Source organism: Flavobacterium urumqiense (assembly GCF_900108015.1).
Taxonomy (GTDB): domain Bacteria; phylum Bacteroidota; class Bacteroidia; order Flavobacteriales; family Flavobacteriaceae; genus Flavobacterium; species Flavobacterium urumqiense.
On the sequence record NZ_FNVP01000010.1, the window covers coordinates 1 to 113,331 of the forward strand.

Annotated in this window: 101 protein-coding genes, 1 other RNA gene and 2 pseudogenes; 39 read left to right on the top strand and 65 right to left on the bottom strand. The window is 32.8% G+C overall.

Annotated features, from left to right (window positions below):
• The 4 genes from C4S35_RS11995 to C4S35_RS12005 all read left to right on the top strand — a co-directional run.
• Window positions 1-197 (top strand): integrase core domain-containing protein (locus tag C4S35_RS11995; RefSeq protein WP_159916735.1); only part of this gene is annotated, 197 nt, incomplete at its 5' end.
• Window positions 198-866: 669 nt separating this feature from the next.
• Window positions 867-1,394: a chemotaxis protein CheB gene (locus C4S35_RS12000; RefSeq protein ID WP_104000404.1), complete on the top strand. Its 528-nt coding sequence runs from the start codon at window positions 867-869 to the stop codon at window positions 1,392-1,394.
• Window positions 1,381-1,524 (top strand): hypothetical protein, encoded by a 144-nt coding sequence (locus tag C4S35_RS15635; RefSeq protein ID WP_159916738.1) that lies wholly within the window; start codon window positions 1,381-1,383, stop codon window positions 1,522-1,524. The genes C4S35_RS12000 and C4S35_RS15635 overlap by 14 nt, the downstream gene beginning before the upstream one ends.
• A gap of 343 nt (window positions 1,525-1,867) precedes the next feature.
• Entirely contained in the window at window positions 1,868-3,610 is a 1,743-nt protein-coding gene (locus C4S35_RS12005) for a response regulator (protein ID WP_104000405.1), read from the top strand.
• Window positions 3,611-3,647: 37 nt separating this feature from the next.
• On the opposite strand, the gene C4S35_RS12010 is transcribed toward C4S35_RS12005, so the two are convergent.
• The 16 genes from C4S35_RS12010 to C4S35_RS12085 all read right to left on the bottom strand — a co-directional run bounded on the left by C4S35_RS12010 (window position 3,648) and on the right by C4S35_RS12085 (window position 16,045).
• Window positions 3,648-4,268 (bottom strand): LOG family protein, encoded by a 621-nt coding sequence (locus C4S35_RS12010; RefSeq protein WP_244175268.1) that lies wholly within the window; start codon window positions 4,266-4,268, stop codon window positions 3,648-3,650.
• 144 nt (window positions 4,269-4,412) lie between these two features.
• Window positions 4,413-5,537, bottom strand: a complete 1,125-nt coding sequence (locus tag C4S35_RS12015; protein ID WP_104000407.1) for an ABC transporter permease — start codon at window positions 5,535-5,537, stop codon at window positions 4,413-4,415.
• A gap of 26 nt (window positions 5,538-5,563) precedes the next feature.
• On the bottom strand, window positions 5,564-6,670 hold the full coding sequence (locus C4S35_RS12020; RefSeq protein ID WP_104000408.1) for an ABC transporter permease: 1,107 nt from the start codon (window positions 6,668-6,670) through the stop codon (window positions 5,564-5,566).
• A gap of 18 nt (window positions 6,671-6,688) precedes the next feature.
• Complete coding sequence (locus C4S35_RS12025; protein WP_104000409.1) at window positions 6,689-7,423, bottom strand: ABC transporter ATP-binding protein; 735 nt, start codon at window positions 7,421-7,423, stop codon at window positions 6,689-6,691.
• A 29-nt stretch (window positions 7,424-7,452) separates the two neighbouring features.
• A complete protein-coding gene (locus C4S35_RS12030) occupies window positions 7,453-8,349 on the bottom strand; it encodes an ABC transporter ATP-binding protein (protein WP_104000410.1) in 897 nt (298 codons plus the stop codon).
• A 7-nt stretch (window positions 8,350-8,356) separates the two neighbouring features.
• Window positions 8,357-9,232 carry an HlyD family secretion protein gene (locus C4S35_RS12035; protein WP_104000411.1) on the bottom strand — a complete coding sequence of 292 codons (876 nt, stop codon included), beginning with the start codon at window positions 9,230-9,232 and terminating at the stop codon, window positions 8,357-8,359.
• 42 nt (window positions 9,233-9,274) lie between these two features.
• A complete protein-coding gene (locus C4S35_RS12040) occupies window positions 9,275-10,525 on the bottom strand; it encodes a TolC family protein (protein WP_104000412.1) in 1,251 nt (416 codons plus the stop codon).
• A complete protein-coding gene (locus tag C4S35_RS12045) occupies window positions 10,522-11,115 on the bottom strand; it encodes a TetR/AcrR family transcriptional regulator (protein WP_104000413.1) in 594 nt (197 codons plus the stop codon). Before C4S35_RS12045 ends, C4S35_RS12040 begins: the two co-directional genes overlap by 4 nt.
• An 80-nt stretch (window positions 11,116-11,195) precedes the next feature.
• Window positions 11,196-11,390, bottom strand: coding sequence for a DUF6132 family protein (locus C4S35_RS12050; RefSeq protein ID WP_104000414.1), 195 nt, complete (start codon window positions 11,388-11,390; stop codon window positions 11,196-11,198).
• Window positions 11,390-11,689 carry a thioredoxin gene (gene trxA, locus C4S35_RS12055; protein WP_104000415.1) on the bottom strand — a complete coding sequence of 100 codons (300 nt, stop codon included), beginning with the start codon at window positions 11,687-11,689 and terminating at the stop codon, window positions 11,390-11,392. The genes C4S35_RS12050 and trxA overlap by 1 nt, the downstream gene beginning before the upstream one ends.
• Complete coding sequence (locus C4S35_RS12060; protein ID WP_104000416.1) at window positions 11,682-11,888, bottom strand: hypothetical protein; 207 nt, start codon at window positions 11,886-11,888, stop codon at window positions 11,682-11,684. Before C4S35_RS12060 ends, trxA begins: the two co-directional genes overlap by 8 nt.
• 27 nt (window positions 11,889-11,915) lie before the next feature.
• Complete coding sequence (locus C4S35_RS12065) at window positions 11,916-12,749, bottom strand: methyltransferase domain-containing protein (RefSeq protein WP_104000417.1); 834 nt, start codon at window positions 12,747-12,749, stop codon at window positions 11,916-11,918.
• Between the two features lies 1 nt (window position 12,750).
• Window positions 12,751-12,954, bottom strand: coding sequence for a YgaP family membrane protein (locus C4S35_RS12070; protein ID WP_104000418.1), 204 nt, complete (start codon window positions 12,952-12,954; stop codon window positions 12,751-12,753).
• A gap of 106 nt (window positions 12,955-13,060) precedes the next feature.
• The gene (locus C4S35_RS12075) at window positions 13,061-14,473 is read right to left on the bottom strand and encodes an MBL fold metallo-hydrolase (protein WP_104000419.1); all 1,413 of its coding nucleotides are present in this window, start codon (window positions 14,471-14,473) and stop codon (window positions 13,061-13,063) included.
• Between the two features lie 77 nt (window positions 14,474-14,550).
• The gene (locus C4S35_RS12080; RefSeq protein ID WP_104000420.1) at window positions 14,551-15,339 is read right to left on the bottom strand and encodes a sulfite exporter TauE/SafE family protein; all 789 of its coding nucleotides are present in this window, start codon (window positions 15,337-15,339) and stop codon (window positions 14,551-14,553) included.
• 73 nt (window positions 15,340-15,412) lie between these two features.
• Complete coding sequence (locus C4S35_RS12085) at window positions 15,413-16,045, bottom strand: Crp/Fnr family transcriptional regulator (protein ID WP_104000487.1); 633 nt, start codon at window positions 16,043-16,045, stop codon at window positions 15,413-15,415.
• Between the two features lie 331 nt (window positions 16,046-16,376).
• On the opposite strand from C4S35_RS12085, the gene C4S35_RS12090 reads away from it, so the two are divergent.
• The 3 genes from C4S35_RS12090 (at window position 16,377) to C4S35_RS12100 (ending at window position 20,431) form a co-directional block, all read left to right on the top strand.
• On the top strand, window positions 16,377-16,688 hold the full coding sequence (locus tag C4S35_RS12090; RefSeq protein WP_104000421.1) for a rhodanese-like domain-containing protein: 312 nt from the start codon (window positions 16,377-16,379) through the stop codon (window positions 16,686-16,688).
• 57 nt (window positions 16,689-16,745) lie between these two features.
• Window positions 16,746-18,326, top strand: coding sequence for an NADP-dependent glyceraldehyde-3-phosphate dehydrogenase (locus C4S35_RS12095; protein ID WP_104000422.1), 1,581 nt, complete (start codon window positions 16,746-16,748; stop codon window positions 18,324-18,326).
• A 221-nt stretch (window positions 18,327-18,547) separates the two neighbouring features.
• Window positions 18,548-20,431: a M1 family metallopeptidase gene (locus C4S35_RS12100; protein ID WP_104000423.1), complete on the top strand. Its 1,884-nt coding sequence runs from the start codon at window positions 18,548-18,550 to the stop codon at window positions 20,429-20,431.
• A 142-nt stretch (window positions 20,432-20,573) separates the two neighbouring features.
• Here C4S35_RS12100 and C4S35_RS12105 read toward each other — a convergent pair whose 3' ends face one another.
• On the bottom strand, window positions 20,574-21,485 hold the full coding sequence (locus tag C4S35_RS12105; protein WP_104000488.1) for a DUF6268 family outer membrane beta-barrel protein: 912 nt from the start codon (window positions 21,483-21,485) through the stop codon (window positions 20,574-20,576).
• Window positions 21,486-21,768: 283 nt separating this feature from the next.
• Between C4S35_RS12105 and C4S35_RS12110 the strand changes: the two genes are divergently transcribed.
• The 3 genes from C4S35_RS12110 (at window position 21,769) to C4S35_RS12120 (ending at window position 24,925) form a co-directional block, all read left to right on the top strand.
• On the top strand, window positions 21,769-22,488 hold the full coding sequence (locus tag C4S35_RS12110; protein ID WP_104000424.1) for a hypothetical protein: 720 nt from the start codon (window positions 21,769-21,771) through the stop codon (window positions 22,486-22,488).
• A gap of 163 nt (window positions 22,489-22,651) precedes the next feature.
• Window positions 22,652-23,107: a TerB family tellurite resistance protein gene (locus C4S35_RS12115; RefSeq protein WP_104000425.1), complete on the top strand. Its 456-nt coding sequence runs from the start codon at window positions 22,652-22,654 to the stop codon at window positions 23,105-23,107.
• A 252-nt stretch (window positions 23,108-23,359) separates the two neighbouring features.
• Window positions 23,360-24,925 carry a GMC oxidoreductase gene (locus C4S35_RS12120; protein WP_104000426.1) on the top strand — a complete coding sequence of 522 codons (1,566 nt, stop codon included), beginning with the start codon at window positions 23,360-23,362 and terminating at the stop codon, window positions 24,923-24,925.
• Window positions 24,926-25,815: 890 nt separating this feature from the next.
• Here C4S35_RS12120 and ssrA read toward each other — a convergent pair.
• Window positions 25,816-26,212, bottom strand: a transfer-messenger RNA (tmRNA) gene (gene ssrA, locus C4S35_RS12125).
• A gap of 95 nt (window positions 26,213-26,307) precedes the next feature.
• Window positions 26,308-27,525: a serine hydrolase domain-containing protein gene (locus C4S35_RS12130; protein WP_104000427.1), complete on the bottom strand. Its 1,218-nt coding sequence runs from the start codon at window positions 27,523-27,525 to the stop codon at window positions 26,308-26,310.
• 238 nt (window positions 27,526-27,763) lie between these two features.
• Here C4S35_RS12130 and C4S35_RS12135 point away from each other — a divergent pair, with 238 nt between their 5' ends.
• A complete protein-coding gene (locus C4S35_RS12135) occupies window positions 27,764-28,966 on the top strand; it encodes an NAD(P)-dependent oxidoreductase (protein WP_104000428.1) in 1,203 nt (400 codons plus the stop codon).
• Window positions 28,967-29,129: 163 nt separating this feature from the next.
• On the opposite strand, the gene fumC is transcribed toward C4S35_RS12135, so the two are convergent.
• Entirely contained in the window at window positions 29,130-30,527 is a 1,398-nt protein-coding gene (fumC, locus tag C4S35_RS12140; protein ID WP_104000429.1) for a class II fumarate hydratase, read from the bottom strand.
• Between the two features lie 237 nt (window positions 30,528-30,764).
• Between fumC and C4S35_RS12145 the strand changes: the two genes are divergently transcribed.
• Window positions 30,765-30,965, top strand: coding sequence for a hypothetical protein (locus tag C4S35_RS12145; RefSeq protein WP_167386524.1), 201 nt, complete (start codon window positions 30,765-30,767; stop codon window positions 30,963-30,965).
• 106 nt (window positions 30,966-31,071) lie between these two features.
• On the opposite strand, the gene C4S35_RS12150 is transcribed toward C4S35_RS12145, so the two are convergent.
• Window positions 31,072-33,534: a TonB-dependent receptor gene (locus C4S35_RS12150; protein WP_104000430.1), complete on the bottom strand. Its 2,463-nt coding sequence runs from the start codon at window positions 33,532-33,534 to the stop codon at window positions 31,072-31,074.
• Between the two features lie 97 nt (window positions 33,535-33,631).
• Window positions 33,632-33,973, bottom strand: a complete 342-nt coding sequence (locus tag C4S35_RS12155) for an arsenate reductase family protein (RefSeq protein ID WP_104000431.1) — start codon at window positions 33,971-33,973, stop codon at window positions 33,632-33,634.
• 103 nt (window positions 33,974-34,076) lie between these two features.
• Here C4S35_RS12155 and C4S35_RS12160 point away from each other — a divergent pair, with 103 nt between their 5' ends.
• Entirely contained in the window at window positions 34,077-34,991 is a 915-nt protein-coding gene (locus C4S35_RS12160) for a CPBP family intramembrane glutamic endopeptidase (RefSeq protein WP_104000432.1), read from the top strand.
• 43 nt (window positions 34,992-35,034) lie between these two features.
• On the top strand, window positions 35,035-36,081 hold the full coding sequence (locus C4S35_RS12165) for an AMP-binding protein (RefSeq protein WP_104000433.1): 1,047 nt from the start codon (window positions 35,035-35,037) through the stop codon (window positions 36,079-36,081).
• Window positions 36,082-36,687: 606 nt separating this feature from the next.
• Here C4S35_RS12165 and C4S35_RS12175 read toward each other — a convergent pair.
• From C4S35_RS12175 to lpxD, 4 genes are all read right to left on the bottom strand, one after another.
• Window positions 36,688-37,287: a hypothetical protein gene (locus C4S35_RS12175; protein ID WP_104000434.1), complete on the bottom strand. Its 600-nt coding sequence runs from the start codon at window positions 37,285-37,287 to the stop codon at window positions 36,688-36,690.
• Between the two features lie 229 nt (window positions 37,288-37,516).
• Window positions 37,517-39,100 (bottom strand): S41 family peptidase, encoded by a 1,584-nt coding sequence (locus tag C4S35_RS12180; RefSeq protein WP_104000435.1) that lies wholly within the window; start codon window positions 39,098-39,100, stop codon window positions 37,517-37,519.
• Window positions 39,101-39,185: 85 nt separating this feature from the next.
• Complete coding sequence (locus C4S35_RS12185; protein ID WP_104000436.1) at window positions 39,186-40,814, bottom strand: acyl-CoA carboxylase subunit beta; 1,629 nt, start codon at window positions 40,812-40,814, stop codon at window positions 39,186-39,188.
• 166 nt (window positions 40,815-40,980) lie between these two features.
• Complete coding sequence (gene lpxD, locus C4S35_RS12190) at window positions 40,981-41,979, bottom strand: UDP-3-O-(3-hydroxymyristoyl)glucosamine N-acyltransferase (protein ID WP_104000437.1); 999 nt, start codon at window positions 41,977-41,979, stop codon at window positions 40,981-40,983.
• Window positions 41,980-42,410: 431 nt separating this feature from the next.
• Between lpxD and C4S35_RS16080 the strand changes: the two genes are divergently transcribed.
• Window positions 42,411-42,821, top strand: coding sequence for a phospholipase A (locus tag C4S35_RS16080; protein ID WP_425269146.1), 411 nt, complete (start codon window positions 42,411-42,413; stop codon window positions 42,819-42,821).
• Between the two features lie 225 nt (window positions 42,822-43,046).
• On the top strand, window positions 43,047-43,763 hold the full coding sequence (locus C4S35_RS12200; RefSeq protein WP_104000438.1) for a L,D-transpeptidase family protein: 717 nt from the start codon (window positions 43,047-43,049) through the stop codon (window positions 43,761-43,763).
• A 139-nt stretch (window positions 43,764-43,902) separates the two neighbouring features.
• Here the strand turns inward: C4S35_RS12200 and prfB are convergent.
• Window positions 43,903-45,001, bottom strand: a protein-coding gene (prfB, locus tag C4S35_RS12205; RefSeq protein WP_146059542.1) for a peptide chain release factor 2 whose coding sequence is annotated in 2 segments (ribosomal slippage) — window positions 43,903-44,937 and window positions 44,939-45,001 — 1,098 coding nt in all. Because the reading frame shifts where the segments join, the coding sequence is not laid out codon by codon here.
• A gap of 89 nt (window positions 45,002-45,090) precedes the next feature.
• Here prfB and C4S35_RS12210 point away from each other — a divergent pair.
• Window positions 45,091-46,116, top strand: coding sequence for a threonine aldolase family protein (locus C4S35_RS12210; RefSeq protein WP_104000440.1), 1,026 nt, complete (start codon window positions 45,091-45,093; stop codon window positions 46,114-46,116).
• A 70-nt stretch (window positions 46,117-46,186) separates the two neighbouring features.
• Here C4S35_RS12210 and C4S35_RS12215 read toward each other — a convergent pair whose 3' ends face one another.
• Window positions 46,187-46,507, bottom strand: coding sequence for a YbaB/EbfC family nucleoid-associated protein (locus C4S35_RS12215; RefSeq protein ID WP_104000490.1), 321 nt, complete (start codon window positions 46,505-46,507; stop codon window positions 46,187-46,189).
• A gap of 141 nt (window positions 46,508-46,648) precedes the next feature.
• Here C4S35_RS12215 and C4S35_RS12220 point away from each other — a divergent pair, with 141 nt between their 5' ends.
• Together C4S35_RS12220 and capA are read left to right on the top strand one after the other, a co-directional pair.
• Complete coding sequence (locus C4S35_RS12220) at window positions 46,649-48,709, top strand: S9 family peptidase (protein ID WP_104000441.1); 2,061 nt, start codon at window positions 46,649-46,651, stop codon at window positions 48,707-48,709.
• A 70-nt stretch (window positions 48,710-48,779) separates the two neighbouring features.
• On the top strand, window positions 48,780-49,820 hold the full coding sequence (capA, locus tag C4S35_RS12225) for a cysteate synthase (protein ID WP_104000442.1): 1,041 nt from the start codon (window positions 48,780-48,782) through the stop codon (window positions 49,818-49,820).
• 73 nt (window positions 49,821-49,893) lie between these two features.
• Here the strand turns inward: capA and C4S35_RS12230 are convergent, their stop codons facing one another.
• From C4S35_RS12230 to C4S35_RS12255, 6 genes are all read right to left on the bottom strand, one after another.
• Window positions 49,894-51,966 carry a hypothetical protein gene (locus C4S35_RS12230; RefSeq protein ID WP_104000443.1) on the bottom strand — a complete coding sequence of 691 codons (2,073 nt, stop codon included), beginning with the start codon at window positions 51,964-51,966 and terminating at the stop codon, window positions 49,894-49,896.
• Between the two features lie 393 nt (window positions 51,967-52,359).
• Window positions 52,360-53,217 (bottom strand): EamA family transporter, encoded by an 858-nt coding sequence (locus tag C4S35_RS12235; RefSeq protein WP_104000444.1) that lies wholly within the window; start codon window positions 53,215-53,217, stop codon window positions 52,360-52,362.
• Between the two features lie 81 nt (window positions 53,218-53,298).
• The gene (locus C4S35_RS12240) at window positions 53,299-54,012 is read right to left on the bottom strand and encodes a YebC/PmpR family DNA-binding transcriptional regulator (protein WP_104000445.1); all 714 of its coding nucleotides are present in this window, start codon (window positions 54,010-54,012) and stop codon (window positions 53,299-53,301) included.
• A 105-nt stretch (window positions 54,013-54,117) separates the two neighbouring features.
• On the bottom strand, window positions 54,118-56,148 hold the full coding sequence (locus C4S35_RS12245) for a S41 family peptidase (RefSeq protein ID WP_104000446.1): 2,031 nt from the start codon (window positions 56,146-56,148) through the stop codon (window positions 54,118-54,120).
• Window positions 56,149-56,155: 7 nt separating this feature from the next.
• Entirely contained in the window at window positions 56,156-57,238 is a 1,083-nt protein-coding gene (gcvT, locus tag C4S35_RS12250; protein ID WP_104000447.1) for a glycine cleavage system aminomethyltransferase GcvT, read from the bottom strand.
• A gap of 329 nt (window positions 57,239-57,567) precedes the next feature.
• Window positions 57,568-59,103, bottom strand: coding sequence for a S10 family peptidase (locus tag C4S35_RS12255; protein ID WP_104000448.1), 1,536 nt, complete (start codon window positions 59,101-59,103; stop codon window positions 57,568-57,570).
• 193 nt (window positions 59,104-59,296) lie between these two features.
• On the opposite strand from C4S35_RS12255, the gene C4S35_RS12260 reads away from it, so the two are divergent.
• The 3 genes from C4S35_RS12260 to C4S35_RS12270 all read left to right on the top strand — a co-directional run bounded on the left by C4S35_RS12260 (window position 59,297) and on the right by C4S35_RS12270 (window position 61,428).
• Window positions 59,297-60,148, top strand: a complete 852-nt coding sequence (locus C4S35_RS12260) for an NAD(P)H-hydrate dehydratase (RefSeq protein ID WP_104000449.1) — start codon at window positions 59,297-59,299, stop codon at window positions 60,146-60,148.
• Between the two features lie 124 nt (window positions 60,149-60,272).
• The gene (locus tag C4S35_RS12265) at window positions 60,273-61,067 is read left to right on the top strand and encodes a HipA family kinase (protein ID WP_104000450.1); all 795 of its coding nucleotides are present in this window, start codon (window positions 60,273-60,275) and stop codon (window positions 61,065-61,067) included.
• A complete protein-coding gene (locus C4S35_RS12270) occupies window positions 61,045-61,428 on the top strand; it encodes a DUF3037 domain-containing protein (RefSeq protein ID WP_104000451.1) in 384 nt (127 codons plus the stop codon). The genes C4S35_RS12265 and C4S35_RS12270 overlap by 23 nt, the downstream gene beginning before the upstream one ends.
• Window positions 61,429-61,654: 226 nt before the next feature.
• Here C4S35_RS12270 and C4S35_RS12275 read toward each other — a convergent pair whose 3' ends face one another.
• The gene (locus C4S35_RS12275; RefSeq protein ID WP_104000452.1) at window positions 61,655-62,164 is read right to left on the bottom strand and encodes a GNAT family N-acetyltransferase; all 510 of its coding nucleotides are present in this window, start codon (window positions 62,162-62,164) and stop codon (window positions 61,655-61,657) included.
• A gap of 247 nt (window positions 62,165-62,411) precedes the next feature.
• Between C4S35_RS12275 and C4S35_RS12280 the strand changes: the two genes are divergently transcribed.
• Window positions 62,412-62,951: a lipid-binding SYLF domain-containing protein gene (locus C4S35_RS12280; RefSeq protein ID WP_104000453.1), complete on the top strand. Its 540-nt coding sequence runs from the start codon at window positions 62,412-62,414 to the stop codon at window positions 62,949-62,951.
• 501 nt (window positions 62,952-63,452) lie between these two features.
• Here the strand turns inward: C4S35_RS12280 and C4S35_RS12285 are convergent.
• The 10 genes from C4S35_RS12285 to C4S35_RS12335 all read right to left on the bottom strand — a co-directional run bounded on the left by C4S35_RS12285 (window position 63,453) and on the right by C4S35_RS12335 (window position 72,455).
• On the bottom strand, window positions 63,453-63,710 hold the full coding sequence (locus tag C4S35_RS12285) for a hypothetical protein (protein WP_104000454.1): 258 nt from the start codon (window positions 63,708-63,710) through the stop codon (window positions 63,453-63,455).
• A gap of 191 nt (window positions 63,711-63,901) precedes the next feature.
• Window positions 63,902-64,489, bottom strand: coding sequence for a DUF4202 domain-containing protein (locus C4S35_RS12290; protein ID WP_104000455.1), 588 nt, complete (start codon window positions 64,487-64,489; stop codon window positions 63,902-63,904).
• Between the two features lie 600 nt (window positions 64,490-65,089).
• Window positions 65,090-66,148, bottom strand: a complete 1,059-nt coding sequence (locus tag C4S35_RS12300) for an ArsO family NAD(P)H-dependent flavin-containing monooxygenase (protein ID WP_104000456.1) — start codon at window positions 66,146-66,148, stop codon at window positions 65,090-65,092.
• A gap of 7 nt (window positions 66,149-66,155) precedes the next feature.
• Window positions 66,156-67,211 (bottom strand): ACR3 family arsenite efflux transporter, encoded by a 1,056-nt coding sequence (gene arsB, locus C4S35_RS12305; RefSeq protein WP_104000457.1) that lies wholly within the window; start codon window positions 67,209-67,211, stop codon window positions 66,156-66,158.
• Window positions 67,211-67,846, bottom strand: a complete 636-nt coding sequence (locus C4S35_RS12310; protein ID WP_208618884.1) for an arsenate-mycothiol transferase ArsC — start codon at window positions 67,844-67,846, stop codon at window positions 67,211-67,213. Before C4S35_RS12310 ends, arsB begins: the two co-directional genes overlap by 1 nt.
• A gap of 15 nt (window positions 67,847-67,861) precedes the next feature.
• Window positions 67,862-68,332: a DUF6428 family protein gene (locus C4S35_RS12315; protein ID WP_104000458.1), complete on the bottom strand. Its 471-nt coding sequence runs from the start codon at window positions 68,330-68,332 to the stop codon at window positions 67,862-67,864.
• 18 nt (window positions 68,333-68,350) lie between these two features.
• Window positions 68,351-68,683: an ArsR/SmtB family transcription factor gene (locus C4S35_RS12320; RefSeq protein ID WP_104000459.1), complete on the bottom strand. Its 333-nt coding sequence runs from the start codon at window positions 68,681-68,683 to the stop codon at window positions 68,351-68,353.
• Window positions 68,684-68,871: 188 nt separating this feature from the next.
• Window positions 68,872-69,954, bottom strand: a complete 1,083-nt coding sequence (locus C4S35_RS12325; RefSeq protein ID WP_244175270.1) for a zinc-dependent alcohol dehydrogenase family protein — start codon at window positions 69,952-69,954, stop codon at window positions 68,872-68,874.
• A gap of 308 nt (window positions 69,955-70,262) precedes the next feature.
• Complete coding sequence (locus C4S35_RS12330) at window positions 70,263-70,646, bottom strand: hypothetical protein (RefSeq protein WP_104000460.1); 384 nt, start codon at window positions 70,644-70,646, stop codon at window positions 70,263-70,265.
• A gap of 294 nt (window positions 70,647-70,940) precedes the next feature.
• Complete coding sequence (locus C4S35_RS12335) at window positions 70,941-72,455, bottom strand: succinate CoA transferase (protein WP_104000461.1); 1,515 nt, start codon at window positions 72,453-72,455, stop codon at window positions 70,941-70,943.
• Between the two features lie 157 nt (window positions 72,456-72,612).
• Here C4S35_RS12335 and C4S35_RS12340 point away from each other — a divergent pair, with 157 nt between their 5' ends.
• The 5 genes from C4S35_RS12340 to C4S35_RS12365 all read left to right on the top strand — a co-directional run bounded on the left by C4S35_RS12340 (window position 72,613) and on the right by C4S35_RS12365 (window position 78,187).
• On the top strand, window positions 72,613-73,431 hold the full coding sequence (locus C4S35_RS12340) for a helix-turn-helix domain-containing protein (protein WP_104000462.1): 819 nt from the start codon (window positions 72,613-72,615) through the stop codon (window positions 73,429-73,431).
• Window positions 73,432-73,575: 144 nt separating this feature from the next.
• Window positions 73,576-74,943: a TolC family protein gene (locus C4S35_RS12350; protein WP_244175271.1), complete on the top strand. Its 1,368-nt coding sequence runs from the start codon at window positions 73,576-73,578 to the stop codon at window positions 74,941-74,943.
• A gap of 36 nt (window positions 74,944-74,979) precedes the next feature.
• Entirely contained in the window at window positions 74,980-76,032 is a 1,053-nt protein-coding gene (locus C4S35_RS12355) for an HlyD family secretion protein (RefSeq protein WP_104000464.1), read from the top strand.
• A gap of 4 nt (window positions 76,033-76,036) precedes the next feature.
• The gene (locus C4S35_RS12360) at window positions 76,037-77,620 is read left to right on the top strand and encodes an efflux MFS transporter permease (RefSeq protein WP_104000465.1); all 1,584 of its coding nucleotides are present in this window, start codon (window positions 76,037-76,039) and stop codon (window positions 77,618-77,620) included.
• A 210-nt stretch (window positions 77,621-77,830) separates the two neighbouring features.
• Window positions 77,831-78,187, top strand: coding sequence for a hypothetical protein (locus C4S35_RS12365; RefSeq protein ID WP_104000466.1), 357 nt, complete (start codon window positions 77,831-77,833; stop codon window positions 78,185-78,187).
• Window positions 78,188-78,240: 53 nt separating this feature from the next.
• On the opposite strand, the gene C4S35_RS12370 is transcribed toward C4S35_RS12365, so the two are convergent.
• Complete coding sequence (locus C4S35_RS12370; protein ID WP_104000467.1) at window positions 78,241-79,299, bottom strand: DUF3667 domain-containing protein; 1,059 nt, start codon at window positions 79,297-79,299, stop codon at window positions 78,241-78,243.
• Window positions 79,300-79,587: 288 nt separating this feature from the next.
• Between C4S35_RS12370 and C4S35_RS15640 the strand changes: the two genes are divergently transcribed.
• Complete coding sequence (locus tag C4S35_RS15640; RefSeq protein ID WP_159916741.1) at window positions 79,588-79,758, top strand: hypothetical protein; 171 nt, start codon at window positions 79,588-79,590, stop codon at window positions 79,756-79,758.
• A 12-nt stretch (window positions 79,759-79,770) separates the two neighbouring features.
• Here C4S35_RS15640 and C4S35_RS16370 read toward each other — a convergent pair.
• Window positions 79,771-79,866, bottom strand: a pseudogene (locus tag C4S35_RS16370) (RMD1 family protein); the annotation flags it as partial.
• A 769-nt stretch (window positions 79,867-80,635) separates the two neighbouring features.
• Between C4S35_RS16370 and C4S35_RS12375 the strand changes: the two are divergent.
• The gene (locus C4S35_RS12375) at window positions 80,636-85,681 is read left to right on the top strand and encodes a DUF8202 domain-containing protein (RefSeq protein ID WP_104000468.1); all 5,046 of its coding nucleotides are present in this window, start codon (window positions 80,636-80,638) and stop codon (window positions 85,679-85,681) included.
• Window positions 85,682-85,845: 164 nt separating this feature from the next.
• Here the strand turns inward: C4S35_RS12375 and C4S35_RS12380 are convergent, their stop codons facing one another.
• Window positions 85,846-87,312 carry a glycoside hydrolase family 130 protein gene (locus C4S35_RS12380; RefSeq protein WP_104000469.1) on the bottom strand — a complete coding sequence of 489 codons (1,467 nt, stop codon included), beginning with the start codon at window positions 87,310-87,312 and terminating at the stop codon, window positions 85,846-85,848.
• A gap of 656 nt (window positions 87,313-87,968) precedes the next feature.
• On the opposite strand from C4S35_RS12380, the gene ku reads away from it, so the two are divergent.
• Window positions 87,969-88,757, top strand: coding sequence for a non-homologous end joining protein Ku (gene ku, locus C4S35_RS12385; protein ID WP_244175272.1), 789 nt, complete (start codon window positions 87,969-87,971; stop codon window positions 88,755-88,757).
• Here the strand turns inward: ku and ligD (C4S35_RS16085) are convergent.
• Together ligD (C4S35_RS16085) and ligD (C4S35_RS16090) are read right to left on the bottom strand one after the other, a co-directional pair.
• Complete coding sequence (ligD, locus tag C4S35_RS16085; RefSeq protein WP_244175273.1) at window positions 88,754-89,689, bottom strand: non-homologous end-joining DNA ligase; 936 nt, start codon at window positions 89,687-89,689, stop codon at window positions 88,754-88,756. The two genes, ku and ligD (C4S35_RS16085), sit on opposite strands and share 4 nt — an antisense overlap.
• 9 nt (window positions 89,690-89,698) lie before the next feature.
• A complete protein-coding gene (ligD, locus tag C4S35_RS16090) occupies window positions 89,699-91,243 on the bottom strand; it encodes a non-homologous end-joining DNA ligase (protein ID WP_244175274.1) in 1,545 nt (514 codons plus the stop codon).
• A gap of 253 nt (window positions 91,244-91,496) precedes the next feature.
• Here ligD (C4S35_RS16090) and C4S35_RS16095 point away from each other — a divergent pair, with 253 nt between their 5' ends.
• The 4 genes and pseudogenes from C4S35_RS16095 to C4S35_RS15645 all read left to right on the top strand — a co-directional run bounded on the left by C4S35_RS16095 (window position 91,497) and on the right by C4S35_RS15645 (window position 92,801).
• The gene (locus tag C4S35_RS16095; RefSeq protein WP_244175275.1) at window positions 91,497-91,865 is read left to right on the top strand and encodes an acyl-CoA dehydrogenase family protein; all 369 of its coding nucleotides are present in this window, start codon (window positions 91,497-91,499) and stop codon (window positions 91,863-91,865) included.
• 39 nt (window positions 91,866-91,904) lie between these two features.
• Window positions 91,905-92,216 carry an acyl-CoA dehydrogenase family protein gene (locus tag C4S35_RS16100; RefSeq protein WP_244175276.1) on the top strand — a complete coding sequence of 104 codons (312 nt, stop codon included), beginning with the start codon at window positions 91,905-91,907 and terminating at the stop codon, window positions 92,214-92,216.
• Window positions 92,217-92,271: 55 nt separating this feature from the next.
• Window positions 92,272-92,565: pseudogene (locus tag C4S35_RS16105) on the top strand (acyl-CoA dehydrogenase family protein).
• A gap of 71 nt (window positions 92,566-92,636) precedes the next feature.
• On the top strand, window positions 92,637-92,801 hold the full coding sequence (locus tag C4S35_RS15645; RefSeq protein ID WP_159916744.1) for a hypothetical protein: 165 nt from the start codon (window positions 92,637-92,639) through the stop codon (window positions 92,799-92,801).
• 417 nt (window positions 92,802-93,218) lie between these two features.
• On the opposite strand, the gene C4S35_RS12400 is transcribed toward C4S35_RS15645, so the two are convergent.
• The 3 genes from C4S35_RS12400 to C4S35_RS12410 all read right to left on the bottom strand — a co-directional run bounded on the left by C4S35_RS12400 (window position 93,219) and on the right by C4S35_RS12410 (window position 97,516).
• Window positions 93,219-93,629, bottom strand: coding sequence for a response regulator (locus tag C4S35_RS12400; protein WP_104000470.1), 411 nt, complete (start codon window positions 93,627-93,629; stop codon window positions 93,219-93,221).
• Window positions 93,626-96,670, bottom strand: coding sequence for a PAS domain S-box protein (locus tag C4S35_RS12405; RefSeq protein ID WP_104000471.1), 3,045 nt, complete (start codon window positions 96,668-96,670; stop codon window positions 93,626-93,628). The genes C4S35_RS12400 and C4S35_RS12405 overlap by 4 nt, the downstream gene beginning before the upstream one ends.
• Window positions 96,671-96,760: 90 nt before the next feature.
• The gene (locus tag C4S35_RS12410; RefSeq protein ID WP_104000472.1) at window positions 96,761-97,516 is read right to left on the bottom strand and encodes a LytR/AlgR family response regulator transcription factor; all 756 of its coding nucleotides are present in this window, start codon (window positions 97,514-97,516) and stop codon (window positions 96,761-96,763) included.
• Window positions 97,517-97,926: 410 nt separating this feature from the next.
• On the opposite strand from C4S35_RS12410, the gene C4S35_RS16225 reads away from it, so the two are divergent.
• The 3 genes from C4S35_RS16225 to C4S35_RS12420 all read left to right on the top strand — a co-directional run bounded on the left by C4S35_RS16225 (window position 97,927) and on the right by C4S35_RS12420 (window position 100,889).
• Window positions 97,927-98,049 carry a hypothetical protein gene (locus C4S35_RS16225; protein WP_279627799.1) on the top strand — a complete coding sequence of 41 codons (123 nt, stop codon included), beginning with the start codon at window positions 97,927-97,929 and terminating at the stop codon, window positions 98,047-98,049.
• A 107-nt stretch (window positions 98,050-98,156) separates the two neighbouring features.
• Complete coding sequence (locus tag C4S35_RS12415) at window positions 98,157-98,639, top strand: hypothetical protein (protein ID WP_104000473.1); 483 nt, start codon at window positions 98,157-98,159, stop codon at window positions 98,637-98,639.
• 648 nt (window positions 98,640-99,287) lie between these two features.
• On the top strand, window positions 99,288-100,889 hold the full coding sequence (locus tag C4S35_RS12420) for an FAD-dependent oxidoreductase (RefSeq protein ID WP_104000474.1): 1,602 nt from the start codon (window positions 99,288-99,290) through the stop codon (window positions 100,887-100,889).
• Window positions 100,890-101,481: 592 nt separating this feature from the next.
• On the opposite strand, the gene C4S35_RS12425 is transcribed toward C4S35_RS12420, so the two are convergent.
• From C4S35_RS12425 to C4S35_RS12480, 12 genes are all read right to left on the bottom strand, one after another.
• Entirely contained in the window at window positions 101,482-101,910 is a 429-nt protein-coding gene (locus C4S35_RS12425) for a low affinity iron permease family protein (RefSeq protein ID WP_104000475.1), read from the bottom strand.
• Between the two features lie 437 nt (window positions 101,911-102,347).
• On the bottom strand, window positions 102,348-102,515 hold the full coding sequence (locus C4S35_RS15650; protein WP_159916747.1) for a hypothetical protein: 168 nt from the start codon (window positions 102,513-102,515) through the stop codon (window positions 102,348-102,350).
• A 28-nt stretch (window positions 102,516-102,543) separates the two neighbouring features.
• The gene (locus C4S35_RS12430) at window positions 102,544-103,017 is read right to left on the bottom strand and encodes a Dps family protein (RefSeq protein WP_104000476.1); all 474 of its coding nucleotides are present in this window, start codon (window positions 103,015-103,017) and stop codon (window positions 102,544-102,546) included.
• A gap of 39 nt (window positions 103,018-103,056) precedes the next feature.
• On the bottom strand, window positions 103,057-104,055 hold the full coding sequence (locus C4S35_RS12435) for an NADP-dependent oxidoreductase (RefSeq protein ID WP_104000477.1): 999 nt from the start codon (window positions 104,053-104,055) through the stop codon (window positions 103,057-103,059).
• A 20-nt stretch (window positions 104,056-104,075) separates the two neighbouring features.
• The gene (locus tag C4S35_RS12440; protein ID WP_104000478.1) at window positions 104,076-105,458 is read right to left on the bottom strand and encodes an NAD-dependent succinate-semialdehyde dehydrogenase; all 1,383 of its coding nucleotides are present in this window, start codon (window positions 105,456-105,458) and stop codon (window positions 104,076-104,078) included.
• A gap of 25 nt (window positions 105,459-105,483) precedes the next feature.
• Window positions 105,484-105,828 carry a DUF892 family protein gene (locus C4S35_RS12445; RefSeq protein ID WP_104000479.1) on the bottom strand — a complete coding sequence of 115 codons (345 nt, stop codon included), beginning with the start codon at window positions 105,826-105,828 and terminating at the stop codon, window positions 105,484-105,486.
• 816 nt (window positions 105,829-106,644) lie between these two features.
• Complete coding sequence (locus C4S35_RS12450; protein WP_104000480.1) at window positions 106,645-107,637, bottom strand: 2-hydroxyacid dehydrogenase; 993 nt, start codon at window positions 107,635-107,637, stop codon at window positions 106,645-106,647.
• Window positions 107,638-107,655: 18 nt separating this feature from the next.
• The gene (locus tag C4S35_RS12455; protein ID WP_104000481.1) at window positions 107,656-108,012 is read right to left on the bottom strand and encodes a hypothetical protein; all 357 of its coding nucleotides are present in this window, start codon (window positions 108,010-108,012) and stop codon (window positions 107,656-107,658) included.
• An 809-nt stretch (window positions 108,013-108,821) separates the two neighbouring features.
• Window positions 108,822-109,271 carry a ferritin-like domain-containing protein gene (locus tag C4S35_RS12465; protein WP_104000483.1) on the bottom strand — a complete coding sequence of 150 codons (450 nt, stop codon included), beginning with the start codon at window positions 109,269-109,271 and terminating at the stop codon, window positions 108,822-108,824.
• Window positions 109,272-109,470: 199 nt separating this feature from the next.
• Entirely contained in the window at window positions 109,471-110,271 is an 801-nt protein-coding gene (locus C4S35_RS12470; protein WP_104000484.1) for a ferritin-like domain-containing protein, read from the bottom strand.
• A 33-nt stretch (window positions 110,272-110,304) separates the two neighbouring features.
• Window positions 110,305-111,081 (bottom strand): ferritin-like domain-containing protein, encoded by a 777-nt coding sequence (locus tag C4S35_RS12475; RefSeq protein ID WP_104000485.1) that lies wholly within the window; start codon window positions 111,079-111,081, stop codon window positions 110,305-110,307.
• Between the two features lie 168 nt (window positions 111,082-111,249).
• Entirely contained in the window at window positions 111,250-111,897 is a 648-nt protein-coding gene (locus tag C4S35_RS12480) for a hypothetical protein (RefSeq protein WP_104000486.1), read from the bottom strand.
• A gap of 1,144 nt (window positions 111,898-113,041) precedes the next feature.
• Between C4S35_RS12480 and C4S35_RS12485 the strand changes: the two genes are divergently transcribed.
• A partial coding sequence (locus C4S35_RS12485) for a transposase (protein ID WP_146059543.1) occupies window positions 113,042-113,331 on the top strand: 290 nt, incomplete at its 3' end.

Below are 113,331 nucleotides of genomic sequence, written 5' to 3' on the forward strand. Positions count from 1 at the left end.
CTATTGACAACATTTTTATAGAAAGATTATGGAGGACAGTCAAATACGAGAATGTATATTTACAAGCATATACTGACGGAATCAGCCTTTATAGAGGACTCAAAGATTATTTTGAATTTTATAATACACGGCGAATTCATCAGTCACTAGATTATGGAACGCCTTATAATAATTATTACAAAAAAGAAGTGGCATAAAATCAGAATAACTTTTTTTGGCTTTGTAAAATAGCCAAAAGTTATCTCCGATTTTAACCAAGATAATAGAATATCAAACTAAAAACCTATCTTAAATCGTTGAGATTTCTGTCTGAAAAATGGGTACAGCATAGTTTTTTAAGACAAAAAGCGTGTTTGTATTTTAAAAACATGCTTTTTTGGCTCACCTATTATATAAATTTATTAAAATGCATCTTGAAAATAGTTTTTGAAATAATGCGGCAAACTACTAAATAAGCCCAAGAACAAAAAGTAATTTTTTAATGTAGGATTTTACCATAATTTATATTTTTCTCTTCCTTTTTTATTGTTAATTATTTGAAAAACAAAGGGTTAATTTTTATTTTTTTGAAAATTAATATGCAAAACGTTTTTAAAAATTAAAAAAATCACTAAATTAGAGTCTTTATTTTAAATGTGAAAAGCAATGTTTTTCAATTTTAGAATTAATTTTTACATCCCATAATTTAAAAAATTAAAATATATTTCTATGAATGTACTTTTAAATAGAAAAGATTAATAGAATCTTTATATGATTTCTAGTCTTTCAATCAATTTAATAATAAGGCATTTGGTGATAGTTTTAACAAATTAAATAAATGTATGTTGTGAATGAAAGCTATAGATTTATAAAAGCATAATGTTACAATGGAAATAATAGAAAACCATCAAATTTCACAGGAAACAGCTAAAACGGGGAAAACAGCTAACAAGAAGTTCATAATGGTAAATGAATGGAATGAATTTCCTATTTTGGAAATGGGGTTTTCGGCTGGAGAATTGGAAGCAATGGAAATTTTTTTTAAAAATATGCCGGAGCAAAGCGGAATGGCATTTTTTGATGTTCAACATCGTGATCATAATTATGTTGGCGTTTTACCGGACATATTGCAGCGAACTATAGCGGCGACGGTGATTGAGCTTAACGGTCAACTTGAAGTGAAACCAAATTATGTGTATGTAATTTCTCCCAATAAAAATTTTTCTATAGTAAAAGGATTTCTCCATTTATTTAATCCTGTTGCAAGCCGCGGACTGCGTTTGCCTATTGATATGTTTTTTCCATCACTGACTATTGATAAATTAAATAAAGCTATTGAGATAATTCTTTCAGGAATAAGTTCTGATGGAAGTTTGGGAATTAAAGCTGTTAAAGAAAATAATGGCTTGGTATAATAAAAAAGTAGAAGAAGCATTGGTGATGGAAAATCGATACAGACGTCTTTTTGAATCGGCTAAAGACGAAATCCTGATTCTCAATGTAGAACTGAGTAGGATTATTAATATAAATCCAATTTTAATTTAAGTGTTGGGTTATTCCTATGAGCAAATCATTGAAAACGCAATCTGAGAAATAGGATCTCTCAAAAATAGAGTGGCAAATAAAAATAAATTGGAAGAATTAAAGAAGAAAAAATCATTTTTTTATGAATTTTTGAAGATTGAAATGAACAACGGACGAAAGATTAATAGTGCGATTGTGTAATACATATTTAATAAATAAACATAAAATAATGCAATTTTTTATTCATGACATGGTGAATCACCTGCAAATGGATGAAGTACTTGTTAAAAATATATAAAATAAATAAAATTTCTGAACATTGTTAAAAGGTTGGTATAGGAACAGTATTTAAAAGCTAATAAAAATGGAAAATTCCAGTAACAAATTGAAAATTTCAACAACTCTCAGGCAAAAGGCTGAGAATTTGCTGAGTAAAAAACAGCAATTAGAGTCTGATTGGGATTTCTCACAGGCAGAAATTTTGAAACTAATTCATGAATTGGAAGTATACCAAATTAAACTTGAAATACAGAACGAAGAACTTTTATTGTCAAAAGAACAATCTGAGTTGGCTACTGATAAATATACGGAATTATATGATTTTGCGCCTTCAGGATATTTTACACTTTCTAAAGAAGGAAAAGTTATTGATGTGAATCTCACAGGTTCCAATATGTTTGGTAAAGAACGATTAAAATTAATAAACAGTCAATTTGAGTTTTTTGTTTCTGATGATACAAAAAATATTTTTAATCTTTTTTTAGAAAAAATATTCAAAAGTGAAGTCACAGAATCATGTGAAGTCAACTTTTTATCAAATGACAAATCAGTATTTTGCAGTTACCTTACAGGCGCGATTTCTGGGGATGGGGAACAATGTCATATAACAATTGTTGATATTACGGAGATTAAGTTAATGCAAAAAGAATTAATTAAAGCAAAACTACAGGCTGAATCTGCCAATAAAGCCAAATCCAATTTTTTAACCAGTATGAGTCATGAAATTAGGACTCCATTGAATGGTATCATTGGTTTCACTGATTTGTTAATGAAAACAAACCTAGACAACAATCAATTGGAATACATTAACATTGTCAATGAATCTGCGGTTATTTTAATGGATTTAATTAGTGATGTTTTAGATTTTTCTAAAATCGAAGCGGGGAAATTGGAATTAAATATTGAAGAAATAGATCTTTTTTTACTAACCCATCAAGTGATCAGTCTTTTTAAACATCAGGCAAATTTGAGAAATATCGACTTGATCATAAATATTGACCAAAATGTACCTCAATTTATTTATGCGGATTCCGTACGATTAAAACAGATTATTGTAAATTTAATTGGAAACGCCTTAAAATTTACAATGGTTGGACAAATACAATTGGATATTGACGAGATACCCTCTCCTGAAAAAGATTTTTTAATCATAAATTTTTCAGTGAAAGATACAGGGATTGGCATAAAACACCATAATCAAGAAAAAATATTTCATTCTTTTGTTCAAGAAGATACTTCAACTACTCGAAAATTTGGAGGCACTGGATTAGGATTGGCAATTTCTAATCAACTTTTAGAATTAATGGGAAGCAAGTTACATTTAAATAGCCAATATGGTAAAGGAAGCGATTTTAATTTCTCTGTAAAATTTAAAAAGTGCAAAAAGAAAAAAGATTTAAAAACTCCAATTTCACCTTTAATTGAAGAAAGTGTGGAATCGAGGTTTATAAACTATAATCAGACCAAAATATTGATAGTTGAAGATAATAGAATTAATATGCTTTTGGCCAAAAAATTAATAAAAAGAATAATTCCCAATTGTATAATTTTTGAAGCTTGTGATGGAAAGGAAGCAATAAAATTGTATAAAATGGAGAAGCTCGATATTATTTTAATGGATATTCAAATGCCCAAAAAAAATGGTTTTGAAACAACTGCGGAGATTCGAAAATTAAGTGATTCAAAAAATCCGCCCATAATTGCATTGACTGCCGGAATATTTGTTGAAGAAAAAGAAAAATGTTTGAGCTCAGGAATGAATGATTATATTTCTAAACCTATTAATCAAAATGATTTAGAACAAATACTGCAAAAGTGGGTAAAATAAAAGCAGTTGCTAAAATAAAATAAAGAGTAAAGCAAATTTATCGATACGTTCTTTTTTTTCCAAACCACAATTTGGCTTTGTAAGGTTGCCTTTTTAAACCAAATTTTTTAATTGCATGTTTTTTTATGTGCGCTATTACTTCATCTACTGAATCAGTAACAAATAAAAGTTTCATATCTTCGGGACTTATACTTTCATTATCAGACATCAATTGGATATGATGAATGAGTTCTTCATGGTATTTTTTATCAAAAATTACTATCGGAAAATTATTTATCATTTTATTTTGAATTAATGTTAGGGCTTCAAATAATTCATCCAACGTCCCAATTCCTCCCGGCATAACAACAAACGCGTAGGAGTATTTTATTAAAATTACTTTTCTAACAAAAAAGTAGGGGATGTAAATCCATTTATGCAAATATGGATTTGGTTTTTGTTCTACAGTAAGGACAATATTGCAACCTACAGAATAGCCGCCAGCTTCATAAGCTCCTTTATTTGCCGCTTCCATTATACCGGGACCTCCGCCTGTCATTACTGTAAATCCTAGTTTAGCTAACTTTGCTCCGATTTTTACTGCATCGTTATAATGAGTTGTTTCCGACCCAAAGCGGGCAGAACCAAAGACTGTTACGCAAGGACCTATAAAATGCATTTCACGAAATGCATTAATGAAATTATAAAGGACTTTACATAGGAAAACTAAGTTTTTAAATCGTGATAATGGTTCCCTTACAAATAAAGATTCGGATTTTGAAAGCCTGTAGTATTGAGGAATTTTTTTCATAACGATATAAAGTTAATTAACTTTTTTATAACTCAAAACAGCTAATCCATTTAAAATAAAGGCATAAAGAACAATGATAAAAAATTGAAATGAAATATCTAAAAAAGTAGCACCTTTGAGCATTACCATTCTAATAATTTCTACAAAATAACGAATAGGATTAAACAAAGTTACATTTTGAGCCCATTGCGGCATACTTTCTATAGGTGTAAATAGACCGCTCATTAAAATGAAAATTACTGTAAAAAACCATGCAATGAACATGGCTTGTTGTTGGGTTTCGGTATGGTTTGATATGAATAATCCAATCCCCAGGATAACAAATAAATATACAGAGGTGAACAAATAGATCAATCCAATATTACCTAAAATAGGAACATTAAAAATCAGTTTTGCGATGAGTAATCCGACAGTTAAAATCACAAGTCCAAGCACCCAAAATGGAAATAATTTTCCAATAATAAATTGATATTTTTTTATAGGAGTAACGTTAATTTGTTCTAATGTTCCCATTTCTTTTTCCCGAACAATATTCATCGATGATAGAAATAAAGTGAGCATTGTAACCAAAAGCACCAAAATTCCCGGAACCATAAATGTTTTATAATTCAAGGTGTTGTTGTACCAAAACGAAGGTATTGTTACAATATTTTGAGGTTGTACATAAGTGGCTTCGTTATATTGAAACAAATTGGTTTGTATATTTTGATTGAAGGCCGTTATAATTTGAGTGATATAAACATTTTCAATTCCGGCCGCCGCACCGTCGATGGCATTGATACTTACAGATAAGCTTGATTTTTTTTCTTTGATGAGGTTGCGTTCAAAATGGTTTGGGATTTCGAGAATGACGTCTACTTTTCCTTTCTGCATTTCGTGATTGGCCTCGGTTTTTGAATTAAAACTTTGGATTACTTTAAAATAACTGGAAGCTTTAAAATTAGTAATTAATTTTCGTGAAGCCGCGGAATGGTCGCTATCAATATAGGAAAACTGGATGTTTTTTACCTCAAAACTAGCTGCGTTTGACAAGATCAATAATTGAAGCAAGGGCAAAACAAATATAATAGGAAGCATTGCTTTATTTCTAAAGATTTGCCTGAACTCCTTTTGGATGATAAATAGTATTGTTTTCATTGTATGTTTTTTAGCTGCTAAAAAAATTATTCCAATCTAATTTTATATTTTTTAATACTCAATACGATGAAAAACACGGTCATTCCAATTAAAATTAATGTCTCTTTCCAAATTATAGTAATCGAAGCGCCTTTGAGCATAATGGCTTTGATGATGATAATGAACCATTTGGCAGGGATAATATTACTGATAATTTGCATCGGCATAGGCATACTGGAAATTGGAAAAATAAATCCTGAAAGGATAATGACGGGCAGCATTAATCCCATCAGGGAAATCATCATGGCGGTTTGTTGCGAATTAGAAATGGTTGAAATCAGAATTCCCAACGAAAGTGCCGAAATAATGAACAGAATACTTTCGAAAGACAATAAAAATAAGCTTCCTTCAACAGGCATTTTGAATACAAAAAAGCCTAAAAGTACTATTATTGTGGCATTGATAATTGAAAGAAAAACGTACGGAAATACTTTACCAATAATCACTTGAAAGGGTCTTAGCGGCGAAACCAAAAGAACTTCCATGGTGCCAAGTTCTTTTTCTCGGGTAATGGAAATCGAAGTCATCATGGCGGAAACGAGCATCAAAATTATGGTCATGACGCCCGGTACAAAGTTAAATACACTTTTTAATTCTGGATTGTAATACAGTTGGGTCTGCGTTTGTATTTGGTAACTAGACGGGCTGTCTCTCTTGAATTCTTGAGTGTAATTTTGCAAAATAGCATTGACGTAATTTGTAATTGCATTGGCGATATTGGGATCGGTCGCATCCGTTATTACTTGAACTTTGGCTTGTTTTTTGGTTTGTAAATTTTTTATAAATTGGTTTTCAAAAACGAGCACTGCTTTTACTTTTCCTTTTTTGAAAACAGATTCTATTTGGCTTTCACTGCTGATTTTCTGCTCGATATTAAAGTACTGAGAAGCATTGATTTTGTTGATTATTTTTTGTGTTTCACTGTCTTTTGATTGATCTAAAATTGCAATATTTACATTATTAATTTCGTTAGTTATGGCAAATCCAAATAGCATAATTTGGGCTATTGGCATTCCGAAAAGGATAAACATAGAGCGTTTATCACGAAATATGTGATAGAATTCTTTTTTGACAAAACCGATAAATCTTTTCATTTTAAATTTTTTAGATTTTCATTCCACATTCCGCGCTAATTTTAGAAATACGTCATTCATAGAAGTCACATTATACTGCTTTTTTAAATTTTTTGGAGAATCCAAAGCTTCGATGCTGCCTTCGACCATGATGGAAACGCGATCGCAATATTCAGCTTCGTCCATATAATGCGTGGTTACAAAAATGGTAGTTCCTTTGTGGGCTTCGGCATAAATCATTTCCCAAAATTGTCTTCTTGTGATGGGATCAACGCCACCAGTTGGCTCATCCAGAAATACGATTTTAGGTTCGTGTAATAATGCAACCGAAAATGATAATTTCTGTTTCCAACCCAATGGCAGAGCGCTGACCAGTTTGTCTGCCACTTCTTCAAGTCCTAATTCGTAAATTAATTCCGCTGTCTTTTCTTTAATTTGAATTCGGCTTAATCCATAAATTCCACCAAAAAAAGTAATGTTTTCCTTAATAGTTAAATCGTCGTACATCGAGAATTTTTGACTCATGTAGCCAATACTTTTCTTCACCATTTCGGATTGTGTTTTGACATCAAAACCAGCAACTACTGCTTCACCGGAAGTTGGTTTCGAAATCCCGATAAGCATTTTCATAGCTGTGGTTTTTCCGGCTCCATTGGCACCAAGAAAACCAAAAATTTCTCCTTGATTTACATCAAAAGAAATACTTTTGACCGCGGTGAAACTGCCAAATGTTTTGGTTAGATTTTTTACGTTTATGATTTTTTCTTGGTTCATATTATTTGTAATCTCATTATTTTTTTAATTTATAAATCCATAAAAACATCTTCTATAGTTGGGTTTGAAATATGAATTTCTATTTCGGTGTGATTTTTATTTTGAAGATAAGTCAGCAATTCTGTGCTATTAAAATTTTGTTTTTTATCAATATAATGGAGGTATTCACCAAAGGCAAAAACGCTGTATTGACTGGGATAATGTTTCAAATCCTGAATAAGTTGATAGGTGTCTTTCGCTCGAATATCATAAATAATTTTATCGTATTTTTTTGTGACGTTTTCAGGGCTGTCTATTTTTAGGATTTTTCCTTTTTGGATTAGTGCAATTCGGTCACACATAGCGGCTTCGTCCATATACGGTGTTGAAACCAGAATTGTAATTCCTTTTTTTTGCAATTGTTTGAGCATTTCCCAAAATTCTTTACGGGAAACAGGATCAACTCCTGTGGTTGGTTCATCAAGAAAAAGCACTTTTGGTTTGTGGATTAAAGCACAACACAACGCTAATTTCTGTTTCATTCCACCGGAAAGCGCACCAGCTCTTCGTTTTTTGAATGGCTCAATTTGAATATAAATATCCTTGATTAAATCGTAATTTTCTTCAATCGTTGTTCCAAAAATGGTCGCGAAAAAGGTTAGATTCTCTTCGACGGTTAAATCTTGGTACAAAGAAAACTTTCCTGGCATATATCCCACAGAATTTCGAATGGATTTATAGTCTTTTACAACATCAAAATCGGCTACAGTTGCTGAACCTTCATTAGAAAGCAAAAGCGTTGTGAGAATCCTGAAAATCGTTGTTTTTCCCGCACCGTCAGGTCCAATTAGCCCAAATAATTCTCCTTCTTTTACTTCAAAAGAAATGTTTTCAACCGCTTTAATATCGTTGTAGGATTTGGATATATTTTGGACAATTATACTCATCAGTTTTTTATTTAATCCACATTTCGGCTGGCATTCCTATTTTTAAACTGCCGTCATTTTTAACTTTTACTTTCACTGCATAAACTAAATTGGCGCGTTCTTCTTTGGTTTGGATTATTTTTGGTGTAAACTCTGCCGATGAAGCAATCCAAGATATACTTCCCGAATAGGATTTCATGTCTTTTTTGGAATCTATTTTCACAATAACATTTTGTCCGACTTTTATTTGAGCCAACTGGGTTTCACTTACATAAACGCGTAAAGTCATCTCGGAAACATTGGCAATTTTATATAGTGGTTTTCCAAAAGAAGTGACTTCATTTGGTTCCGCATATTTCGCCAAAACCGTCCCTTTTATCGGGTTGATAATTTTACTTTTATAAATTTGATTGTTTATTTTTTCGATTTGTACATCAATGGAATGCACTTCGTTTACGATAGGTGCATTTTGAGTTCCAACACTTTTTATCTGTTCATTCACGACATTTACTTTGCCGGTAATTTCATCCACCTGACGTTTGGTTGCTGCATTTTCGGCAAACATATTTTGAATTCTTTTTTGTTCAATTAAAGTGGTTTTAAGTTGTTCTCTCAGTACATTTATTTGTGATAAAACGTTTTTGGATTTTGAAAAAACCGTGCTTTTAGAAGCAATCAATTGCTGTTTATTGAAATACAATTGTATAGTGTCAACCAATCCTACTTGGGTATTTGGTTCTAAAATATTGCCTTCTTCCAATTTTAAAAAGTCAATTTTCCCATTGGCTTCCGCTGAAATGGTAATTTCGGTTGCTTCAAAATTCCCATAGCCATCTGCTTTATCATTGTTTTTAGCGCAAGAAATTAGACTGATAAGAATTAAGAATGTAAATATTGTTTTCATATTTTAAATTTTATTATTTTTTAAAATCATCTAATTCCAAAGTTAATACCCTTTGGTAACCTGATAATTTGCTTTGGCTAAAGCCAATTGGATTTCATGTAATTTTTGATTGTTTTTTGCTTCGTATAAATTGGTCAGTTCCACTAAATATTCGGAGGAAGTGATGACACCATTTCGTAATTGTGCATCTGATGATTTGACCACATATTCCCTTAAATTGATGATTTCAGAATCAGTTTTAATAATTTCTTCTGATTTTTTTATTTCGTTTTCCATTTCTTGCACCTGCACAGTGTTATTCAGTAAAAACGTTTCTTTTTCGGTTGCTATAATATTTTTTGAAATAGAAAGTGCCTGTTTTTCGATTTTCGATTTGTTCCAGTCAAACACATTCCAATTGGCTTTTAACCCCAGCATATAAAAGGTTTGAAAAGAATTGTCTAACATGTTTAAACCCGGATTTCCATAACCAGCCTGACCAAAGGCATTAACTTTTGGCATGTTATTTTTTGAAATTACTTCTTTTGAAATTTCTATTTGTTCATTTTGCAAATCAAATAATTTCAATTCTGAACGATTGATATCTTTTGAGAAATCAATGGCAATATTGGGTTTTTCCAAAGTGGTGTTTTTACCTAATGGTGAAAAAATCAACGTTGATAAATTGTCCAGCACTCTTTTTTTATCAAATTGAATTTCGGTGAGTTGCTGTTTTATTTTTAGATTTTCAGCTTCCAAAACGAGCTCTGAAGCGGGAAGAATAGCACCAAATTTCACTCCCGTTTTCACTTCCTTGATTTTAGAAGTCAGTTGTACTTGTTTCGAAATCAAAATAGCTTTCCGTTCCTGCAGTATCAAAACAGAGAAATACAACTGATTGATTTTATTTTTAATTTGGTACAAATTGACTTCAACCTGTTGCTGCTGCGTTTTGGTTTGTGCGGCTTTGAACTTGGTATTTGCATCGATGATTCCCCCATTGTAAAGTAATTGGTTAACATCCAATGTTGCTCGATATTGATCTTTATTTAATGGAGTTACATTTGGGATCAAAATTGGTAATCCTGTCACATCAGATTGATAAGTAGCTTGCGCATTCATATCAATTTTGGGTAATTTCCCTTTATTGAGCGCATCAATTTCAAATACTGATTTTTGTTGTAGCAACGCGGTTTGTTTGGACAATGGATAATTTTTGTTTGCCAAAGCGTAACATTCTTCCAGCGAAACTATTCGTTGTGCATTCGTATGAATAACGATTAATGAAAATAGGGTGATTAGTATTCGTTTCATCTTTTTATCGAATTAATAATTTGTTCCGCAATGCTGGTTTTTCGTTCTTCCATCAACTGATTAAACTCTGAATCGGATATTTGTATGATTGCTTTCACCATTATTTGTGCAGCAAAAGGGAAAACCGTCAACGAAAAAATATCTAATAGTAGTTGTTTTGGATTAATTGGTTTTATAATACCTGCAATAATCTCTTTTTCGATTTGGGAAATAAGCAGGTCTGGATTGGGTCTGTTTTCATGATTTAAAAAAGACATCGCAAACTCTGGATTATTATTCATTTCTTGGATAATAAATTGAGGTAAATAGGGATTTTCAATAACAAACGAAATATAGCTATGAGCAAATTTTCTTATTTTATCAAAAACTGTTTCATCAGAATTAAAAATGGCATTGATTTGCGGTGCTAATTGTCCAAAAGCGTTCATGAAAACAGCTTCAAAAAGCAATTGCTTGGTTTTGAAACAATAGTGTAGCATTGCCTTATTAATTCCTGCTTCATCTGCTATTTCCTGCATTCTAGCTCCCGCAAACCCTTTTTTCTGGAATACGATTCTGGCTGCATTAAATATTTTTTCTTCAGTTGTCATGGTGATTTAACTATATGGTTTAACCATTTGGTTAACAAAGATATCAAAAAAAAGTATCTTAATATGAGATACTTAAAAAATTATTTTTTATTTTCTTTCACAAACATATTAAACACTAATCCGCCCATTAAACTCCCATACAAAGTAGAATTTAGAGGTTTAGAAGTTATAGCGCAAGTTCCCGAAGAACAGCCTACAAAGTGATAATATAAATAACCAGCTATGGCACCAATTATGATTCCAGTTCCAGTTATAAGAATTGCTTTGTTAGTCATTAGTTACTTTTTTCCAAGATAATTTTAATGATCTCTTCTTTATTCAGAACACCGGATTGTCTCCACAACTGCTTGCCATTTTGAAATAAAATCATGGTGGGAACACCACGTACTTGATATTGAGCTGCTATTTGTTGGTTTTTATCCACATCAATTTTTAGTATTGAAATGCGATCTCCTAAACTATCTTTTACTTCTTTCAAAATAGGCCCAAGCATTTTGCATGGTCCACACCAGGTTGCAAAAAAGTCAATTAAAACTGGTTTCTCTGACTTAATAATAGAATTGAAGTTACTCATTTTTACTGTATTTATTGTTTGGAATAGCACAGCCATTGGAGCTGCAGCCTAAATTAAATAGTACCTGAATGAAGAAAAATAAGCCAAAAGCAATGAACATCTGTTCCCGCAATATATAGGCTTGAGCAAATAAAAATAGGGCGAATGCCAGGCGAACCCAACGCATAACATGCCAATTTGTAAATAATAATTTTTTCATTTTTTTTGAAAAAGTAAATTCGTGTTACTAACTTATTTTTTTAATTTTATACTTTTTATCATAAGAAATTGCATTTTGAAGTTCTTCAACTGCAATTTCATTTTTACTGACAATTAGTACTTCAGCAAAATCACTGCTCATACTTACATTTAGTATGCCATCTATAGCTGCAAACTTTTTTGAAACAGATTCCATACAACCGCTGCAAGTAATGCCGTTAAATTCATAAAGGTAAACTTTGACTGTATTGTTCTTTTTCAATTCGAAAAATAATTCCGAATTAGCTCTAGGCGAAATAGAATTTGTACAAACATCCATTTTCAAAAAGTCAAAAGCAACAGCGAAAAGCATCTTATATTCTTCTTTGCTTCCGCCAAAAGGTGGGCTTACTTCAAATGTTCTATTAAATAACAATCCTGCCAATTTTCCTTCACCAGCCAAAAGTTGATGCATTTTCCAAACGTATTTTTGACGCATGGTAGGAGCTAGGGCACAGAGAAAAGTCTGTTCAATAATCAAATCATATTCGCCCTGATGTTCAAAGAAATCACCTAACACAATTTGGATGTTGGAATTATTTTTGAACTTTTCTTTTAAATCTGCAACCAATGTTGGAGCAATATCAATAACAGTAATGTTAGTAAAACCGTGGTCCAAAAGATATTCAGCTTCATAGCTATTACCGCAACCAGGAATCAAAACAGTTATGTTTTTATTTTTTATTGTATCCACATAGGTTTGTATGGGAGGGGATACTTTGCCTAAATCCCAAGCTGTGGCTTTGGCCTTGTATTGTGCTTCCCAATACGCTGCATCAAGAGGTTTTTCACACGAAACGACACAACATTGCATTTCTTTCATTTTAAATTTTGTTTCGGGTTGAAAAATTAAACAGAGAATATAACGGACAAAAACTAACAAAGCTGGTAATCAAAAAAATAATTGCTAACGCACCTAAAACTAAAGCAAGTGTGCCACTAATAATATTTGTAAAATATAATACAGCTACTAGAATTGCTAAAGCAGTGCGAATAATTCGGTCTACTGAACCCATATTTTTTTTCATTGTATATAAATTTATAGTTTAAATTCAATTAAAATCTATAGTAAATTTAAGGTATAATTTACTGATAAACAGTTGTTTTAGGAGTAATTATACTAAAAAGTAGTCGTTATAGCACTTTGCTTTGGCACACAAAATCAGTTTTTGGCAAATCAGTTTTTGCAATAGCGTTAAATCCACCTTCAATTTCTGTGAAATTCCTGAAGCCTCGCGCTTGCAAGATTGAAGCGGCAATCATACTGCGGTAACCCCCTGCACAATGCAAGAAAAAAGGTTCTTTAGGATTGATGTCTTTTATCCATTCATTTATACTAGACAAAGGTTTACTGTAAGATTCTTCAACATGTTCCGCGCAATACTCGCTTTCTTTACGAATATCGATTACTTTGCTTTCACCAATTTTTACTTGTTTGGCAAAGTCTTCGGCTGTAATTCTATGTACGGTATCGATTTCTTTTCCTGCTTTTTTCCAAGCATCAAAACCGCCTTCCAGATGACCAATTAAATTATCAAAACCTACTCGGCTTATTCGTGTTACAGATTCTTCTTCCTGATCTTTTTCTGTAACTAGAATAATTGGTTGTTTTACATCGGCAATTAAAGCACCTACCCATGGGGCAAAATCTCCGTCAATACCGATGTTTATAGATTGCGGAATAAATCCTTTAGCAAAATCTAAATTTTTTCGGGTATCTAAAATCAAAGCTCCAGTTTCTTCTACTTTAGCTTCAAAATCATTTACAAGTATGGCTTTCATTCCGTTTTGTAATACGGTTTCAAAACTTTCATACCCTTGTTTGTTCATTGCTACATTCATACCAAAATAGGGAGGAGGAGGTAATAATCCCTCTGTCACTTCTTTGATAAATTCATCTTCAGTCATATCGGCTCTTAAAGCATAATTGGTCGCTTTTTGGTTACCAATAGTTGAAACTGTTTCTTTACTCATGTTTTTACCACAAGCACTCCCGGCACCATGTGCTGGATATACAATTACATCATCAGGCAAAGTCATTATTTTTGTTCTTAGCGAATTAAATAGTATTCCGGCTAATTGTTCCTGTGTCATGTGGGCTGCTTTTTGGGCTAAATCAGGTCTTCCTACGTCACCTATAAATAAAGTATCTCCAGAGAAAATGGCATGTTCTTTTCCGTTTTCATCCATTAATAAATAAGTCGTACTTTCCATGGTATGACCGGGTGTATGCAATGCCTTTATTTTGATGTCTCCAATTTTAAATTCCTGACCATCTGTTGCTATTATTGCCTCAAATGATGGATTAGCGGTAGGTCCATAAACGATTGGTGCTCCGGTTTTTTCACACAAGTCAACATGCCCGGAAACAAAATCAGCATGAAAATGAGTTTCAAAAATATATTTAAGCTTTACATTATCACGTTCTAACCGGTCCAGATAAGGCTGTATCTCACGAAGCGGATCTATAATTGCAGCTTCGCCATTTGAAGTTATATAATAAGCACCTTGTGCTAAACATCCCGTATATATTTGTTCGATTTGCATGGTTTTGTTATTTAAGATTCTTATACAAAGGTAATTCTTGTATTTGATTTTAAAAGTGACTATTGTTACAAAGTATTTTATTTAAAAAAGATTTCTTTTGATATAATGTAGATTCCCATGACTAATATAAACCAGCCAAAAATTGGTTTAAGTTTAGATCCGTCAATTTTTTTTGAAAGCTGGATTCCAATAATCATTCCTACAAAGGCAATACTCGATATCACGAGTAAGAAGGAATAATTAATTGGTGTACCAATATATAAATCGCCGGCAAAACCGATGCTTGAATTTATAAATATAATTAGTAATGATGTTCCAACTGCTTGTTTCATTGGTAAATTAGCGAAAAACAATAGCGCAGGAATGATTAGAAATCCACCACCAGCGCCCAAAAATCCAGTTACAATTCCCACTATAAAACCAATTATACCCAGTTGTGTGTAATTGGTTTTTGGTGGATTCGGTATTGATTTTCTTTTGCGTATCATTGATATGGCCGCTGCCATCATAAGTACAGAAAAAACAATCATTATGAGGAAACTTTTTGAAACTTGATAGGAAGCAATGGAGAAAATTGTAGATGCTATTTTTGGAAAAATAACTTCCCGAATTATCAAAATAGAAAACACGGAAGGAATAGCGAAATATAGCGCTGATTTTATTTTGAGATTCCCCATTTTATAGTGGCTAATACAACCTAATAAAGCAGTAATTCCCACTATAAATAAAGAATAACTTGTGGCTAATTCAGGTTCTATTTTAAATAAATAGACTAAAATGGGTATGGTAAGAATAGATCCGCCACCTCCTATTAAACCCAGAGAAAGTCCGATAATAATTGAAGCAAAATATCCTAAATATTCCATCTTTAAAATTTTTATTGCAAAGATTGTCTTTATGATTTTTATAAACAGTAACATTTATCACATTGTGCAGTTTTTATGTCAACAGTTCAATTTGGTTGCGATGCAGTCGAAGTAACCCTCGTTGTTCCATCTTTTTGAGCAAACGAGAAATCACTTCTCTGGAAGTATTCAGTTCCGTTGCAATTTCTTGATGTGATAATTTTAAATCCTTACAGCCACAAGCTTCTGCATGACGTTTTAAATAAAACTCTAATCGCTCATCCATGGCTCTAAATGCTATGCTATCAACTACTTCTAAGACTTCTTCAAATCTGGTTCGATACGTGAATAGTACAAATTCATACCAACTGCGAAACTTCATCATCCATTTTTCCATCAAGGAAAGTGGAATCATAATCAGTTCAACATCCACCACCACTTTTGCCATGATCTGGCTTGTTTGACTTTGGGTGGCACATATCATGGAAACTGCGCATGCTTGCCCTGGTTGCAAATAATACATAAAAAACTCTCCTCCATTTTCTCCTTCACGATAAATCTTAATCTGACCTTTAGTGACCAAAAGCGTGTTGTTGATATATTGACCTGTGCGCATGATGACCTCTCCAGCTTTATAAGATTGGTGAATAGCGTTCGTTTCAATTTCATTAATAAGCTCGTCTGAAAAGGATGGGAATATTTTTTTTAAATCATCAGAATCATGCATTGTAAGGCGTTTTTTTAAAATGTATTTGATTAAAAAAGAAAATGTTATTTTAAAAAAAATCAAAATAAGTATTGTAAAAGTACGCTAAAAAGTTAATTATTCAGAGGAACTATTTAATTGAAATTTATACTTAAATAGTAAAATTTTCAGAAGAAATTAAATGTATTTCCTATGGATTTAATGGACTAAATTTTAATGATTTCGGAAGCTAAAATGTAATTTGTTGATTATTAGCGTTTAGCGAAAACGTTTTCTTTGAATTATTATTTAATTTAAAAGAGGACTGTTTATAATTCGTTAAAAACATCGTATTTTTACAAAAAACATCATCATGAATTTAACACAAGAAGATTGGATTTCTCAGCTCGAAGCAGATGAGAATGCAGTAATACTAGACGTAAGAACAGAGGATGAATACAATGACGGGATTATAACTAATGCCATCAATATTGATATTCACATGGGACAAGGTTTTGTAAATGAAATTGAAACCTTAGATAAAAATAAAAACTATTATGTGTATTGTCGTTCCGGAGCCAGAAGCGCAAAAGCCTGTGAAGTTATGAATGAACTAGGTATTGAAAATGCCTTTAATTTAACAGGAGGGATTTTGGCTTGGAACGGAGACATTGTTGCGCCATAAAAATTAGCGCGTACAACTTGTCTATACTTTAGTATCAAAAAACAAAAACAACCTACAATGAATGCAATACCAGAAGAATTTCAGATCACAACATTATTAAATCAAGATAGGTATTTAGTAAATGGTGAATTAAAAAAGTGGGAAGGCCAAACTTCGGCAGTATTCTCCACTATTTCATCAACAGAAAAATATGAACCTACTATATTGGGTTCTATCCCTTTTATGGGAGAAAAAGAAGCAATGGAAGCGGTTGAAGCAGCATCAGCGGCATACAACAACGGTCAAGGCTTATGGCCTACAATGAAAGTGGTGGACCGTATTAAATGCATGGAAAATTTTGTTACTCAAATGAAAACTACTCGAGCAGAAGTTGTAAAGCTTTTGATGTGGGAAATTGGTAAATCTTTAGGAGATTCTGAAAAAGAATTTGACAGAACCGTAGAATATATTTATGACACTATCGAAAGTTACAAAGAATTAAATGCTCGCAGTTCTCATTTTTCTAAAGTGCAAGGGATAAATGCCATGATTCGTAGAGGACCACTGGGTGTCGTATTGTGTCTTGGACCGTACAATTATCCATTAAATGAAGCTTTTTCGTTGCTAATTCCGGCATTGATTATGGGGAATCCCGTAATTTTCAAACCGGCTAAACACGGCGTTTTGTTAATTTCTCCTTTGTTAGAAGCGTTCAGAAGCAGTTTTCCAGCCGGAGCCATCAATATTGTGTACGGTAGAGGACGTGAAGTTGCTTCTCCCATTATGAAATCTGGGAAAGTTGATATTTTGGCTTTGATTGGAAACAGTAAATCAGCTATTGCTTTGCAGGATCAACATCCAAACAAAAATAGATTGCGTTTAATATTAGGTTTAGAAGCAAAAAATCCTGCGATAATCCTTCCGGATGCCGATTTAGATTTGACTATTCAAGAATGTATTGCTGGTTCATTATCATTTAATGGACAACGCTGTACTGCTTTGAAAGTTTTGTATGTTCATGAATCAATAGCAGATGAATTCAATAAACGTTTTGCTGCCAAAGTTGATGCACTAACTTTTGGAAATCCATGGGATAAATCAGTATTTCTTACTCCTTTGCCAGAAAAAGAAAAACCAGCTTACATCCAGGAATTAATAGATGATGCTACCAGTAAAGGAGCAAAAATTATCAACGCAAAAGGGGGCGAGCATTCTGATAATTATATTTTTCCAGCAGTTTTGTTTCCAATAAACAAAGAGATGCGTTTGTACCATGAAGAGCAGTTTGGGCCAGTAGTACCTATTCTTTCTTTTAAAGATATCCAAGAACCACTGAACGATATGGCAGAGTCTAATTATGGACAGCAAGTAAGTTTGTTTGGAAAAGACATCAAAACCATTGCACCGCTTATCGATACTTTGGTGAATCTTGTTTGTAGAGTAAACTTGAATAGTTCTTGCCAGAGAGGACCGGATGTTTTCCCATTTACAGGAAGAAAAGATTCAGCAGTGGGAACATTGAGTATTCACGATGCATTGCGTTCATTCTCTATTAGAACTTTTGTTGCTTCAAAAGACAATGATTATAACAATGCCATTTTGCAAGAATTATTAAACAGCAAAGAATCTAATTTTATCAATACGGATTTCATTTTGTAAACATTAAATAATCATTATGAAAGCCGTCTCATTATTTTTGGGACGGCTTTTTTTATAAAATTAATCCAAAGGAAAAGACAATTGATTTTTAGTTTGCTATTCAAATATTTGTACTTTTAGGCCAGAGCGGTTTATTTATTTCTAAAAGGTTTTTGTTACAAAAAGGAATTTATCGCTACTAATGTTTCAGTAATATTTAAATTATTATAAAAAACTCTTTCATGAAAAAAAACTCACTTTTATTAGTATTGTTCACTGTCACATTTTTTGCGCAGAATAGTTTAGGACAGGAACTTTATACTCCTCGAAATATAAAAGAAGCATATTCAAAAGGAAGCCGGTCCAAAGACGGAAAGCCAGGGAAAAATTATTGGCAAAATCATGGGAAATACGCCATGGAAATTACCGTAAATCCTGATACAAAAATAGTTAGCGGAACCGAAAGTATTGTTTACGAAAATAATAGCAAGGACACCTTGAAAACAATGGTGATCCGTTTTGTAAATAACCTGCATAAACCAACGGCGCCAAGAGGTGGAGACGTAAGTGCCGATTTTTTATCAGAAGGATTGACTATTACTTCTTTCAAAATTAACGGAGAAGTATACAATGAAAATGCTAAAAATTGGGGAACCGTTGGTACTATTAAATTGAAAAAGCCATTGCCTCCAAAAACCAAAGTTACGTTAAATATTGACTGGAATTATCCTTTGTCTAAAGAAAGCGGTCGTGAAGGGCAAATTGATAATACTACTTTTTTTGTAGCGTACAGTTATCCTCGTGTTTCTGTTTATGATGATTATAATGGGTGGGACAAATTGCCACATACGGATCGTCAGGAATTTTATAATGATTTCAATGACTACACTTTTTCGATAAAAGCGCCCAAAAATTATGTGGTTTATGCAACGGGAGATTTAATGAATCCAGAGGAGGTTTTGCAAGCCGAATATGCTGCACGATTAAAAAAATCATACACTTCAGATGCCGTGATGCACATTGCGAATGAGCAGGAAATGGCAGCTGGAAAAGTGACTTTGCAGAAGAATTGGAATATTTGGAAATTTCAAGCTGATTCAATTTCAGATGTGTGTTTTGGTATAAGTAACCATTATTTATGGGATGCCGGAAGCGTAGTTGTAGACAGCAAAACCAATCGCAGGGTCAGTACACAAGCGGCTTATGATATAAAAGGAACTGATTTTATCAACTCGGTAAAAAATAATAATTATGCTTTGGCTTGGTTTTCTAACAATTGGCCGGGAGTTCCGTATCCTTATTCTAAAATGACCGCTTTTCAAGGTTTTGCCGATATGGAATATCCTATGATGGTGAACGATTCCCAAACAGGTGATGCCGTTTTTGCGCAATTGGTACAAGACCATGAAATCGCTCATACGTACTTTCCTTTTTATATGGGTATCAACGAAAGTCGTTACGCTTTTATGGACGAAGGTTGGGCTACAACACTCGAATATTTAATAGGAATTTCGGAACATGGCAAAGAAGCCGCCGATAAATTTTACAAGGAATTTAGAGTAAACCGTTACATAAATGATAAATCAGCCGAAGAGGATCAGCCAATAATTTCCATGTCATCCCAATTATCAGGAGCGGGTTACGGAAACAATTCCTACGGGAAAGCATCACTTTCTTATTTGGCATTAAAAGATATGTTGGGTGACGATTTATTCAAAAAAGTGCTTCATACCTATATGGAAGATTGGAATGGCAAGCATCCAATTCCTTGGGATTATTTTAATTCTGTGAATAGCAGCACTGGTAGAAACTTGAATTGGTTTTTTAACAACTGGTTTTTTAGTAATAATTACATTGATCTTGCTGTTGCAAAAGTAAATTCGAATGGCTCTAAAAATTCTATTTCCATCAAAAATGAAGGTGGTTTTGCAATTCCTTTTGATGTAAATGTGGTTTATGCAGATGGAAAAAAAGAAACAGTACATAAAACGCCAGCCATTTGGGTAGACAACCAAAAAACAACAACGATTACTTTGAAAGGAACCAGAAAAATAAAATCAGTAACAATTGATGGCGGACTTTTTATGGATGCGACACCATCTGATAATAGTTGGACTAACAAATAATAGGAATAGAGTAAGGCATAATTAATTGGATCAAAACAGAGATTCTAATACTGAAAAACCGTCTCGTTTAAGATAACGAGACGGTTTTTTTATGAATTTTAATAAGGAGCAAAATACTGATAAAAAGATTTGAAAAAACTGCTTATTTTTTAACCGTACTAAGGTCAAAACGATAAATAGCCTCCATTTTTAAAAAAATAGTGTTTGATTTGTCTTCAAATAATCTAATACGGTTATCACCAAATTTTAATGCCAGAATTTGTAAATCAAGTTTTTGATCCAATGGATACACTCTAAACTGGTTTAAAGAATATCCCATTTTTAGACGTAAAAGAATTTTTTTGTCTAACACGCTTCGTTGTACATAAGAAGAAAAATCTATCGAATTATTTTCGACATAATTGGAACGGATATTATCAGTTGTCAATTTGTAACTGTTTCCGTGGCCCAGAAAATCAACACCTATTTTTGTTTTATCAGTCAAACTATAATTGATGTCCGCATCATTTGGCATAAAGAAATTCATCTCGAAACGTTTATCTGGACTATGATAATAAAGACCAATAATTGGAACCATAGACATACCATAAGCTTCACTACTGCCGTAAATTCCAATGCTGTAACCAAAGTTTTCGTTTCTTTTATATTTTAATAAGGCCAATCCGCCCAGGTAAATATCTTCACTGCTCAGATGAACATAATCGGATGCGACTTTTGGCAGGAAAAGGTATATTCCACTCCAGTGTTCTGAATAGCTTATTCTTAGACCAGCTCTTAAATTTGTTGAATATAAATGATTGTTATTGGAGTCAGGAAATAATTGTAGACTGTAGCTGCTGAAATTAACCCCCGAGATAACCGTATACTTTTCATTCAAAACAATGGGTAAAGTAAGATTCGTTTGAAAGGTGGATATGCTGGTATTAATGGATGAATTTTCAAAAGTAGTTTTTTGTGATTTTCCATAATTTACGGAAAATAGATCTATATATTCTTGAGCATTACATAAAAAAGGCAGTATTAAAAATAACAATTGTATTATTTTTCTTTTCATTTTATAAATTTTGATATTATTTAATTGCTCCCAAATATTCATTCTTAAAATTAGGATAGCAAATCCTAATTCGCTCTAAACAAACAGTATAGTGATGATTAATCGTCCTAATTATTTGGCGAATATAATCATATTGTTCTTTTGTAAAATTGGTATTTAAGGAATTCAGTGAATTATACAAGTAATGGGAAATAATTTCGAATCTAAATAAATCGTAATCATCTCATTATCAGTATATTTATAATTAAATTTACGTAATAAAAACAACTTAAAAAATAATAGTATGAAAAACATTGAAAAATTTTTAAAACCAGTTTTGATAGTAGTTTTTGCCGTTGCATTTTTATCTTGTAAAAACAATAATACGGAGAAAGCAGAAACTGAAGAATCAATTCCTAAGGATACTGCTAAAGCTGTTGCTGTATTTGAGCCCTTTAAATTGATGGTTATTAAGCACAAAGTGGCTGATTATGATAAATGGAGAAAGGAATACGACGCTCATGATTCGATACGAACTGCCTATACTATTTCACATTATATGGTAGGAAGAGGAACAGATGATGCTAGCATGATTCTGACAGCAACTAAATTTATCGATTTGCAAAAAGCAAAAGATTTGAGCGTACTTCCATACTTAAAAGAAGCAATGAAAAAAGCAGGAGTAATTGGTAAACCTGAATTTTCATATTATGAGGTGATCCGAAATGATGACTCACAAATTGATCAGGAAGATAGATTAATGGTCACCCATAAAGTAAAAGATTTTGATGCGTGGCTCAAAGTGTATGATGCTGAAGGAATCGCTACAAGAATGGAAGAAGGTTTCATTGATAGAGGATTGGCTCGAGGAATAGATGATCCAAATATGGTAACGATTGTGTTTGCTGTCACGGATATGAAAAAAGCAAAAGCAAATATTATCTCCGAAGCAAAGAAAAAACTAATGATGGATGCCGGTGTTATAGGTGCTCCAGAAATGTTTTTTTATAAAGTAATGAATTAGTCTTTAATTTTTAAATAGATGAAGTGACCGTCTTGTTAATAGGAACTAGGCGGTTTTTTTATGGGTTTTTAAATGTTTAACCCTAAAACCAAATGGTAATTTATTCCCAAATCTGAGCAATGAGTAAGAAGGTTAGTAGTAACTTTAAACAAAAAAATAAAATATGAGTTCATCTGAAAAATTTGAAGAAAAAAATAGCACTGGTATAAATCAAGTAACCTCAGAATGGGACGCTTGGGTTGGAATTTTATATTCTTGTATTGCCGCCGACAACCTAATTAAGGATTCCGAAAAAACATCGTTATCTAAATTGTTATATTCTAAAGAGAAGTTTGTTGGAATTGATGTTACTCCCCTTTATGCCAAATCATCTCATTTAAAAACGGAATTGGGACAATTAAAATACATTGCCGATTGTTGTGAAGTAATTAAGGAAGAAGATAAAGAAACAGTATTTGCCCTTGCTTTGGAAATAGTACTTTCTGACGGTTTACTAGGGGAAGAAGAAAAAAGCATAATTGAAGTTTTATCAAAACAACTTAAAATAGATACCGCAATGGCCAAAAAAATTATAGAAGTTATCTTCTTAAAAAATAAAGGGAATATAAAAAAAATGTAACAACTTGTATTCTGCTCAAAAAAGAGGCAATCGAAATAAACTTTTTTTTTAAATGGCAATAACATACGAAAGAGAGTATTTCTAGCTGAAATACTCTCTTTTTATTTTAAATTAATTACGTAGTTGTCGTAATGAAATTGTCAAAAAAACAGTCAAATATTATTAAAAAAAATATCTTGATTGCATTATTTTAGTATGCATGCATATTATTGAAAATAATTGCTTAATTTTCGCAGTATAATCTAAAAGACAATGCAATACGATTTTGACTATATTATAATAGGAAGTGGGTTTGGTGGTTCTGTCAGCGCTTTGAGGCTATCTGAAAAAGGGTACAAAGTTCTTGTGATTGAAAAGGGAAAATGGTTCGAAGCTAAGGATTTTGCCAAAACCAATTGGAATATCAGCAAATGGTTATGGATGCCTTATCTGCGTTTTTTTGGAATCATGAAGATGAGTATTTTCAAACATATTGTAATCATATCCGGGACGGGTGTTGGTGGAGGTTCTTTAGTATATGCTAATACTTTGCCTGTTCCAAAATCGACATTTTACAAATCAGGAAGTTGGAGTGAGCTGGAAGATTGGGAAACGGAATTAAAACCATTTTATCAAAAAGCGCTTACCATGCTTGGCGCATCAAGAAATCCAAAATTGTTTGATGGAGATATCGCATTAAAACAATTGGCTAAAGAAATAGGTAGGGAAGATCAGTTTGAAAATCCTGATGTTGCGGTTTATTTTGGTAGAGAAGGCATAAAAGTGAAAGATCCGTATTTTGATGGAAAAGGGCCAGACAGAGCGGGATGTAATTTTTGTGGAGGCTGTATGACGGGTTGCAGGCATAATGCAAAGAATACTTTAGACAAAAATTATTTGTATTTGGCTCAAAATAATGGAGCTACAATCCTTGCCGAAAATGAGGTGTATGATGTGTTACCAATTGATAATAGAGACGGATTGACAGGCTACAAAATTTTTGTTAAATCAAGCACTCAATTATTTAAGTCTAAAAAAGAATTTACTTCAAAAGGAGTAATTTTTTCGGGAGGAGTTTTGGGGACTGTAAAATTGTTACTTAAATTAAAGAAAAAATCGCTTCCGAAATTATCAGAGAAACTGGGTGATGATATTAGAACCAATAACGAAACCCTTATAAGCGTTTCCTCTCTAGATAAAACTAAAAACTTATCAAAAGGTGTGGCGATTGGCAGTCTGCTGCATACGGATGATAACAGTCATTTGGAAATTGTGAGATATTCGGAGGGATCTGGCTTTTGGAAACTGCTTCATTTGCCTTTATCCAATGGGAAAAATACGTTGGCACGTTTACAGAATATGATACAACAAGTGCTGAAATTTCCGCTTAGTTACTTCAAAATTTATTTTGTAAACAGTTGGTCAAAAAGTACCACAGTTTTATTATTCATGCAATCTATTGACAGTACTTTAAAATTTAAAAATAACTTTCTGGGCGGAATTTCTTCGTCCGTTAGTACCGGGAAAAAACCGAGTGCATACATTCCGGAATCAATAGCTTTAACGGATAAATACAGCAAAATAATTAATGGAAAAGCAACATCATTTGTTTTGGAATCTATAGCGGGAATACCCTCTACGGCGCACGTATTAGGTGGTGCAGTGATGGGAAAAGACTTTTCACAGGGAGTGATAAACAAGAACAATGAAGTTTTTGGGTACCAAAATATGTATGTAATTGACGGTTCCATGATATCTGCAAATCCTGGAGTTAATCCATCGCTTTCCATCACAGCAATTGCAGAAAGAGCAATGGATCAGATACCGGTTAAAAATTAAAAAAGAAAGATTTTAAAAAGATAATTTATTAGTGCGTTTTTAAATTGATACGTTGTAGACGACTGTACCTTATTTTATTTTTAATTCCAAATCGGCTTATATTAAATTAATTTGTCTAAATTAGAGTGTTGTAAAAAACAAAGATCAGAAGAATCAGCAACGTAATTTTATTTAATTTAGGACTAGATAGGCCTTTAAAAGCACTGAATCATCAAAAAGAAAATCAAAATAGCAAAGAGGCACATTCACGAAAGACTACATCGGGAACCTTACTTTACGCATCCCAGATTGAAGTTTATTCCTAATATTGTTATAAACTTAGTTAGCTTCGTACTTTCCTTGGCCTTGGCGGGTACTTTGCTCTATTTCCTTCTCAACTATTTAATTAGAAAATTTTACCATTTGGATTAATATTGGGTTAAATTCCATTATTGTAATATTTAGTATTTAGATCTATTTTTCATTGCAAATTCGGTTGATTATTTGAACCTTTTAATTTTATAGCATCTAAAGGGCTGGCAACTGAAAGTAGATTTTTATAAATTATTGATATAACGGTAAAAAAAAATATTTTGTTTTAAAATATTTGTATTGGAAAATGTATTTGCTTATTTTAACTACTATAACATTGAATAACAAATGATTATGATTTCTGTTTCTTAAGAGAAGAGTATTTATTGCAATTTGAATTGGCTAATCTGGCAGGAGTGGGAAAGGATACGCTTTTTAATATTTAAAAAAATAAAGAAACGGTTAGCTGACTGCAATAATCTTTTAGTTGTTCTAAAAGTAGTAAACATTGAAACCCAGTGTAAAAGCCAAAGAAATATATGAAAGATAATATCGAAAAATAATAAAAAACCCTGTAAATTAATTATTTACAGGGTTTTTTGTGGAGTCGCCGAGAATCGAACTCGGGTCCAAACAAGCAACTAAAAGGCTTTCTACGCGTTTATTTCCTGATTGGGTTTTCGATAATGTGCTAGGCCAGAAACAGCCACACAATACTTATCTTCTTAATTTCGAAATCCACCCGAAGCTTATGGAAATCTAGGTTTAAATTTACGATTCACCTTTATCGACCGCTATAAACCAAAGCTTTCGAGGTAAATCCTGCTTTCCTATCTGATAGGAACGAGGCTAATCTTACTATAATTCAGATTATGCAGCAAGAGCGTAGTTTCCTTCGCCGTGTAAATGTTTTGAAACCTTTTATTAACGAGAATTGTCCCAGTTCTCGACGTGCTTACTTTTCAATTCGACTTGCTGTCAAAACCAGTCGACCCCTTTTTTAATATAACTCAAAAATTAATTTGAGTGTGCAAAGATATTCTATTTTAGTTGAAATATGTCATCTCTAATTGGAATATATTTATCAAAAATCATTCCTCTTTTTCTCCCTTACCCATAGGGAATGGATAATCTCCAAATAACCTGGACAATTTTCTAACCTGATAGGTTTTTGTGGTAAATTTATTTGATAAAGCTATGATGGTAACTTTCTCTTTTTGCAAAGTGATATATGATGAGGTGTTACCATGCCACCAACCGTTGTGAAAATAAAAATTCTGTCCAGTTTTCCAATTTACAATTCGTATGCCAAGACCGTAATTCTTTTCTCCCTTGCGTTCGTTACTGTATGGCTCAAAGACTTGTTTGAATAACTTTGGATTTAAAAATACACCAGAATTTCTAGCTCTGTCAAATTTTAATAAATCTCGAGGTGTAGAATAAATGTTTTTATCGCCGTAAACTGCATCTAAATAATCTTTACCAATTTCTACTCCATTTCCTTTGTACGAGGGCGCAATGGTGTCTTTATCTCTTTCATAGTCAAATACATAAGTGTTTTTCATACCTAATGGTTTGAAAATAATTTGTTTCATTGCTTCTTTATAAGGAAGCTTTGTTATTTTCTCAATTATCAATGCCAGCATGGCATAATTAGTATTACAATAACTGAATCGGGTGTCAGTTTTAAATTCTAACCCAATATCTTTAGTAGCCATAATAGTTAATATATCTTGATTGGTCAGCCTGTTATGTCTGTCCCAAACTGTTTTATCCCGATCCGTAAAATAGGCGTAGTTCCGCATTCCGCTTCTATGGTCTAACAGTGTTTTTATAGTAACATCGGGATAAGGAAATTCTTTAAGAATGGTATTTACCTTTTGGTCTAAATCAATCCTTTTGGCATTAATTAGTTTCAAAACTGCGGTAGCCGTTAATACTTTACTCACAGAGGCTAAGTGAAGTGGAGTAGTACTTGTTATTAACCTTTTGTCTCTTTTATTAGCATAACCCTCATAATTTTCATAGATGATTTGACCATTCTGAGCAACAAGAAAACTTCCATTTGCGCTATGATTTGGCCAGTTTTTATTATAAAAAGATTCTACTGATCGTTTTTTTGAATTGATGTATTCCGCCGTTAATTTAGGGTGCTCATTCGTCCAAGGTTTCATTTTAGGCAATGTACTTTTGGGTAGTTGGGCATCACTTAATTGTACTTTTTTCTTCTCTTTTGTACAAGAACTCAAAACTAATGTTAAGACGAGTATTTGTAGTATATTTGCTTTTTTTATAAAATTCATTTCCATTGTGCTAGAAAGGCAAATATATAGAATCAATCCCTGTTGATTTATTTTTTTTCCAAAACCTTAACACTATTTTATTAGTGTCTGGAATGAGCTGTTGTTTATCTTTATGAGCATCAGCTTTTAAAGGTTTAAGACTTATAAATTTATTAAAAAAAGAAATTAAATTTATGGTAAATTGTTATATTTGTAACAAATTAAAACCATTAAGTTATATTAAATCATAATAAAAGTATTTAAAATGAAATTCGGAATTATAAAAGAAAGAAAAAGTCCACCAGACAGAAGAGTTGTTTTTTCACCAGATGAATTGGCAAAAATAAAACAGCTTTACCAAGATGCTGCTATAAAAGTGGAAAGTTCCGATATTCGAATTTTTACTGACGATCAATACAAAAACTTGGGAATTGAAGTTGCAAATGACATCAGTGATTGTGATGTCTTTTTTGGTGTAAAAGAAGTTCCGGCAGAAGCACTGATTCCTAATAAATCGTATTTCTTTTTTTCCCATACCATAAAAAAACAACCTTATAACAGAAAATTACTGCAAGCTATACTTGAAAAAAACATTGATTTGTACGATCATGAAACTATAGTTGATGCTAACAACCGAAGATTAATAGGTTTTGGAAGATATGCCGGAATTGTAGGAGCTTACAATAGCATCAGAGCCTTTGGAATAAAATTCGAATTGTTTAAAATCCCAAAAGCGGAAACACTTTCTGGAAAAGAAGCATTAATTACGCATTTAAAACGCTTGGTATTACCTCCATTAAAGTTTGTGATTACCGGAACCGGAAAAGTAGGTAACGGTGCAAAAGAAATTCTGGATGCTATAAAAATCAAAGAAGTTTCTGTTGAAAATTATCTGACAAAAAACTATTCTCAACCTATTTATACTCAAATAGATGTGTTGGATTATAACAAACGTAATGATGGACAAGTATTAGATTTTAATGATTTTTATAATAATCCAAAAGAGTATAGTTCTGATTTTGAAAAATTTACGAAAGTCACTGACATTTTTATTGCGGGCCATTTTTATGCAAATGAGTCGCCAATAATTCTTAGTCAGGAAATGCTTCAATCCAAAGATTGTAAAATAAAGGTGGTTGCGGATATTTCTTGTGACGTTAATGGTCCAATTGCCTGTACGCTGAGATCTTCAACTATTGCAGAACCTTTGTATGGCTATTTGCCTAACGAAAATAAAGAAGTCGATGTATTTCATCCTGCGGCAATTGTTGTAATGGCAGTTGATAATTTACCATGTGAATTGCCAAAAGATGCCAGTGAAGGTTTTGGTGAAATGTTTATGGAACATGTAATTCCAGCCTTTTTTAATGATGATAAAGAAGGTATTCTTCAACGAGCCAAAATCACCGAAAAAGGAAAACTTACTCCGAGATTTAGTTATTTACAAGATTATTTAGATGGGAAATAATTATAAACTAGGAGTTGTAAATTATAAATGCTGAATTGAAAGGTGTTTTATAATAACAGCAAATTTCGTAATTAATATTTATAGGTAAAAAGATTAATAATAACAAAAACCCTGCAATGTCTTATCATTGCAGGGTTTTTAATTTATAATTCAAAATTTACAATTATTTAAGGCTTCCCACCATATCTTCCGGTTTTACCCAAGCATCAAAATCTTCAGGTGTTACATAACCCAAACGAACAGCCTCGTCTTTTAGAGTTGTTCCGTTTTTATGAGCGGTTTGAGCAATTTCAGCCGATTTATAATATCCAATTTTAGTGTTCAGCGCCGTAACTAGCATTAAAGAATTGTCAACCAATTCTTTGATTCTTTTGTAGTTTGGTTCTATACCTTGTGCACAATGCTCGTCAAAAGACATACAAGCATCACCTAATAGTCGTGCCGATTGCAGGAAGTTAGACGCCATCAAAGGTTTGAATACATTCAATTCATAATGACCTTGCATTCCTCCAACAGTTATCGCAACATCATTCCCCATAACTTGGGCGCAAACCATAGTTAAAGCTTCACATTGAGTAGGATTTACTTTTCCTGGCATAATGGATGAACCTGGTTCGTTTTCTGGAATTATGATCTCACCAATTCCTGAACGTGGACCAGAAGCCAGCATTCGAACATCATTTGCAATTTTATTCAGTGAGACAGACAATTGTTTTAATGCACCGTGAGTTTCTACGATTGCATCATGTGCTGCTAAAGCTTCAAATTTGTTTTCGGCAGTTACGAATGGATGTCCGGTAAATTCAGCAATATAAGCCGCCACTAGTACATCATATCCTTCAGGAGTATTTAATCCAGTCCCTACAGCCGTTCCACCCAAAGCCACTTCTGATAAGTGTGCTAATGTGTTTTTAACCGCTTTTAGACCGTAGTTTAATTGCGCTACATATCCTGAAATTTCTTGTCCTAATGTAAGTGGAGTTGCATCCATTAAATGGGTACGACCAATTTTTACCACATTATTGAATTCAATAGCTTTGGCATGAAGTGTATCTCTTAATTTTTCAACACCTGGAATAGTAATTTCTACTACCGCTTTATATGCTGCAATATGCATTCCTGTTGGGAAAGTATCATTAGAAGATTGTGATTTGTTTACATCATCATTGGCTTTGATAAATTGTTCGCCTTCGCCAATGTTGAATCCTTTTAAGACTTGCGCACGATTTGCAACCACCTCATTTACGTTCATGTTACTTTGCGTACCAGAACCAGTTTGCCAAATTACCAATGGAAATTCATTGTCTAATTTACCAGCTAAGATTTCGTCACAAACGACAGCAATTGCATCCCGTTTTTCAATTGGCAAAACGCCTAAATCACAGTTAGCATAAGCGGCTGCTTTCTTTAAATAAGCAAATCCTTCAATAATTTCTTTAGGCATGGAAGCCGAAGATCCGATTTTAAAATTGTTGCGGGAACGTTCTGTCTGTGCTCCCCAATATTTGTCTGCAGGAACCTGCACTTCACCCATCGTGTCTTTTTCTATTCTGAATTTCATTTTTATGATGTTATTTGTGTGTTTTTAATCCAATTATTTGATCACTATCCCCGATAACAGTGGAAATTCTTGTTGTTGATTGCTGCTTTAATAGCAATCAACAACAAGATTGCAACGGATAGCGAGAAATAGCTCCTAAAATTGAGCTCAAAAATACGGATAATTCCCTTTTTATAAAAATTGATTGATAGTTTTTGTTGTTTTTTATTGGTAAGAAAAGGAATTAAACTTACATTTGTGGCTACATTCAAAATTCCGGAAAACATGTTTGAATTTTCACAGTACTTAGGCTTTTTACTTTTCTTAACCGTTCTTACTTTAGGATTCTGGTTGATGTTTTTTTTAGTTGGTTTTGTATCTTATTGGATAGGTGGAGCAACTTGGGAAGCATATAAAGAGAAAAGAGCTAAAAAAAAGCAACAACAACAATCAGTTTAATCTGATTGTGACATAAAAAAAGGACTCGTTTTTACGAGTCCTTTTTTTTATTCTGATAGTTAAATCATATAAAATAAGGACCTGTTTTCACAAGTCCTTATTTTATTTATCCTTGAAAGTCTCCTTCACCTTCATTCATATTTTTCTTAGGTTGTTTTTCCTTTTCGTTTTTCTGTTTGTTGAAACGATAGGTAAATGATAAGCTAAACTGTCTTTGTCTCCATTGCATTTCTGCATAGGAACTCACAATTCCGGGAAGGAAAGTTTCCATGATTCTTTTTCTGGAATTAAATACGTCGCTGATGTTGAAAGAAAGGGTTCCTTTGTCTTTCATGATATCCTTGCTAAAAGCTAAGTTAACAGCAAAAACGCCTAAACTTCTACCCTGAGCACTGTTTTGCGGACCATTGTAGGTTGCATTAGTCTGCCAGTCGATTTTGTAAGGCAAAGTAACTTTTGATGTGATTCTTGTAAACCATGAAGTTGCTGTGTTATCGAAATTTTGTGTTATGTCAACATTATTAAAATTGGTGTACACATAATTTCCCTGAGTTTCATTTCTGAAGAAATTGAAATTACCGTTTAATTTCCACCATTTGTATGGAGTATAATTTAAAGTGAATTCAAAACCTGCTCGATATTCTGTAGCCAGGTTGATTGGTGAACTAATAATTACGGGTGTTCCATTCTCAAATTTACCAGACTCTCTTCTGGCGAATTGGAAAACATTGGTTGTTTTGTTGACATATAATGACGTGTTAAAAGTCAGTTTGTCCCAACGTTTGATATATCCTAAATCGATAGCATCAGTGTAGGCCGGATCTAAATCAGGATTCCCTACAAAAATATTGATGTTGCTGGAGAAATTGCTGAAAGGATTTAACATTCTTCCCATTGGTCTTTGAATTCTCCTGCTGTAGCTTATAGAAGTGCTGCTTTTATCCGATAATTCATAAGTGAAAAATGCACTTGGGAAAAAGCTGTTGTATTTTTTATTATTGAAATCGTTAGTGGCTAACTGATTGATTTCAATATTGGAATCTTCCCATCGCAATCCAAAAAGAGCGGAGAATTTATTGGCTTTAAAGCCGTATTGCGTGTAAATTGCGTTTGTCTTCTCTTTATATTCTAAAGTATTGGTAAAGTTAATATTGGTAACTCCATCATTTTCTACTTGATAATCCGTAAGTTGTTTTATGAAATTACCACGGTATCCTGCCTCAAATTGGCTGCCTTTTCCAAGGGGTAAAACATAATCCGTTTGAAGTAAATTTCTGCTTTGACTTTGATTATTTATAGTTTGGTCAAATTTTGTTAAACTTGAGTTGGTAGCGGTATCCGTAATTAGGGCGTTATTTTTATCATCGTTTGTTGAAAATGAGCCGTCGATCGTTAATTTATGACCATCTTTTTTGAAGTTTTTAGTGAAGTTTGTAGCAAATTCTACGTTTTCACTGTTGCTGTCTTCCTCATTGATCCGGTTTCTGGTGTAATTATAGATATAGTTTGCATCATAATTATTTTGAAAAACATTATCCCTATTATCTCCAGTACTTTTTCTGTAATTGAAGGTATTGGTCCAAGAAGTTGTTTTATCTAAATACCATTCCATACCAAAGTTTCCATTGTATCCTTTGCTATATCTATCGTTTTCTCTCGATTCGTTGATGTAATTTCTGGTTGTATTATCCGAATTTAAATATCTGGAATTGGTAATGGCACTTCCCGGACTGTTACGGTAATTATATCCTTGGTTAGTAAATAGATTGAAATTTTTAGATTTAAAATTTAAAGTACCGCTTAAACCGTGATTATCAGGATAACCTGTAGAGGCAATAAAAGTTCCGTTTAGACCAAGATTTTTTCCTTTTTTCAAAATAATATTTAATAAACCACCTCCACCTTCTGCGTCATATCTAGCAGATGGATTGGTGATAACTTCTACTTTTTCAATTGCATCGGCAGGAATTAATCGCAATGCTTCAGCGATATTTATCGCATTCGAAGGTTTTCCGTCGATAAGAATTTTTACATTGTCATTGCCACGAAGGCTTACATTTCCTTCTACATCCACTGAAACTGATGGAATATTATCTAAAACATCACTTACAGTTCCTCCTTTTACCATTAAATCATTCCCAACATTATAGACCTTTTTATCTAATTTAATTTCAACAGTTGTTTTCTCAGATCGAATAACAACTTCATTTAATTGATTTGCATCTTCTTCTAAAGCTATTTGACCCAAATTTGTACTTGCCTGAAGACTTTTTTGTTTAATTTCATTCAATTTGAAAGATATAAACTCAATTTTTATATCGTAAACACCAGGATTCACATCAATATCAAATTCTCCTTTTGCATTTGTAATTCCACCCGCAACAGGTTTTGGATTATTTGGATTTAGAAAAGTTATTGTAGCGTATTCAAGAGGTTGTTTACTTACTTTTTCTATTACTTTTCCAATAATTTTAATTTTAGTTTTTGAATTGGGTTCTTGTTGAGCAAAATTTATTACGCTTGTAAAAAGCAATGCAAGAACAAGGAATTGTTTTAATTTAGTTGGCATTATATTAGTTTTAGATATTCTGTTTTAGATTGTAAAAAATAGTTTTGGTTTAAAAGTCAAATCACAAAAAAATGTTAATTTAATTTTGATGATGTAATTATATAAAATCAATTACGGAGTCTAATTCTCTTCCGATTATGGCTTTATCCCCAATAATGACAATAGGTCTTTCGATAAGAATAGGATAAGTAACCATTGCTTGAATGATTTCATCATTGGTCATTTGTTTATTTTTGAAATTTTCTATCCAGATTTTTTCTTTTTGTCGGACCAATGAAATAGGTTCAAAATCTAGTTTTCGAATAAGAGTGAACAACTCATCGAATGTAGGCCCGTTTTCAAGATAGTAAATGACCTCGTGTTCCTTTTGGGATTCTTTTATAAGAAGTAGACAGTTTCTTGATTTTCCACATCGTGAATTATGGTATATTTGTATCATGCAATTTTTTACTAAAGGAAATTGGGAATTAAATGCTCATTATTAGTGTAACGAAAGTGAAATTTGTTACTCTTATTTTAATAAAATATAAAAACAAAAATCTATGTTCATAGAACAAGGTATAAAGCCAGAGAATAAATTTTGGAGGTATATTGTGGGTTCAATATTTATAATTATTGCTTCTTTTTTAGGTCAGACTCCTTTATTAGGGGCATTATATTACGATACTTTCATCAATGGAAAGCCATATCCAAATTCTAATGATGATATTATGCGTTTTTTTGAACCTAATCTGACCTTGTTTTTAATATTGATTTCATTTGTTTTTGCGATGCTCGGAATTTTCTTTGTTGTTCGCTATTTGCATAATCAAACCATGCTTTCTATTACAACTTCAAGGACTAAAATAGATTGGAAAAGAGTACTTTTTTCATTTTCGATTTGGGCAATTTTTACTATTATCTCTACATTAGCATTCTATTTATTCAATCCAACTGATTTTGTGATTAATTTTAAACCTATTCCATTTGTAATTTTAGTTTTAATTAGTACAATATTAATTCCTATTCAAACCAGTACTGAAGAATATATTTTTCGTGGTTATTTAATGCAAGGTTTCGCTAATCTCGCCAAAAATAAGTGGTTCCCATTAATCATAACCTCTGTTATTTTTGGTGCCATGCATATTTCAAATCCGGAAGTATCTAAAATGGGTAATATCATTTTGGTATATTATATAGGTACAGGATTGTTGTTGGGGATAATTACCATGATGGATGAAGGGATTGAGTTAGCACTAGGATTTCATGCTGCTAATAATTTGGTGAGTGCTTTATTGGTAACATCAGATTGGTCTGCGTTTCAAACTCATTCCATTTTTAAAGATATTTCTCAACCTTCAGCTGGTTTAGATGTTATATTTCCTATTGTTATAATTTACCCGATACTTTTATTTATCTTTAGTAGAAAATACAAATGGACTGATTGGAAAGAGAAGTTAACGGGCAAAATAGCATAACAATCATCTTTCAAAAAAAGACTTAAATACAAGGGAAAATATCATGAATACAATCACTTACATGAACGTACATAATTATTTTAAACTGAATGGATTTCATTTGGATCGAAAGGATTTATGCAGAGTAGCCTATAGTTTTATAAAAGAAGGTGAAGAATATGAAAAGTCTGTCGGCGATTTTATTTTGGATTGGTTTGATACCAAATCATATCTTGAGCTAAATACTTCTGGGACAACTGGTACTCCAAAAATTATTAGAATCGAAAAGCAAGCTATGGTAAATTCAGCACTGGCAACGGGTGATTTTTTCAATTTGAATCCTGGAGACAAAGCATTACATTGTCTACCAACTAAATATATTGCCGGGAAAATGATGTTTGTAAGGAGTTTTATTTTGGGACTTGATATGGACTTTGTAGCTCCCAGTTCACATCCTCTGCTGCATAATGATACTAAATATGATTTTGTTGCGATGGTTCCTCTACAAGCTCAAAATTCTTTGCTTGAATTGAAAAATGTTAAAAAAATGATTGTTGGCGGTGCTAAAATGAGTAAATCTTTAGAAAAAAGTCTTTTAAAGTTAAATACAGAAACATACGAAACTTATGGTATGACGGAGACCATAACGCATATCGCAGGCAAAAAAATAGGAGAAAAATATTTCACTATTTTACCTAATATTAAAATTTCTCAGGACGATAGAAATTGTTTAGTGATTGATGCACCTAAAATTTCAAACGAAACTATTGTTACTAATGATTTAGTGGAATTAATAAATGAAAATCAATTTGGATATTTAGGTCGAATTGATAACGTGATCAATAGCGGGGGAATTAAATTGATTCCGGAACAAATTGAAGATAAATTATCCAATAAAATTCATTCAAGATTTTTTGTAACTGGAATTCACGACCCTGTTTTGGGAGAAAAACTAATAGTAGTTATTGAAGGTGAGAAACAGGATTTAGACGAAAGTACTTTTGATGATTTAGATAAATATGAAAAACCCAAAGAAATATTTTATGTTTCAAAATTCATTGAAACACAAAATGGAAAAATAAAAAGAAAAGAAATTCAAGAAAGTCTTTAGACAAATTTTTGAACCGTGAAAAAAGCATCCGTTAGTAGTATCGTGATGCTTTTTTTATGGTTTATTATTTTTGCATTTTAAAATAGTAATCTTCTGAATGTTTTCCGCTGCCGTAAAATAGGAAAAACGGATCAATTGCAAATGTAACTACTGCTAAAAATAGATTTTGAGAATGCACTTCTGCTATAAAATTTATAATTGCGACTGCTGCCAAAATGGGTACTTGTGCAATGATTGCCCATCAGCTCAATAAATCAAAAGCAATTATCCCAACTGCCATAGGAGCTGGAACAGTATAATGTATTAGAAACATTCCGCCTCCTATTTTGTCAATAGTGGATATTAAATCCGCTAGATATTGAATGTTGATTATAAACGAATTTCTTTTTATAAAAAATACCAAGCGCTATTTGCAACAAATCAATAGCTAAATAAGTGTGGGTATTAGCCCCTTTATTTAATTCTTTTACGCTGCTCATAATATTTACTTTTAAAAATCACATCCTGAGATATTAATTTGTAGTGACCTATAAAATATTGTGAGTAAAACAGAATGTAGTATTTTTTACTAAAAAGTATAATTTTAAAACAAACAGGAAGGTATTTTTATTTATAAAAGGAATAATTAAATTTCAGTCCAAGCGTATTTTCTGCATGGCCATGTGCTATGAAATTTGTTAAATTTAAAGATATATTGTATTTATTTTTAGAAAAATATTTTCCTAAATAGATTCCAGAACAAGAACCAAAACGTGTAGGACCATTGTATTCGTCAACAAAACCTAATCCAATTTTTGGGTCCTCGTCAGAGATCGCATAACCAACACCGCTTTCGGCTCCTAAACACCAATTTGATTTTAAGTTAAATTGTATATTAGGCTTAATAGCAAACAGACTGAAATTTCTATAAAGAGCTCTTTCTTTTACGGTACTTTCAGCAGGTACAGCCGGATGGGTTTTTTTAGTAAACCGATAATCATACTCCGCTCTGAGGCCAAACTCAGTTGTGGGTGTAATCTTTTCTGCAATTCTTAGATTAACACCAATTCCGAGCCTATGGGACCGATACATTTGTATATGAACAGGTAACGATATATTAATGCCGGATTCTAATGTAAATGAATTGTCCGATTCTTTTTGTGCAAATCCAAACTGGACAATTATAAGAAACATTATCGTTATGGTATGATCTAAAATATTTTTCATTTTTTATTGGAATTAAAATTTAGCTTTTAGCAAAAAAAAAATATTTTATAAAAAAATGATGAGGTACAATTTAAGGTATTGCTTTTACCAAATAATAATCAAAGATACAAAGAACAATTTCGTTAAGTCTTTATTAATCATATTTTTATATGAAATATTTAGATGTTTTTTTTTATTTTTTAAAAATAAATTTTAAAATTTTTTGACAGTTGCTAGATTTTTTATGAAGTTATTTTGTTTTAGGAATTTCTGAAAGAGTTGACTTGACATCATTCAAAATCCAATCCATTTCTGGATCATTTCCTTTAATTCGGTCTTGCAATGTTGGGATGATTGTTACATCTGGAAAAATACCTCTACCGTTAATTTCTGTTTTATAATGAGGAGCTATCAACATCAAACCTATCCTAATTTTTAATTCAGAGTTGGGTAATTTTACAAGAGGCATAAACCCCGCTACAGTTCCATTATAGGCTCCTCCCGTTTCTTCTCCTACAAAAGTGGCTCTTTTTGAACCTTTTAAATTTGAGGAAATGATGCTGGAAGCCGAAAAACTCATTCCATTAATAAGTACATAGACCTTTCCTTTGAAAGAATTTTTATTTACTTTTTGGGGTTTTGTTTGTGTTGCATAAATATTTTTTCCATTATTATCCTCATGAACGGTCAAAAGTAAATAAGTGTAGAGTAATGGAGAAAAAATAGTTTTTATAGTTTTTACTGCGAAAGTACCCCCATTAAAATAGGCTCCTCCGAATAGACTCGATTTTGATACTACTTCAGATTTATCCAAAAATACAAAAGTTGAATCTGATAGATAAGAGTATAAATTGTTGATTTCAGTTACACGACCACCGCCATTATCTCTCAGATCAAGTACAAATGTGGTTGATTTATAGTTCTGAATTGTACTGAAGCTTTCTTTATAAAAAGTTCTAAAGTCCCCAATCTTAAATCCTCTGATTTTCATTATGGCAACGCTGCTGTCTTTTTCTTCAAAATGCAGGTTTCGGTTGTAATTTTTTAAATCTGAATTATAACCATTAACTATTTTCTTCTTTTTTATTGCTTTTAATTTTGCTCTTTCAATCTCCGTTAGCCTTTTTTTGACTTTCTTATTTTTCTTTTCAGTGGTGTCATCTTTTTGTCTTTTGATTGTAACTACCTTTAAACTGTCATTAAATTTTAAATTAAATCTAAGACTGTCCTTTATGCCATTTTGAGTAGTGAAAAAAGAGGAAAATCTTTTGCCTGAACTGCGTGTTTTTAAAGTAGTATTATAACCATCGGAAGTATAGAATTTATTGTATTCCTGAATTAAATCTTTTGGTTTTGTTCCGTTTATATCAACAATTTCGGTTCCTGCTTTTATGCTTTTGTCATAAGACTTATTTTTTATGACATATAGCTTATCATTGAAATAATCAAGATCAAATTGTGAAAATGGTCCAGTTCCTTTTTTAAGAAGTGCTTTGGTTTCTTTTTTTGTTTTTAATTTGGTGGCAGGATATAGAAACATATGACCTTGTCTTACCGCTGCAATCACAGGACTCAGTTTCTTGTAAAACTTTAAACTGGTCATTGGATTTCGAATAGTCGTTTTTAAACTATCGAATTTATAATCAAGATCTTTTTTAGAAATGTACCAGTATAAATTGGGATGTAATCGCTGCAGTTTTTTATAAGTAAAATCGACATCAGATTTTAAATCTTCTTCAGAAATTAAATCATTTAAATGTTTGTTGTGATTTTTAATAGAAGTGCATTGAAAAAATAATAATGAGACAAGAACTAGAATAAATATTTTTTTCATATTGTTTATTTTTGTCCCAGTTTTTAGTTTTAGTGAGCATAAGACCAGTAGAATACTAAAATGAAAACTGGGACTAAAAACTTTTTTATACTTGAATTACTCCTAAGTTAAACTTTTTTTCAATAGGCGAGTGGTTTGCCGCTTCAATTCCCATAGAAATCCAAGTTCGAGTGTCCAAAGGATCAATTATAGCGTCTGTCCACAAACGAGAGGCTGCATAATAGGGAGAAACTTGCTCGTCATATCTTGCTTTGATTTTGTCAAAAAGGGCTTTCTCTTTGGCTTCATCAACTATTTCTCCTTTTGCTTTAAGCGAAGAAGCTTCAATTTGTGCCAATACTTTTGCAGCTTGTGTTCCGCCCATAACGGCTAATTCAGCACTTGGCCAAGCAAAAATTAATCTTGGGTCATACGCTTTTCCACACATAGCATAATTTCCGGCACCATATGAATTTCCTACAATAACAGTAAATTTGGGAACAACCGAATTAGAAACAGCATTCACCATTTTAGCCCCATCTTTAATAATTCCGCCATGTTCTGATTTAGATCCAACCATAAAACCAGTAACATCTTGAACGAATATTAAAGGGATTTTCTTTTGATTACAATTTGCGATAAATCGAGTAGCTTTATCTGCACTATCCGAATAGATTACGCCTCCAAACTGCATTTCACCATTTTTAGTTTTCACCACTTTTCGTTGATTAGCAACAATTCCCACTGCCCAACCATCAATTCTGGCATAACCAGTAATAATGGTTTGACCGTAACCGTCTTTGTACGCCTCAAACTCAGAATTGTCAACCAAACGATTAATGATTTCCATCATATCATATTGTTCATTTCTAGCTTTTGGCAAAATACCATAAATATCATTTTCGTCTAATGCTGGTTTTACTGCTTTTACTCTGCTATAGCCTGCCTTGTCGAAATCACCAATTTTATCAACTATATTTTTTATTTTGTCTAATGCGTCTTTGTCATCTTTAGCTTTATAATCCGTAACACCCGAAATTTCGCAGTGTGTACTTGCTCCGCCCAATGTTTCATTATCGATGCTTTCGCCAATGGCTGCTTTGACTAAATAGCTTCCTGCTAAGAAAATACTTCCTGTTTTTTCTACAATCAAAGCTTCATCACTCATAATTGGCAGATAAGCTCCACCGGCAACGCAACTTCCCATAACAGCAGCAATTTGGGTGATTCCCATACTACTCATTTGAGCATTATTTCTAAAAATGCGACCAAAATGTTCTTTGTCAGGAAAAATTTCATCTTGCAAAGGCAAATACACACCGGCACTATCTACTAAATAGATAATTGGTAATCTATTTTCCATTGCGATTTCCTGAGCACGTAAGTTTTTCTTAGCGGTAATTGGAAACCAAGCACCCGCTTTTACGGTAGCATCATTGGCCACCACAATGCATTGTTTTCCTCTGATATATCCTATTTTCACAACAACTCCACCCGAAGGGCAACCGCCATGTTCAGCATACATTCCTTCACCAACAAATGCTCCAATTTCTATACTTTTAGCTTTGGGATCCAGCAAATAATCAATGCGTTCCCGAGCAGTCATTTTACCTTCGTTATGTAATTTTTGAATGCGTTTTTCACCACCGCCCAATTTCACCAGGCTTAATTTTTGGCGTAATGCTGAAAGTAAAAGTTTATTGTGGTCTTCGTTTTTATTGAAGTTCAAATCCATGATGAAATAGTTGTTAAATAATTAGCGCTAAAGTAAAAAATTTATTGAGATAAATCTTTTAAACGCTATTAGTTTAGAAATAAAATTGATTGTATTATTGGTATTATAGCAAAAAAACAGAGTTTAAGTTCTGTTTTTTTATGAATTTAACAAAAAATATAATTAGTTATTTTTTTGAATCGTTAACCATTCTTTTTAAAATTGCCCATTGTTTTAAAGCATCACGTGCTTCGACAGCAGGATATCCCAGCATGGTTTTCCCTGCAGGAATATCTCCCGTAACACCAGAACCAGCGCCTACAACGGCACCATCGCCAATTGTTGTGTGGTCTTTTATAGAAGCGCTTCCGCCTATAATTACACCATTTCCCAAAGTTACGGACCCTGCCAATCCACTGTTTCCAGCCATAATGCAAAATTTCCCCAATTTACTATTGTGCCCTATTTGAACTAAATTATCAATTTTACAACCATCACCTAAAATTGTAGAACTGAATTTTCCTCGGTCAACGCAAGTATTAGCGCCAATTTCAACACCATTACCTATAATTACATTTCCAATTTGTGGGATTTTTACCAAACCTCTTTCAGGATCAGGGCGAAAACCAAAACCATCCGCACCAATAGTTGCATTGGGGTGTATAATGCAATCGTTCCCTATGTGACAACGCTCTCGGATTACCGTCCCAGACCAGATTACAGTGTTTTTTCCTAGAGTACATTCGTCTAGAATAGTGACATTTGGATATATTGTTGAATTGTCTCCAAGAACAACTTTAGGTCCTATATAACATCCTGCACCAATTCGAACGCCATTACAAATAATTGCGGTGTCATCTACAACTGCTGTCGGATGAATATCAATATTAAATAAGGGGGTTGGAGGTGCAAAAAGAGCTAAAACTTGTGACATAGCCAGATCTGCATTTTTAACTTTTATGAAAGCCCTATTTTCTCCTGGTTCTATCGAAATATCCTCATTTACAACCGCTACTGCAGCTTTAGAAGTTGCCCAAAATTTTTCATATTTTTTGTTTCCAATAAAAGAAATTTCGGATTCATTAGCCACTTCAAGTTGTTCAGGAGCAGTGATGTTTTGGAAAATTTGCCCGACAATTTCCCCTTTTAAAATTTCATTTATTTCTTGGATTGAATAGGATTTCATTAAGCGTAGATTGGATTGTTTAGTTATAGTCATCAAATAAAACAAATTGGGTTTATAATTCCTAATCTTTCGCAATTCTTTAACACGATTACAAGTGGCATTTATATAACCAAAAAAAAAAGAGATCAAATAACAGTTTTAAACAATTATTTTTGTCGGTTAATATGCGCTAATATATTATGAAATTACGACATATAAAGTTCTTAATTTTTACACTTTTATTTTCTAATTTTACTGCAAATGCTTAAATGCAGGCTTTCTTTAATAAGAAAAAGGCAACTCCGTAATATGACAGAGCGTTGGGAATTAATTACAGCGGAACTTAGCGGAACCTTTTTACAAACACCCGATAAACCTTTGTATGTTTTACCGTTGCACTAAACTGATTCCTTGATGAACAACCCATTTCTGGAAATGTAGATCCTAATTATATTGCAACAACAAGAGTTAATTATAAGAGTGTTGAATCTAAATTTCAATTGAGTTTTAAGACTAAAGTATTGCAGAAATTTTTTCGGGGACATATTGATTTCTGGGTGGCTTATACCGAAATATCATACTGGCAAATTTACAATACCAATTTATTACGCCCTTTCAGGGAAGTTAATTATGAACCGGAATTAATTCTGAATTTCCCTGTGAAGTTTAAACTTTTTGGGTTAAATATACGCATGATAGGTATGGCAATAAATCATGAATCAAATTGGAACAGTGATCCTTATTCACTAAGCTGGAACAGAATTATTTTTCATGCTGGATTTTTAAACAATCATTTGAGTATTTACAGTAGACCTTGGCTCATTTTATCAGCAGCAAAAAACGACAATCCTGATATTGCATAATATATAGGTCGAGGCGATCTTAAATCATTTGCAGACAGCTATAGGTGTTGGAGTTTCTTTGATTGAATGGTTGTAAGTGTGTAAATTAGTACTTTAAAAATGCGTGCTTCGCAAATGTAATGGTTTTGCGATAATTTGTTTATGTTTGTTAAAGAGCGTAAAATCGAATTTACAATGCTAACACTATTTTCTAGTTAGCTTTTAAATAATAAACCTACCATAAAAATGAAACTATTAGACGGATTTTTGTTTTTACCTGTTATACTACTTTTTTCTATTAATCTGCAGTCTCAAACAAATAATAGTATTATTGAAAATGCATTATTAATTGCTGAGAATAATAAAAAAAAATTAGAAAATAGTGAACAATTGTTGGTGGTGTACAATTATCAACCAGAAAATTATAGCGCTGTTCTTGTAGCTTTAGAGAGAAAAGACAGGAATTGGGTTGTAAAAGATAATCCGATAGAAGCTGGTATTGGTAAAAATGGATTTGCACCACCACTTAATAAACTTGAAGGTGACGGCAAGTCCCCAACTGGTATATTTCGTTTGGGAAAATTATTTACCTATGAAAAACAAGTAAACACATTATTGGAATACCAACAAACGACTAAAGAAGATAAATGGATTGATGATCCAAATTCGAAGGATTATAATACCTTTATCAGAGGTTCTACCAATGCGAAATCTTATGAAAATCTATTATTGAAAAGTGATGCCTATAAGTACTGTATGGTCATAGAATATAATATTAACCCAGTTGTTAAAGGAAAAGGAAGTGCTATCTTTTTTCATTTAGGTGTAAAAAAACCATATTTTACTGCTGGGTGTGTTGCAATTAATGAGGAAAATATGAAGTTGATAGTAAATTGGTTAGATCCCAAACGAAACCCGACAATTATTATGGGTAATTTTAATGTTTTGAAAAAGGGTCTTTAAATTGTACTTAAACTTCTAAATATTAATTTTTTCAAATTCAAAAAAAAATCCCCTTAAATATTTCGAATAACGAAAGTTAAGGGGATTTTATTACTTATTTTATCTTTTGAAGAACTCACTTTTCACTGAAAACTGAATACTATTCTTCTTCCTTCTGTCCCATCATCATCAAATAGGCTTTTAGGAACTCATCGATTTCTCCATTCATAACACCATCAACATTGCTGGTTTCATGACCGGTTCGAACGTCTTTGACTAATTTATAAGGTTGCATCACATAATTTCTGATTTGTGAACCCCATTCAATTTTCATTTTTCCGGCTTCGATATCAGCGCGTTGTGCCTGTTTCTTTTTTAACTCAATTTCGTATAATTGAGATCGTAACATTTGCATCGCACGTTGTCTGTTATCTTGTTGTGACCGTGTTTCAGAACATTGTATTTGAATTCCGGTTGGTTTATGAAACAATTGTACTTTGGTTTCTACTTTATTTACATTTTGTCCTCCAGAACCACTAGATCGCGATGTTGTGATTTCAATATCAGCAGGATTAATGTCAATTTCGATACTATCATCTACAAGCGGATATACATAAACGGATGCAAACGAAGTATGACGCTTTGCATTACTGTCAAATGGAGAAATACGAACCAATCGATGTACACCGTTTTCACCTTTTAAATATCCAAAAGAATAGTCTCCTTCAAATTCAAGTGTAACGGTTTTTATTCCTGCAGCCTCTCCTTTTTGGTAATTCAGTTCTTTTATTTTGTAACCGTATTTTTCGCCCCACATCATGTACATACGCATAAGCATTTCAGCCCAATCGCAACTTTCCGTTCCACCGGCACCCGCGGTTATTTGCACTACTGCACTCAAAGTATCACCTTCGTCCGAAAGCATGTTTTTGAACTCGATAGCTTCAATGTGGTCTTGCGTTTGCTTGTATTGATCGTCTAGTTCTTCTACGGTAAATTCTCCTTCTTTATAAAAATCATGGGCGAGTTGCAACTCGTCAGTCATTTCGATTGCTTTGTTGTAATCTTCAATCCATTTTTTTTTATTTCGAAGATTCTTTACAATCAATTCCGCTTCTTTAGCGTTATTCCAAAAGTCGGGAGCAAAAGTTTTTTCTTCTTCGTTAGAAATTTCAATTAATTTGGCATCAACGTCAAAGATACCTCCTCAACGCACCAAGGCGCTCTACAATACCTTTAATTTGTTCGGTAGTTGTCATAAATTATGTAATTTTGTGGCACAAAAATAAGAAAATTTTGAGAAGAGACAAGTCACAGCTTGTCCGTAACATAAATATAAAACAAATAAATGGAAATAAATTTAGTTAGCGATACGATTACCAAGCCGTCATACGAAATGTTACAGTATATGTTTAATGCCCAAGTTGGCGATGACGTATATAAACAAGATCCTACAGTTATTGAGCTAGAAGCCAAAGTTGCTGAAATGTTTGGCATGGAAGCAGGTCTTTTTTTTCCATCTGGAACCATGGCAAATCAAACGGCTATAAAATTACATACGCAACCTGGAGAACAATTGATAGCCGACAAATATGCTCATGTTTATCATTACGAAGGAGGAGGAGTTTCTTTCAACAGCGGAGTTTCCTGTTGTTTATTAGATGGAAATCGTGGAATGATTACTGCCCAACAAGTTGCTGGAGCCATTAATGATCCGGAGTTTTATCACAGCCCTTTAACCAGTTTAGTATGTGTGGAGAATACAACTAATAAAGGCGGTGGCGCTTGTTATGAACTAGAAGATTTGCAAAAAATAAAACAGGTTTGTGATGCTAATAATTTGAAGTTTCATATGGATGGAGCCCGAATTTGGAATGCATTGGTAGCCAAAAAACAAGACCCAAAACAATTTGGGAAATTGTTTGATACTATTTCTGTTTGTTTGTCCAAAGGACTTGGAGCGCCTATCGGTTCTGTTTTATTGGCTGATAAGGTAACAATTCACAGAGCTTTGCGAATCAGAAAAATATTAGGAGGAGGAATGCGTCAGGTAGGATATTTGGCGGCAGCCGGAATTTATGCTTTAGACCATAATATGGAGCGTCTGAGTGAAGACCATCGAAGAGCTAAAGAAATAGCCGAAGTTTTGAAAAAAGTGAATTGGGTAGCATCGGTAGAGCCTGTTGAAACTAATATTTTAATCTTTTCTTTGGCAAGTAATGTCAGTGATACTGTTTTGATAGAAACATTAAAACAAAAAAATATTTCCATTAGTTCTATGGGTCATGGAAAATTAAGAATCGTTACACATCTTGATTATAGAGAAGTTATGCATACGTATGTTTTGGAAACTTTAGAAAAATTAATTTTCTAATATGTAAAATTTGTTTAAGGTTTAAAGTTTTTCGCATTCTCAAAAACTCTAAGCCTTAAACTTTATTTTTTTATTTGAACAAATTGTCCATTCCTGGAATCATTGGCATATCCATTTTTGCAACGGCATCGAGTTCAGCTTCATTTGTTTTAGTAGCTTTTTCAATGGCTTTATTTATAGTTAGAATTAAATAATCTTCCAGTTGATCTTTATCTTCCAGTAAAGTATCGTCAATTGTAATTGATTTTATTTTTCTATTGGCAGTCAAAGTTACTTTCAATAAACCATCTGTGCTTTGCTCATCGATAAGAACAGTATCCAAACGTTTTTTTGTATCCTCTATTTTTTGTTGGGTCTCTTTAAGTTTTCCCATCATTCCCATTAAATCCATTTTGATAAATTTTAAATTATTGAAATACGAAATTACTACATTTGAAGGAATAAGCAATGTTAAATTAGATGAAAAACGGGGGTGTTTTAAATCACCTTTGTACTATTTTTGTAAAATCACATATTTAATAAACGAATAAAAATGTCAGAAAATATACTACCACCTTTTGCTAAAATAATTCCTAAAACATTAGAAAATTTAGGACATTCCAGAACTGATAATTATTTTTGGATGAACGACAGAGAAAACCCTGAAGTCATCGATTATTTGAACAAGGAGAATGAATATTATCATAAAATGACTGCGCATACTAAAGATTTCCAAAAAGAATTATTTGAGGAAATGAAGAGCCGAATCAAGGAAGACGACGAATCGGTTCCTTATTTATATAATGGTTATTACTATATCACTCGTTTTGAGAAAGGAAAAGACTATCCTATTTATTCTCGAAAAAAAGAAAACCTTACGGCAAAAGAAGAAATCATGTTTGATTGTAATGATATGGCCAAAGGGCAATCCTATTTTCAATTGGGTGGTTTGAGTGTTAGTCCAGATAATAAATTAGCTATTTTTAGTTTTGATACTGTTGGAAGAAGAATATACACGATTCAGATTAAAAGTCTAGAAACCAATGAAATTTTAGAAGATAAAATAGAAAAAGTGACTGGAAGTGCTGTCTGGGCTAATGATAATAAAACTATGTTTTATTCCAGCCAAGACGAAGTTACTTTGCGGTCTGATAAAATTTTTAAGCATAAATTAGGTTCAGAACAGGCCGATGATGTTTTGGTTTATTTCGAAAAAGATGATACATATAATGTAGAAATTGCTAAATCTAAATCTAGAAAATACCTTGCAATTGAGTCTGGAAGTACTTTAACAACGGAATACAGAATTCTAAATGCAGACAATCCTGATGGAAAATTTGAAATTTTTCAAAAGCGAATTCGAGGAGTAGAGTATAGTATTAATCATTATGAGGACAGTTTTTATATTATGACTAATGCGGATGATGCAGAGAATTTCAAATTGATGAAAACGTTGGAAACAGCAACAACCAAAGAAAATTGGAAAGAAGTTATAGCGCATCGAGAAGATGTATTGCTGGAAGATATCGAAATTTTTGCTAATTATTTAGTTGTTGAAGAACGTTCTAATGGTTTGAATAAAATCCGAATTATGCCATGGAGTGGAGAAGGGGAATATTACCTGCCTTTTGAAAGCGAAACCTACACTGCATATACCAGCACCAATGTTGATTTTGATACAGAAATTTTGAGGTATGGCTACCAATCAATGACAACTCCATCTTCGGTTATTGATTTTAATATGAAGACCAAAGAGAAGGAAATCAAAAAAGAACAACAAGTTTTAGGAGGTAAGTTTGATAAAAATAATTACACCGAAGAACGCGTTTGGGCGACTGCCAAAGACGGAATCAAAATTCCAATTTCGCTTGTGTATCGAAAAGAAGTAAAAAAAGACGGAAAAAATCCCCTGCTTCAATATGCTTATGGTTCTTATGGGCATTCTATGGATGCTACTTTTTCTTCTACCAGATTATCATTATTGGATCGAGGATTTATATATGCCATAGCACATATTCGTGGCGGTGAAGATTTAGGAAGACAATGGTATGAGGACGGAAAATTATTAAAAAAGAAAAATACGTTTACGGATTTTATTGATTGTTCTACATTTTTAATAAAACAAAAATATACGTCACCAGAACATTTGTATGCCGAAGGTGGCTCTGCAGGTGGTTTGTTAATGGGAGCTATAGTAAATATGGCGCCAGAATTGTATAATGGTATAATTGCTCAGGTCGCTTTTGTGGATGTGATAACTACGATGCTTGATGATAGTATTCCACTGACAACTGGTGAATATGATGAATGGGGAAATCCAAACAAAAAGAAATATTACGATTATATGTTATCCTATTCGCCTTATGATAATATTAAAAAACAAAATTATCCTAATATGTATGTTTCTACTGGCTTGCATGATTCGCAGGTGCAATACTGGGAACCCGCTAAATGGGTGGCTAAATTAAGAACTATGAAGACAAATGATAGCGTTTTATATCTTGATACAAACATGGAAGCAGGTCATGGAGGTGCATCTGGACGATTTGAAGCCTTAAAGGAATTGGCCAAAGAATTCAGTTTTTTGTTAGATTTAGAAGAAATAAAAAAGTAATTCAAAAAATTTTGTTAAATTTGTGATATTTCGAGGTTAAATAAAAAGAACCTCGAGTAACTATTTTTTTATGAAAGAAGAAATAAACGCTTATAATAATGTATTAGAATTAATAGGTAATACTCCACTTATTAAACTAAATAGAGTCACCGAAGAGTTAGAAGGTAATTTCTATGCTAAAGTAGAAGCTTTTAATCCCGGACATTCTTCTAAAGATAGAATTGCTTTATACATTATTGAAGAGGCTGAAAAAAGAGGTGTTTTATCTCCTGGTGACACAATAATCGAAACGACATCCGGCAATACCGGTTTTAGTTTAGCAATGGTAAGCATTATAAAAGGCTATAATTGTATTCTTGCAGTTAGCTCAAAATCATCCAAAGATAAAATTGACATGCTTCGCAGTTTGGGAGCTAAAGTTTATGTTTGTCCTGCTCATGTTTCTGCCGATGACGAGCGTTCGTATTACAATGTTGCCAAACGTTTGCATGAAGAAACGAAAGGTTCTGTATATATCAATCAATATTTTAATCAACTGAATATTGATGCGCATTACAAATCGACCGGGCCAGAAATTTGGAAACAAACAAATGGTAAAATTACCCATCTTATAGCTTGTAGCGGAACTGGTGGAACCATTTCGGGAACTGCAAAATACTTGAAAGAAAAAAATCCAAACATTAGGGTTTTAGGTGTAGATGCTTTTGGTTCAGTATTGAAAAAATACCATGAAACAAGAGAGTTTGATAACGATGAAATTTATCCTTACAGAATAGAAGGTTTGGGTAAAAACTTAATTCCATCTGCAACAGATTTTGATATTATCGATAAATTTATGAAAGTTACCGATGAAGAAAGTGCTCATGCAGCGAGAGAGATTGTAAAAAAAGAAGGTTTATTTGTAGGATATACTTCTGGTGCGGTAATGCAGGCCATAAAACAATACGCAGAAGAAGGAGAATTTAATAAGGACAGTAATGTGATCGCTATTTTTCCAGATCATGGTTCTCGTTATATGAGTAAAGTGTTTAGTGACGACTGGATGAACGAACAAGGTTTCTTTGACAGCATCAATGAAGAAGAAGCGCAAAAAATCGAATTTATAAAATAAATTTAAAATTTTAGATTTAAAGTCCCATTTGCTGTAGCAAATGGGACTTTTTTTTGACCACTGACAACAATATTTATTTCAGTAATTCAGGTTTACTGAGTATTAATTCTATCTTTTTAATAGTGATTGTAATCTGACTCATTTGCAATTCTATATTTCTAAAAAAGAGACTGATATCTCTATTGACCCAACTTTCAGAAATAACTCTTGAACCCAAACTAATTCTTAAAATAGCACTTTCAATTTCAGTAGTATATTTTACATTAACTGCTTGACCAATATGACATTTTTGGGCAGCTAGTCGGATAATTTCTAAAGAAGAATCTTCAAACTGATCGGATAAATCGGAATTTAATAAAGTATATAGTTTTTTTACTTTAGCAACGGATAAAACTTCATTATCTTTAAAAATAAAGAAAGGAAAAATGGTGCGGATATTTCTTATTCCAAACTCTTTACTACTGTAGCACTTCGTTTTGGTTTCATCCCCATAAATAGGCTGTAAAAAAGTGGCCTCTTTGATTGAGTCGTCAACAAAATTGCAAAACATCTCAATACCCATATTTCGGTATAAGATAGGTGTTTTGTAATACCTGTCCATTTCAACTACAGCAGCGTTCCAGCGCATGTAGGAACCATAGTTATAACCATCAGATAATTCATTTGAACAGAACCAAGAAGTCGGCCAATCGGAATGATTGTAATATTTAGTCAAACCTGTGGGCAATGTGTTTTTTACAGAACGAATTAATTTAGTGACACTTTCAGGCAGGATTAATGCGCCGCAATATGGTGGACCAGTGAAGAATTTGCTCCCTGTTATGGTAACAATATATCCTTTGTTCAAATAATTTTGTATGTCTTTTGGATCTAATCTAAGCTGTGAACCATCTACAATTATCTGAATTGATAAATTTTTAAGAGTATTTAGTTTTTTAATAAATTCATCACTGGGAGATTGATAGCCTAATTTCGATTGATCCATTGTATGCAACACTACGTGTCTGCCTAGATCTTTGGTCCTAGAAACGGCATTAAATACTTCTTCATCTAATTGATGAGAAGATTTTAACGCGCCGTTTTCATCTCTAAAAGGGATTTCAATCAAATTAACATCTCTAAAACCTTCAATTTTATCGCCTTTTTTAATTGGATAATTTAAAGCTGTTGTGTTTTCAAAATGATATCCTTTCAAGGCCGCAGCAACACCGCTGCCAGTTTCATCAGATGCAACCAGAATATGTGTAATTTCTTTATCGGAAATAATTTGCGTTATAGCTGCTATTTGAAGTGAAGAATCAGTTCCTGATGGTGAAAAAATTATTTCGCATTCCTCATTTAATTTGAATATTTTTCTGAGGTTGTTTTTTAGTAATTCAGAAAACTCGTGTGTAGCATTTTTAAAACCATTTTTCAAGCTATTTCTAATTAAAATCCTTCTAACTTTATCTGTTTTATCAAAGGCAAAATTTGAAACGCTTGACGCTGTCGAAGAGGCAAAAGTAAATGCATCAGGTCTTGGGAATGGGCGACATCCGTATTTATTTAGTAAATGAATTTCGTCGATGTTCAACCTAAGATCACCTCCGGACATCAATAAGTATTCTGTAGGTTTTGCTAAATTTTCAACAATAGGTTTCCAAGATTCTTTAAGTTCATGGTTTGAATTTTTTAAACCATGAAAAGATTGTAACTCTTCGTGTTTTAATGAATATTCAGTATTTAAATCACTATCATTTTTAATTAAATTAATTAAAACATAATCAAGATTTTCTAATTTTTCTTTATCATCTTTAGGTAGTAAATTATAAAATATTCGAATCACTTCAAGTGCCGCGATATCACATAACGCAATATCTTTTTTTTCATTATTCAAAGCTTTATACCATAGCTGCCATTCGATACCATATCTTAAATAAACTAAAGCTAATATGGGCTTGTCTAAAAAGGACGAACCAATTATAATCGATTTATTTGGTACAATTTTGAAAATAGTAGGTTCACTAGTTGAGGTGATAATATTGATGTTATTTATCTTTGGTACGGTATTAAATCTTTTTAAAATGCGAACTAAATAGTTTACGTTTTCTTTTTCAAATAAACTTGTTCTTTTATATTGATTTTCAATTAAAATGTTGTTTGTCATAAATGTTATAATTTAAAGCGTTCCTTAGAACGATATTCTTTATTAGGAATAGTTAGTTGATTAACTAAACTGATTCAATCTGCGTCTATATGCGGTGGAAAATCATCATAAAAAACTGATTTTTCACTTTTGGATTATTTATTTTAAGCGCTAAAGTTCTATTTATAAAATAATAATGCTCCAAATAGTTTAAAGTTTTGCTTCTTTGTGATTGTTGAATTTATCAAAAATTAAGCAAATATAATGAACTTGCAACCATGAAAAAAAACATTAACAAACACTCGTTCGCTAAATCTTCACCATTTAATTTTAGTCTGTTATTTAAGTTGTATTTATACAGCAATCAGACTAGTAATATACCAATTAAAAATAGTATTTCTCAGTATTGATTTATTAATTAAGGACCTGAGAAAAGGTAATTAGCATAATAGCAACTAAGGCAAATAATAGACCCACATAATTTTTAGGGCTTAATTTTTCTTTAAACAAAAAAATGCCTGTGAGACTTCCTAAAATGATTACGCCCATATTCATTGCAGCAAATACTGTCGATGGATTTTTGGCGAAAGCCTGATGTGCTTTAAGATAAAATAAAATATTCCCAAAATTAAACACTCCCACAAGTGCTCCAAAAAGAAAATTGTTACTTTTAAACGGGGCTTTCTTTAACACTATTTCGTAAAGAACTACTGCTAAAATTAGGATCAGCGAAATGCCAAAAACAATAAATAGGGAAGTTGTAAAAGGTAAGCTTGTCGCCAAAGCGATTTGTTTGAACAAGATGTCTATTGCTCCAAAACCCACTAATACGACCGCTGGATAAATCCATTTGTTGTTGAGATTGTCGGTTTTTTTTGAAAGTATTAATATTAAAGCGGGCAGGGCAATCAAGAATGTCATTAGTTTAATACTGTTAAATTCTTCATTAAATAATAACCAAGCTGCCAGTACAGGAATAAAGAGGGAAAGGCGTTGTGCTGCATCTGTTTTTACAATTCCCATGTGCTTGATGGAAGCAGCTAAAAACAAAAATATAGTAGGTAATAAAATCCCTAACGGAATATAAATACTCCAGGGTGCTGATGTATCAATTGCGCTTAAATCAGGGCTGTAAAAGAAATAACAAAGTAGCAGGGCAAATACATAATTCCACGCAACTATCTGGGTTGTATTTAAAGTGTATTTTCGGCCGACTTTGAAAATCACCCCTACAGTTACGCTACAGAGAATACTTAAAATAAGAAATAACATGGGCTTAATATTAAATGCAAATAATTTGAGACAAAAAAACTCCAGCCGGAGCCAGAGTTTTATAAATAACTGGAATGAAGTTTATGCCTCTTCCATTGTATGATATACGTTCATTACGTCATCATCTTCTTCTAATTTTTCGATTAGTTTTTCTACATCGGCCATTTCAGCTTCCGTTAATGCCTTAGTAATTTGAGGTATTCTTTCAAAACCAGAAGAAAGGATTTCAAGACCTTTGCTTTCCAATTCTTTTTGAATCGTTCCAAAACTATTAAATGGAGCATAAATGAGAATACCATCTTCGTCTTCAAAAACTTCTTCAGCGCCAAAATCAATTAATTCTAATTCTAGTTCTTCCGGATCCATTCCATTCGCAGGAATTCGGAAGTTACAAGTATGGTCAAACATAAATTCTACTGAACCCTGAGTTCCCATTGTTCCATTACATTTGTTAAAATAGCTTCTAACATTTGCAACAGTTCTATTATTGTTATCTGTAGCCGTTTCCACAAGAATTGCAATCCCATGAGGTGCATATCCTTCAAATAAAACTTCTTTATAATTGGCTGTATCTTTATCGGTTGCTTTTTTAATTGCTCGTTCTACATTTTCTTTAGGCATATTTGCAGCCTTTGAATTCTGGATAACTGCTCTTAATCTTGAATTGGCATCAGGATTTGGTCCGCCTTCTTTAACAGCCATTACAATATCCTTTCCAATTCTTGTAAATGCTTTAGCCATTGCTGACCAACGTTTCATTTTTCTACCTTTTCTAAACTCAAACGCTCTTCCCATTGCTAATTTTTTATTTTGAACTGCAAAAATACAGCTATTAGTTATTTTACCAAAATCAATTTAAATTCTTTTCGTCAGTTTATGATGATTTGGGCTGTTATTTTTTTATTTTAAAGTATTAAAATCTTCAATTATAGTAATTGCTTCATTTAGATAATGATTTGTTTTCAAAGCGTCTAATTGAAATTGATTGTATGTTTTTTCCAAAGGATGAATCGCCAGAAAATATTTATTTAAATTCGAATTATAAGCATTCAGATCAATGCTCTTCGAATTAAAAATAGTAATCTCTTCCCATAAATTGGTAACTTTATTTTGTTCCTCAAAAACAGCATCAATAGTAACGGGCGTTGCTGTTTTCGGTTTGTTTACTAAATCATCTATCCGTTTATTTATCGTCTTAATAGTATTGAAATAAGAATCGTTTGCAACTCTTTGATTACTTTTTTTTGTTATTTTTTCAATCAAACTATTTTTAAAATAAGTTTTGAATTTAATGGAAGTTGTAATGCTATCATTTTTAAAAGCCGTTGGAAAGTTACTTTCTTTTTGGAAGATGGTTTCGTAAATTTCAGGAAGAATTACATTTGGAGATAAACCCTTACTTTGGTGGCTTTTTCCCGTAATTCTATAAAATTTATTAACAGTTACTTTTACAAAATTTTCCTTGTCATTTACATCCAATGGAATAATCGTTTGCATAGTCGCTTTTCCTAAAGTAGTACTTCCTATTAATAAAGCTCTATTGTAATCCTGAAGAATGGACGCGAAAAATTCACTCGCTGATGCTGAATTTCCATTAACAAGTAGCACTATAGGATCTTTATAAAACATTCCTTTAAACGGATCTTCTATTATCGTTTGGATTTTATTTTTGTCAATAACAACGGAAATCGGACCCTTGTCAATAAATATTCCCGCCAATTTTATAGCTTCTTCCATGGAACCGCCACCATTATCCACTAGATCGATAACTAATCCTTTGATATTATCTTTTTGTAATTTAATTATTTCTTTTACGACATCCTGAGCGCAGCCTTTGCTATTATTGTCTTCAAAATCAGCGTAAAAGCTAGGTATTTTTATATATCCTATTTTGATGTCTTTTTGAACAATAAAACTGTAAACCGTGTTTTCTTCATCTTTGATTATTTGTTTTTCAATAAGTACCTCAAAACTTTTTCCAGTCTTGCGTTTCAAGGTCAACACAATGTTTTTATTCGCTTCTGACAAAATCATATTCGAAATCGATTCTAATGATGCGCAGGTTACCAATAACGTTTCCTTTTGATTTGAAATTGAAATAATTTGATCTCCTTTTTTTATTTTTCCTGTTAAAAATGCGGGACCGTTTGGATCTAAATCCTCAACAATAATTTCGCTTTTTTCATTTAAGCTTACATTGAGTCCTAGTGATAAGTGTTCTTTTGATAATGATGCTACAAAACTGGACTTAGAATCGTCACTGAAATACGACGTGTGAGGATCAAAATAACCGCAAAAGTCATTATATAGATTTTCTTCTAAATCGGTGTCATTTTGTAAGATGGTATTTATTCTGCAAAGTTCATTTTGAATGACAATATTTTTTGCTAAAGCTTCTATAAAATTAAAATTGGCTTTTATAGAATCCAGATTTTTACTGGTTTGGGAGATATCATCCAGAATTTGATATCTGATTTTTTTTCGCCAAACTTTCTCCACTTGGCTATCCAATAAATAAATGGGAAATGCTTTTTTGTAAAACCGAATTGTATCTTTCAATTCATAATCGATAGCTTCACGGTCAATTTTTTCTAAAATAGCTTTGTTTCTCAAAAGGTCTTTTTTGTAAACGCTTGAGATTTCCGTTAGAAAAGAACAATCGTTACTTTTGAAAAAATCATCAATATTTAGTCGGTATTTTTTAGAAAGAATATCGTATTCTGATTTTAGAAAAATGTTTCTTGATGGATCCAATTTATCAATAAAACTGTCAAAAACAAAAACCGATAAACTATCGTCTACCGGTTTTGGATTAAGATGCTCGCGTTGTATCAACACATTTATTTTGGAAAGTTTTTCACAAGTGGTAGCACTATTTTGACCAAATAGAGAGAATGTAGTCAAGAATAGTATCAGTGAAAATTTATTCATTTAAAATTTATTTCTTGTAAAAAGGTAATTTTACCACTTTGGCAGGAACATCATTTTTACGAATTCTAATGAAAATATCGCTGTCAACGGGACTGTTTTCGGTGGTTACATAACCTAAACCAATTCCTTTATTCATAGATGGAGACATCGTTCCCGATGTTACAATTCCGATTACGTCTCCTGCAGCATTTACAATTTCATAGTCATGTCTTGGTACCGCGCGTTCTTGCATTTCAAAAGCAACCAGTTTTTTAGCAACCCCGGTTTCTTTTTGTTTTTTCAGGTTTTCTGAATTGGTGAATTCTTTATTGAATTTTGTAATCCAACCCAAACCAGCTTCTAATGGAGAAGTCGTGTCATTAATGTCATTTCCGTATAAACAGAAACCCATTTCTAAACGCAACGTATCACGAGCAGCCAATCCAATTGGTTTTATACCAAATGCAGCACCGGCCTCAAAAACTTTATTCCAAATTTGTTCTACTTCCGAGTTTTTACAATAAATCTCAAAACCTCCAGAACCGGTGTAACCTGTAGCGGAAATAATTACATTTTCAATTCCGGCAAAATCGCCAACTTCAAAATGGTAATAAGGAATAGCCGCTAAATCTAATGAAGACAAAGCTTGCATCGCCTCAACCGCTTTAGGTCCTTGAATCGCCAATAAAGAATAATCATCCGAAAGGTTTTTCATTTCCACACCCAAATTATTATGAGCTGAAATCCAATTCCAATCTTTATCAATATTCGATGCATTTACAACTAATAAATACTGCTCTTCTTTTATTTTATAGACAATCAAATCATCCACAATTCCACCGTCATTGTTAGGCAAACAAGAATATTGCGCTTTCCCAATCGTAAGTGTTGAAGCATCATTCGAAGTCACTTTCTGAATCAAAGCCAAGGCATTTGGACCTGTAAGCAAGAATTCTCCCATGTGTGACACGTCAAAAACACCCACAGCATTTCTAACTGTTTCATGTTCCGCATTCACTCCTTCATATAAAATAGGCATATTGTATCCGGCAAACGGAAGCATTTTTGCTCCCAAACTCTCGTGTATGTGCGTAAGCGCAGTGTTTTTCATTGTGTTTTTGTATAAAATTTGATGGTGCTAATTTATTGCTTTTATTTCGAGTGACAAAGGCGAGAGCAAGCAAAGTTTAAAGTTTCAAACGTTTTCGAAATAATGAAGAATCGTCAGTTAATAAATATTTTTAGGAGCTATTTCCAGCTTTCCATTTCAAGTCCTCGTCTCGCCTAAAAAGGCTTGACTGTGGGCTTTCCATTTCTATCTGGGCTAGGGCATTTGTTTTTTGAATCCTTTTCTTTTTTAAGAAGTACGATGCGTTATTAAACAAAAAAAGACAAATCAAAAATAGGTTTGATTTGTCTTTTTAACCAAAAGTCAAAGCCTTAATACTTCGCCGCTTCTCCCGTTTTGGGCAATGAATTTTTTATGAACGCTCTGATATCTTCGTTGGCCGTTTCTAAATCTTTTTTTCTTAAATACATCATGTGTCCGCTTCGGTAGCCCTTCCAACTCATTCTGTCTTTTAGCTTTCCGCTGGGATCCATCTGCCATAAATTGTATTTTGCATTGAAATAATCGCAGGCGCCATCATAATATCCAGACTGAACCATAACATTCAAATAAGGATTTTGTGCCATTGCCTGACGTAAATTTTCACCTGTCTCATCATTTGATTTATCCCAAGGATTTACGGAGCCAAACATATTGTATTTGAAATCGGTTTTGTAATTCAAATCATTGCGAATGTACATGTTGATTGCGGGAGTAAAGGAATGCAGCCACGAAGTAAGTTCAGCATTAAAATCAGGACCATCCCCTGCATCCTTACGATCAATTCCTTTGTAACGGGAGTCTAGTCTGCCTACCGTAAAACCTTTGTCGCGCAACAATTCTTTCCAGAAATAATTATAAGGAACGTCTAAATTGTTTTGCATAACCACTTTTTCCGAAATACCGGAGTAGCGAGCTATTTTTATGGCAATTTCTTTTCTTTTTTGCTCGTCAAGTGAACCGCCTTTACTTAAGGAAGGAAGGAGTTCATTGATAGTAAAATCTTCCACTTCTGGCAGCATATCAGTCAAATCTTTATTCTGTAAATCGGGAGGCAACATTTTATGATACCATGCTGTAGCTGCAAAATAAGGGAGTTTAAGCGCTCCATCAGCAGCTACGCCACGAGTGATTCCTAATGTTGTAGGGGAAACTAATATAACTCCGTTAAGATACATCCATTGATTGTTTTGCAATTGTAGCGCCAATCCGGAAACACGAGTTGTGCCATAGCTTTCGCCAATAAGATATTTTGGTGAAGCCCAACGGTTCGTGCGAGTTACAAATCCGCCAATCCAATCGGCTAAGTATTTAATATCCGCATTTATGCCAAAAAATTTAGTCGTTGGAATTTCTTTGCTTGTTGCTCTGGAATAGGCAGTGTTAACGGGATTTACAAAAACAATATCAGCAACATCTAAAATAGAATATGGATTTTCTTTGATTCCATAAGGCTGCAAAGGATATCCTTCATCATCAATATTTAATAAACTAGGACCAGTGTACGCAATTTGCATCCAGACGGAAGCAGAGCCCGGACCACCATTGAAGGAAATCACTAACGGGCGCGAAGCACGATCTTTAACATCGGAGCGCTCGTAATAAGTATAAAATAATCCTGCAATTGCTTTTCCATCTTCATCCCAAACTGGCATTGTACCCGTGGTTGCTTTGTATGGAACTCCTTGTCCTTTTATGTTCGTAGTGTGTTCGGTAACAACATTTTGATCGGGATTGAAAACAAGATTAGATGGAGAAACTTCCTCTTTGATTCCTACTTTTGCTTCTTTAGGTTGATTATTAGATTGTTGCGCACTGGAATAATTTATAAACCCAATTAAGAGTAATAAAAATAATGTTTTTTTCATCGGTTTATTTTTAATAGTAATTCTAAGACACTAAAGTATTCTTTTTTAAAAGAATAACAAAAAGTGTTGGAACATATTATCCAATTCTAAGGCCAAAGATTGCGAACCTTCCTTTCTATAGAATACCAAATTTTAGAATTAGAATCGCTAATTTTCGTTTATAATTTGTAATTTTAGACAAACAAATCCTACGATGAATCCCATTTATATCGATCAAATCGAAATTCTAAAACGCTATAAACCCATTGATAACTCCACGCACAAAGGAATTCAAGGGCATGCTTTATTAATTGGCGGAAGCTACGGAAAAATAGGTGCTGTTTGTCTTTCTTCCAAAGCAGCTCTTAAAACCGGTTGCGGATTGGTCACTGCTTTTATTCCAAAATGCGGTTATGAAATTGTACAAATCTTCATTCCCGAAGTGATGGTTTTGACTGATGTTCAAGAAAAATTTATCTCGAATATTACTTTCGATATTGTACCCCAATCCATAGGAATCGGTCCTGGAATAGGGCAGGAAAATGCCACCCAAAATGCGCTGCATGAATTTTTTAAAACGAATAAAACACCTTTGGTAATTGATGCCGATGCTTTAAATATTTTATCCCAAAATAAATTTTGGCTTTCTTTGTTACCGCCCAAAACCATTCTCACACCGCATCCCAAAGAATTGGAAAGATTGATAGGAAAGTGGGATTCAGAGGATGAAAAATTCGAAAAAACCATAGCTTTTTCAAAAAAATACCAACTTATAATCGTCATGAAAGGAGCGCCAACACATATAATTGATGGAGATGCAGTTTACGAAAATACCACAGGAAATGCTGCCTTAGCCACCGCAGGAACGGGCGACGTTTTGACAGGAATGATTACCAGTTTATTAGCTCAATCCTATGAACCAATAAATGCTGCCATGCTAGGCGTTTATCTTCATGGATTAACAGCAGATATTGCATTGCCCGAAACCGCTTATCAGTCGTTTATCGCTTCGGATGTTATTGCGAATATTGGAAATGCTTATTTGAGTCTGGAAAATAAAGATTAATTTTTTGTTTTCCATTTGTCATTCTTGACAAATCATACGCAATCATTCCACAAAATTGTAATTAAATTTACCCCACTTATTTGTAAGTTTGCATTCAAGCACAATAGCTTTATCCAATTCGATTATGGAAAAAATTCCCCAGCTTAGAACCGTAAATGTTACGCGATACATCACACCTTTGCGGGAAGGAGGTTCTTTACCTGCACTTGCTGAAGCCGATGATGATTTTAAATATGTATTGAAATTCAAAGGTGCCGGACATGGCGTAAAAGCCTTAATCGCCGAATTAATTGGCGGTGAAATTGCCCGTGTTTTAAACCTAAAAATGCCAGAATTGGTTTATGCCAATCTTGACGAAGCTTTTGGCCGCTCAGAAGCCGACGAAGAAATTCAGGATTTGCTTCAAGGAAGTCAGGGACTTAATTTGGCTTTGCATTTTTTATCGGGAGCCATCACTTTTGATCCGGTAGTTACTGTTGTTGATGCAAAACTAGCCTCACAAATTGTTTGGCTGGATGCTTTTATCACCAATGTTGACCGAACCTTTAGAAACACCAATATGTTGATTTGGCACAAAGAATTATGGCTGATTGATCATGGCGCAAGTCTTTATTTTCATCATTCCTGGACCAATTGGAAAAACCATGCGCAAAGTCCTTTTGCATTGATAAAAGACCATGTTTTATTGCCACAAGCTTCATTGCTACAAGAAACTGATGCGATATTCAAAGAAATATTAACTGATCAAGTTTTACAATCCATTGTGAATCTTATTCCGGAAGAATGGCTGCAATGGGAAGATACGGAAGAAACTCCCGAAGCCATTCGGGAAGTCTATTTCCAGTTTTTATCCATACGCTTAAACCATTCTGAAATTTTTATAAATGAAGCCCAAAATGCAAGAGAAACACTTATATGAATATGCCGTAATCCGAGTTGTACCAAGGGTAGAACGCGAAGAATTCCTCAATGTGGGCATTATTCTCTTTTGTAAAAAAGCGAAATTTATAAAAGTCCTCTGTTCAATTAATGAGGTCAAACTCCAACCTTTTTTGGGAGAATTAGATTTGGAACAATTGCATCTAAATTTGGAAGCTTTCGGGAAAGTAGGACATGGCGAGAAATCAGGTGGCCCAATAGCGCAGTTCGATATTCCATCGCGTTTCCGTTGGTTGACCGCTATTCGAAGTTCGGCAATTCAAACCTCACGACCGCATCCGGGTTTCTGTGATGATTTGGAACAAACAGTACAAAGATTGTTTGAAGAAATGGTTTTGTAAGGAAAGTATATGCTCAAAAATATTTTTATTATTTGGGCGTAACCCCAAAGCTTAAAATTTCGGTCGTTCCTTCCTTTATTTTTAACTTTGGGGTCGGGCTTTTGGCTTTATCTTTATTTTTTTAAAGAAAAAAATAAAGGATACCGCCGCAATCCCTTACGCAAGCTGCCCGAAGATGGAGATAATTAATTTGGTATTCAGACAATCCACTTGTTGAATGACAAAATTATCCAATCCTTTTCTCCAATACAATAAATTCTAAAGGTTGAATAGTTATTGGAATATGAACATCGCTTACCGGAAACGGCTCTCTTGCTCCAGTATCAAAATAACCGTTGCGTTTGTACCATGCAATCAATTCTTCTCGAACGGAAATCACCGTCATTACAATTTTAGGCAACCCTAATGCCGAAGCATGAATTTCAGCCTCTTGCAGTAATTTTTTTCCAACGCCACTATTTTGTAACTCAGGAGAAACCGTCAGCATTCCTAAATACAATTGCTGCTCTTTTTCAATTAGTAACACACAACCTGTAATCTGGTTATTTTCCGTAAATTTTAGAATGGTATTTTTTGTATTCTGAAAAGTTTCAGTCAGTTCCTTTTCATTAGTTCGAGGCCCTACTAACAGGTTCACTTCGGTAGTCCATCCTTTTTTTGAGGATTCCCCCCGATAAGCTGAATTTATTAATTTATTTAAGTTTGAAACGTCTTCTAGTGTTGCTTTTGTAATCATGTAGCTGTATATTCGGGAGTTTGCTTTGTGTTTTTCAAAGGTAGAAAAAAGGATAACAAAATGGTATTTCGTTTTAGTTTTTGTTTGTCTTTTCTCGCTTTAAGTAAACAAAAAAAATTCGTTATCACTTTGCATTTGATAAAAACATTAAAGGATAGTATTGATAATCAGGTTATTTTATAATTGTATAAAAAAATTGTTTTATCTTTGAATAAAAGAAAATAACAACAATTTAATATACAGCGTCATGAAAAATTTAAATATTATTTGGGTTATAGCAATGGCTTTTGTATTAAACATAACGCCAATGTTGGGGCAAACGAAAGCTAAAAAGAATAAAATTACTGCAGATAGTAATATAGCTAAGGCTGAGTTTATTGAAAAAGACGCTCTTATGAAAGGGATTTTTGAAAAAGCGTATGGCTACGTGATCTTTCCAAATGTTGGCAAAGGAGGATTCGGTATAGGAGGAGCAGCTGGCAATGGGACGGTTTATGAAAATAACAAGATTGTAGGCATGGCAAAGTTGACGCAACTAAGCATAGGATTTCAGGCGGGTGCACAAGTGTATCGAGAGGTAATATTTTTTGAGTCAAAAAAGGATTTGGACCGGTTTAAAGAGAGTCGATTCGAATTTTCTGCTCAAGCCTCAGCTGTAGCTGCAACAGAAGGTGCCTCAGCAAATGTAAAGTATGCGGATGGCGTTATGGTTTTCACCATTCTTAAGGGTGGGCTCATGTATGAGGCAGCTGTTGGTGGACAGAAGTTTAAGTTTAACAGATTGTAATAATCTTTTACTAAGGAATTCATGGAATAGAATTATTTCGATAACAAAAACCGACTGAGAATTCATTCTCAGTCGGTTTTTGTTTTTAAGAGTAATTGTAAATGGCTATCCTTTACTATCGCGATGGTCTCGCTCGTGCCGACTCCAATTTATAATGCATTCATTTCATTTAGTGTTCACGAGTTGGACGCTCGCGTAAATAGGGACCATATCGGTAACTAAAATAAATCTATAAAATTATCTAAATTATTTTCTAACCTATTCTTTAAATGTTTTTGCTTCATTCTTAGTGTTATTTATAGAATTTGCTCACTATTGTGGGCACCGTTTGCAAAACTGCGCTAACTATTGCGATATAGTAGCGCGGTGTGGTTATTGTGACTGTAATTTACTTTTTGTTTTGTAAACTAATTACTTTTTATAATTTTAGCATAATAACCGTCTTGCCAAACTTTATACATTGACTGAAGTAATTTTTGATTTTCGTATTCCTTTTTATTTTTATTTTTTTTTTAAAAAAACAATAGTGGCGTTAACAATACTATCAAAATTAGGTTTGATTGCCTTAAATAATTCAAAAAGGATTGCGATTTTTTCTTTTGGAAAGCCAAGGCTGTCATTTCCTTTTTCTAAAATATAATGGGTAGTTTTACACAGCGAAAGCGTTTCACTTCTGCTATTAATTTCCTCTTTTTTTTTGGCAGTATTCAATACGAAGTTCAATATTAAAAGCTCTTTCGTCAACTTCTGGTTCAACATTCTTTGCTTTTCCGAAATGTTTAGTACTCAAGAATCACTAAGTTGACTAATGAGATTGTGTTGTATTAGCAATTGGCTTAACAAAACTATAATAGCAATGGTTAATTAGACGAAAAGATACAATTTCCTTAAGTTTTAAATGAAATTCTATCGACAGATCCATTGGAGTTTTTTTTCATAACGAAATCAAATTACAATCCAAGAGCCTCTTTTATCAATTCAAGATTTATAGTGCTGTAGTTAATTTTTAAGGCTTGCTGATGTCCTGTTTCTGACATTTTATTCCACGTTTTCAGAATAATATTTTTCATTTTTTCCCTGTAGTGTTTCTGTACAAAAGGATCTAAATAATACTCTAAAAAGACTAAGCAGATAACATCTTCTAAAAGTTGTGTTTCAGTGTCTTTCTTCAGTAATTTTTTTTCAATTAGAAATGAAACTCGGGTGATAAACTCATCTGTATAGCCTGCTTTTTCTAAAATTATTGCAGTGGTTTGGGCATGGAATTTTTTCAGATCTTCACGCCATTTCAGATATCCCACACGATCCATTGGGTAGGATTCCCGGGCTATTTTCCATCGGCAAATATGTTGTGCTTTAGAGGCAATTTGAACGGCTTCAGATGCATTTGGATAAAAATCCATCAGTTTTTCATACATTCGATTCGAATATAATAATTCCTTTGGATAGGTTACAGATTGGTATATTTCGTGGTTTGGATCTTGAGCATTCTCTGCATCAATCCATATACTTGCGTTCTGGAACGGTGTTGTTGTCATTTAAAATGTTTAAAATCAAAGATACATAATTAATCCAAAAAGCCAACGAATACAGTATCATCGACAATTTTTACAGGATAGGTGGCTATCGAATATCCTTCTCCATTCAGATTGGAGCGGTTTGCCAGCGAAAAATTTTTCTTGTGCAGGAGCAAGCTATTTTTGGAATATCATTGGCAGATCCCGTCACACTTCTGGACAATATTATTTCCATTCTGTGCGGACAAACATTTTGACAAGAATACCATTGGTTTCTTCTTTCAATAAAACCACGAGCGAAAAAGATTTGATTATTGCTAAGCTGCTAAGTCAAATTACTTCTTTAAAATTTGATAACAATGCTATTTTGAATGAAACATGACTACTGTTTGCTGAAATTGAAAATATAGCTATTGCGAATCATGTCTTTAATGAAGATAAGGCTACTAAAAAAGTGATTACTGTAGAGCTTTATGAAAGTAAAAAAGATCTAAATATTACCGAAAAACAAAAATTGACTGCATGGCTCAAAAACAAATTCAAAACGGATGTTGTTAAAATGTATTAAAGGCAATAATGAATTTAAATCTCGGTAATGATTTTATTTTCAAATAAACAGATTTAGTTTTTCTGTAAATAGTCAGTAATTTCGTTACAGGTTTGTTTGGCATTTCTGTTTATTCCAATGAGTGTTGCGGATGCATAACCAGTCCAACTGCCGTAACCCGCAAGCCACAATCCGGGAAGTTCAGTTGCTTTGCTTTCTTCGGTTTTTATGATGCCTCTTTCATCTGTTAAAACAATATTTTTCAAAAAAGAGGTCGCATAGCCAAAACCGGTACACCAGATTATCGCATCAAAATCTTCTTTGGATCCGTCAGACCAAATCACACCGTTTTCATTCATGCTTTCAAAACTGCCACTTGAAATAAGAGCTCCTCTGGATCGAGCTTCCTGAACTGGCGGGACCATTACAATATTTCCCAAATCATAATTGGCCGCATTAAATGGTTTTCCTTCTTTTTCAGCGTTGTATTTGGCGGTTGCCACGTTAAAAAGATAAAATCCGTCCACTTCATCCGGTAAATATTGTGGTGGTTTTCTGGTTGACCATTTCACGGAGGTGACTTTAGAAACTTCGGCTACAATTTGTGCTCCTGAATTTCCTTCGCCAATTACCAGTACGTTTAAATTCCTAAACTGCTCGGCATTTTTGTAATGGGCGGAATGGATTTGAATTCCTTTGAAAGTATCTATTCCCTTTATCTTTGGAATAAAAGGATTGTTCCAAGTTCCCGCCGCCGCAATAATTGCTTTTGAAAAATAGATTCCTTTCTTGGTGTAAACTTTGAATACTTTATTTTCAGAAGTTATATTTTCTACAGTAACGGAGCGCTCGATTGGCAGTTCGTAACGCTTTTCATATTGGCATAAATAATTAATTACTTCTTGTTTTGAAGGAAACAGATTTTCAGATTTTGGCATCAACCAACCCGGCAAAGAACTGTGTTCAGCAGGAGAAAAAAGCGTCAAACTGTCCCAAGCATGAAGCCAAGCACCACCGCACTTTTCTTCTTTATCCAAGAGGAGAAAGTTAAGTTTGTGGCGTCGTAAATAATACCCGCAAGCCAATCCGCTTTGTCCGCCACCAATAACAATAACATCCAATATTTCTTGCATAATAACGTTACTTTACGTTTGTTGTAGCGTAATATTTTTTTCTTAACCAAAAAGAAACATTAACCAGAATTATCAAAGCGGGAACTTCTACTAGCGGTCCAATAACGCCTGCAAATGCTTGTCCGCTGTTGATTCCGAAAACACCAATGGAAACTGCAATTGCTAACTCGAAATTATTTCCGGATGCCGTGAATGAAAGCGCAACGGCGTCTCTATAATTTGCTCCAATTTTTTTGGAAACAAAGAACATGAGGAAAAACATAATGGTAAAAAAAATGACAAGCGGAATAGCAATTCTAATCACATCTAGTGGCAAGTCGACAATCATTTCACCTTTTAAACTGAACATAACTATAATAGTAAAAAGCAACGCAATCAACGTAATTGGAGAGACAAAAGGAATAAACTTTTGATTGAACCATTTGTCTCCAATGAATTTCTTAATGGTATAACGGCTTATCACCGCTAATGCAAATGGAATTCCTAAATAAATTCCGACTGTTATAGCAATTTCAGCAATGGTAATATTTAATTCCAAACCTTTAATTCCGAACAATGGCAGCATGATTTCCAAATAAAAATAGGCATACAAACCAAAAAAGAACACTTGAAGTAAACTGTTAATTCCGATTAATCCTGCGGTTAGTTCTCTGTTTCCCTCGGCTAATTCATTCCAGACAATGACCATCGCAATGCAAGGCGCAATTCCAATTATGATTAAACCTGTCATGTATTCCGGGTAGTCTTTCAAAAAGAAAGTTGCCAGTAAAAACATTAAAAAAGGACCAACAATCCAGGTGATTAGAAAAGAGGCGGTGAGTAATTTTGGTTTTTCAAGCATCAAAGGAATTTTTGAAAAATCAATTTTGGTCAATGGGGGATACATCATTAATATTAATCCAATTGCCAGTGGAATATTCGTTGTTCCACTTGAAAAGGAATTGATAAAACCACTGCTGGAAGGTATAAAGTATCCAATGGAAACTCCTATTGCCATTGCCAAAAATATCCAAAGTGTCAAGTAACTGTCGAGAAAGTTTAATCTTTTTTTATGTACTTTCATTAGTATGATTTTATTTGTGAAAACACATAAAACATTTCGGTTGCAATTTGTAAACTGCGTTCCTGATATTTTTCTGCTTGTTGTGGCGTATTGTCAAATGCTTTTGGATCTTCAAAAGTGATTGAAATACGCTTTTCGGCACCTGCAATAAATGGGCAACCGCCATCCGCTTGTGAACAAGTCAATATCGCTGCAAATTCACTTTGGGGATTAAAATCGTTATCATACGTTTTGGAAAAACCAATAATTGGATGTTGGTTCTCTCCATATTTTATAGTATAAATAGGATTATTCCCTGCTGCGATGGTTTTAATTTTAAATCCCGATTGCTCCAATGTTTTGACAACCATAGGAAATAAAGCCGTTGCTTCGGTGCCACCAGAATAACAAAATACATTTTTTATATTGAAATGTGCCGCTGCAGTTTGTGCCCAAACCTGAGACAAATGACTTCTTCTAGAATTGTGGGTGCAAATTAAGTTCAGCCGAATTTCTTGTTTGTTCGTTACTTTATCTTGGATAAAATCAATAAGCGGTTGCAAAACGATTTTACGTTCTGCTGTTATTGTTTCAAAATCCAAAGTACCGATTACTTTTTCTATTTCTGGAAATAGGATGGTTTTGGTTCGTTCCATTTTACCGTTTTAAAATTAACAACAACCTCCACCTGGAGTGCAGCTATTGGTTTGACTTGGGATTTCGGATAACTTCATTTTTTGTTTTTCGGCTGGAATACCACATTGATCTTGGGCCAAACAAGCTGTTTGTTTGTTTAACAAAGTGAATGCTGTTCCGTTGAAACCAATATCGTATTTACCAATAGTTTCTGCTTGAAATTCTACTTCTACTTCATAATCTTCAATACCCAAAACTTTTTCAGATAATTCAATTATATCCAATAATTTTTGTGGTTTTAAGCGGTGTTCGAAATCATTGGCGTCCCATAATTGAAAGTTAACAACGGTTTCTTTTCGAATTTTTCCACCGCAATCAATAAAGTTTTTGGTGATTAAACCCACTTCAGTTACATGGAAATGTTCTGGAACATAAGTTCCGTTTGGCAATACAAAAGCAACGTTGTCCAACGTGCTCAACTGTTTTTTAATTTCTGATAGTTTCATTTTTTTATAATTTAAAAGTTAACAACATTGATTTTTCTTATTTTCTAAATAGTCATTGATGTTTTTAAAAAATCCTTTGATTTTCTCAAATCCTTCTTCATTTAGGCAGTAGCAAATGGAAGCCCCTTCAAAATTGCCTTTTATAAGTCCGGCATTTTTCAGTTCCTTCAAGTGTTGAGAAACGGTAGGTTGTGCCAAAGGCAATTCGTTTACGATATCACCGCACACACAACTGTTTACTTTTATTAAATGTTGGATTATGGCAATTCGGGCAGGATGACCAATAGCTTTCGCCAACGTTGCCAATTCGTTTTGCTCATCTGTGAAATGCTCTGATTTAGTAATTCCCATCGTTATATATTTATATTGCAATATTACGATAATAAAAATCAACAGCAAATTTTTTGACGTTAATTTAAAATTAAAAAGCTATGCAATTGTGCAGGAGTGACTAAAATTCTAGCCCAATTGCATTTACCTTTTAGTTTTTTGAATGGTTTTGAAATAATTTTGAGCTTTACTCACTTCACAACCAGATTTTAGGGTTCAATAATTACCTTCATCGCTTTTTCTTTTGCTGCGTTTCCAAAAACTTCATAGGCTTTTAGGATTTCGTTTAATTTAAAATGATGGGTAATTAGTTTGGCGGGTTTCAATTTTCCGGAGGAAACTGTTTTCAGTAGCATTGGAGTAGTATTTGTATTTACCAATCCCATTGTTATTGTAATATTTTGAATCCACAAATCTTGAATTTGCAGTTCTACCGGTTTTCCATGTACTCCAATATTTGCAATGTGACCACCGGGACGAACAATTTTTTGACATATATCAAATGTTTCCGGAACTCCAACTGCTTCAATAGCCACATCAACTCCATCCTTAGTTTCGGCTAATATTCTTTTTAAGACATCTTCTTTTGCTGAATTGATCGTATCTGTGGCGCCAAATTTTTTGGCCATTTTCAAACGATTTTCATCCATATCAATCATGTAAATTTTGGAAGGCGAATAAAACTGGGCAGTAAGCAACGCTGACATTCCTATAGGTCCAGATCCTACAATTGCAATGGTATCTCCTGGTTTTACACCGCCATTAATCACGCCGATTTCATGTCCTGTAGGTAAAATATCGCTTAGCATTACCAAAGCTTCTTCGTCAGCGCCTTTTGGTATAAGATGGAGACTATTATCTGCATGCGGAATACGAACATATTCTGCCTGAGTACCGTTTATAAGGTTTCCTAATATCCAGCCACCATCCTCACAATGAGAGTACATTTGTTTTTTGCAATATTCGCAGGATCCATCAGAAGTGATGCAGGAAATAATCACATGGTCTCCTTTTTTAAAATTCCTAACGGAAGTTCCAATTTCTTCAATTACACCAACTCCCTCGTGTCCCAACGTAGTTCCTGGTTTTACTGATGGGGTTTTTCCATGTAAAATTCCCAAGTCTGTTCCGCAGATCGTGGTTTTAAGTATTTTTACCAATACATCGGTCGCTTTTTCGATTTTAGGTAGTGGGACGTCTTTCAATTGTATTTTTCCAGGACCGTCATAAACTAGAGCTTTCATTGTTTTAGTCTGAACCATTTTACTTTTATTTGAGAGTTGTTTATCCATTATTGGACAGGCTTTATGTATATTACATCTTGTTATCTAAAAAAAGATTAGAATTAATTATAACTATTTTGTATTAATTAATAATTTCTTAATCAAAAAAATTACTGTCGAAAGTTCGTTTGCTTTCGTCTTAAATTCTATGATATAAATCATTTTTTTAAATAAATATTTCGATCTATTTAAGATGGTATTTTTCTTCGAAAGCTCATATTTTAATGTAGTACATCTGATAATAAAAAATCTTCTAAGAAAAAGAGTCCAACCTTTTTTTGAAAAAATATGGTTCTAATTTTCTTAAATTATCTCGCTTACATCCATTTTGATAGAAAATCAATCAATTCTTCTCTTAAATCTTTAAATAGTTTTTCAAAAGTTGCAATACTTTCTCTGTGGTTTTTATGATCTGAAAATTTATCATGATCAACCGCATTAGGGTTATCATTTGCTGCTGACTCCAGGTACAATTCGTGACTTTTAATATCATGGCTTAAGATATCAATTTGTTCTTTTTGAATAATCAGCTGATTGTTAAAATGATCCGTTAAAGAACGAACCTCTTTTGAAGTATTCTTTTCCGCCACTTCCGAAATTCGCTTAGACATAATTACAAGCTCATCCTTATAAAACAAAAGTTTGTTTAGCCACGTTTTATGTTCTTCATGTAACTGATAAATTGATTTTTTAGTTTCCATTTTTTATGTGTTTTTAAATAGTTTGAGATTAATTTAATATCGGTTTAACGATTTAAACATGTTTCCGGAATTACAATCTCTTTTATTCCGCCATTTTTTATTTTATAAATTAAAAATATAGTTTTTTGTATAAAAAATAAAAAAACATTAAGTTCCTTAAAGTTAGTCATTTATGCTGTAATAAATAGAAATATAGGTAGATTTTAAGCTATAAAAAATAAATTGATTAAAAAAAAAACATCCCCGAACAATTACTTGTGTTTGGGGATGTTAGAAAAAATATGAATGCTAGTGCTAGAGTAATTCAACTAAACAGTTTTGTTTCATGCTGCCGGTTTCAATGTATCTGGAATGAAGTTTAAATGCTTCTTCTAAAATATGCGGTGTATGGCCACCGCGCAAACAAGCACGGTCAAAATAATCTGATAATTCTTCTCTGTATTCCGGATGCGTGCAATTTTTAATGATAATTTTGGCGCGTTCTCTGGGAGCAAGCCCTCTTAAATCGGCAATTCCCTGTTCGGTGATTAAAATATCAACATCATGTTCGGTATGATCAACATGGGACACCATTGGTAAAACATGCGAAATGGCATTAAATTCTTTTGAAGATGATTGGGTGACAAAAATACTCAAATAGGCATTCCGGGCAAAATCACCCGACCCGCCAATGCCATTCATCATATTAGTCCCTGAAATATGGGTAGAATTTACATTCCCATAAATATCAAATTCGATGGCTGTATTTATAGCTATAACTCCCAATCTTCGGATAACTTCCGCTGAATTGCTGATATTTTGCGGACGAAGGAGAATTTTGTCTTTGTACTTTTCGAAATTATCAAGAATGTTTTTATAGCAATTTTCAGAAACGGTTATGGAGGAAGCCGAAGCAAAATTTAATTTTCCGCTATCAAGGAGTTCAAACGTGCTATCCTGCAAGACCTCGGAATACATCACTAAATTTTCAAAATTTCCTTTGGCAAAACCAGACATGACCGCATTTGCCACTTTTCCAATTCCGGCCTGCAATGGCATTAAGGAACTGGTTAAACGACCTTCTTTGATTTCATTTTCAAAAAAGGCCAATAAATGATTGGCAATGGCAGCCGTTTTCGGGTCTATTGAAGTTACTTGTGCCGGACTATCGGGGATTTCCGTAAAAACAATTCCAATGACCTTTTTAGGATCGATAGTGATATAATTAGTTCCTATTCGGTCATCAGTAGCAGTAATGTTTAAAACGTCTCGATTGGGATAACTTTTTGAAATATAAATGTCATGAATCCCGGCGAATTCAAGAGGTATGGAAGTATTTATTTCGATGATAATTTTATCGGCAGTATGCGCAAAAGTAGCTGAATTTCCCACTGAGGTTGTTGGAATTACATTTCCATTCTCATCGATATACGTGGCTTCAATGACGGCAATATCAATTTTTGAAAGGTGTTTGTTTTCTAAAAGTTCGACAGTTTCACTTAAATGTTGGTCAATAAAAAGTACTTTCCCTTCGTTTATTTTTTTTCGTAAGGTGGCGTCAACCTGAAATGGCATTCTCTTGTATAAGGCGTTATTGTTAGCCAAATCCGCATCAGTGGTATGACCTAAAGAAGCACCGGTAATTAATGTGATTCCAATATTTTCTAATTTTGCTCTTTCGGCAAAAGCGGGTAAAACGGCTTTACTGTCACCAGCTTTTGTAAATCCACTGGTTCCGATAGTCATTTTGTCTTTGAAAAATAAAGCCGCTTCTTGCGCAGAAATAACTTTGTCTTTGTAACTTTGAAATCTAATTCTGTCCAACTGCATAATTGTGCGTTTTTAATAAAAAAATAACAAAAAATTGATGTTTTGATAATGATTTAAATCAATAATTATATTTTAGTTTAAATCATGTACAATTTTAGTAAAATTAAGAATTGGATAAATATCCTAATAAGTCATAAAAATATTCATTTCAGTCACAATGGGTTCATCTGAAGCTTTAGAAGAAAAATATTACATCAAAGAGGTTGATACCGAAAAAAAAAGTATTTATTGCTATCATGATTTAATGGGCGAATTAATGATTCCAACCCACAAGCATGAAAAAGCTCAAATGCTTTACTCTGAAGGCGGTATTGTTCACGTTACAACGGAGACCAAAACTTATTTTCTTCCGGCACGTCATTTTATTTGGATTCCTGGAGGCGTAAAACATAGTATTCATCCCAACTCTGAGGATGTTATGATGCGCAATTTGTATTTCCCAGTAGATTCAGATGAAGACTCTTTTTATGAAAAAGAAGGTATTTATCCCATTAATGATTTGTTGTTGCAAATGATGCTTTTCACAAATCGATGGAATGGAAACCTGAAAAAGGGAACTAGAAATTTTACTATTGCCAATGCGATAAAAGCCATTTTACCTGAAATATGTCTTACGAATTTACCATTATCGTTGCCTTTGCCAAAGGATATTCGGCTCAATAAAATCATTATCTATCTAGATAAAAACTTGGGAGAAACTATTATGTTCTCTGATTTGGCCAATCGATTTGGGTTTAGTGAGCGCTCTTTGTATCGCTTGTTCCAAAAAGATTTAGGCATGTCCTTTATTCAATATTTTACCATTCGAAGAATTTTAAAAGCAATTGAATTGTTACTTGAAAAAAAATTATCTGTTAATGAAGTCGCGCAGGCGGTAGGTTACAATAGTGTTCCAACCTTTAGTAATACATTTTTTAAGATTTTAGGACAACGCCCTTCTGATTATTTAAAAGGGATTGAAATATTAAAAAAGTAATTTTTTGGAACTTTCATTTTCTGCAATCATTCTGGTAATTTTATAGGCTTGTATTTGTCTGAAATGGATAAATAGTTGGCTATAGTTGATTTTAAGGCGTGGATTAAATTTGGGAACTTTGCAACCTATTCCTTGATCTAAATTATGTTTCTGAAAAAAAGGGTTCTTTGGAGCCAAGCAAAAATTAATTTTTCAAAAAATGCCTTGTTGTTATTCCTCTTCTTTCAAGGAATAATGTCAGTACAAGCGCAATTAACTACCGCTATTTCTTTGAATGATGCTTTAAAAATCGCTAAAGAAAATAATAAGACTATTCAGAAATCTCACATAGAACAGCGTATTTCAGAGCAAGAAATTGCCGTAACAAAAGATCTTCGTTTACCGGAACTTAATTTTAATGCGATGTATTCCCGATTATCAGATCTGACGGAATACGAAGGCAGTTTTTTCTCGGATAAACATACCTATACTCCACAACCTGGAACTGTAATCTATGATGCGGTTACAAATTTTGACATGCCGATTTATGCAGGTAACAGAATCAATAATGCGATTAAAAAGTCGAAAGAGGAAAACGAAATTGCCAAAATCAAGGTAGAGAAGACACAAAATGATATTCAGTTGCAGGTTACCGCTACTTTTTTGGCCATTTATAAAATGATGGAACTCCAGAAAATCATTAGCGAAAGCATAAAAGAAGAACAGGAGCGATTAAAAGAAGTGAAGGCTTTTAAAACCTTTGGAACCGTTACTAAAAACGAAGTGTTGCGTTCTGAACTGCAACTATCCGACAGAGAACTCAATTCATTAACTAATAAAAAAAATATTAGGATTGCACTTCAAGATTTAAAAACTCTTTTGCAGTTACCAGAAGAGGCTGAAATTACTATCGATACAACAGGATTACTTGAGATAGCTCCATTGAAAGATTATGATTTCTATTTTAAAGAAACCCTTCAAAACGAAGAAATGCGTATTTCTAGTAGAAAAGTAGACCTAAAAAAAACAGAGTTAAAAATGATAAAAGGCAATTATTATCCTAAGGTGAGTTTCTTTGGAAATTATAATCTGAAATATCCCGACTATATGTTATTTACTTTGAATCGTCCCTATCTCTACACCATCGGACAAATTGGAGTGGAAGCTACTTATAATTTGTCGGGTTTGTATAAAAATAAAGCGAAAGTTCAGGTTGCCAATTTAAAAGTGGAATTGCAAGAAAATGATTCTGAGCTTGTAAAAAATGAAATGGTAGATAAAGTATTTAAAAATCATACTCAATATCAGGAAATACTGGATAAGCTGCCGGTGACGGACAAAGCATTGGATTTAGCCAATGAAAATTATCGCATTGTAAAAGTAAAATACCTTAACCAATTAGTCTTGATTACGGAAATGGTCGATGCTGATAATGCGCTGCTTCAGGCAAAATTCAACAAAATTTCCACTAGAATAGATGCTGCTATGAAACATTATGAATTGCTCCATACGGCAGGATTACTTAATAAATAATAATTTCAATTTAATATAATTTAGTTTCCAATTTATATGGTAAAAGTACAGAATTCGTCAAGAGCTCATCGATCATTTCATAGATTAATCACCGTGATTGCCAGTATTTTGGTTGTGGGCGGAATTGTTTTAGGAATTTGGTTTTATATTTTTAATCAAAATCACGAAGAAACTAATGATGCTCAGGTAGATCAATTTGTAACACCAATTATGGCCAGAATTACGGGTTTTATTAAAGAAGTGCGCTATAATGAAAACCAATTTGTTCACAAAGGCGATACGCTGCTGGTAATTGACAACAGGGAATACAAAGCGCATTTAGACATGGCACTGGCAGATGTTGAAAACGCAAAAAGCAATAGCATGGTGATCAAAAAAAATGTTGCAACAACTTCTAATACAATTTCAGTTAGACAGGCTCAGTTACAAGCTGCAAAAACGGAAGTTTGGAAAACAAAACTGGAATACAATCGCTACAAAGGATTAGTAAGCCAGGACGCGGCTACCGAACAACAGCTTGAAAAAGTAAAAGCGGATTATGAATTGGCACAGGCGCATTATCAGGAAATAGCAAACACCATTCAATCGGCGGCATTAAATACCGCTGAAGCTTCCGCTAAAATCCCAACGGCTCAGACGGTAATTCAGTCCAAACAAGCGGTTGCTGACAATGCCACTTTGTTTCTTTCTTACACCATAATTACCGCTCCGTATGATGGTTGGGTGGGAAAAAAAATGATTCAGCCAGGACAAATGATAAAAGAAGGACAGACCTTAGTTTCTATCGTTAGCAAGGAAAAGTGGATTACAGCTAATTTTAAGGAAACACAGCTGCAGTATTTGTCTGTTGGACAAGAAGTTACAATGCAAGCAGATGCAATTAGGGGAAGAAAATTTACCGGGATCATTGAGTCACTATCTCCTGCCAGTGGTGCACGTTTTTCGCTCTTACCTCCTGATAATGCTACGGGTAATTTTATAAAAATAGAACAAAGAATCCCGGTTAGAATAAAATTAAAAGTAAGTGATGCACAAACGGACTTTCTTAGAGCCGGCATGAATGTTACGGTTATAGCCGAACACAAATAATCAGATGTCAGAAGTAAGTATTTTTAAATCCTGGGTTCCAAATTGGGCTATTATTGCCATTATATTTTTCTGCATGCTGCATTCCATGGTTTTATTGGGAGTATATACTTCTAATGTAACGTATGCAGCGAGTTTTTTGGATGTGGAAGTCGAAGATTTGCAGTTTTCGATGTGTGTTACTTACGGGACTTTTCTGGCTACATTACTCATTGAAAGTAGGTTCTTTAAGTTTTTTCCAACCAAAAAATATTTCCTAGTCATTTATGGTCTGGCAGCCTTGACCTTTATTTTGACAGCCTACACGGAAAATTTTTCTTTGTTTATTATCTTAAGAATGGCCGAAGGGATTTTGATGGCACTGCCTGTTTTACCTTTGCGATTATTTTTAATTTCAAGATTTAAGTCAAAAAATGCCGTAATTATCGGTTTTTCCCTTAACTATGGCGCTTTGATGCTGGCTTCACCTTTTATAATGAATATTGCGGTCTGGTTGCTTGAAAATTACGATTGGAAATATATGGCTTTAGGTTCTGCTTTTTTTCAAATTGTGTGCGTGGCTTTGGTTATGATTACGTTCAATAACAATCGGTATTATAAAAAAATTCCGTTGTATCAAATAGATTGGGCCAGTTTTATTCTTGTGCTTACCGCCATCATATGTGGCAGTTATTTTGTTGTTTATGGTCAAAAAAAATATTGGTTTGAATCATCCCAAATTATAGTTGCGCTTATTGTCGCCTTAATCACAGGAGGTTTTTTTATCGCCCGACAAATGCTGGTTACCCGCCCTACTTTTGACATGAAAGTTTTTCAGTATGCAAATTTACGAACCGGATTGTTGTTGTCCGTGGTCTTTTATATTGTCAGATCGACTTTAAATATTTGTCACAGCACGATGTATGTGGTTTGGAACTGGGAGCCTTCAAGAGTAGCACATGTGCAGTATCTGAATATGATAGGAGTTGTAACCGGAATGATTCTTACAGGAATATTTCTGGCTAAATCTGTAGCTTCGCGATATATTTTTATATTGGGATTTTCACTCTTTGCCGTTTTTCATTTCTGGTTTACCTTTCTTTTTGTGCCTGATGCCTCGCTGGCGGATATCGCTATTCCTTACATGTTGCAGGGAGTCGCGGTTGGGATAATATTTGTTCCGTTAGTATTGTTCACTGTATCGGCTGTTCCTAAACATTATGCTCCTTTTGCTGGAATTGTAGGAGTTGCAGGTCGTTTTTGGGGAAGTATAATGGGATTTGCGATTATTCAAAACGCAGGATGGTTTTTGCAAAATACGCATTTTACAAAATTCCGACAGTTTGTTCTTCCCGAAAGTCCGGAGACACAAGGGCGTGTCGAACAACTCACCAAAAATTTTGTAGCTAAAGGATATACGTTGGATGATTCCAATAAATTAGCGATGAAACAAATTATAAGTTCGGTTTCAAAACAATCGATATTATTGTCCAATATGGAAATTTTTACCGCTATGGGTTACTTTATGCTTATTGTCATTATTTTTCTGCTGCTTAATCAGCATTTAAGACAAACATTTGACATTTTCAAAAATAGAATTTGGGGTACTTAAAAAGTATGTTAAAATCTTTTAACAACCTGATTTTTAATTTTAAATTACTGATTTTTCATCGTTTTTTATAATGCAATAAGGTTTTTTAAAATCTCTTTTCTTACTGTAAAATCCTTTTGCAATTAAATGATTTTTACTATTTATAAAAGGCGTTTTTGTTTAAAAATGAGTAACTTAGTGTATTGTAAATCAATTAAATAAAATAGTAAAATGGAAAAAAGTAACGACAAATCAAGTTCTGCTCAAGAAAAACCGGACAAGGAAGATAAAAACAAAGTGCCGGATTCTCTTTTGTATCCGCCAAGCGAGGATATTTACAACCAATTAAAAAAAGAATCGGATGTAGATCCTGAAGATATATCTAAAAATAAAGCGCCCGTTGAAATCGATAATGTCAGTGAACTGAATGAAAAAAATTTTGAAGAAGATGTTTCGGGTGGTGATTTAGATATTCCGGGCTCTGAATTAGATGATGAATTGGAAAATTCCGGAAGTGAAGATGAAGAAAATAACCATTACGGGATTGTAGGGGATAATCATAGTAATTTGGATGAGGATGATGGGTAACGGCAATTGGCGGATAATTACTTATCAGTTGTTAATTTACACTGCATTAGTTTCTAATGTATGTTTATATAGGTGTATAGTGCAAAAAGAATCATTAGAATAGTTATAATTACTAAATTTAGAATCAGGATGAGACTGCTTTTGAGTACGGAAACTATCATTTTTTCGCCATAAAAACGGTAATGTGCGGGAAAAAAATAATAAATCATCCAAAATGTTCCAACTGTTTTTATACTAAAATGAACCCATTTTAAAATTGGAGTACTGTCAAATAACAAGAAAAGTTTATTTATAAAAAATAGTAGCAGAATGAGCAATAGTAGGAAAGAAAAATAATGCAAGGTGAAAATCCCGTTATCAAAATAAAGCCATTTTTTTTTATTATGAAAAAACCACAAAATGAGCCCGAAAATAGGCATATAAATGAATAATAATTTTGGTAGATTGTTAGTAAATGACTCGCTAAATTTTTGAATTATTTCCTCATTTGTATTCTCTTCTTGTATGGTAAGCCATTTTTTCAGGAACCAATATTCGGTTGAGGTGATTTTTATTTTTTCTGCCCCGTTTTTTTGTATTAAATCCAATTCTTTGACAGATTTGTATCCAAAATCAGCAACTTCATTCACATCTATTTCATCTGTTTTTTTTAGTATTTTTTTAATGGTATCGTTGTGCTTTTGAGAAAGTATTCCCACTTTTGTGAGGCCATCAACGCTTTTTTCTTTAATTTTTAAAGAGTCAATGGAAGGAATACGTATTTTGTCTTTTTTGGTTTCTATTTTCCGCGCAGAATCTACAGGAAATAAGGATATGGATAAAAAAGTTACAAAACTGATAAAAATATAAAGACGTATCGGCGGTAAAAAAGATAAACGTTTACCGGAAACATAGGCTGTAGTTAATGCTGAAGGTTTAAAAAATAAATAGAAGATAGTTCTCCAGAAAGCATTGTCATAATGGGTGAAAACTTCAAAAAATTGAAGAAATAAATGATGGAAAGATTTACTTGTTTCTGTATTTTCTTGACTACAGTTAGGGCAAAAACGTTGGTTAACTTCGTGATTGCAATTGAGACAGGTTGTATCTTTTCTTAGATTTTCTTTTGACATGAGTTATAAATAATGATCAATTCAAGTTTGCAAATTTATTGAAATTATAATCTGCTTATGATTGTTTTGCAGTTATTTAGTCTTTAATTAACTTTAAAATGAGTTCAAAAATAATTGTTTTTATTGAAGTAACTGCATTTTCGATAAGTAATTAAATCTGTGTTAAAAAAAGGAATATTGCTATAATGGAATTTGAAATTACTCATAAAAATTAAACGGCTTTCTCGACAAGTGAGAAAATAATTGCGAATAATTTTAATATTGATTATTATCATAAATCTTTTTGCAATGTCTCTAAATAAGTACAATCAGAAGCGTAATTTTAGTGCAACAGCAGAGCTGGAAGGAAATATTAATCAATCCGAGAATGAATTGATTTTTGTAGAACAAAAATATGCAGCTTCCCATTTGCCTATTGATATCAAAATTGACTTTGAGATGCCGGTTAGGCAGATTTAGATCTTCTTTGTCCCAAACTAAATTGGGATCGTCTAAAACATATAAATTGTCGACAATACTATTTTTTACATTTAGAACTTTGCCAATATATTTGAGCAAATTAAGCATCACAATACGTAATGTGGAAGAATCAATTTAACCAATAATTACATAATTGTTTTTCGCGATCATTTTTTGCAATTTATCATTAGTCTCAATTCGGTATTCTTCGAATAAATCTAAATCGACCACGTTAAAGCGAAATTTTATAAGCTGATCAATTCGCTTTGGGCAACCTGATGATAATTAGCAAAGACCACTACGCCATAGTCAAAAACGTATAAATTACGCTCCGTATCTTACATTGCATAAAATACTTTGGAAGTCGAACCCGAATTTAGCTCGGCACGAAAATAAGCATGAAATTTCTTAATATTGAAAGATTGCGCAAATTGAAGCACTTCTATTCGAATTTCCATATCCAAATGTTTTATAACATATTTGATAGAAAATTAACATTTATATGGCCAGAATCAATACAAAATCCAAACTTTACTGTTCTTTTTTGACATTTTTTTATTTAAAATAAGCATTCCGCGTGATTATTGAAAGAAATTGGCTTAAATTTTTCTAAATCCTATAAAAAACGCGCAAAAATAATAAATAAAATTATTATTAACTTAAATAACTGATAACTAAATTATTAACGTATTTTTTATTGGTAAATAAATAGTTAAAATATTTGATTGCCGACTTAAAAATGCCAAATTATCGTACTTAGTCGGTAAATATTGTAAATGGTCGATTTAATTTTGTGTTTATTTTTGTTTTTTGCACTAAAAGTTTTAATTTTATGGCACGAAATAGTTAATAATCATACGTTTAAATAAATACCAAATTGAGAAAAAATTACTTAAAAAATTTACTGCTTGCTTTTACCCTTCTCTGGTCTATTATTGGTTTTGCTCAAGCAACCATAAATGTAAGTTACGGTACTAATCCAGCAACAAATATAGTAAACGGCGAATCTGTTGATTTTAAGTCAACCGGAGAAAGAACGTTTGTGGTTACAAATACTTCTGCCACAGGCAATAATAGTACAGTACTTATACAAAGTATTACTTCAAGTAATACCTCCAATTTTGACGTTTCCTCTATTTCTGACAAAAATATTAAAAAATCTCCTGCAAGTACATTTATAATAAAAAGAAAATCAAATATTTGTGATTCAGGATTCTCTATAATTACAGTTAGGTACAATAATAATGTAGATTTTATTTTTACCGTAACCTATACAAATACACCTTCCATTTCTGTTTCGGGAGGTAATCCAACACAACCAGTGCCTAATGGGCAGACCGTTGCAACTTCGTTTAACGGAACCTTATTTGGAACTGTAACTCTCGGTGCAAGCGCTACCAGAAATTTTTTAATTGTAAATACTGGTACCTGTCCTTTAACGCTTCAAAGCATAACAAGTATGTTATATCCAGTTACTACACCTGTAGGAACTGTATCTCCAGAATTTAGCGTACTTGTTCCGCCAACGCCTTATGGTTATCCAGTGGGTACCCTCGGTGGAAGCGTCATTGCGCCCGGAGGCGCATCATACTTTGTTGTCGCATTTTTGCCATTAGAATCAGGAACTAAAAGTGCAATAATTTCAATTCCCAGTAATGATGCGACCAAATCACCGTATACTTTTGTAATAAGTGGAGAGGCATTTAACGCTAATGTTACAGGTCCTGGTGGGGGAAATCCAGATTTTAGATTGTGGCTTAAATCAACAAGAGGAATATCTTTGCCTGTAGGTTTTCCTGCTAATGACCCTTCTCCTATACCTGTAGAGACATGGAAAGACTTGGGTTCTACCGGTAAAAATGCTAAACAAGAGACACCGGCAAATAGACCCTACTATTTTGATAATGTGAGCAACAATATTAATTACAATCCAGTAGTAAAATTTCAAAATAATGTTTCAATGAATCAGTTTATGTACAATACCGATAATGGCTATTATACACATGAGACCTTTATTGTTATGGAACCGGATGTAACCATTGATGTAACTACTGCGCCTATGACAATTATTTCCGGAACCTCTGCTGCAAAACCTGCCACCGAAGGGAATCCTTATCCATTAATTTCTGGAGAACATACAGGAATTGGATTTGGAGATTTTTCCTCTCGTTTAACAGATGAAAGATTGTGGTTTAATAAAGAGCAATCATCAATTACTACTCCATATTATAGTGTGGTAGACAATAGTTGGGATTATTCTAAAGTAGGTATTATCAATTCAAGGAATAGGACAGTTACCGATAAAGATAATCCTGCTCCTTCTCCAGGGGGAGTTAATTTATTTTTTAACACAAACGAAATTGGTTTTAACACATCAAGTTTTACTAATTTGGGATTTAAAGATATTTCTGTAACACCTAATAGGTGGAAAGGAACCCCCTACAATATTGGAAAAAATATAAATAGTAATACTGCAAATGGAAATCTTAACGGTCGAGTAGCGGAGGTGATTTCCTATGCTTCCCGAGTGCTAGATAACAGTCGCCCCAAGATTGAAACCTATCTTGCCATAAAATATGGAATCACATTAGGAGTAAATGGTACTTTAGGGACAGTAGAAGGAACAGAAGTAAAAATAAAAGATTATCTTGATTCTGGGGGTAAGATCATTTGGGATAGAACAGCAAACGCGCCCTATAATTATAACATCGCCGGAATAGGTAAAGATGTTGCTTCTGATCTATATCAAAAGCAGTCTAAAAGCAGTAATGATCCCAATGAAGTAACCATAGGTTTAGGAGTGATTGAAACCACTAATATTGCTAATATTAACGAGTTCAAGAAGGACCGTGATTTTTTAGTTTGGGGGTCTGATGGAGGTGATTATAAAATAGGTGGTACTAATACCACCACAATAAGTAGCGGAATAACCACCTCGACAACTCGAATCAATAAGAGATGGAAAATTGTCGAAACAAAAACGGATCCAGAAGGCGATGTTGAAAATGTATTTGTAGGAATTCCAGTAACTGCTTTCAGCACATTTCCAAAACTTGTTAATGAAGAATATGCTTTAATTGTAAGTGATAATCCTCTTTTTAGGGATGGAGATATCATTGATATAATTCCATTAAAAAAGAATATGACTGCAGCTACACCTGCAGCTCCAATTCCAGTTCCAATTTTAAATAAAGAGTTAAGCGAAACGTATCAAACGTGGTATGATTTTGACGGTACTAACTATTTTACTTTTGGGAAAGCTCTTAAAAAGGAAACTGAACAATTAGTAAACAGTACTGCGAATCCTACTGATAAGGATTTTTTAGTTGGAGAGTATGCCTTAAACCTTGATAGTGGCTCATTCACGATAGGTTGTTGGTTAAGGAAAAACAATACTGTTGCTGTTGCTGGTAATAGGACAATAATGGCTAAAGGGGTTAACTTAGAATTACGATTAAATTCTGCCAATAAAATTGAGGCATTATGGGATGGTGTTTTAAAATTTGTTTCAAATACTGTAATTACAGATGAATTATGGCATAACGTTGTTGCGGTCTATTATCTAGGTAGTGTAGATCTTTATATTGATGGTGTATTGGATTCATCTACTTTTAATCTATCAAATCCTACTCCTAATTTTTCCAGATTTTCAGTTGGTGCGCTTTATGTTAATAAGAAAGATATTAGAACTCCCTTTTATGGTGAAATTGATGAAGTCAATATTTGGAACCTGGCACTAACATCAGATCAGATAAATTATCTGATGAATCAGGAAATTAAGAAATATTCTGATGGTAATGTTAATGGCAAAATAATCCCGCAAGCAATTGCTAAAAATGAATTTAAAACTATTGCTTGGAAACAACTTAAAGCGTATTATGATTTTAATGTTTACTATGGTACAACTGTTGAGGGATTAACAGATGATCGCAATTTTCTTCGAATTAAATATTTAAATAAAAATAAACAGTTACTTAATACACAGACTGCTCCACTACCTTATGAAACTTTATTCAATGGTGCTTGGGAGAATCGGGCAATTTGGAAAAATGGTTCTATTCAAACTGTTCCCAATGCTTTTTCCATAGTTCCTGGTGGTTTAAAAGTAAATGGAAATATCGTTAAAATTAAAAACAATGTGACTTCAGAAGTAAACAAAACTGTTTTAGGATTGTTTGTGGAAGATAATGTCCCAACTTATAACACTCTATTAGCAGATAATAATACTAAAATTCAAGTTTCACACTATTTAAAATTAGATGGTTTAATTGACTTAAAAGGACGTTCTCAATTAGTGCAGACGCTAAATAGTGAGCTAGATGCTACTAGTAAAGGTTTTATAAAAAGAGACCAACAAGGAACTGTTAATAAATACAATTATAATTACTGGTCGTCTCCTGTAGGGCCTATAAATGCTGAGACTAACAATAATGCATATACTGTAGATGCTGTGTTTAAAGATGGGTCATCAACAACTCCTAAAGATATTACGTGGGCAAGTGGATATGATGGAAGTACTAATCCTTTCAGCCTGGCAAGATTTTGGTTGTATAAATTTGAAAATGGAATAGAATATGCCGATTGGAAACATTTTAATGAAAGCGATCTAATTCTTCCTTCTCAAGGATTTACTTTAAAAGGAGCAGGAGCTGTAGATACCAATAATACATTAACTCAAAATTACACCTTTGTAGGAAAACCTAACAATGGGCTTATTAATGGTAATTCTGTTAAGGCCGATAACTTATTTTTGGTAGGAAATCCTTATCCTTCGGCTTTAGATGCGTATGCATTTATAAATGATAATATTAACACTATTGATGGCAATATTTCCGGTGAACTTTATTTTTGGCAACATTTTCCAGATAACAATACACACATACTCTCGGGATATACAGGTGGTTATGGTACATTAACTTTAACTGGAGGAACCCCTCCTGTGGCTCCTGCAGGAATTTCAGGTCTTGGAGAAATTTCAGGTACAACCACTAAATATAAATCATTGTATGAATACATCCCTGTTGGTCAAGGGTTTTTTGTGTCAGGAAAACTAGGGATTGTTGGAGCGGTACCAATCATATTTAATAATAACCAACGGGCTTTTGTTAAGGAAGATGGCATCGATGATGCAAAACAGAAGATTTCCAATACTTTGCTTAAAATAGTGCCAAAAAAGAATTATACCACGGCTAGTGTAAACCACTTCAATGACAATAGTAATGATCCGGTTTATAATAATTATAATACAAAAATCAGGTTAGGTTTTAATACAGCAAATAATTACCATAGACAATTATTGATTGGGTTCATGGATGATTTAGCCACTGATGGATTAGATAGGGGTTATGATGGTTATCAGATTGACACACAAAAAAATGATTTATATTTTTTGATTGATGATTCCGAATATACTATTCAAGGTGTTGGTTCATTTGATGTTAATAAATCGTATCCATTAGGGGTAAAAACGGATACACTAGGTAACGTTCAGTTTGTCGTTGATACTGCAGAATTCTTATCTGCAAATCAAAATATATATATACACGATAAGGAAACTTCAATTTACTATGATATTACTAAAAAACCTGCAAATGTTAATTTATCCGCAGGTACTTACAATACTCGTTTTGAATTAACTTTTCAAACGGACAAAGCACTTGGAATAGGAGAGAATGAATTGCCGGAATCAATTGTAATCGTTTACAATAATGAAATCAAAAAGAAATTAGTTATTAGTAAAAATCAATCAGTAGATATTAAAGAAGTTTCAATTTACAACCTTGTTGGTCAACAGCTAAGTACTATGAAAAAAGTGCCAAATGGTAATACAATAGAAATTCCTTTTAATGTACAAAGTGGTGTTTATTTAATAAAAATAAGTACTGATAAAGGTGTGGTCAGTAAAAAAATAATAAAGCAATAATTAAAAAATTATTTTAAGACAGACCTAAAGATAAAGTCTTTGGTCTGTCTTTTGATTATATGGATTTCTAATTGATGTCATAATTGTAATAGCAAATAGAGTAGCTCCATCACAAATTTTTGGTGTGCCTATTTTTCTTTAGAATAATGTTGTATTTAAAACCATTATTTGCTTTTCTTTAAAGCATCTATCAATTCTTCCAGATTTACCACACCATATCTCGACGAATAATCGGATACGGCATAGGGTAATATAAGACTGTTGTTGTGAATAATCGAACCACAAGAATACACGACATTGGGTACATAACCCTCTCTTTCATCTTCTAATGGTGATAGTAAAGGTTCTTTGAGTCTTCCAATTTCCTTTGAAGGATCATCAAGGTCAAATAGTGAGGCACCAAGGCAATATCGTCTCATGGCACCTACACCGTGAGTAATGACCAACCAGCCTTCTTGCGTCCATAGGGGTGATCCACAGTTTCCAATTTGTGTGAATTCCCAAGGATGACAAGGTTCTTGAAGCATTACGGGATTGTTCCATTGTGTAGGTCTATCAGAATACATAAGATAATTATTAACACCATCAATTCTGGAAAGCATAGCAAACTTACCCTTAATTTTTCTGGGAAATAATGCCAGGTTTTTATTTTGAGCTCCTATTCCATGTAAAGGCATAACACGAAACGTATAAAAGTCTTCAGTAGAAATCATTTTTGGAATAATAGTATGACCGTTGTAAGCGGTATATGTACCAATTATTCTTTCGGTTTTATCATCATCAATAAACCGTACAAAACGGGCATCTTCAATACCACGACTTTCAGAATCGGAAATCGGAAATATGACACGTTCGGTGATATCGGAATCATGCTTAAATTGTAAATCATAAAATGAATCCGCCAACCAGATGACTTCTTCAAGTGCGGTTCTCCTATCTTGGCTTATTGTTTGATCGCTTAAGATTTTGTTTACCATATTTTTTAATGCTGAATACTCAAATTCTTCAGGCAGGTCTTGCATAATACAGCTTATGTATTTGTCCTGAGTATGCATTTCTGCTAATTTGGTAACGAATCGTTCTTTGTTATATAATGTTTTATGCACAATCTCCGCCTTATCAATGTTGTCACCAATTTTCATCACCTGGAGATCATTATTCTTATCGAGAATTCCTCTTCTAAAAACAATTGATGAGATATGACCTTCTCCAGTGGCACGGAAAGAAATAATGACACGTTTCTCTCCCTTTTCAAGGTTCGACTGATCAAAATCTTCAACAATAGAAGGGTTGAAAATAGCTGCTGATTCTATTGCATATTCCATAGTACAGTACGAACCGATGAGCATTTTTCGTTCATCTGACAAGCTATCATAATTGATTTGCATACCTTCAATTATTCCTCTAATTTTTTCGCAATGCCTGTAAAATGTGCTTGAAATATTTCGATGTCGTCTGGCAAACTCGCGGAGTGTTTGTTCTAAGGTGTGTATCACTTGTTTTTCATCCAACCTCATTATATGGCTCACCATTTTTTGGGTTCGTTGATCACCATTCATAAAATACCGAGCAACAACCCTACTCGAATCGGGGGTAAAAACTACATTTTTTCGAATAACGGGAACTCGCATAGATTTATTTTTAAAGTATAATAAAATAAGTGCGTTTTTCAACACGATGATAAAAATCGTTTAGGTATTAGAAATCTAAAAGAGAACTATTTGTTTGAAACAAATGCATGATTATTATCTTTTTCCAATGAATTCTTTCTCCTAAACGCTCTTAAATGATATTGCCGATACGTCCGGCGGTTGATCAAGAATAATGAATCATTAAATTTTAATGTCAAAAAAAAAATGTTGTTCTAAAATCATATATTGATATTTCAAAGTAACAGTAAAGTAAGGGATTAAATGTGTATTCTGGTAGTTTTGGCAGCCCTAAATTCATTTAAGTATACTATCAAAATTACAAAAAAAAACTTTAAAGGAGTGTGAAAAATGGTTAGTTTTCAGATTTGGTATTTTTCTGTATTTATACTTTTGCCAAAAAAACGAAAAAAAGGTAGGTTTATCATAAACAAAAATCACGAAATTCGGATTATTATTTCCCTGTATTGCTCATCAGCGTAATTCAAAGAACTTATAATTTCTAAAACTCTAAATTTTTTTTTGTAAATTTAATATATTGAATTTTAGTTAGTTGTGGGGTTTAAATAAAATTTTATATTCTTATCAAATTATAGTATCAATCTTTCATTGTTTAAAATTATTAAAGTAGAAATTTTATGGAAACCAGAATAAAATCAATTTGGACAGGATCAATCACTTTTGGACTGATTAACATCCCAATTAAAGTATTTTCAGCAGTGAAAGAAAGCAATATTGAAATGAATATGCTCGATAAGAATGATTATTCTAATATTAAATTTAAACGCGTTAATGAAAATACGGGCAAAGAAGTCGATTATGCTGATATAGTCAAAGGGTATAAACGGGATGATCGGTATGTGGTAATTGAAGAAGCAGATTTTGAAGCCGCTGCAGCTGAAAAAACCAAAAATATTGAAATAATGAATTTTGTTGATGAAAAAGAAATTGACACTATTTATTACGAACAGCCTTATTATCTTGAACCTGATAAAGGAGCTTTGAATGCGTATGCATTGCTTCGGGATGCATTGCAAACTTCGGCAAAAGTAGGGGTAGGCACCATTGTTTTAAGAAATAAAGAAAGTTTAGTTATTTTAAAATCTTATAAAAATGTTATCGTGCTGAACCGAATTCGATTTCAAGAGGAAATTAGAAATATTACCGAATTAAAATTACCTCCGCTTTCTGCAATGAATTCAAAAGAAATGGATATGGCAGTTAAGTTAGTAGAACAATTAACCGAGAAATTTGATGTTGCAAAATACAAGGATAATTATACTGCAAAACTTTTAGAAATTATAAAAGATAAAGCAAAAGGCAAAAAGCAAGTCGCCCCTAAACTAAAAGTGGTACACAAACAGAACGATGATTTAATGGCTATGCTGAAAGCGAGTCTGGAAAGCGAGAAAGATAAATCGTCTTAATGCGTTGGGTTTTCAGAAATCTTTTTTAGAATCAGTTCTAAATTGGCCCCTTTACCCAATACGGGTTTCCATAAATCACCTTTTTTGTCAAAGCGTTTCAGCACATTTTTGATGGTAAATTTTGCTGGAGACAATTTTTCATTCACTTCTTCCCATTCCAAAGGAGTTGAAACGGTGGCTCCGGGTCTGGGTCTGACAGAATAGGCCGAAGCCAAAGTTTGCCCTTGTCTGTTTTGTAAAAAATCAATATAAATTTTATTTCCTCTATTTCCAATCGGTCGAGTGATACTGGCAATTTCAGGTAATCTCTCAACAACTTTATTTGCAATTAATTCTGAAAATAATTTAACGGTATCATACCGATATTGGTTCCCTAACGGAATGTAAACATGCAAACCTGTTGCTCCAGACGTTTTGCAGTAGCATTCTGTTTCCAATTCATCCATTATTTTTTTTACTGTAAGTGCTGTTTTTACAACCTCTTTAAAATCATTTTTTGCAGGGTCTAAATCAATTACGGCCCAATCCGGTTTATCCATTTTCTTGATTGTTGAATTCCATGGGTTGAATTCAATACAACCTAAATTTGCCATGTACAATAAGGTTGCTTTGTCATTGCATAGCAAATAATCAATGTATTTATCATTCGATTCCGAATAGATTTTTTCCGTTTTTAGCCATGATGGAATTTTTTCCAGATCCATATCTTTTTGATAAAAACTGGCTCCGTTGATTCCATTAGGAAATCGGTTCATGGATTCCGGACGATCCTTTAGATAGGGTACTATTAGTGTAGAAACTTCATTGTAATAATTTAAAATATCCCCTTTAGAAATGCCATCACCTGGAAAATAAATTTTGTTTTGATTAGTCAAATGCAAATTTGTTTCTCCTACTTTTAAATAAAAATCATTTTCATTTTTACTATTCATCTCAGTAATTTAAGTTAATGAAATATTCCTATCATTTAATGAAAAAGTAATCTCTTTCGCTTTTTTATCTATCCGTAAGCCTTGAAAAACAGGATGGCGTAAATAATGATCTTGAGTCCATTCAGTGAATTTTACCTGACAAACAAATTTTGGTTTAAGCCATTTTATTTTATCTCGTACTGGTATTTTGTCTTCTACCGGTGATTCCTCGATAAAATAAGGTTCAAACTTATCATACAATTCTTTTAATGTTTCTTCTTTAAAACTGGTACCACATTTTCCAATAAACCGTAATTTTTTATGATCGTATTGAGCCAGTAAAAGGGCTCCAAAATAACTTCGGGTCGTTTTTGATTCTGTTATACCAATGATGATAGCTTCTTCCTGTTGTGAAATTCTTATTTTAAGCCAATCACTACTCCTTTTTCCCGCTCGATACAGGCTGTTAGACTCTTTTGCCATGATGCCTTCTAAATTTTTTTTTATTGCGAGTTCATAAAATGAGACCCCTTTTTCGGGAATATGTTGCGAATAAAGCACATTCGGTAGCTGTAATTTACTCAATAAAATTTCAAGCAATTCTTTTCGTTGTATTAATGCGAGAGCTGTTGTGTCGTTGCCATCCAAATTTAAAATATCGAAAACATAATATTTCAGCTTTCCTTTTCCCGTTTTGATATAGTTTTGCAGCAATTGAAAATCGGAACGTCCAGCTTCATCTTCAATTACAATTTCGCCGTCAAGTACCGCAACGTGATTTATTTTTTTTAATTCATCGGCAATTGCCTTGAAATTTTTATTAAAAGAGAGATGGTTGCGGCTAAAAAGATTGACCTGATCCGGATTAATAACCGCGATGGTTCTGTAACCGTCGTACTTCGTTTCAAAAATCCATTTTTTTTTATCAAATGGCTTTTTAACGGCATGTGCTAACATTGGTTTAATAAATTCAGCTTTACCGTTTGTTTTGATGGCAATTGATTTTTTTTCTAAATCCTCTAAAGTTGTATTGGATATCACGGATTTATCTTTTTTTAAAATGTCGGTATCCGTGGCATACGCATCCTTTTTTTTAATCAAAAGCCAGGAATTATCTTGCTTGCTATTTAATTTAAACAATGAAAATTCGCCTTTTAATTTTTTACCTTTCAATGTAAAACTCACATGTCCTTTCTCTAAATCTGCCTTTAATTTATTTTCGGTAACTGCTTTTGATTGTTCTTCGGGTAAAGTATAAGTCCCATTATCCCACACGATAACATTCCCGGCTCCATAATTTCCTTCTGGAATATCGCCTTCAAAATCCTTGTACGAAAAAGGATGATCCTCTACCATAATCGCAAGACGTTTGTCGTCAGGGTTCATGGAGGGGCCTTTTGGGATTGCCCAACTTTTTAAAACACCATTTAATTCTAAGCGAAAATCATAATGCAAATGGGAGGCAGCGTGCTTTTGTACGACAAAAATCAAATCGTTTTTTGATTTTTTGTTTTCACCTTTGGGTTCCTCAGTGGAATTAAAATTGCGTTTCTGATTGTATTTAGCTAACGTCATTGCAAGATGATTTAGAAGTTAATTTAAATTAAAAATCATTAGTAAATTTATCAATTATAATGCAATAAATAACGATATGATATTGATTTGTTGATTCTTATGTCGTAAATTTTCATTTAAACCTGCAGAAGCATGCCCTAATCTAATAATGATAAAAATGTTACAAAATATTGTAATGGAACGAAAGATTTACGCCTCTCAAGAGTATAAAATGATGCAAGAGATGATTTAAGAATTCACTTCAAATGACATAATGGATCATTTAGAGGAATGGGAGGAAAACGGTGTAATATCTCGTGAAATATGGAAACGAGCGGGAGAATTAGGAATATTGTGTTTGGATATTCCAGAAATATATGGAGGCGGAGGATTATATTTTACTTTTAATGCTTTGTTAATTGAAGCGTTCTCGAAAAAGGGAATAGCAGGTCCCGGATTTTCATTGCATTCCGATATTGTAGTTCCTTATTTATTGTATTATGGAACGGAGGCACAAAAAGAAAAGTATTTACCGCTGATGGCAATAGGGGATCTTATTACTACTATAGGAATGACAGAGCCTAATTGCGGGAGTGATTTGAAAACACTACGAACTACGGCCGAAGATAAAGGAGATTATTAACTGGTAAATGGTCAAAAAACCTTTATAACCAACGGTTTTATGTGTGATATGGCTATAGTGGCCGTAAAAACCAATTATAATACAGATGACGAAGGCATTACCTTACTTATTTTAGAATCAACAATGGAAGAGTTCAATAAAGGTGTTCCACTCAAAAAAATTGGAATGAAATCTCAAGATACAGCAGAATTGTTTTTTGATAATGTAAAAGTTCCAAATGAGAACAGACTTGGAGATGAAAAAATGGGATTTAAAATTACGATGCAGGAATTGGCTCGAGAGCGATTGACAGTTGGGATTATGGCGGTAGCTATTGCTGAAGATGCTATCGAAAACATTATAACCCACTAAGCAAAGAACCGATTTTGATACGCCTATTGCCGGATTCCAAAACACCCAATTTAAACTGGCGGAATGTACTACCCAAATGCAAATACATCAGGCTTTTTTAGATCGATGTATCGAATTATTGGTAGACCATAAATTAACAACTGAAAGTGCTTCAATGATTAAATATTCGGCAACCGACATGTGCGGACACGTTGTTGATGAATGTTTGCAATTATTTGGTGGTTATGGTTAAATGTTGGACTATCCCATTGCTCGTATGTATGCAGATAATCGCGTGGCACGTATTTATGCCGGAACGAACGAAATTATGAAAATAGTAATTGCACGGGGATTACTAAAAGGCCTTTAACTCTTTTTGGCGCGATAGGCCTAAAAAAACTGCAGCAATCAATTTTTCTTTAAATATTTGTGTTTTTTTTAATGAAAAAAAATGCAAATATAATTCCTACAATAACCATTGGAATCATGTACAAATCAATATTTACCGAAGGAGGTTCTTCCAGACCTGGCGGCGGCGGCGGCATCAAAGGAATGGCAATAATAGAATTAGTGAAAAATAATGCAAATAGCAAGATTGTATGGTAAGAAATAAAAATAGCTATTTTTTTCATATTTGAGGTAAGATTAAATTTGGAAATTTTGTCTTAGCGTTTTATTTTTTCAAATAAAAAACTAGAAAGTATTGCTCAAAATATGTTATCTGAAATCTAGGATTGTTACTAATAATACTTTATTAATTTAGATTGCATTGACTAATAAATATCTAATACAATGTAAATAAAAAGGAATATTTTTTAAATGTAAAGTGAGAAGTAATAACTGAGTTGTAGTAGGAATACTCGGTCTTGATAGCAGTTTTTTAGAAAAAAAGACTACTCTCGATTAGCATAATAGATTGTATTTTTAAAATTCTATTTTGGAGATGGAAAACGAAAAATCTAAAATTTTAAAGATTAAAAATGGAACTTTAAAATTTTAGATTTAAATTGGAGAAGCAGCTATTCAGTCAGCAATAATGCGGTCAAGGAATTCTTTATTAATGGGTTTTACCTGAAAGGAAACAACATTTTTATCTCTTCGGGCACGTACAATGTCATTATCATCAATAGTTGATGAAATAATGTAGGTTCGGCATTTATTTTTTAAGTTAAGTGGGAGTTTGTCATATGCATCTAAAAATTCAAAACCCGACATCATAGGCATATATATATCTACAAAAATGATCTGAGGCAATATAGAAAAATCATCTTGGTTTTCCTGTAAATATTTTAGTGCCTCTTTTGCCTCTGAATATTCCAACACTTTTTTACCAAAATAGTTTTTAGTAATCAAACGTGATGAGATATAGAGATCAATGGTGTTGTCATCAATAATCATTACTGTTTCAAATTTTGGTTTTAATTCGTTTGTCATGGTTTTAAATTTTTTAGAGTAATATTAAAGGTAGTTCCGGTTGCTAGCTCAGACTCGACCTGAATAGAACCTTGAAGTTTTTCAACAGTTTCTTTTACGATATATAATCCGATACCAGAACCTTCTGTTTTCCCCGAGAGACGGAAAAACATATCAAATATTTTATTGTGATGTGCTAAATCAATTCCGATACCGTTATCAAGTATGGAGAGTTGCAATTTTTTATAATCTGACTTCCCGGTTATTTTTATATAACTGTCGGTCCGATTCTTCTTGTGATATTTAACAGCATTGGAAATAAGATTTTCAAGTATGGTATTAAAGCGTAAACTGTCAGAATAAAAAGAGTCCTTTTCCTGAATGTCAATTTCAAAATGAATTCCTTTTGCTTCTTCCATGCTGTGTAGTGAATCTACAATATCAATAATAGTTTTCTGTAACGGAATTTTTTTTACTTCCAGTCCGGTACGCTTGTTTCTGGAGTAACTTAGAATATTTTTAATGAATTTATCCAGACGGTTGATGCTGTTGCGAATCATCTTTATATGTTCAAGGGTATCCGTCTCCTGACTTTCTTCTTCAATAAAAGAAATAAGACCCAGAACAGAAGTAAGCGGAGAGCGCAAATCATGAGAAACACTGTAAACAAAACGATCGAGTTCTGAATTAGTTTTAATGAGCTCTAAATTTTGCTGTTCGAGTTTTTCTTCCGCTCTTTTTCTATCCGTGATGTCTGTTACCATCGCCAAGCTGCCTTTATAAATGCCAGTTTCATCAAAAATTGGATTTGCAGCAACATTTGTCCAGATTTCTTTTCCATTTTTAGAGATAAATTTAAAACGACTCTGTAAGCTATATTTTTCCTTTCTCAGGAGCAGTAATTTGTCTACAATCTGTTTACCCTTTTCATTCATAAATGAGTAAATTTCTTTATCCATCATTTCTTCGCGGGTATATTCTAGAATTTCGCCCATTTTAGAATTAACGAATGTCGTTTTATTATTTTCATCAATCAACCACATTCCTTCTTGGGCTGTTTCTACAATCTGGCGGTATTTTTTTTCACTTTCCTTGAGAGCCATCTCTGCATTTTTAATTCCGGTAATATCCATAAGCATATTGATGGCTCCGGTTGTAAGTCCTGAGGAATCGAAGATAGGAACTATATAAGGCAATACATTTAACTTATCCCCATTAGATCGTTCTATTATTATTTCTTCCCCAATGACAGCTTTACCCTCTTTAAGCACTACAGCCATAGGACAAGATTTAAGCGGAATGGGATTGCCATCTAAACTATAAATTTTCCACAAACCGAACCACAAATCTTTACCAATTTCAGGCTTTCTGCCCCATAAAGCAACTGCCGCTTTATTGTAAATCATAATACGACCCTTAGCGTCGCAGGAATAGGTAGCTACTGGTAGATTCTCTATTAGTTCACGATAACTTTTTTTACTTTCTCTAATTTTTTTACGAGACAGAACTTGCTCTGTTGCATCTATGGCAAAGAATAGAATGCCGTCTATATCACCATCAATGTTTCTATGCGCTTGGTAGATAAAATTAAGATACGTATCCACTAGTTTTCCATTTCCATCAAAGTCAAATTTCACCAGCATTTCATTCGCAGAAAAAGTCTCACCAGTTTGGTAAACGGTATCTAAAAATTTAAAAATACCTTGTGCTTCTAATTCTGGCAAAACTTCTTTTACGGTTTTACCAATGATATTTTTTTTATCTATTAACCGTAAATAAAATGGGTTTGCCATTTCAAACACATGATTTGGGCCCTTTAAAATTCCCATGCAGGAAGGCGCTTGTAAATATAAATCCATGAAACGCCGTCGCTCCACTTCAAAAGCTTTCTCTAAGTTTTTTTTCTCAGTTGCATCTGTACCAATGCAATAGCTCAGTTTGTATTTATCATCCCACTTTGCTGACCAAAGCATGGGAACAACACTCCCGTTTTTATGGTTATATCTATTTTCAAACATAGTGACTGACTCACCACTTCTGATATCTGCATCTGTTTTTGTGGTAATTTCAGCATCACCTTGAAATACCAAATCCATATATTTTTTTCCAATCAATTCCTGAGGTTTGTATCCCCAAATGTATTCTGAAGCAGAATTTACGTGTACAAATCTTCCTTCATCATCAAAAGAACAAATTACATTTAAAGAAGAATCTAATATAATATTTAAATCATTTAATGCCTGCTGTAATTCATTGGAAGTTATAACAAGTTTTTGTTCTGTTTCTCTGCGTTCCGTAATATCGCGAATAATCATCGAAGTCCTTTCTTCTCCATTAACATCTTTAAACATCACTGAAGTAAGTTCTCCCGGAAATCTGCTCCCGTCTTTATGAATAAAAGTAATCTCTCCTTTGACCCTGCCTGTACGCTGCCGTTCTTCTAACAGAATTTTTAACTGTGGGTCTGTATTATCCACAAGACCAAATCTTCCTGAATTAATAATTTCCTCCTCAGTCATTTGGAAAATTTCACAGGCGGCAGGATTCGCAGCGAGAATTTCTCCATCGGTGACTGTAAGGAGAAGACCATCCATACTGTTCTCAAAAAAGGAGCGAAATTTGGCTTCATTTTGAAATAATTCTTGCGTCTTTTTTTCTTCCGATTGTTTAAGTAATGCATTCGATTTTGCTCGTTTAGCTTGTTGAAGTGCCCGGTTTACTTTTAGGGATAAACTGGACAAACTTTCTTTTAGCACAAAATCGGTAACACCATTTTTGATGAGTTCGATAGCATTTCCCTCACCAATGGATTTGGAAACAAAAATAAACGGGGTTTGTGGCACTAATTTTTCTTTTATTTTAAATGCAGAAGGCCCGTCAAAGGAAGGAAAGGTATAATTTGAAAGTATGATATCAGGTTTGAAATTATGGATTGCCTTTTCATATTCTTTTTTCGTGTGAACAATTTCTACAATAAAATTGACTTTCCCTTTTTTCAACTCCTGCTCAATCAGCTCCATATCATTAGAGTCGTGTTCTATAATTAATATTTTAGTTATCATAAGGGTGATTTAATTTTAAAATTAATTTTGGTGAAATGAAATAATTTAAGAATACCACTACGTAGCAGTTGTACAATAAATTAATCATCTTTAAAGTTTTATGAATTTATTAAAATCTTCTTGGCGTCTTTTGGCTACCGGTAAAATAGTCCCATTTGAAAGCTCACAGAAATAACCATCTTTTTTAGAAATTTTTGCAATATGGCGAATATTAATAATGTAAGAATGATGTATTCTAAAAAAATATTTTGAATCCAAAATAGAATTGTATTCTCCTAAATTTCTACTGGACATTATTTTTTTACCATTTAAGAGGAAGAAATTGGTGTATTTTCCATCTGCTTGACAGAAAATAATTTCGGACATGGGAATCAGTTCAATTTTATCTAATGATGAAACTGCCACATATTCGTTAGGCTGATTAATAGAGTTCAAAATATTAATGTTATTAATTTTTTGATTCTGGTAAGAACGCTCCATTTCTGTTCTTCTGATTACTTTGTAAGTAGCTAAGATAATAGCATTAAAATCTATTGGTTTTAGGATAAAATCAATTGCATTGTGTTTAAATGCTTTGACGGCATCGTTTTCATTTGCAGAGAAAAAGACCAGTTTAGGGATACTAAATTCCAATTGTTCCAACATTTCAAAAAAAGTATCATCTTTCAGGACGATATCTAGAAAAATAACGTCAGGTTTTTTTAATTTTATTATAGTTATAGCGTCGATTACAGAAAATGCATCAGCAACTATTTTAATAATCATAAAGTTTTCTTCTTCGAAATTTTTTAAAATCGTTAATGTGTCTTTTTCCTCAGATATGATTATGGCGTTAATAGGCGTCATTGGCTTTGTATTTAAATGGTCGAGCTATTAAATTAAAAATACAATTATCTAACTCAATACATTCATTTTTAGTATGTTATGTAAAAAAAAAATTTCATATTTAATGTATATAAATGAAAGGAATAATTAATGTTGTCGTTCGGTATTCTGTTTTTTTTTGACAAAAAGTAACAAGTGTTGCGTTTGTGAGTATATGTGAGCTGAAAAGCATTGTTTCTGGCATTTACACTATTTTACTTTGGATAATTATGTTGCATCAGCGCCAAACTTTATTCAACCATTCTAAAGGTTCCTTATTAATGTTGTACCTCATTTATTTTTGTAAAATCTTATATTGTCTTTATGATTAGCTGTTTTTGCAACGATTTTAAACATAATTAACTAATCATATAAAAAAACATATAATATGTATGATTAAATTAAATATTGGCGTAAAAGCCTTTTTGACCGCTACTGAAAATTTTAAACTTATCAGTAATACTGTTCTTTTAGAGAATGGTGAAACCAGAAAAGGAACTAATAATTTGCTTTAATAGTATTATTTATAATTTAAATGCGACCAAATCTGTAATCCTATTCGCTATTTATGTGTAAATTAGCATAGGTTATTGCCACAATTATTAACTAAATATTTATTATTATGAAAAATCTAGGTCTTTTTTGTTTACTGTTTGCTTCTATTGGTTTCCAAAGTTGTAAAAAAAATCAAAGTGAAAAAGTTGTTAAAGCTACTGAAGTGCAGGCTGAAAAATTGATAAGCGTCCAGTGTTATAAAGCGTTATATCAAGAAGACACTATTGAATTAAAAATGAACACCTTAAAAAACGGAAAAATAACTGGAGATATGGTGATGAAAATTTTTAATATGCCGAAAAAGGTTGGGAAAATCGATGGAGAATTTCGTGGAGATACTTTATTTGCCAGCTACACATTTATTCAGGGGACTTATGATAAAATAACATACAAAAACCCAATGGCATTTTTAAAACGAGGGAATGAACTCATTCTAGGCAATGGAAAAATAGGAACTACTATGGGTGCTTCTTTTTTTGTTAAAGGCGAACCTATAGATTTTGAACGTGTGAAATATAAATTAAAAACGGTTGACTGTATTACTAAATGATGAACAAATAAAGGGGAGCTTTCCCCTTTTTAAATTCTTAGGAACAACTTAAAATGAGACGTGCTTTAAATCTTCTTTATCACCAAAAACAAATTCATTAACAAAAAACTGACCAATTATTTGCTGTGAAGCAGTACTTGCCATACTAATTCTAACTTTTTTAATATAATTAGTTTTCGCAGTGCTACTGATTTTTAATTGTTTTGCTATTTGTTTTGTCGGGAAATTTTTTGCGGTTGCATTTATCTCAAAAACAATTTTAAATGCTTTTCATAAACCAAATCGAACTCTGTGAAAATAGTATTTACAACCGGACTTTCAATATGATGGCGTGCGTTACAATCTCTTTCTAAATTCTTTTTACGGATAGTAAATTTTGTGCCATTGCATTTTAAACATTTAAACCCTTATTTTCACTTTATTTCTGCCAAATATTCTAAACAATTAAAATCTGTTTTGAACTTATCGGTGAATTTTTCCATACTTTAAATATAGATCAATTGATGAGTAATTATCAGAACACCTCAAAATAATTTAAATAGTAACAAAACTTTGAATATTATAATTTATTTATTAAATTTTATAACACTCTAACTATCAGTTATTAATATCTTTGTTTAATGTAAAAATTTAACAAAATAAATTCAAATGAAAACGTCTAATCATACATCCGAGTTCGAAAATGGCACTGTAACTTCTGGAACTAATCTTTCATATTGGTTTTCGTCCAATGTAAAGACGCTAACTTTTGATAAATTAAACCAAGATATTGATACAGATATTTTAGTAATAGGAGGCGGCATTGCGGGACTTACTACTGCTTACTGTCTTGCAAAGTCTGGACGTAAAGTAATTTTAGTGGAAGACGGATATATAGGAAGCGGTGAAACTGGAAGAACTACCGCTCATCTTACTTGTGCGCTTGACGATCGGTATTTTGAATTGGAAAAAAATTTCGATGAACAATCTGCAAAATTAATAGCTGATAGTCATATGGCTGCAATTGAATGGATAGCCAATACTGTAGAACGTCATAATATTGATTGTCATTTTAAAAGAGTGGATGGCTATTTGTTTTTAAGTTCTTCTGACACAGCAGAAACTTTGGAAAAAGAATACGAAGCTACAAAACGTGCAGGACTTACTACAGAGATGCTGAATTATATCCCATCTGTAGTTTCGGAAAACAGCAATTTGAGTATTAAGTTTTCAGATCAAGCACAATTCCACATACTGCTTTATATCAAAGGATTGGCAGAGGCTTTGATAAGTTTAGGAGGAAAAATATATACACAAACAAAAGCAGAAAATATTACTACAGAGGGCGCTACTGCAAACGGTTTTAAAGTAAAAGCAAATCACATTGTAGTTGCAACCAACACCCCGATTAACGACTGGATAACGATTCATACGAAGCAATGGCCTTATCGGTCCTATGTTATAGGTATCAAAATTCTTAAAGGAAAACTCCCTTACGCATTATGGTGGGACACTGGCGATATGAGTTCAAAATGGATCGTAAAACCGTACCATTATGTCCGTTTAGAAGAATATGATGAACAGTATGACTTGCTGATTGCTGGTGGTGAAGACCATCGCACGGGGCAGGCAGATGACGAAAATATTAAAGAAGAAGACCGTTATGCGAAATTGGAAAAATGGACAAAAAAACATTTTCCTGTAACGGGAGCTATTGAATTCAAATGGTCAGGTCAGGTGATGGAACCTCTTGATTCTTTGGCATACATTGGCAAAAATCCAGGGGAAGATAACATTTACATTATTACAGGCGATTCCGGTAACGGTATGACTCATGGAACACTAGGGGGAATAATTATTAACGATATAATTACCGGAAAAGAGAATCCTTGGATTGAAATATACAGCCCGTCTCGTATTAGCCTAAAAAAAACTGGTGATTACCTGCACGAGGTTGGAAACATGGTTGTGCAATTTGCTGACTGGGTTATTCCAGAAGATTTAAAGGAAGTAACCGATTTAAAACCAGGCGAAGGTGGAATAATTTCAGTAGGGTTAAAGAAAATAACAGCCTATCGTGATGAACAAAATAATCTTCATACCTGTTCTGCGGTATGTCCCCACTTAGGTGCTATAGTGCAATGGAATGCCGATGAAAAAACATTCGATTGTCCAATGCATGGCTCCCGTTTCACAAAATTGGGTAATGTGATAAATGGACCGGCATCATCAGATTTAAAAAAAATTATGCGTAATGAGCCTAAAGTCTAAAAATTAAGATGGTTAATTACTCTATTGCAATAATTTACAAATTCCTTAAGTAGGATAATTAATGAATAGAAAAAAAAGGAGATTGATCATAATATTTCTTTTCTAACCATGAATCGTTTTCTGCGAATCTTTAAATCTAATTAAGTGTAGACGAATTTATTGTAAACATTATGGAGATATAAAAAAGAGGTAAAAAATCTGTAGAGTTTAAATTCTTTCAGGCCAAACGATTTGGAATAGAATAGTGACACTGAATCTAAAGTTTGAAAATTAATTGCAAAATTAACAGTAAATAATAATTATTGGTAATCATTAAAAAACAATTAAAAAGATTCAGGAAAAATTAATTGACATGTTAAATACACGCATCGAAATTAACAATGACAGAACTGATTGCTAAGTTAGTATCTCGAGATCTTTTAATTTATAAATCTCAGTTTTTTAAATAGTAAAAATGGTAGATTGCCTTGCAATATATTTATATCTTTTTCAATGCAAAAAAGTAAATAAAATTAATAATTTACAGAATTATTTAAATTTATAATTTTGACAGAACATTTATTTCAATTATAAATTAAAAGAGAATAGGGGTCTATTTTATTTCATTTTTCAACGAAGAACGTTTTCTTTGATGTTGTTCATTCGCCATAATTATTGAATGTGATTCTTCAACTGATAAATCTTTTTTTGCCAACAAAGCTAAATGTTCATAGAATTTTTGAAGTACTTTCAAATCATCTTCACCAATGTCTTCAATTGCTACTAGTCTGTTACTGGCAAATTTTTGAGCTGTTATAAGCTCATTTAATTTTAAATGAAGTGCAATAGAATCTTTGTTTTGGCTTCGTTGAATGAGGAAAACCATCAAAAAAGTAATAATCGTGGTACCAGTATTTATTATTAATTGCCAAGTGTCGGAATAATTAAATATTGGCCCAGTTAAAAGCCATATAATTATTACTGAAAAAGCAATTAAGAAAGCTGCGGAACTTCCAGAAGCTTTTGTAACTATTGAGGACATTTTTTCGAAAGCATTTGGCCCTTTTTCTGTTTTTTTTTTTCATAAAAATTTTAGTTGATTTGACGGTATTAAAAAATTAAAAAACATCTTAGTAATAAGGTGTGCTATCGATTTTATATTAATAAAAGTAGTAAAAAAAATTTGATATTAATTATGACATTCACAGATAGTATTAAAATTAGATTTCATGCTTTTGAATAGTTTTTGTTTTTTTACATACAAAAAAGCTGTCTTTTCAGACAGCCTCTTCAAACCCAAACCAAAAAAACTCAACTTACTTATTATCTATAAAGTTTTCAATTCTAATCTTCGACCAAAATCTTTGTGTTTCATATCTTAGATTAGATTTGTCGACTATAATGTGCTTTTTAATTTATCATTAATACGTCGAGAAAACTCTCCTTTTTGTGTAATATAATTTGGAAAAAATACTTTATTTATACAATTTCAGTACTTATAGTTTCATGCGATGTTTCTAAATCTACTTTTTTAAAGCCAATTTCTGTCGTTTGTTTATCTTCTTCGACAGGCCTTAAGGAGCTAATTCTACCAACTCTGCAATTGCTTTTAGAAATGGGTTCTAATTTTTTTTCTACTATTTCCATCTTATATTAAATTTAATAGGACTTTAAATTAGCTTAAATATCTTCTTAGTACCCATGCCATTGTCTCATGTTGCTCCATTAATCCAGTCATAAAATCCGCTGTCCCAGCATCTTTATTTTCATTCGCACATGCATCAATATCTTTTCGCAATTGGACAATTAGTGTTTCATGATCATCTAATAATTCTTTTTTCATTTCTTTTTGAGAAGGATAATGATTTGGCGATTCTTTTATAATGGTCAGTTCAGAAAATTCTTTCATTGTACCTATAGTTTTTCCTCCAAGTTTGCTAATACGTTCAGCAATTTCATCAATCGATTCTTCCAATTGTTTGTATTGGCCTTCAAACAATTTGTGAAGTTCCATAAAATTCTCGCCAGCGACATTCCAATGAAATTTTCTTAATTTAACATACAATGTCATTTCATTCGCTAAAACAGAGGAAAGGAATGTGTTGCTTTTTTGTAAATGAATGTCTGTAATTCCAATTTGTGGTTTCATAATTCTTTGTTTTTATTTTGTTCTATTTTTATAAATATTTTAGGCTTTAACAATCATTTTGCCCATATTCTCGCCTTTAAATAATCCTAACAATGCTTTAGGTAATTGGTCAAAACCATTTTCGATTGTTTCAGTAAATTTTATTTTTCCATCTTTTACCCACTCGGCTAAATGCTTAAAACCCTCGGGAAACTCGTTCTGAAAATTACTTACGATAAAGCCTTGCATCAGCACACTTCTGGTTAGTAACATTGGTTGTAAACGAGGCCCCACAGGTATTTCAGTACTGTTGTATAACGCAATCTGTCCGCATAATGCGATTCTGGCATTAAAATTTATATTTGCAATAACGGCATCAGAGATTTCACCGCCAACATTATCGAAATAAATGTCTACACCTTTTGGACACAAAGCTGCAATTGCTTGTTTCATGTCCTTTGTGGTTTTGTAATTGATGGTTTCATCAAAACCGAATTCCGTTTTTAACGATTTCGTTTTCTCATCAGAACCTGCAATTCCAATAACCCGGCATCCTTGAATTTTTGCTATTTGTCCTACTACAACTCCTACAGCTCCGGCAGCTCCTGATATGACGACAGTCTCTCCTGATTTTGGTTTACAAATATTCATTAATCCAAAATAAGCAGTAAGTCCGGTCATTCCTAAAACACCCAGATAATAACTCACTGGTGCAACAGAAGTATCAATTTTTTTTAAATTTTTTTCTGAAGCAATATCTTTTTCTTTCCAGGGTAACATTCCTAAAACGATATCCCCCGTTTTTAATTTATCAGATTTACTTTCCAAAACTTTTGCAATTACACCACCTTGTATGGGCTGATCAATATCGAAAGGGGGAGTGTATGATTTGGTATCATTCATTCGACCTCGCATATAAGGATCAACTGAATAATAAATTCCTTCCAATAAAACTTCTCCATCTTTAATTTGAGCCACATCGACAGTTTCTAATCTAAAATTGTCAAGAGTAGGAGACCCTTTTGGTCTCGATGCTAATACTATTTGTTTTGTCTTCATCACTTATTAACTTTTAAATTCTAAAAAGGGTCAGAAAGACCGCTTACGCGAATGAGTTTCTTATTTACAAATTCTTGAATTCCCAATTCAGACAATTCTCTGCCGTAACCGGAGCCTTTAGTTCCCCCAAAAGGTAAATCTGATTGTGTCCATGTCGGATGATTAATGAAAACCATTCCTGCATCAATTTTGTCAGCAACACGTTTTCCTCTTTCTATATCTTGGGTAAATACGGAACAGCCTAACCCAAAACTGGAATCATTTGCTAAATCGATTGCTTCCTGTTCATCTTTGACACGATAAAAAGAAGCTACCGGGCCAAATAATTCTTCGTAATAAGCTGGTATATTTGGATTTAGATCCGTAAGAATTGTAGGTTGCATAAAAGCACCTTCACGATCAGACCGTGTACCGCCTAATAACACTTTTGCACCTGCATCGACCGACTTTTTTACCTGATCTGCTATATGTACAGCAGCTGCCTCGCTGCTCAATGGACCAAGCTCGGTTTTGGAATTCATTGGATCACCAATAACTAAGTTGGATAATTTTTCTTTGAATTTTTTAATAAATTCATCAGCAATAGCTTCAACAGCAATAAATCTTTTAGATGCGATACAGCACTCTCCATTGTTATTAATTCTGCCAATGACTCCCCATTCTACAGCTTTATCAATATTCGCATCGTCAAGTATGATAAAAGCATCACTACCGCCTAATTCTAAAACAGATTTTTTTAAATTTTTCCCCGCTTCTGTTGCTATACTTGCACCTGCTTCTTCACTACCTGTTAGTGATACTCCTTTAATTCTTTTATCAGCCACTAAAGCGGAAGCTCTTTTACCTGAAATTAAAAGGTTTGTATAAAGGCCAGCAGGGGCTCCCGCTTCTATAAACAATTCTTCGATGGCAATAGCACATTGTGGTACCATCGAGGCATGCTTTACTAAAACGGTATTTCCTACCATAATATTTGGAGCTGCAAAACGCGCCACTTGATAAAATGGAAAATTCCAAGGTTCTATACCTAAAATTATACCTATTGGACTAAAACGTATGTATGCGCTGCCAAATTCTGGTTTCAAATGCTTATCCGCCAAAAAATCAGCAGAATTGTTTGCATAATAATCAAAAATATCAGCACTTAATAAAATTTCACCTTCTGCTTGAGCGATTAATTTTCCCATTTCTAAAGTAATTATTTTAGCAAGTGATTCTTTTTTATCACGCATTAATTTAGCCACTTTACGCAATAATTTGGCACGTTCTGGATAGCCTGTTTTTTTCCATTCTTTAAATGTTTTTTCAGATTTTTCAAGTAATGTATCAACAACTTTATCTGTCATTTCTTCAAATGATTTGACAACTTTATTAGTATATGGATTAACAGTTTGAATGGACATAATTAATAATTTTAAATAATTAATTTTAATTTTTTTTTTCTAAAGGTTTAATTAACCCATACATCGCTTCATATTTTGAAACTATATCGGATTCACCTATTGAAGAAAAAATACCTTCCAAACGCTTAATATGTTCTTTTGTAAATTCATAATGTGTAGTAAGTGAATCAACTAAATCTTTAGTCGCCGCCTTTTTAATCATTATGGGTATAGATATAAGTAGTGCTTTTTCTGCAAAATAAATTTCTTTAAGTTCATCCACAAAAATATTGCGGCAACCTTCTTTTCTTTCAGATGTTAATAACTCTGAATTTCCTTTACCTTCTTGTGGATTTCTATTTTTATTAGTTTTGGTGGCGGTACTTTTCATAAGTTTATATTTAATTATACTCTAAATCTACTAATGTAAATTTCAGAGTTATTGCGAATTAATGCTTTATACAATTTTATAAATGAGTTACAACTTTCACACATTTTATAATAGAATTAAGGGTTGATTTATCTTCTGCCCTAAACCAAATGAGATCCGCGCGGAGATCTTTTCCAATGTCCTTTTATATTCGAGACGCCAATGATTTAGTCCTGCCCAATAACAATCTCTATACCTATAAGCTCTGTCTCTATCACTCCAAATCCGTCTTCCCTCATTCCAAATAAAATCATACACCGGCCAAGTTGATCTTACAATATCGATGTATGGGGGTTCTTAATCAAAGTAACCAGCGGAGTATAAATTAAATAATAAAGAAAATGCTGCTAAAACTTTAAAAAAAAAATGAACTTTTTCATATCCTTGATTTTAAAAAATTAGACTATTTAAGTCTTATAATTCCACTTTAATATTTAAGGATAATCCTTAAAAAATTATGAAAATCTATTTTTTGATCGTTTATTTCGCTGAAGTTTTTGAAGCTTACCCAATTAATAAGATTAAAAAATAGGAATAGGACTGCAGACTTTACTTACTGGTTTTATAAAATATATTTAATATTTTTTGATATAAACCTTTAAATAAAACAGTGTCTTAAAATTAATAATTTTACCAATATTTTTAGTTAAAAATGATATAAAAAATTGGTATTCAATTATTTAGTAGTGATAAATGAATTTTTAAAAATAAAATAAGAATGTGTAGAAATTAGCTAATTTTAATTTTTTGTATGAACTACAAATGAAGTAGAATTAATTATAAGTTTACTTCGTTTTCTAAAGGTAGTCCTTTCTCAAAATCCGTAAAGTTTTTTAAGGTAGTAATGGCAATTTGATCTAACGCTTCTTTTGTAAAAAATCCTTGATGAGGTGTAATCAAAACATTATGAAATGCCATTAATCTTTCTATTAAATCATCTTGTATAATACTTTCAGACAAGTCTTTAAAGAACAATTTTTCTTCTTGCTCGTAAACGTCAATTCCTAAATATCCCAATTGTCCATTTTTTAATGCATCGATAGCATCTGATGTTTTGATTAATGCTCCACGACTTGTATTGATAAGCATAGCTCCATTTTTTATTTTGGAAAAAGTGGCGCTGTCAAAGAGATATTTTGTGTCATCATTCAGTGGGCAATGAAGGGAGATAATATCTGAGTTTATAAATAATTCATTTAAGGTTTTGTATTCGACACCTTTTTCTTTGAGCTTTTCAGATTCATCAATATCAAAGGCAATAACTTTGCATCCAAAACCTAACATTATTTGGCAAAAAGTAGCTCCTATTTTTCCGGTGCCTATGACGCCAACAGTCTTATTGTAAAGATTGAATCCAATGAGGTTTTCCAGTGAAAAATTACTCTCTCGCACTCTATTGTATACCTTATGCGTTTTTCTATTTAAGGTTAGAATTAATGCTACGGCATGTTCTGCAACTGCTTGAGGGGAATAAGCAGGAACTCTCATTATTTTTATGTTTTTGTTTTTTGCGGCTTCAAGATCTACATTATTAAAACCTGCACTTCTTAAAACAATGAGTTTAACACCTATCTTAGAAAGCTTGTCAATAGTTATTGCGTCGATTTTGTCATTTACAAATACGCAAACCGCTTTAAATCCTAATGCTAAATTTGTTGTATCCGCATTTAAAGGAGCTTCAAAATAAATTAGTTCGTGCTCGTTATTAGTATTGAATTTATCTAAAAATTCACGATCATGGGGTTTCGTGCTGAATAAGGCTATTTTCATTCTTACATTCTGAATTTTTTATCCGTTGTCTTCGTCTAAATCATTGTGATTGTCTCCACCAGTGCTGTAATAATTATTTTCTTCGTCTTCACTGCCTATATCTTCTTGCAGATTATCTAATTCCGAACCTGGAATATCCAAGTCATCTCCGCTCATATCTTCATCAAAATTTTTTTCATTAGACCTTCCAATTTGATCTACTTCAATCGCCTCTTTCATTTTGGAAATATTCTCTGGATCTATATCGCTTTCTTTGTGATTTTTGTTATAGATATCCTCACTGGAAGGGTAGATTTGATGGTCAGGAAAATTGTCTTCATTTTCCAAATTTAATTCTTTTTTAAGCGGTTTCGAAGTGTTTACTTTCTTTTTCATTTTTTTAGTATTTAAAAGATTAAGCTGTAGTATAAAAAAACAATATTACAAAATTAAGTGTAGGAGTTGCATTACTAACGTTTTATAAATAATTTTTAAAAAAAACAAAGCGCATAACTATTTGATAGATAAATACTTAGCGCTGTTTTAATTAAGTTTTAAAAAATATAAAATGGATTGAACTTAGACATTTAAGAAAATAAAAAAACAAAAAATTGCTTTCATTATTTGAAAATATCAAAACGATATTATTTAAAACAAATATAATAGTTACTATATTTCAAGGAGAAATAGAATTAGAAACCAATTTTTATGATTCGTCCTTTGTCGTACGAACCAGACTAATGCCTGATATAAAGAATACTATACCAAGTACACCATAAATTATAAGTGATTTTATATCCTGTGTTTCACCCGAAGTACTGGAAAATACTATTGCAGTGTAGATTAGACCACCTATTCCGAGAGCGGTAAGTAATGCGCCAAAGATTCTCTTTAGATTCATAATTTTCTTTTTTAGATTTGTTAGAATAAATTTATTTAATTTGATGCTTTCAACAATTAATGAATTTTAAAATAAACAGTAAAAATTCGTTAAAATCTTTTTAACAGCATCAAAATTACATTGCAAATATATTTTGATAAAGTCTAAAAATTATTACATAATTGTTAATAAAACTTATATCATTCACACTTAAAAAAGTTGATTTCAGTAAAATTTTAACATACTGAAAGAATACTAATTAAAAAAAATATGCAGATAAAACATAGTGTTTAAGCTGCATATTTTTTAAAAAACTATTAGTTGATTAAACCATCAAATCACGTAAATTTTTGATTTCATCGTGGTTTGCTTTTATAGATGAATGTTGTTCTTTTATCATCATCAGTTGTTCTGGGGTTAGATCTTCACTATGGTTTAACGCGTCGTTATAAGTCTCCACCGCAACATCTTCGCCATACTCACAGGAATTGATTATAGCTTTTCTATCGCTACCGGTAACTGCTGATTTTATATCCATCCATACTCTAAAGAATTTACCAGATGTAGTAGTTCCTTCGGTAGGTTTTCCACCTAATCTGTTTACTTCAGCAACAAGTTCCTGTTTACATTTTAGACTGGTTTCAGTAAAATGAGAAAACAATGTTTTTAAGTCTGTTTCATCAGCCTCTTTTGAAGCAGTTTCATATCCCTCAATTCTATCGTTGTTGATTTGAATAAGGGAATTTAATATTTCAATTGATTTTTCAGTATTCATCTTTTTTGTATTTAATTGGCGAATTAATTTTCACAATACAAAGTTCAGTTAAATCTACACTACTATTTTTATACAATTACTTGAAATTTTTGCAACATTTACATATTATTAAGTAATTGATATACAGTATTTAAAATTTCTTAGATTGTGGAAATTTTTAATTTCTTTTTAGGTGGTTTTAAAATTAAATTCACAACTATTAAACAATAAATAAATTGGCTATTGCGACCGTTTCCTCAGTTGTTAACGGCTCGTCAAATGATTCTGTTCCTGCGTCAACACCAAATAATGCTGCGGTATTATAGCCAGCCTGGTTAGTATTTTCCTCCCCATTATATACAGGTTGGGCCTGAACCGGTAAACCGCCACGATCATTGCGAATAATCCATCCTTTTTGACCGCGTAATCGTCTTACTTCAGAGGCATGACGCGCTTCGACAGAATGGATCTGCAAGGCTGCAGTCAGCAAATCTGGCGTTGAAATTAAATTTACAGCTTGTCCTTTATATGCTCGTACGCCAGTATCTTCAAAACCTTGTGCCAATGCCAAAAACGTCGCATAATCAGTAAATGGCTGAAAAATTCCACCAACTGTAAAGTCAAATGTCGGTTTTGCAACAACATTTGGACTTCCAGGGCCACCTAATGCGTTTATTAAGAAGGTAACATGATCTGTTTCATGGTCTGATATTTGCATAAAAACTTTTTCATCTCTTCCGCCTGTAGGGATCACACCCGACTGTAGTCCTAAAAGATAATATTCTTTTTCAAGGTATTCTAATGTCAGAGCAAGTTGTAAAGCACCAGTTGGTGTGCTTGGCGTTGGGCTGATATCTGCAGCATAGGCAGAATTTGTAAATGTTGACAATCCAAATGGAATAGAAGCCAAAGCTAAATTTTTCCCCAACTGGCCAAATTGTCCAAAACTTTCTCTTCTTGAGCCTTTACTTTGCATTAAACTTTCATTAGCAAAAGACTCTATAAATTTTAATATGTTCATAATTTCTATTTTTAAATGTTGAATGTTAATTGTTTACGGTAAGTATAATGCAGTGAAAGGAGTTGTAATAAATCCATCAGCAATGGCGAGGACTTCAGAAGGATTTTTCTTAACATCCAGACCAGTTGTAGGATCTACCACATCATCCCCGGCAAAATCTTTGGAATTGGGATTAATTAAACTTCTGATTGCAGAAGCATGTCTCGCTTCAACCGAAACTATTTTCCCTGCTAATAACAAATATGTAGGATTTGAAATTAATCTTCCCGCACCATTGTACGCCGCAACTCCAGTATCTTCTAATGCTTTAGCTGTAGCTAAAACCTGACTGCGACTACTAAAATTTAAACCTCCATAATCAAAGGCTAAGTCAGGAAGTAATTGTTTTTTTGGATTTGGAAGCGCTGTGCTCAAAGTTGCTTTAAAGAATTCTCGGTGTATTACTTCATGATTATACAAATCAACCAGCACCTGCTGATCTTCTGCTGTAAAACTTGATGTAAAACCACTAGCATTTACGACTTTAGTGTAAAAATCGGCCTCTAATTGTTCTAGAGCATAAGCGTAGGTCAATATTCCTAAATCATTTCCTCCTAAATCAAATACACCATTTTTTACTCCAGGGAAATGACCGCCACCAAATTTGGATATTAAACCGTTTTGATCAGGGCTTGACATGATTTCGTCATCTTTTGTACAGCCAGCTAATAGTAAGCCTGTGCCCATAAGAGTGAGTCCGCTGATTTTGAGGAATTTCCTCCTGTCTGTGAAGGCAGGGTCTACTTTTTGAATTTTAACTACATTTTTCATAATTTAAACAATTAAAAGGTTAACAATAAAATTAATTAATCATGCAGTAGGTGTTTTAGTTTTGGGAAGAGTAATAAAACTTAAATAATTAAAAAACCTTAATACGCTAGAATATAATTAGTTATGTAAGTTTAAATTTATGCGATTTAGTACTAATTTACAATTCGTTTATTTTTCATCTGTTTTTTTCATATTCTTCATTACTTCCTCTTTAGTCAATCCAGTAGTATTTATATCAGCATCTGCAGTGTTTTCCTGTACTGCAAATGTTAGTTTTTGCATGTACAGTGGATTACCTCCATTCATCTTTTCTTTTACAATATCTCCATATGCTTTTCGTGCCTCCTCAACAGATTTTTTACCCATAATTATATCATTAGCCAAATTTAACGCTAAGAAATTATTTCCTTCTTTATCGCAACGTGCACTCAGAGTTCCTTGAGTACGGTCAAAAGTTACACTTCCATCGAATTTACTAAGCTCGTCCATTATATCCATCGGCACTTTATAATGAATGGTGGTTTGCATCATATCGGTATGTTCAATTGGAAAACTGTGTTTACTTTCTTTTTTATCAATGCAGATTTTTTTCCAAACACCTTTTTTCAACCAAATTAGCTCGTTATTCGTGATACCATCGGGTTTACCGTACTTGTCCGTGATTTCTTTTACCGCCATACGCGAAGCTTCTGGCCAGTTTTTTAAATCGGGCATCATCATTGCATTTTTAGACTTAGACATTTTATTGTCTTGTGCTGATAAATTTCCTAATCCTGATAAGAGAATTAGCAAAAAAATTGCTACTTTGTTTTTCATCTTTTCTATTTTTAAATTGTTTATAAATGCTATTTTAAAATCTTGTATACTTTGATTTTTAATTTTATCTGAAGTAGGTATATAATTTCTTGTACTGATTAATAAATATATTATTATGCAGTGAAGAGGTTACTTTATAACTTATAATAATTCTCCAATTTTTATATAAAAGGAGTACCTCAACGCGATAATTTTGTATACTTATTCTTTTACTAAGCTCGATCTGGGGTTTTCAAGCGTTTTTTATTCTATTCAAAAATCAGTTCATCGTCCGACAGGCGTTTAAATTTCAAATAAACTTATTTTTAGCTTACTTCAATTTTCACTTAACTGCTGAATTTTTTTTTGAAGATTAAAATTACGAAAATAATAATATACTTATGTATTTGATTGTCAATATATTAATAAAAATTTAACTAACGTTCAACGTTATGTATACGCGATTTTAGATGGACTATTTTTTCAAGAAAAAAAATAGTCCGCCGCTTATTGGGACTACCTCAAAATAAAAGATATCATTTTAAGGCAAGATTAATTATAAGTTGTTCTTTTGTTAATATTCTGTCCCGAAGTAGTTTACTATTTTGCAGGCATTCTTTTATTTTACTTTGGTTTTTAGTAAATGTTTGTTGATTAATAAAAACCCCACAAATAGATCGGTTCGAGTTTATGGGATGTGTAAAAATAATATTTTATAATGCTGACTTGCACGTTGTCAAAGCGAATCATGGCTTGATAACCCACTGAAATCAGTTTGATTCATTAAAATAATCTAAATGTGATTATTTTGCACCATCTTAAAACGTACAACAGTATTATCTAGTTAGCGTATTATCATACAAGATCTTTTTTTAACATGGCAGTACATACATCTTAAAAAAAATAACTATTTAAAAAAAAATACCCACAACGTTTTAGAAACGCTGCAGGATCATAAATGGTAATGAATACAGCTACTGAAATACTCTGACTCAGTTAACAGCATTTGAAATCAGAACAGGAAAAGGGAAAAAAAAAGGCTACCCGATTCGGGAGGGCACTGAAAAAGTCTTTTTAAGAATTACTTGTTAATAAAAAGGAGTAGAAAACTATAGTTTTCTACTCCTTTTTTCGTATTTTTAACTGTAACCATAAGGCTTTTTAGATGTTAGTACAGCAACAAAAAATTCAGTTCAGTCCGTATTCTTCATTATATGATTTAATCGTTCCCCAGGATAATTTGCTAAGGAAAATCAATGATTTGATCGATTTTTCATTTATCTACGATGAGTTGTTAAATAAATACTGTACAAATAATGGTCGAACAGCGGAAAGTCCTGTGCGTATGTACAAGTATTTACTTCTAAAAACAATTTATACCGTTTCAGATGTTGATGTAGTGGAGCGCTCCCGTTTTGATATGTCTTTTAAGTATTTTTTGGAAATGGCACCAGA

Bases quoted from the DNA above. Each gene is read 5' to 3' on its own strand.
- C4S35_RS12100 (WP_104000423.1), top strand. From the start codon at position 18,548: ATGAAAAAAAACTCACTTTTATTAGTATTGTTCACTGTCACATTTTTT.
- arsB (WP_104000457.1), bottom strand. From the start codon at position 67,211: ATGAAAGTACATAAAAAAAGATTAAACTTTCTCGACAGTTACTTGACA.
- C4S35_RS12270 (WP_104000451.1), top strand. From the start codon at position 61,045: ATGCAAGAGAAACACTTATATGAATATGCCGTAATCCGAGTTGTACCA.
- C4S35_RS12310 (WP_208618884.1), bottom strand. From the start codon at position 67,846: ATGGAACGAACCAAAACCATCCTATTTCCAGAAATAGAAAAAGTAATC.
- C4S35_RS12115 (WP_104000425.1), top strand. From the start codon at position 22,652: ATGAGTTCATCTGAAAAATTTGAAGAAAAAAATAGCACTGGTATAAAT.
- C4S35_RS12425 (WP_104000475.1), bottom strand. From the start codon at position 101,910: ATGTCCTCAATAGTTACAAAAGCTTCTGGAAGTTCCGCAGCTTTCTTA.
- C4S35_RS12000 (WP_104000404.1), top strand. From the start codon at position 867: ATGGAAATAATAGAAAACCATCAAATTTCACAGGAAACAGCTAAAACG.
- C4S35_RS12025 (WP_104000409.1), bottom strand. From the start codon at position 7,423: ATGAACCAAGAAAAAATCATAAACGTAAAAAATCTAACCAAAACATTT.
- C4S35_RS12435 (WP_104000477.1), bottom strand. From the start codon at position 104,055: ATGAAGACAAAACAAATAGTATTAGCATCGAGACCAAAAGGGTCTCCT.
- C4S35_RS12210 (WP_104000440.1), top strand. From the start codon at position 45,091: ATGGAAATAAATTTAGTTAGCGATACGATTACCAAGCCGTCATACGAA.
- C4S35_RS12275 (WP_104000452.1), bottom strand. From the start codon at position 62,164: ATGATTACAAAAGCAACACTAGAAGACGTTTCAAACTTAAATAAATTA.
- C4S35_RS12010 (WP_244175268.1), bottom strand. From the start codon at position 4,268: ATGCATTTTATAGGTCCTTGCGTAACAGTCTTTGGTTCTGCCCGCTTT.
- C4S35_RS16225 (WP_279627799.1), top strand. From the start codon at position 97,927: ATGATTAAATTAAATATTGGCGTAAAAGCCTTTTTGACCGCTACTGAA.
- trxA (WP_104000415.1), bottom strand. From the start codon at position 11,689: ATGAGTAACTTCAATTCTATTATTAAGTCAGAGAAACCAGTTTTAATT.
- C4S35_RS12085 (WP_104000487.1), bottom strand. From the start codon at position 16,045: ATGCATGATTCTGATGATTTAAAAAAAATATTCCCATCCTTTTCAGAC.
- C4S35_RS12330 (WP_104000460.1), bottom strand. From the start codon at position 70,646: ATGGAAACTAAAAAATCAATTTATCAGTTACATGAAGAACATAAAACG.
- C4S35_RS12440 (WP_104000478.1), bottom strand. From the start codon at position 105,458: ATGTCCATTCAAACTGTTAATCCATATACTAATAAAGTTGTCAAATCA.
- C4S35_RS12160 (WP_104000432.1), top strand. From the start codon at position 34,077: ATGTTCATAGAACAAGGTATAAAGCCAGAGAATAAATTTTGGAGGTAT.
- C4S35_RS12150 (WP_104000430.1), bottom strand. From the start codon at position 33,534: ATGCCAACTAAATTAAAACAATTCCTTGTTCTTGCATTGCTTTTTACA.
- C4S35_RS16095 (WP_244175275.1), top strand. From the start codon at position 91,497: ATGGATCATTTAGAGGAATGGGAGGAAAACGGTGTAATATCTCGTGAA.
- C4S35_RS12080 (WP_104000420.1), bottom strand. From the start codon at position 15,339: ATGGAATATTTAGGATATTTTGCTTCAATTATTATCGGACTTTCTCTG.
- C4S35_RS12110 (WP_104000424.1), top strand. From the start codon at position 21,769: ATGAAAAACATTGAAAAATTTTTAAAACCAGTTTTGATAGTAGTTTTT.
- C4S35_RS12135 (WP_104000428.1), top strand. From the start codon at position 27,764: ATGAAATTCGGAATTATAAAAGAAAGAAAAAGTCCACCAGACAGAAGA.
- C4S35_RS12320 (WP_104000459.1), bottom strand. From the start codon at position 68,683: ATGGGAATTACTAAATCAGAGCATTTCACAGATGAGCAAAACGAATTG.
- C4S35_RS12030 (WP_104000410.1), bottom strand. From the start codon at position 8,349: ATGAGTATAATTGTCCAAAATATATCCAAATCCTACAACGATATTAAA.
- C4S35_RS12070 (WP_104000418.1), bottom strand. From the start codon at position 12,954: ATGAAAAAAAATATGGGTTCAGTAGACCGAATTATTCGCACTGCTTTA.
- C4S35_RS12155 (WP_104000431.1), bottom strand. From the start codon at position 33,973: ATGATACAAATATACCATAATTCACGATGTGGAAAATCAAGAAACTGT.
- C4S35_RS15650 (WP_159916747.1), bottom strand. From the start codon at position 102,515: ATGGAAATAGTAGAAAAAAAATTAGAACCCATTTCTAAAAGCAATTGC.
- C4S35_RS12020 (WP_104000408.1), bottom strand. From the start codon at position 6,670: ATGAAAAGATTTATCGGTTTTGTCAAAAAAGAATTCTATCACATATTT.
- C4S35_RS12480 (WP_104000486.1), bottom strand. From the start codon at position 111,897: ATGAAAAACAAAGTAGCAATTTTTTTGCTAATTCTCTTATCAGGATTA.
- lpxD (WP_104000437.1), bottom strand. From the start codon at position 41,979: ATGAAATCCTATTCAATCCAAGAAATAAATGAAATTTTAAAAGGGGAA.
- C4S35_RS12050 (WP_104000414.1), bottom strand. From the start codon at position 11,390: ATGACTAACAAAGCAATTCTTATAACTGGAACTGGAATCATAATTGGT.
- capA (WP_104000442.1), top strand. From the start codon at position 48,780: ATGAAAGAAGAAATAAACGCTTATAATAATGTATTAGAATTAATAGGT.
- C4S35_RS12290 (WP_104000455.1), bottom strand. From the start codon at position 64,489: ATGACAACAACACCGTTCCAGAACGCAAGTATATGGATTGATGCAGAG.
- C4S35_RS12360 (WP_104000465.1), top strand. From the start codon at position 76,037: ATGTCAGAAGTAAGTATTTTTAAATCCTGGGTTCCAAATTGGGCTATT.
- C4S35_RS15640 (WP_159916741.1), top strand. From the start codon at position 79,588: ATGTCTCTAAATAAGTACAATCAGAAGCGTAATTTTAGTGCAACAGCA.
- C4S35_RS12215 (WP_104000490.1), bottom strand. From the start codon at position 46,507: ATGGATTTAATGGGAATGATGGGAAAACTTAAAGAGACCCAACAAAAA.
- C4S35_RS12410 (WP_104000472.1), bottom strand. From the start codon at position 97,516: ATGACGCCTATTAACGCCATAATCATATCTGAGGAAAAAGACACATTA.
- C4S35_RS12035 (WP_104000411.1), bottom strand. From the start codon at position 9,232: ATGAAAACAATATTTACATTCTTAATTCTTATCAGTCTAATTTCTTGC.
- C4S35_RS12255 (WP_104000448.1), bottom strand. From the start codon at position 59,103: ATGAAAAAAACATTATTTTTATTACTCTTAATTGGGTTTATAAATTAT.
- C4S35_RS12455 (WP_104000481.1), bottom strand. From the start codon at position 108,012: ATGAAAAAGAAAGTAAACACTTCGAAACCGCTTAAAAAAGAATTAAAT.
- C4S35_RS12400 (WP_104000470.1), bottom strand. From the start codon at position 93,629: ATGACAAACGAATTAAAACCAAAATTTGAAACAGTAATGATTATTGAT.
- C4S35_RS12335 (WP_104000461.1), bottom strand. From the start codon at position 72,455: ATGCAGTTGGACAGAATTAGATTTCAAAGTTACAAAGACAAAGTTATT.
- ku (WP_244175272.1), top strand. From the start codon at position 87,969: ATGGAAACCAGAATAAAATCAATTTGGACAGGATCAATCACTTTTGGA.
- C4S35_RS12175 (WP_104000434.1), bottom strand. From the start codon at position 37,287: ATGAAAAATATTTTAGATCATACCATAACGATAATGTTTCTTATAATT.
- C4S35_RS12325 (WP_244175270.1), bottom strand. From the start codon at position 69,954: ATGGATAAACAACTCTCAAATAAAAGTAAAATGGTTCAGACTAAAACA.
- C4S35_RS12230 (WP_104000443.1), bottom strand. From the start codon at position 51,966: ATGACAAACAACATTTTAATTGAAAATCAATATAAAAGAACAAGTTTA.
- C4S35_RS12365 (WP_104000466.1), top strand. From the start codon at position 77,831: ATGGAAAAAAGTAACGACAAATCAAGTTCTGCTCAAGAAAAACCGGAC.
- C4S35_RS12470 (WP_104000484.1), bottom strand. From the start codon at position 110,271: ATGAACATATTAAAATTTATAGAGTCTTTTGCTAATGAAAGTTTAATG.
- ligD (WP_244175274.1), bottom strand. From the start codon at position 91,243: ATGACGTTAGCTAAATACAATCAGAAACGCAATTTTAATTCCACTGAG.
- C4S35_RS15635 (WP_159916738.1), top strand. From the start codon at position 1,381: ATGGCTTGGTATAATAAAAAAGTAGAAGAAGCATTGGTGATGGAAAAT.
- C4S35_RS12005 (WP_104000405.1), top strand. From the start codon at position 1,868: ATGGAAAATTCCAGTAACAAATTGAAAATTTCAACAACTCTCAGGCAA.
- ligD (WP_244175273.1), bottom strand. From the start codon at position 89,689: ATGAATAGTAAAAATGAAAATGATTTTTATTTAAAAGTAGGAGAAACA.
- C4S35_RS12245 (WP_104000446.1), bottom strand. From the start codon at position 56,148: ATGAATAAATTTTCACTGATACTATTCTTGACTACATTCTCTCTATTT.
- gcvT (WP_104000447.1), bottom strand. From the start codon at position 57,238: ATGAAAAACACTGCGCTTACGCACATACACGAGAGTTTGGGAGCAAAA.
- C4S35_RS12095 (WP_104000422.1), top strand. From the start codon at position 16,746: ATGAATGCAATACCAGAAGAATTTCAGATCACAACATTATTAAATCAA.
- C4S35_RS12420 (WP_104000474.1), top strand. From the start codon at position 99,288: ATGAAAACGTCTAATCATACATCCGAGTTCGAAAATGGCACTGTAACT.
- C4S35_RS12450 (WP_104000480.1), bottom strand. From the start codon at position 107,637: ATGAAAATAGCCTTATTCAGCACGAAACCCCATGATCGTGAATTTTTA.
- C4S35_RS12280 (WP_104000453.1), top strand. From the start codon at position 62,412: ATGAAAAATTTAAATATTATTTGGGTTATAGCAATGGCTTTTGTATTA.
- C4S35_RS12165 (WP_104000433.1), top strand. From the start codon at position 35,035: ATGAATACAATCACTTACATGAACGTACATAATTATTTTAAACTGAAT.
- C4S35_RS12105 (WP_104000488.1), bottom strand. From the start codon at position 21,485: ATGAAAAGAAAAATAATACAATTGTTATTTTTAATACTGCCTTTTTTA.
- C4S35_RS12475 (WP_104000485.1), bottom strand. From the start codon at position 111,081: ATGAAAAATGTAGTTAAAATTCAAAAAGTAGACCCTGCCTTCACAGAC.
- C4S35_RS12430 (WP_104000476.1), bottom strand. From the start codon at position 103,017: ATGAAACCACAAATTGGAATTACAGACATTCATTTACAAAAAAGCAAC.
- C4S35_RS15645 (WP_159916744.1), top strand. From the start codon at position 92,637: ATGAAAAAAAATGCAAATATAATTCCTACAATAACCATTGGAATCATG.
- fumC (WP_104000429.1), bottom strand. From the start codon at position 30,527: ATGAAATTCAGAATAGAAAAAGACACGATGGGTGAAGTGCAGGTTCCT.
- C4S35_RS12285 (WP_104000454.1), bottom strand. From the start codon at position 63,710: ATGTTGAACCAGAAGTTGACGAAAGAGCTTTTAATATTGAACTTCGTA.
- C4S35_RS12265 (WP_104000450.1), top strand. From the start codon at position 60,273: ATGGAAAAAATTCCCCAGCTTAGAACCGTAAATGTTACGCGATACATC.
- C4S35_RS12060 (WP_104000416.1), bottom strand. From the start codon at position 11,888: ATGAAAAAATTATTATTTACAAATTGGCATGTTATGCGTTGGGTTCGC.
- C4S35_RS12065 (WP_104000417.1), bottom strand. From the start codon at position 12,749: ATGAAAGAAATGCAATGTTGTGTCGTTTCGTGTGAAAAACCTCTTGAT.
- C4S35_RS12090 (WP_104000421.1), top strand. From the start codon at position 16,377: ATGAATTTAACACAAGAAGATTGGATTTCTCAGCTCGAAGCAGATGAG.
- C4S35_RS12180 (WP_104000435.1), bottom strand. From the start codon at position 39,100: ATGAAAAAAATATTTATTCTAGTTCTTGTCTCATTATTATTTTTTCAA.
- C4S35_RS12300 (WP_104000456.1), bottom strand. From the start codon at position 66,148: ATGCAAGAAATATTGGATGTTATTGTTATTGGTGGCGGACAAAGCGGA.
- C4S35_RS12315 (WP_104000458.1), bottom strand. From the start codon at position 68,332: ATGAAACTATCAGAAATTAAAAAACAGTTGAGCACGTTGGACAACGTT.
- C4S35_RS12465 (WP_104000483.1), bottom strand. From the start codon at position 109,271: ATGAATACTGAAAAATCAATTGAAATATTAAATTCCCTTATTCAAATC.
- C4S35_RS12015 (WP_104000407.1), bottom strand. From the start codon at position 5,537: ATGAAAACAATACTATTTATCATCCAAAAGGAGTTCAGGCAAATCTTT.
- C4S35_RS12405 (WP_104000471.1), bottom strand. From the start codon at position 96,670: ATGATAACTAAAATATTAATTATAGAACACGACTCTAATGATATGGAG.
- C4S35_RS12235 (WP_104000444.1), bottom strand. From the start codon at position 53,217: ATGTTATTTCTTATTTTAAGTATTCTCTGTAGCGTAACTGTAGGGGTG.
- C4S35_RS12445 (WP_104000479.1), bottom strand. From the start codon at position 105,828: ATGAAAAGTACCGCCACCAAAACTAATAAAAATAGAAATCCACAAGAA.
- C4S35_RS12185 (WP_104000436.1), bottom strand. From the start codon at position 40,814: ATGGATTTGAACTTCAATAAAAACGAAGACCACAATAAACTTTTACTT.
- C4S35_RS12415 (WP_104000473.1), top strand. From the start codon at position 98,157: ATGAAAAATCTAGGTCTTTTTTGTTTACTGTTTGCTTCTATTGGTTTC.
- C4S35_RS12380 (WP_104000469.1), bottom strand. From the start codon at position 87,312: ATGCGAGTTCCCGTTATTCGAAAAAATGTAGTTTTTACCCCCGATTCG.
- C4S35_RS12220 (WP_104000441.1), top strand. From the start codon at position 46,649: ATGTCAGAAAATATACTACCACCTTTTGCTAAAATAATTCCTAAAACA.
- C4S35_RS12340 (WP_104000462.1), top strand. From the start codon at position 72,613: ATGGGTTCATCTGAAGCTTTAGAAGAAAAATATTACATCAAAGAGGTT.
- C4S35_RS12240 (WP_104000445.1), bottom strand. From the start codon at position 54,012: ATGGGAAGAGCGTTTGAGTTTAGAAAAGGTAGAAAAATGAAACGTTGG.
- C4S35_RS12040 (WP_104000412.1), bottom strand. From the start codon at position 10,525: ATGAAACGAATACTAATCACCCTATTTTCATTAATCGTTATTCATACG.
- C4S35_RS12260 (WP_104000449.1), top strand. From the start codon at position 59,297: ATGAATCCCATTTATATCGATCAAATCGAAATTCTAAAACGCTATAAA.
- C4S35_RS12350 (WP_244175271.1), top strand. From the start codon at position 73,576: ATGTTTCTGAAAAAAAGGGTTCTTTGGAGCCAAGCAAAAATTAATTTT.
- C4S35_RS12130 (WP_104000427.1), bottom strand. From the start codon at position 27,525: ATGGAAATGAATTTTATAAAAAAAGCAAATATACTACAAATACTCGTC.
- C4S35_RS12120 (WP_104000426.1), top strand. From the start codon at position 23,360: ATGCAATACGATTTTGACTATATTATAATAGGAAGTGGGTTTGGTGGT.
- C4S35_RS12355 (WP_104000464.1), top strand. From the start codon at position 74,980: ATGGTAAAAGTACAGAATTCGTCAAGAGCTCATCGATCATTTCATAGA.
- C4S35_RS16100 (WP_244175276.1), top strand. From the start codon at position 91,905: ATGTGTGATATGGCTATAGTGGCCGTAAAAACCAATTATAATACAGAT.
- C4S35_RS12045 (WP_104000413.1), bottom strand. From the start codon at position 11,115: ATGACAACTGAAGAAAAAATATTTAATGCAGCCAGAATCGTATTCCAG.
- C4S35_RS12200 (WP_104000438.1), top strand. From the start codon at position 43,047: ATGAAACTATTAGACGGATTTTTGTTTTTACCTGTTATACTACTTTTT.
- C4S35_RS12370 (WP_104000467.1), bottom strand. From the start codon at position 79,299: ATGTCAAAAGAAAATCTAAGAAAAGATACAACCTGTCTCAATTGCAAT.
- C4S35_RS12075 (WP_104000419.1), bottom strand. From the start codon at position 14,473: ATGCAAATCGAACAAATATATACGGGATGTTTAGCACAAGGTGCTTAT.